General features: G+C 41.0%; 107 protein-coding genes (2 of these 107 running past the window's edge). 47 read left to right on the top strand and 60 right to left on the bottom strand.

All coding sequences use genetic code 11. From position 1 onward, the window contains the following. The 3 genes from AFM12_RS01740 to AFM12_RS01750 form a co-directional block, all read left to right on the top strand. Positions 1-285, top strand: partial view of a capsule assembly Wzi family protein gene (locus AFM12_RS01740; RefSeq protein WP_055143553.1) — the end only. The gene continues 1,200 nt to the left of window position 1, outside the view; the window shows 285 of its 1,485 coding nt (coding positions 1,201-1,485); the start codon falls outside the window, past its left edge; its stop codon occupies positions 283-285. Between the two features lie 68 nt (positions 286-353). Beyond that, complete coding sequence (gene lepA / locus AFM12_RS01745; RefSeq protein ID WP_055143554.1) at positions 354-2,141, top strand: translation elongation factor 4; 1,788 nt, start codon at positions 354-356, stop codon at positions 2,139-2,141. Between the two features lie 89 nt (positions 2,142-2,230). Further along, positions 2,231-3,871, top strand: coding sequence for a dihydrolipoyl dehydrogenase family protein (locus tag AFM12_RS01750; RefSeq protein ID WP_055145050.1), 1,641 nt, complete (start codon positions 2,231-2,233; stop codon positions 3,869-3,871). Positions 3,872-3,928: 57 nt separating this feature from the next. On the opposite strand, the gene AFM12_RS01755 is transcribed toward AFM12_RS01750, so the two are convergent. Next, positions 3,929-6,046, bottom strand: a complete 2,118-nt coding sequence (locus tag AFM12_RS01755) for a Tex family protein (RefSeq protein ID WP_055143555.1) — start codon at positions 6,044-6,046, stop codon at positions 3,929-3,931. Positions 6,047-6,125: 79 nt separating this feature from the next. Between AFM12_RS01755 and AFM12_RS01760 the strand changes: the two genes are divergently transcribed. The 4 genes from AFM12_RS01760 to AFM12_RS01775 all read left to right on the top strand — a co-directional run bounded on the left by AFM12_RS01760 (position 6,126) and on the right by AFM12_RS01775 (position 9,257). Continuing rightward, the gene (locus tag AFM12_RS01760; RefSeq protein ID WP_055143556.1) at positions 6,126-6,620 is read left to right on the top strand and encodes a hypothetical protein; all 495 of its coding nucleotides are present in this window, start codon (positions 6,126-6,128) and stop codon (positions 6,618-6,620) included. Continuing rightward, complete coding sequence (locus tag AFM12_RS01765) at positions 6,607-7,104, top strand: hypothetical protein (RefSeq protein WP_055143557.1); 498 nt, start codon at positions 6,607-6,609, stop codon at positions 7,102-7,104. The genes AFM12_RS01760 and AFM12_RS01765 overlap by 14 nt, the downstream gene beginning before the upstream one ends. Before the next feature lie 20 nt (positions 7,105-7,124). Next, entirely contained in the window at positions 7,125-8,294 is a 1,170-nt protein-coding gene (locus AFM12_RS01770; protein WP_262489870.1) for a BaiN/RdsA family NAD(P)/FAD-dependent oxidoreductase, read from the top strand. Between the two features lie 102 nt (positions 8,295-8,396). Next, positions 8,397-9,257: a tyrosine-type recombinase/integrase gene (locus tag AFM12_RS01775; protein WP_055143559.1), complete on the top strand. Its 861-nt coding sequence runs from the start codon at positions 8,397-8,399 to the stop codon at positions 9,255-9,257. On the opposite strand, the gene pdxA is transcribed toward AFM12_RS01775, so the two are convergent. After that, positions 9,238-10,320: a 4-hydroxythreonine-4-phosphate dehydrogenase PdxA gene (gene pdxA / locus AFM12_RS01780; protein WP_055143560.1), complete on the bottom strand. Its 1,083-nt coding sequence runs from the start codon at positions 10,318-10,320 to the stop codon at positions 9,238-9,240. The genes AFM12_RS01775 and pdxA overlap by 20 nt on opposite strands. Before the next feature lie 56 nt (positions 10,321-10,376). On the opposite strand from pdxA, the gene AFM12_RS01785 reads away from it, so the two are divergent. Next, positions 10,377-11,315 (top strand): NAD(P)-dependent oxidoreductase, encoded by a 939-nt coding sequence (locus tag AFM12_RS01785; protein WP_055143561.1) that lies wholly within the window; start codon positions 10,377-10,379, stop codon positions 11,313-11,315. 25 nt (positions 11,316-11,340) lie between these two features. Continuing rightward, positions 11,341-13,167 carry a PKD domain-containing protein gene (locus tag AFM12_RS01790; RefSeq protein ID WP_055143562.1) on the top strand — a complete coding sequence of 609 codons (1,827 nt, stop codon included), beginning with the start codon at positions 11,341-11,343 and terminating at the stop codon, positions 13,165-13,167. Here AFM12_RS01790 and metH read toward each other — a convergent pair. Further along, positions 13,161-16,916 carry a methionine synthase gene (metH, locus tag AFM12_RS01795; RefSeq protein WP_055143563.1) on the bottom strand — a complete coding sequence of 1,252 codons (3,756 nt, stop codon included), beginning with the start codon at positions 16,914-16,916 and terminating at the stop codon, positions 13,161-13,163. The genes AFM12_RS01790 and metH overlap by 7 nt on opposite strands. Positions 16,917-17,058: 142 nt before the next feature. Between metH and AFM12_RS01800 the strand changes: the two genes are divergently transcribed. Then, positions 17,059-17,526: an Lrp/AsnC family transcriptional regulator gene (locus tag AFM12_RS01800; RefSeq protein ID WP_055143564.1), complete on the top strand. Its 468-nt coding sequence runs from the start codon at positions 17,059-17,061 to the stop codon at positions 17,524-17,526. Positions 17,527-17,531: 5 nt separating this feature from the next. Here AFM12_RS01800 and ybeY read toward each other — a convergent pair whose 3' ends face one another. Genes ybeY through AFM12_RS01825 form a run of 5 tightly spaced genes read right to left on the bottom strand, consistent with a single transcriptional unit; the run spans position 17,532 to position 20,633 of the window. Then, the gene (gene ybeY / locus AFM12_RS01805) at positions 17,532-17,945 is read right to left on the bottom strand and encodes an rRNA maturation RNase YbeY (RefSeq protein WP_055143565.1); all 414 of its coding nucleotides are present in this window, start codon (positions 17,943-17,945) and stop codon (positions 17,532-17,534) included. Further along, positions 17,942-18,919 (bottom strand): DUF1028 domain-containing protein, encoded by a 978-nt coding sequence (locus AFM12_RS01810; protein ID WP_055143566.1) that lies wholly within the window; start codon positions 18,917-18,919, stop codon positions 17,942-17,944. The genes ybeY and AFM12_RS01810 overlap by 4 nt, the downstream gene beginning before the upstream one ends. A 6-nt stretch (positions 18,920-18,925) precedes the next feature. Then, positions 18,926-19,510: a phosphatase PAP2 family protein gene (locus AFM12_RS01815; protein ID WP_055143567.1), complete on the bottom strand. Its 585-nt coding sequence runs from the start codon at positions 19,508-19,510 to the stop codon at positions 18,926-18,928. A 41-nt stretch (positions 19,511-19,551) separates the two neighbouring features. Continuing rightward, positions 19,552-20,064, bottom strand: coding sequence for a DUF6691 family protein (locus tag AFM12_RS01820; protein WP_055143568.1), 513 nt, complete (start codon positions 20,062-20,064; stop codon positions 19,552-19,554). A gap of 2 nt (positions 20,065-20,066) precedes the next feature. Then, the gene (locus AFM12_RS01825) at positions 20,067-20,633 is read right to left on the bottom strand and encodes a YeeE/YedE family protein (RefSeq protein ID WP_055143569.1); all 567 of its coding nucleotides are present in this window, start codon (positions 20,631-20,633) and stop codon (positions 20,067-20,069) included. A gap of 135 nt (positions 20,634-20,768) precedes the next feature. Between AFM12_RS01825 and AFM12_RS01830 the strand changes: the two genes are divergently transcribed. Beyond that, the gene (locus AFM12_RS01830; RefSeq protein WP_055143570.1) at positions 20,769-21,152 is read left to right on the top strand and encodes a hypothetical protein; all 384 of its coding nucleotides are present in this window, start codon (positions 20,769-20,771) and stop codon (positions 21,150-21,152) included. 91 nt (positions 21,153-21,243) lie between these two features. Here AFM12_RS01830 and AFM12_RS01835 read toward each other — a convergent pair whose 3' ends face one another. From AFM12_RS01835 to AFM12_RS01845, 3 genes are all read right to left on the bottom strand, one after another. Then, on the bottom strand, positions 21,244-22,656 hold the full coding sequence (locus tag AFM12_RS01835) for an MBL fold metallo-hydrolase (protein WP_055143571.1): 1,413 nt from the start codon (positions 22,654-22,656) through the stop codon (positions 21,244-21,246). Between the two features lie 131 nt (positions 22,657-22,787). After that, positions 22,788-23,426 carry a Crp/Fnr family transcriptional regulator gene (locus AFM12_RS01840; protein ID WP_055143572.1) on the bottom strand — a complete coding sequence of 213 codons (639 nt, stop codon included), beginning with the start codon at positions 23,424-23,426 and terminating at the stop codon, positions 22,788-22,790. Between the two features lie 115 nt (positions 23,427-23,541). Continuing rightward, complete coding sequence (locus tag AFM12_RS01845) at positions 23,542-24,552, bottom strand: vWA domain-containing protein (RefSeq protein WP_055143573.1); 1,011 nt, start codon at positions 24,550-24,552, stop codon at positions 23,542-23,544. Positions 24,553-24,653: 101 nt separating this feature from the next. Here AFM12_RS01845 and AFM12_RS01850 point away from each other — a divergent pair, with 101 nt between their 5' ends. Further along, positions 24,654-25,247, top strand: a complete 594-nt coding sequence (locus tag AFM12_RS01850; protein ID WP_055143574.1) for a nucleotidyltransferase family protein — start codon at positions 24,654-24,656, stop codon at positions 25,245-25,247. Continuing rightward, positions 25,248-26,153, top strand: a complete 906-nt coding sequence (locus tag AFM12_RS01855; RefSeq protein ID WP_055143575.1) for a lysophospholipid acyltransferase family protein — start codon at positions 25,248-25,250, stop codon at positions 26,151-26,153. A gap of 7 nt (positions 26,154-26,160) precedes the next feature. Here AFM12_RS01855 and AFM12_RS01860 read toward each other — a convergent pair whose 3' ends face one another. The 4 genes from AFM12_RS01860 to AFM12_RS01875 form a co-directional block, all read right to left on the bottom strand. Continuing rightward, positions 26,161-26,787 (bottom strand): L-threonylcarbamoyladenylate synthase, encoded by a 627-nt coding sequence (locus AFM12_RS01860; protein ID WP_055143576.1) that lies wholly within the window; start codon positions 26,785-26,787, stop codon positions 26,161-26,163. Between the two features lie 3 nt (positions 26,788-26,790). After that, positions 26,791-28,101, bottom strand: coding sequence for an amidohydrolase (locus AFM12_RS01865; RefSeq protein ID WP_055143577.1), 1,311 nt, complete (start codon positions 28,099-28,101; stop codon positions 26,791-26,793). Next, entirely contained in the window at positions 28,098-28,283 is a 186-nt protein-coding gene (locus AFM12_RS01870) for a hypothetical protein (RefSeq protein WP_055143578.1), read from the bottom strand. The genes AFM12_RS01865 and AFM12_RS01870 overlap by 4 nt, the downstream gene beginning before the upstream one ends. A 72-nt stretch (positions 28,284-28,355) precedes the next feature. After that, positions 28,356-28,967 carry a glycerophosphodiester phosphodiesterase family protein gene (locus AFM12_RS01875; protein ID WP_055143579.1) on the bottom strand — a complete coding sequence of 204 codons (612 nt, stop codon included), beginning with the start codon at positions 28,965-28,967 and terminating at the stop codon, positions 28,356-28,358. 43 nt (positions 28,968-29,010) lie between these two features. On the opposite strand from AFM12_RS01875, the gene AFM12_RS01880 reads away from it, so the two are divergent. Further along, positions 29,011-31,848: a hypothetical protein gene (locus AFM12_RS01880; protein WP_055143580.1), complete on the top strand. Its 2,838-nt coding sequence runs from the start codon at positions 29,011-29,013 to the stop codon at positions 31,846-31,848. 125 nt (positions 31,849-31,973) lie between these two features. Here the strand turns inward: AFM12_RS01880 and leuS are convergent, their stop codons facing one another. From leuS to AFM12_RS01900, 4 genes are all read right to left on the bottom strand, one after another. Beyond that, entirely contained in the window at positions 31,974-34,769 is a 2,796-nt protein-coding gene (gene leuS / locus AFM12_RS01885; RefSeq protein ID WP_055143581.1) for a leucine--tRNA ligase, read from the bottom strand. A 90-nt stretch (positions 34,770-34,859) separates the two neighbouring features. Continuing rightward, positions 34,860-35,837 carry a sugar phosphate isomerase/epimerase family protein gene (locus AFM12_RS01890; RefSeq protein WP_055143582.1) on the bottom strand — a complete coding sequence of 326 codons (978 nt, stop codon included), beginning with the start codon at positions 35,835-35,837 and terminating at the stop codon, positions 34,860-34,862. A gap of 12 nt (positions 35,838-35,849) precedes the next feature. Further along, positions 35,850-37,193: a Gfo/Idh/MocA family protein gene (locus tag AFM12_RS01895; RefSeq protein WP_055143583.1), complete on the bottom strand. Its 1,344-nt coding sequence runs from the start codon at positions 37,191-37,193 to the stop codon at positions 35,850-35,852. A 15-nt stretch (positions 37,194-37,208) separates the two neighbouring features. Next, a complete protein-coding gene (locus tag AFM12_RS01900) occupies positions 37,209-37,724 on the bottom strand; it encodes a DUF5004 domain-containing protein (RefSeq protein ID WP_055143584.1) in 516 nt (171 codons plus the stop codon). A 278-nt stretch (positions 37,725-38,002) separates the two neighbouring features. Here AFM12_RS01900 and AFM12_RS01905 point away from each other — a divergent pair, with 278 nt between their 5' ends. Continuing rightward, on the top strand, positions 38,003-38,419 hold the full coding sequence (locus AFM12_RS01905; RefSeq protein WP_055145053.1) for a 6-pyruvoyl trahydropterin synthase family protein: 417 nt from the start codon (positions 38,003-38,005) through the stop codon (positions 38,417-38,419). Further along, positions 38,382-39,092: a GTP cyclohydrolase I FolE gene (folE, locus tag AFM12_RS01910; RefSeq protein WP_055143585.1), complete on the top strand. Its 711-nt coding sequence runs from the start codon at positions 38,382-38,384 to the stop codon at positions 39,090-39,092. Before AFM12_RS01905 ends, folE begins: the two co-directional genes overlap by 38 nt. Positions 39,093-39,169: 77 nt before the next feature. On the opposite strand, the gene AFM12_RS01915 is transcribed toward folE, so the two are convergent. From AFM12_RS01915 to AFM12_RS01925, 3 genes are read right to left on the bottom strand one after another with little or no spacing between them, the layout of a single operon-like run. Further along, a complete protein-coding gene (locus AFM12_RS01915) occupies positions 39,170-39,859 on the bottom strand; it encodes a 3-keto-disaccharide hydrolase (RefSeq protein ID WP_055143586.1) in 690 nt (229 codons plus the stop codon). A gap of 35 nt (positions 39,860-39,894) precedes the next feature. Next, positions 39,895-40,671 carry a 3-keto-disaccharide hydrolase gene (locus tag AFM12_RS01920; protein WP_157687257.1) on the bottom strand — a complete coding sequence of 259 codons (777 nt, stop codon included), beginning with the start codon at positions 40,669-40,671 and terminating at the stop codon, positions 39,895-39,897. Between the two features lie 9 nt (positions 40,672-40,680). Then, positions 40,681-41,658 carry a cation diffusion facilitator family transporter gene (locus tag AFM12_RS01925; RefSeq protein ID WP_082391155.1) on the bottom strand — a complete coding sequence of 326 codons (978 nt, stop codon included), beginning with the start codon at positions 41,656-41,658 and terminating at the stop codon, positions 40,681-40,683. 74 nt (positions 41,659-41,732) lie between these two features. Here AFM12_RS01925 and AFM12_RS01930 point away from each other — a divergent pair, with 74 nt between their 5' ends. After that, entirely contained in the window at positions 41,733-42,287 is a 555-nt protein-coding gene (locus AFM12_RS01930) for an NUDIX domain-containing protein (RefSeq protein ID WP_055143588.1), read from the top strand. On the opposite strand, the gene surE is transcribed toward AFM12_RS01930, so the two are convergent. The 3 genes from surE to trhO all read right to left on the bottom strand — a co-directional run bounded on the left by surE (position 42,284) and on the right by trhO (position 45,680). Then, positions 42,284-43,054: a 5'/3'-nucleotidase SurE gene (gene surE, locus AFM12_RS01935; RefSeq protein WP_055143589.1), complete on the bottom strand. Its 771-nt coding sequence runs from the start codon at positions 43,052-43,054 to the stop codon at positions 42,284-42,286. The two genes, AFM12_RS01930 and surE, sit on opposite strands and share 4 nt — an antisense overlap. 41 nt (positions 43,055-43,095) lie before the next feature. Continuing rightward, positions 43,096-44,595: a carboxylesterase/lipase family protein gene (locus AFM12_RS01940; RefSeq protein WP_055143590.1), complete on the bottom strand. Its 1,500-nt coding sequence runs from the start codon at positions 44,593-44,595 to the stop codon at positions 43,096-43,098. A gap of 98 nt (positions 44,596-44,693) precedes the next feature. Continuing rightward, positions 44,694-45,680: an oxygen-dependent tRNA uridine(34) hydroxylase TrhO gene (gene trhO / locus AFM12_RS01945; RefSeq protein ID WP_055143591.1), complete on the bottom strand. Its 987-nt coding sequence runs from the start codon at positions 45,678-45,680 to the stop codon at positions 44,694-44,696. Between the two features lie 103 nt (positions 45,681-45,783). Here trhO and AFM12_RS01950 point away from each other — a divergent pair, with 103 nt between their 5' ends. The 4 genes from AFM12_RS01950 to AFM12_RS01965 all read left to right on the top strand — a co-directional run bounded on the left by AFM12_RS01950 (position 45,784) and on the right by AFM12_RS01965 (position 52,483). Continuing rightward, positions 45,784-46,413, top strand: a complete 630-nt coding sequence (locus AFM12_RS01950; RefSeq protein ID WP_055143592.1) for a deoxynucleoside kinase — start codon at positions 45,784-45,786, stop codon at positions 46,411-46,413. Positions 46,414-46,519: 106 nt separating this feature from the next. After that, on the top strand, positions 46,520-49,504 hold the full coding sequence (locus tag AFM12_RS01955; protein WP_055145058.1) for a glycosyltransferase family 117 protein: 2,985 nt from the start codon (positions 46,520-46,522) through the stop codon (positions 49,502-49,504). A 140-nt stretch (positions 49,505-49,644) separates the two neighbouring features. After that, a complete protein-coding gene (locus tag AFM12_RS01960) occupies positions 49,645-50,187 on the top strand; it encodes a hypothetical protein (protein ID WP_055143593.1) in 543 nt (180 codons plus the stop codon). After that, entirely contained in the window at positions 50,135-52,483 is a 2,349-nt protein-coding gene (locus AFM12_RS01965; RefSeq protein ID WP_082391156.1) for a TonB-dependent receptor, read from the top strand. The genes AFM12_RS01960 and AFM12_RS01965 overlap by 53 nt, the downstream gene beginning before the upstream one ends. Positions 52,484-52,541: 58 nt before the next feature. On the opposite strand, the gene katG is transcribed toward AFM12_RS01965, so the two are convergent. The 5 genes from katG to AFM12_RS01990 all read right to left on the bottom strand — a co-directional run bounded on the left by katG (position 52,542) and on the right by AFM12_RS01990 (position 57,784). Beyond that, positions 52,542-54,719: a catalase/peroxidase HPI gene (gene katG / locus AFM12_RS01970; RefSeq protein WP_055143595.1), complete on the bottom strand. Its 2,178-nt coding sequence runs from the start codon at positions 54,717-54,719 to the stop codon at positions 52,542-52,544. A 296-nt stretch (positions 54,720-55,015) separates the two neighbouring features. After that, positions 55,016-55,264, bottom strand: a complete 249-nt coding sequence (locus AFM12_RS01975) for a hypothetical protein (RefSeq protein WP_216598491.1) — start codon at positions 55,262-55,264, stop codon at positions 55,016-55,018. Between the two features lie 172 nt (positions 55,265-55,436). Then, positions 55,437-56,597, bottom strand: a complete 1,161-nt coding sequence (gene dnaJ, locus AFM12_RS01980; protein ID WP_055143597.1) for a molecular chaperone DnaJ — start codon at positions 56,595-56,597, stop codon at positions 55,437-55,439. Positions 56,598-56,650: 53 nt separating this feature from the next. Beyond that, positions 56,651-57,190, bottom strand: a complete 540-nt coding sequence (locus AFM12_RS01985; protein ID WP_055143598.1) for a nucleotide exchange factor GrpE — start codon at positions 57,188-57,190, stop codon at positions 56,651-56,653. Between the two features lie 204 nt (positions 57,191-57,394). After that, positions 57,395-57,784: a hypothetical protein gene (locus tag AFM12_RS01990; protein WP_055143599.1), complete on the bottom strand. Its 390-nt coding sequence runs from the start codon at positions 57,782-57,784 to the stop codon at positions 57,395-57,397. A 151-nt stretch (positions 57,785-57,935) separates the two neighbouring features. Between AFM12_RS01990 and queG the strand changes: the two genes are divergently transcribed. After that, complete coding sequence (gene queG, locus AFM12_RS01995; RefSeq protein WP_055143600.1) at positions 57,936-58,868, top strand: tRNA epoxyqueuosine(34) reductase QueG; 933 nt, start codon at positions 57,936-57,938, stop codon at positions 58,866-58,868. Here the strand turns inward: queG and AFM12_RS02000 are convergent. The 10 genes from AFM12_RS02000 to AFM12_RS02045 form a co-directional block, all read right to left on the bottom strand. After that, entirely contained in the window at positions 58,865-60,235 is a 1,371-nt protein-coding gene (locus tag AFM12_RS02000) for a sensor histidine kinase (RefSeq protein WP_055143601.1), read from the bottom strand. The genes queG and AFM12_RS02000 overlap by 4 nt on opposite strands. Before the next feature lie 3 nt (positions 60,236-60,238). After that, positions 60,239-60,934 carry a response regulator transcription factor gene (locus AFM12_RS02005; RefSeq protein WP_055143602.1) on the bottom strand — a complete coding sequence of 232 codons (696 nt, stop codon included), beginning with the start codon at positions 60,932-60,934 and terminating at the stop codon, positions 60,239-60,241. Beyond that, positions 60,918-62,618, bottom strand: a complete 1,701-nt coding sequence (locus AFM12_RS02010) for a sodium:solute symporter family protein (protein WP_055143603.1) — start codon at positions 62,616-62,618, stop codon at positions 60,918-60,920. The genes AFM12_RS02005 and AFM12_RS02010 overlap by 17 nt, the downstream gene beginning before the upstream one ends. A 117-nt stretch (positions 62,619-62,735) precedes the next feature. Next, a complete protein-coding gene (porW, locus tag AFM12_RS02015) occupies positions 62,736-64,889 on the bottom strand; it encodes a type IX secretion system periplasmic lipoprotein PorW/SprE (protein ID WP_055143604.1) in 2,154 nt (717 codons plus the stop codon). Positions 64,890-64,989: 100 nt separating this feature from the next. After that, positions 64,990-65,757, bottom strand: coding sequence for a patatin-like phospholipase family protein (locus AFM12_RS02020; RefSeq protein ID WP_055143605.1), 768 nt, complete (start codon positions 65,755-65,757; stop codon positions 64,990-64,992). Further along, positions 65,757-67,385, bottom strand: a complete 1,629-nt coding sequence (locus tag AFM12_RS02025) for a S8 family serine peptidase (protein ID WP_055143606.1) — start codon at positions 67,383-67,385, stop codon at positions 65,757-65,759. The genes AFM12_RS02020 and AFM12_RS02025 overlap by 1 nt, the downstream gene beginning before the upstream one ends. After that, positions 67,385-68,245, bottom strand: a complete 861-nt coding sequence (locus tag AFM12_RS02030; protein ID WP_055143607.1) for a S1 family peptidase — start codon at positions 68,243-68,245, stop codon at positions 67,385-67,387. The genes AFM12_RS02025 and AFM12_RS02030 overlap by 1 nt, the downstream gene beginning before the upstream one ends. A gap of 1 nt (position 68,246) precedes the next feature. Further along, entirely contained in the window at positions 68,247-69,098 is an 852-nt protein-coding gene (locus tag AFM12_RS02035; RefSeq protein WP_055143608.1) for an MBL fold metallo-hydrolase, read from the bottom strand. Positions 69,099-69,232: 134 nt separating this feature from the next. Next, the gene (locus AFM12_RS02040) at positions 69,233-70,537 is read right to left on the bottom strand and encodes an NAD(P)/FAD-dependent oxidoreductase (RefSeq protein WP_055143609.1); all 1,305 of its coding nucleotides are present in this window, start codon (positions 70,535-70,537) and stop codon (positions 69,233-69,235) included. A gap of 146 nt (positions 70,538-70,683) precedes the next feature. Then, entirely contained in the window at positions 70,684-70,974 is a 291-nt protein-coding gene (locus tag AFM12_RS02045; RefSeq protein WP_055143610.1) for a rhodanese-like domain-containing protein, read from the bottom strand. A gap of 234 nt (positions 70,975-71,208) precedes the next feature. Here AFM12_RS02045 and rbp point away from each other — a divergent pair, with 234 nt between their 5' ends. Continuing rightward, positions 71,209-71,508, top strand: coding sequence for an RNA-binding regulator (gene rbp / locus AFM12_RS02050; protein WP_055143611.1), 300 nt, complete (start codon positions 71,209-71,211; stop codon positions 71,506-71,508). A 91-nt stretch (positions 71,509-71,599) separates the two neighbouring features. Further along, positions 71,600-72,052: an FKBP-type peptidyl-prolyl cis-trans isomerase gene (locus AFM12_RS02055; RefSeq protein WP_082391157.1), complete on the top strand. Its 453-nt coding sequence runs from the start codon at positions 71,600-71,602 to the stop codon at positions 72,050-72,052. Between the two features lie 63 nt (positions 72,053-72,115). On the opposite strand, the gene uvrC is transcribed toward AFM12_RS02055, so the two are convergent. Genes uvrC through AFM12_RS02090 form a run of 7 tightly spaced genes read right to left on the bottom strand, consistent with a single transcriptional unit; the run spans position 72,116 to position 77,852 of the window. Next, positions 72,116-73,930 carry an excinuclease ABC subunit UvrC gene (uvrC, locus tag AFM12_RS02060; RefSeq protein ID WP_055143613.1) on the bottom strand — a complete coding sequence of 605 codons (1,815 nt, stop codon included), beginning with the start codon at positions 73,928-73,930 and terminating at the stop codon, positions 72,116-72,118. Between the two features lie 17 nt (positions 73,931-73,947). Beyond that, entirely contained in the window at positions 73,948-75,090 is a 1,143-nt protein-coding gene (locus AFM12_RS02065) for a nucleotidyltransferase family protein (RefSeq protein WP_055143614.1), read from the bottom strand. Next, positions 75,074-75,976, bottom strand: coding sequence for a phosphoenolpyruvate carboxykinase (ATP) (locus tag AFM12_RS02070; RefSeq protein WP_055143615.1), 903 nt, complete (start codon positions 75,974-75,976; stop codon positions 75,074-75,076). The genes AFM12_RS02065 and AFM12_RS02070 overlap by 17 nt, the downstream gene beginning before the upstream one ends. After that, positions 75,967-76,377: a lasso peptide biosynthesis B2 protein gene (locus AFM12_RS02075; RefSeq protein WP_055143616.1), complete on the bottom strand. Its 411-nt coding sequence runs from the start codon at positions 76,375-76,377 to the stop codon at positions 75,967-75,969. The genes AFM12_RS02070 and AFM12_RS02075 overlap by 10 nt, the downstream gene beginning before the upstream one ends. Beyond that, positions 76,349-76,621, bottom strand: a complete 273-nt coding sequence (locus tag AFM12_RS02080) for a PqqD family protein (RefSeq protein WP_055143617.1) — start codon at positions 76,619-76,621, stop codon at positions 76,349-76,351. Before AFM12_RS02080 ends, AFM12_RS02075 begins: the two co-directional genes overlap by 29 nt. Before the next feature lie 6 nt (positions 76,622-76,627). After that, positions 76,628-77,395 (bottom strand): DUF3822 family protein, encoded by a 768-nt coding sequence (locus tag AFM12_RS02085; protein WP_055143618.1) that lies wholly within the window; start codon positions 77,393-77,395, stop codon positions 76,628-76,630. 7 nt (positions 77,396-77,402) lie between these two features. After that, the gene (locus tag AFM12_RS02090; RefSeq protein WP_055143619.1) at positions 77,403-77,852 is read right to left on the bottom strand and encodes an NUDIX domain-containing protein; all 450 of its coding nucleotides are present in this window, start codon (positions 77,850-77,852) and stop codon (positions 77,403-77,405) included. Between the two features lie 62 nt (positions 77,853-77,914). Between AFM12_RS02090 and AFM12_RS02095 the strand changes: the two genes are divergently transcribed. Both AFM12_RS02095 and corA read left to right on the top strand, forming a co-directional pair. Continuing rightward, entirely contained in the window at positions 77,915-79,333 is a 1,419-nt protein-coding gene (locus tag AFM12_RS02095; protein ID WP_055143620.1) for an ATP-dependent DNA helicase, read from the top strand. A gap of 59 nt (positions 79,334-79,392) precedes the next feature. Then, complete coding sequence (gene corA / locus AFM12_RS02100; RefSeq protein ID WP_055143621.1) at positions 79,393-80,472, top strand: magnesium/cobalt transporter CorA; 1,080 nt, start codon at positions 79,393-79,395, stop codon at positions 80,470-80,472. On the opposite strand, the gene AFM12_RS02105 is transcribed toward corA, so the two are convergent. The 4 genes from AFM12_RS02105 to AFM12_RS02120 all read right to left on the bottom strand — a co-directional run bounded on the left by AFM12_RS02105 (position 80,469) and on the right by AFM12_RS02120 (position 83,558). Then, the gene (locus tag AFM12_RS02105) at positions 80,469-81,200 is read right to left on the bottom strand and encodes a hypothetical protein (protein ID WP_055143622.1); all 732 of its coding nucleotides are present in this window, start codon (positions 81,198-81,200) and stop codon (positions 80,469-80,471) included. The two genes, corA and AFM12_RS02105, sit on opposite strands and share 4 nt — an antisense overlap. After that, positions 81,193-81,597 carry a hypothetical protein gene (locus AFM12_RS02110; protein WP_055143623.1) on the bottom strand — a complete coding sequence of 135 codons (405 nt, stop codon included), beginning with the start codon at positions 81,595-81,597 and terminating at the stop codon, positions 81,193-81,195. Before AFM12_RS02110 ends, AFM12_RS02105 begins: the two co-directional genes overlap by 8 nt. Then, positions 81,575-82,471 carry a class I SAM-dependent methyltransferase gene (locus AFM12_RS02115; protein ID WP_055143624.1) on the bottom strand — a complete coding sequence of 299 codons (897 nt, stop codon included), beginning with the start codon at positions 82,469-82,471 and terminating at the stop codon, positions 81,575-81,577. Before AFM12_RS02115 ends, AFM12_RS02110 begins: the two co-directional genes overlap by 23 nt. 103 nt (positions 82,472-82,574) lie before the next feature. Then, complete coding sequence (locus tag AFM12_RS02120) at positions 82,575-83,558, bottom strand: glycosyltransferase (RefSeq protein ID WP_055143625.1); 984 nt, start codon at positions 83,556-83,558, stop codon at positions 82,575-82,577. 127 nt (positions 83,559-83,685) lie between these two features. Here AFM12_RS02120 and AFM12_RS02125 point away from each other — a divergent pair, with 127 nt between their 5' ends. The 9 genes from AFM12_RS02125 (at position 83,686) to AFM12_RS02165 (ending at position 94,561) form a co-directional block, all read left to right on the top strand. Further along, on the top strand, positions 83,686-84,222 hold the full coding sequence (locus AFM12_RS02125) for an RNA polymerase sigma factor (RefSeq protein ID WP_082391158.1): 537 nt from the start codon (positions 83,686-83,688) through the stop codon (positions 84,220-84,222). 22 nt (positions 84,223-84,244) lie between these two features. Continuing rightward, positions 84,245-85,666, top strand: coding sequence for a hypothetical protein (locus tag AFM12_RS02130; RefSeq protein ID WP_055143627.1), 1,422 nt, complete (start codon positions 84,245-84,247; stop codon positions 85,664-85,666). Between the two features lie 60 nt (positions 85,667-85,726). Further along, positions 85,727-86,146, top strand: coding sequence for a Rieske (2Fe-2S) protein (locus AFM12_RS02135; protein WP_055143628.1), 420 nt, complete (start codon positions 85,727-85,729; stop codon positions 86,144-86,146). A gap of 127 nt (positions 86,147-86,273) precedes the next feature. Then, positions 86,274-87,203 carry a DUF5777 family beta-barrel protein gene (locus AFM12_RS02140; protein ID WP_055143629.1) on the top strand — a complete coding sequence of 310 codons (930 nt, stop codon included), beginning with the start codon at positions 86,274-86,276 and terminating at the stop codon, positions 87,201-87,203. A 12-nt stretch (positions 87,204-87,215) separates the two neighbouring features. Beyond that, positions 87,216-87,767, top strand: a complete 552-nt coding sequence (locus tag AFM12_RS02145; protein ID WP_055143630.1) for a YceI family protein — start codon at positions 87,216-87,218, stop codon at positions 87,765-87,767. A gap of 43 nt (positions 87,768-87,810) precedes the next feature. Further along, entirely contained in the window at positions 87,811-88,587 is a 777-nt protein-coding gene (locus AFM12_RS02150) for a c-type cytochrome domain-containing protein (RefSeq protein WP_055143631.1), read from the top strand. Between the two features lie 58 nt (positions 88,588-88,645). Beyond that, positions 88,646-89,038, top strand: a complete 393-nt coding sequence (locus AFM12_RS02155; RefSeq protein ID WP_055143632.1) for a hypothetical protein — start codon at positions 88,646-88,648, stop codon at positions 89,036-89,038. A 76-nt stretch (positions 89,039-89,114) separates the two neighbouring features. Beyond that, the gene (locus AFM12_RS02160; RefSeq protein ID WP_055143633.1) at positions 89,115-93,398 is read left to right on the top strand and encodes a CusA/CzcA family heavy metal efflux RND transporter; all 4,284 of its coding nucleotides are present in this window, start codon (positions 89,115-89,117) and stop codon (positions 93,396-93,398) included. An 11-nt stretch (positions 93,399-93,409) separates the two neighbouring features. Then, complete coding sequence (locus tag AFM12_RS02165) at positions 93,410-94,561, top strand: efflux RND transporter periplasmic adaptor subunit (protein WP_157687261.1); 1,152 nt, start codon at positions 93,410-93,412, stop codon at positions 94,559-94,561. Between the two features lie 68 nt (positions 94,562-94,629). On the opposite strand, the gene AFM12_RS02170 is transcribed toward AFM12_RS02165, so the two are convergent. Beyond that, complete coding sequence (locus tag AFM12_RS02170) at positions 94,630-95,313, bottom strand: hypothetical protein (protein ID WP_055143635.1); 684 nt, start codon at positions 95,311-95,313, stop codon at positions 94,630-94,632. A gap of 321 nt (positions 95,314-95,634) precedes the next feature. Between AFM12_RS02170 and AFM12_RS02175 the strand changes: the two genes are divergently transcribed. Genes AFM12_RS02175 through AFM12_RS02195 form a run of 5 tightly spaced genes read left to right on the top strand, consistent with a single transcriptional unit; the run spans position 95,635 to position 98,925 of the window. Continuing rightward, on the top strand, positions 95,635-96,066 hold the full coding sequence (locus tag AFM12_RS02175) for a QcrA and Rieske domain-containing protein (protein ID WP_055143636.1): 432 nt from the start codon (positions 95,635-95,637) through the stop codon (positions 96,064-96,066). Positions 96,067-96,115: 49 nt separating this feature from the next. Further along, positions 96,116-96,550, top strand: coding sequence for a thioredoxin family protein (locus tag AFM12_RS02180; protein ID WP_055143637.1), 435 nt, complete (start codon positions 96,116-96,118; stop codon positions 96,548-96,550). Then, positions 96,543-97,475: an FAD:protein FMN transferase gene (locus AFM12_RS02185; protein WP_055143638.1), complete on the top strand. Its 933-nt coding sequence runs from the start codon at positions 96,543-96,545 to the stop codon at positions 97,473-97,475. The genes AFM12_RS02180 and AFM12_RS02185 overlap by 8 nt, the downstream gene beginning before the upstream one ends. A 1-nt stretch (position 97,476) precedes the next feature. Further along, entirely contained in the window at positions 97,477-97,692 is a 216-nt protein-coding gene (locus tag AFM12_RS02190; protein WP_055145061.1) for a DUF4266 domain-containing protein, read from the top strand. Between the two features lie 21 nt (positions 97,693-97,713). Next, the gene (locus AFM12_RS02195; RefSeq protein WP_055143639.1) at positions 97,714-98,925 is read left to right on the top strand and encodes a DUF3570 domain-containing protein; all 1,212 of its coding nucleotides are present in this window, start codon (positions 97,714-97,716) and stop codon (positions 98,923-98,925) included. Positions 98,926-98,981: 56 nt separating this feature from the next. Here AFM12_RS02195 and AFM12_RS02200 read toward each other — a convergent pair whose 3' ends face one another. After that, entirely contained in the window at positions 98,982-99,578 is a 597-nt protein-coding gene (locus AFM12_RS02200) for a DUF975 family protein (RefSeq protein WP_055143640.1), read from the bottom strand. Next, entirely contained in the window at positions 99,578-100,051 is a 474-nt protein-coding gene (locus tag AFM12_RS02205; protein WP_055143641.1) for a hypothetical protein, read from the bottom strand. The genes AFM12_RS02200 and AFM12_RS02205 overlap by 1 nt, the downstream gene beginning before the upstream one ends. Positions 100,052-100,347: 296 nt before the next feature. On the opposite strand from AFM12_RS02205, the gene AFM12_RS02210 reads away from it, so the two are divergent. Further along, positions 100,348-100,764 (top strand): hypothetical protein, encoded by a 417-nt coding sequence (locus AFM12_RS02210; RefSeq protein WP_055143642.1) that lies wholly within the window; start codon positions 100,348-100,350, stop codon positions 100,762-100,764. Here the strand turns inward: AFM12_RS02210 and AFM12_RS02215 are convergent. Next, positions 100,754-101,179, bottom strand: coding sequence for an RrF2 family transcriptional regulator (locus AFM12_RS02215; protein WP_055143643.1), 426 nt, complete (start codon positions 101,177-101,179; stop codon positions 100,754-100,756). The two genes, AFM12_RS02210 and AFM12_RS02215, sit on opposite strands and share 11 nt — an antisense overlap. Positions 101,180-101,265: 86 nt before the next feature. Here AFM12_RS02215 and AFM12_RS02220 point away from each other — a divergent pair, with 86 nt between their 5' ends. From AFM12_RS02220 to AFM12_RS02240, 5 genes are all read left to right on the top strand, one after another. Continuing rightward, on the top strand, positions 101,266-102,477 hold the full coding sequence (locus AFM12_RS02220) for an RsmB/NOP family class I SAM-dependent RNA methyltransferase (protein WP_055143644.1): 1,212 nt from the start codon (positions 101,266-101,268) through the stop codon (positions 102,475-102,477). A gap of 61 nt (positions 102,478-102,538) precedes the next feature. Then, positions 102,539-103,066, top strand: a complete 528-nt coding sequence (locus AFM12_RS02225) for a hypothetical protein (RefSeq protein ID WP_055143645.1) — start codon at positions 102,539-102,541, stop codon at positions 103,064-103,066. 162 nt (positions 103,067-103,228) lie between these two features. After that, positions 103,229-104,593 carry a Gfo/Idh/MocA family protein gene (locus AFM12_RS02230; RefSeq protein ID WP_055143646.1) on the top strand — a complete coding sequence of 455 codons (1,365 nt, stop codon included), beginning with the start codon at positions 103,229-103,231 and terminating at the stop codon, positions 104,591-104,593. Between the two features lie 70 nt (positions 104,594-104,663). Beyond that, on the top strand, positions 104,664-105,527 hold the full coding sequence (locus AFM12_RS02235) for an alpha/beta hydrolase (RefSeq protein WP_055145064.1): 864 nt from the start codon (positions 104,664-104,666) through the stop codon (positions 105,525-105,527). A 74-nt stretch (positions 105,528-105,601) separates the two neighbouring features. After that, positions 105,602-106,123 (top strand): rhodanese-like domain-containing protein, encoded by a 522-nt coding sequence (locus AFM12_RS02240; protein WP_055143647.1) that lies wholly within the window; start codon positions 105,602-105,604, stop codon positions 106,121-106,123. A gap of 15 nt (positions 106,124-106,138) precedes the next feature. Here AFM12_RS02240 and AFM12_RS02245 read toward each other — a convergent pair whose 3' ends face one another. The 4 genes from AFM12_RS02245 to AFM12_RS02260 form a co-directional block, all read right to left on the bottom strand. Continuing rightward, a complete protein-coding gene (locus tag AFM12_RS02245) occupies positions 106,139-107,422 on the bottom strand; it encodes an FGGY-family carbohydrate kinase (protein WP_055143648.1) in 1,284 nt (427 codons plus the stop codon). 51 nt (positions 107,423-107,473) lie between these two features. Then, the gene (locus AFM12_RS02250) at positions 107,474-108,748 is read right to left on the bottom strand and encodes a sugar isomerase (protein WP_055143649.1); all 1,275 of its coding nucleotides are present in this window, start codon (positions 108,746-108,748) and stop codon (positions 107,474-107,476) included. Between the two features lie 75 nt (positions 108,749-108,823). Beyond that, a complete protein-coding gene (locus AFM12_RS02255; protein ID WP_055143650.1) occupies positions 108,824-110,941 on the bottom strand; it encodes a bifunctional rhamnulose-1-phosphate aldolase/short-chain dehydrogenase in 2,118 nt (705 codons plus the stop codon). A 96-nt stretch (positions 110,942-111,037) separates the two neighbouring features. Next, complete coding sequence (locus AFM12_RS02260; protein WP_055145066.1) at positions 111,038-112,069, bottom strand: GntR family transcriptional regulator; 1,032 nt, start codon at positions 112,067-112,069, stop codon at positions 111,038-111,040. 183 nt (positions 112,070-112,252) lie between these two features. Here AFM12_RS02260 and AFM12_RS02265 point away from each other — a divergent pair, with 183 nt between their 5' ends. Next, a complete protein-coding gene (locus AFM12_RS02265; protein ID WP_055143651.1) occupies positions 112,253-115,027 on the top strand; it encodes a PQQ-dependent sugar dehydrogenase in 2,775 nt (924 codons plus the stop codon). A 75-nt stretch (positions 115,028-115,102) separates the two neighbouring features. On the opposite strand, the gene rlmN is transcribed toward AFM12_RS02265, so the two are convergent. Beyond that, positions 115,103-115,343: the 3' portion of a dual-specificity RNA methyltransferase RlmN gene (rlmN, locus tag AFM12_RS02270; protein ID WP_055143652.1), read on the bottom strand. It continues 800 nt past the right edge of the window; the window shows 241 of its 1,041 coding nt (coding positions 801-1,041); its start codon lies off the right edge, out of view; its stop codon occupies positions 115,103-115,105.

Here is a 115,343-nt window from a genome sequence, read left to right on the forward strand (position 1 = left end):
TACCCTGATGCCGTCTTTTACAATAATAACAGAATCATCGCGGCATATGCAGGCCTCAATGTCAGACTAAACTCCATTGATTTGACAAGTAGAGTTTCTTACAGTCGAAATTATGGTGCTCTGTTTACGCCAATTCCTCCGGTAGATCAGATGTCAATGGCGGTGCAGGCGGCTATTCCGTTAAAAAATAAAAATGCCTTTTTAAAGGTCAATATCGGTATAGATCAGGGCGACCTGATTAACGATAATTATGGTGCCCAAATCGCCTATCAAAGATTTTGGTAAGCGTTCTTCTTTTCTCTGCATTTGTGGTATTTTTGCACAGCTTTAAACATTCAAAATTAGACTTCTGAGTGAAGAATATTCGTAATTTTTGCATCATTGCACATATAGATCATGGCAAAAGTACATTGGCCGACAGGCTGTTAGAGTTTACCGGTACTGTAACCCAGCGTGAGATGCAGGCCCAGCTTCTTGATGATATGGATCTGGAGCGTGAGCGAGGCATCACCATAAAGAGCCATGCTATTCAAATGGATTATCTCTTCAATGATGAAAAATATACCCTCAATCTGATTGATACTCCTGGCCACGTAGATTTTAGTTACGAGGTTTCTCGCTCAATTGCGGCTTGTGAAGGTGCTCTTTTGATTGTGGATGCTGCTCAAGGGATTGAAGCTCAGACAATAAGTAACTTGTTTTTAGCTCTTGAGCATAATCTTGAGATTATTCCGGTGATCAATAAAATTGATTTACCCGGGGCTATGATTGAGGAAGTGAAGGATCAGGTGGTGGATTTGATTGGAATCGATCCTGACGATATCGTTCTGGCCTCGGCCAAAGAGGGAATAGGTATAACAGATATTCTTGAAGCTATCGTGAATCGTGTTCCGGCTCCAAAAGGTGACCCTGAAGCACCACTTCAAGGTTTGATCTTTGACTCTGTATTTAACTCTTATCGCGGTATTGAAGTTATTTTCCGGGTGAAAAATGGCTCAATCCGTAAAGGAGATAAAGTTAAATTCATGGCTACAGGTAAAGAGTATGAAGCTGATGAAATCGGGAGCTTGAAACTCAAAAAGCAACCGAAAGATGTTATTGAATGCGGAGATGTTGGATATCTGATTTCTGGTATCAAAGTGGCCAAGGAAGTCAAAGTAGGTGATACCATTACGCATGTTTCAAAATCTTCGCCTCAGATGATCAAAGGTTTTGAGGAGGTTAAGCCAATGGTATTTGCGGGTATTTATCCTGTAGACACTACTGATTTTGAGGAATTAAGAGAGTGTATGGAGAAACTCCAGCTCAATGACGCCTCATTGGTATGGGAGCCTGAAACATCGGCTGCTCTCGGCTTCGGTTTCCGTTGTGGTTTTCTGGGAATGCTTCATATGGAGATAGTTCAGGAAAGGCTTGAGCGGGAGTTTGACATGACGGTGATAACCACCGTACCATCAGTAAAATTTTTGATAACGAACAAACGTGGCGATGTGATCCCGGTATCTGCACCATCAGAAATGCCGGATCCCAACCTGATCCAAAAACTGGAGGAGCCTTTTATCAATGCACAGATCATTACTGCGGCCGAATATGTTGGTCCAATCATTACGCTTTGTATGGATAAACGGGGAGTCATTAAAAATCAGGTTTATCTGACCTCAAACAGGGTTGAGCTTACTTTTGATATCCCTTTGGCTGAAGTCGTTTTTGACTTTTTTGATAAGCTAAAGTCTATTTCCAGAGGTTATGCTTCACTTGATTATAGTTTGTCGGGATACAGAGAATCACACCTTGTTAAACTGGATATTCTTTTGAACGGAGACCCTGTGGATGCCTTATCGGCGATTGTTCACCGTGATAAAGCCTATGATTGGGGTAAAAAACTTTGTGAGAAACTCAAAGAGTTACTACCGAGGCAGCAATTTGAAATTGCGATTCAGGCTGCAATTGGTGCTAAAGTTATTGCTCGTGAAACGGTTCGGGCAATGCGTAAAGACGTTACAGCCAAATGTTATGGTGGTGATATCTCCAGAAAACGTAAGCTTTTAGAGAAGCAAAAGAAAGGGAAAAAACGTATGCGTCAGATTGGCTCTGTGGAAGTGCCACAAGAAGCGTTTATGGCTGTATTGAAAATAAATTAAGGTTTTTTTGACCGCATTCTGCCTGTTTTGGGCATGATGTCTTATTTTTGGAACCTGTTTAAGAAAACTTGAAATCCTATAAAATTATTATGGCAGAGGTAATCAGAATGCCCAAAATGAGCGATACGATGGAAGAAGGCGTAATCGCTGCATGGAATGTGAAGGTTGGAGATAAAATCAGTTCAGGTGATATTCTTGCTGAGGTTGAAACCGATAAGGCCACCATGGACATGGAGTCTTATTATGAAGGAACGCTCCTTTACATTGGGGTTGAGAAAGGTGATGCCGTGCCGGTGAACTCTATTATCGCTGTAGTAGGAGAAGAAGGAGAAGACTACAAAAGCCTTCTGGACGGTGAAGGAGGAAGCGGAACTAAAGAAGAAGCTGCACCTGCCAAAGAAGAAGCAGCCGAGGCTGCTCCTGCACAATCATCTGAGAAGATAGACACTTCAGGTATCAAAGCTCAATTGGTAAAAATGCCTCTTTTGAGTGATACCATGACAGAGGGTGTTATTCATGCCTGGTTAAAGAAAGTAGGGGATAAGGTGGAAAGTGGCGATATGCTTGCCGAAATAGAGACCGATAAGGCTACTATGGAGCTTGAAGCGTATGAAGAGGGAACTTTACTTCATATCGGTGTGAAAGAGGGAGAAGCCGTTCCGGTGAACTCAGTAATAGCCGTAATTGGTGAAGAAGGGGCTGATTTTGAAACTTTGTTAAAAGCTGAAGCTCAGGCTGATGCTGCTCCTGTCAAGGAAGAGAAAAAAGAAGCCGCACCTGCTGCTGCTTCCGAAGCAAAGAAAGAAACTCCTTCGGCTGAGAAGAAGGAAGCCGCTCCTGCAAGTTCGTCAAAGTCTGCAGGAGGAAGAATACTGGCCTCTCCTTTGGCTAAAAAACTAGCTGAAGAAAAAGGAATTGATATTGCTTTAGTTGATGGCTCCGGCGAGGGTGGAAGAATCATCAAAGTTGACATTGACAATTATGTACCTGCGGCGGCTCCGGCGGCGGCAGCTCCTGGTGCCATGGCAATGCCAACAGGCTCAGAATCTTCTGAGGAGATTAAACTGACTCAGATGAGAAAGGCTATCGCCAGAAGTCTTACAGATTCTCAGTCAACGGCTGTGACATTCCAGCTGACCATGGAAATTAACATGGATAAAGCTATGCAGGCCAGAGCTTCGATGAATGAGATTTCTCCGGTTAAGATCTCTTTCAATGATCTTGTGGTTAAGGCTTGTGGTGTGGCACTACGTCAACATCCGAATGTTAACTCTTCATGGAGGGATGATCATATTCGCAGAAATAAGCATGTACATATCGGAATGGCTGTAGCCATTGAAGATGGTCTTGTGGTTCCTGTAATTAGATTTGCAGATACACTACCACTTTCTACTTTAGCAGCGACAACCAAAGACTTGGGTGGAAAAGCCAAAAGTGGAAAACTTCAACCAGCTGACTGGGAGGGTAATACTTTCACCGTAAGTAACCTTGGAATGTTTGGTATTGAGCAGTTTACCTCAATTATCAATAATCCGAAAAACGAATCTTGTATTCTTTCGGTAGGTGGTATCAAAGAAACTGTGGCTGTGAAAAACGGCGAGTTTTATGCCACGAACATCATGAAAGTCACCATGACTTGTGATCACAGAGTGGTAGATGGTGCCACAGGTGCGGCTTTCCTGGTAACCTTGAAGCAATTGCTTGAGGATCCGGCCAGAATGTTGGTATAAACCTTCGAAAACAGATATTAAAAAGCCCGAATGAGTCTCATTCGGGCTTTTTACTTTTTAAACCTCCTTCATACTCAGCCCTATCCTCTTACGGCCGGCATCTACTTCCATCACTTTAATTTTGACTTTTTGATGCACTTTTACCACTTCATTTGGGTCTTTGACAAAACGATTAGCCAAATGTGAAATATGTACGAGTCCGTCCTGATGGACTCCGATATCAACGAAACAGCCAAATGCAGTAATGTTGGTTACTATACCCGGCAAGACCATTCCCTGATGTAAGTCTTCAATTTTATGAACATTACCAAACTCAAAGGCTTCCAATTCCTCACGCGGATCTCGGCCAGGCTTTGAAAGTTCTTCCATAATGTCGGTTAGTGTTGGTAAACCAACCTCATGATCAACATAGTTTTGTAGCTTAATTTCTTTTCGCAACGATTGGTTTTCAATTAACTTCTCAACGGTAACTCCTTTGTCCTTGGCCATTTTTTTTACCAAACCATATCTTTCGGGATGAACTGCCGTATTATCCAGTGGATCTTTAGCTCCTCTGATTCGCAGAAAACCTGCAGCCTGCTCAAAAGCCTTGTCGCCGAGTCTGGGTACTTTTAATAAATCTTTTCGGCTGGAGAATTTGCCGTTTTTACTTCGGTAATCAACAATGTTTTGAGCAAGTCCCGGTCCAAGGCCTGAAACATAACTTAGAAGGTGTTTTGAGGCGGTATTGAGTTCAACTCCTACAGAGTTTACGCAGCTTTCTACAACGGTATCAAGGCTTTCTTTGAGCATTTTTTGGTTGACATCATGCTGATATTGACCAACCCCAATAGACTTCGGATCTATTTTAACGAGCTCTGCTAAAGGATCTTTGAGTCGACGGCCAATAGAAACAGCTCCACGAACAGTGACATCTTTTTCCGGGAACTCCTCGCGTGCCACAGCTGATGCAGAATAAATAGAGGCTCCCTGCTCGGAAACCACAAAAATCCCACTTTTGACCTCAGGATTTATACTTTTTATAAACTGTTCGGTTTCTCTGCTGGCTGTGCCGTTCCCAATGGCCACGGCATCAATCTTATAGTCTTTGACAAGTTTTTTTACAACCTGTTCTGCCTCCATTTTCTTGGTAGTCGGGTAAATTACGGTATCATACAAAAGGTCTCCAAGTTCGTTAATGACCACTGTCTTACAGCCCGTTCTAAATCCCGGATCAATAGCCAATACTCGTTTTTGTCCTAAGGGAGCAGCCAGAAGTAGTTGACGCAGGTTGGTTGCGAAAATCTCTATAGCTGCCTCGTCAGCAATGTCCTTACTGATTCCGGCAAATTCATTTTCAACTGAAGGGCTAAGTAAACGTTTGAAAGAGTCGTCAATGGCCATTTCAACCTGTTCTTTACAAGCGGGCATTCCTTGCAGGTACTGACTGTCAAGTGCATTGATAGCCTTTTTGTCCTCTATTTCAATATTAACCTTCAGAAAACCTTCCTGCTCACCACGCCTGATGGCTAACAAGCGATGTGATGGTATTTCTTTAAGTTTCTGACTGAATTCAAAATAGTCTTTGTATTTCTGCCCTTCAGTTTCTTTTCCTTTTTTGACTTTTGAGTTTAGAATGGATTCACGTTCGTAAATACGTCGAATTCTGTTTCTGGATTCCAGATTTTCATTGATCCATTCAGCCATAATATCCCGGGCCCCTTGTAATGCTTCTTCTTCATTGGGTACCTGATCATTAATATATTGACCTATAATAGGAGAGAGGTCTCTTTCTTTTTGCTCAAAAATTCGCTTTGCTAAAGGCTCCAGGCCTTTTTCAATCGCAATAACCCCTCTGGTTTTTCTCTTCTGTTTGTAAGGCAGATACAGGTCCTCCAGTTCTTTAAGATGCAGAGCGGCATTGATTTTCTTCTCAAGTTCCGGGGTTAGTTTTCCCTGTTCCTCAATACTCTTTAAGATGGCTTCCCTTCTTTTATCCGCTTCCTGAAACTTTTCAAAATGCTTTTTGATATCTGCAATCTGAACTTCATCAAGGCCGCCGGTACGCTCTTTTCGGTATCTGGCAATAAATGGAACAGTAGCACCTTCCTCCAGTAACTTTATAACGCTGGTGGCTGAGGAAGAAGAGACATTTAATTCGCCGGTAATATAGCTGAGTTGAGCACTGTTTAGCATGTTATTTTATTTGTTTAATCCAACCAATATGGTTTGAAAAGCATTAAGTATGTACAGTAGAACGACAAATTTGAAGAATATGAAAGGAAAAATATTGGCTGTTTTCATTTTGTTTTCCACAATCTATGGCATGGCCTGTACAGATCAGCCAGAGCCTCAAAATGTGGATGTCCAGATCATCAGCGGAGAGAATTTTGGCTTTTGTGTAGGTCCCTGCTACAGGGCGTTAAATCTTAATACCGGTGACACCTATTTGGAGCTGGAAGTGCGTTCCAGAGATAGCCGGGGCTCAGATTTGGCCGATACAACGATATACACGGATATGTTCTCTATGGCTGAATTAGAAGCTCTCAAAGAGGCTATACCTGATTTAGAGACCTTTTTTGCTCTGGAAGAGGTGTATGGGTGCCCGGATTGTGCTGATGGGGGGTCAGAGTTTATAGAAATAAATGATGGTTTAAAGACGCATCGCGTAACTTTTGAGTATGGAAGTTCTGTAAAAGAAATTGAGCCTATTATTGAATTATTAAGGCAGAAACGACAAGAGTTAATTGAGAAATATGAAGTTTATTAAAAGATATATATCCATTATTTTCCTGACGGGATTAGCTCTGTTTTCCTGTGAAAAGAGTATTACCAATCCCGGGAATTTAGTCATTGAAACAGGTACTAGTTTTGGAGAGTGTCTGGAAAACTGCTATCAATCTATCATCTTCAATACGTCTTCAACCGATATTGAGTTCGTGGTCAAGGATTATCAAGCCGCTAACGAAACGGGGATTCAAAGGTTTAACGATTCTTTCACCGAAAAAGAACATCAGGAGATTCTCGACGCCTTTGATTTTGAGGAGTTTTCTTCTTTGAGTGAAGTCTACGGTTGCCCTGATTGTGCCGATGGAGGAGCTGAATTCATTAAAATAACCGATAGAATGACAACCGGAGAACCATCGCATATGGTGACATTTGAATACGGAAAATCTGTGAACGGAATAGAAAAGTTAATTACTTTGCTGCGTAAGAAACGCGAAGAATTATCAAACCAATACATCAATCAGTAGATCGTTTTGATTTAGTCGTCATAGGTGGCGGAGCTGCAGGTTTTTTTTCGGCCATCAATACCCCTGAAGGCAGTAAGGTTCTGATTCTTGAAAAGAACAAAAGGCCGCTTCAAAAGGTAAAAGTCTCCGGTGGCGGAAGATGTAATGTCACGCATTTTTGCTTTGATCCTCAAAAATTAGTTGAAAACTACCCTAGAGGGAGTGACTTTCTTTTAGAACCTTTTGGCCGATTTGGACCTCAGCAAACCATTGATTGGTTTAACCAAAGGGGAGTTTCCATCAAAAAAGAAAGTGATGGTAGAATGTTTCCTGATACCGATTCTTCTCAGACGATTATAGACTGTTTTCTGAATGAAGCCAGAAGGAAAAAGGTAGAATTAAGACTTCTTTCAAAAGTATTGGATTTCGAGAATTCAGATGATGGATGGTTGGTCAGATTAGAGAATGAAGAAATAAGAACTTCAAAACTTTTGATTGCTACAGGAAGTGACAAACACATTTGGGAAAGACTTAAGGCAATGAGTTTGGATATCATTGAGCCTGTACCTTCCCTCTTTACATTTCATATTGAAGATTCGGCATTACAAGGTCTTACTGGTACTCCCTTTCCTGAAATAGTGGTTAGAACAAAAGGTCTTCAGTCCCGGGGGCCTGGCTTAATTACTCACTGGGGTATGTCCGGACCAGGAGTTTTAAAACTCTCGGCATTTGGTGCAAGAGTTTTTTTTGAGAAAGATTATTGTTTTGATATTAATGTTGATTGGTTACCCCGGTTTTCCGAAAGTGACATTATTAACGAGCTAAAAACTGAGCAAGCTTCTAATCCCAAGAAAAAAGTCAGAAACTTTACTCCATTGGGTCTATCAAAGCGATTTTGGGAATTCATTTGTAATAAAAGTCAGGTTTCAGAGCATCAAAACTGGTCAGAGACAGGTAAAAAGCATTTCAAAAGAATTACTGAATCACTGAAAAAGATGTCATTCGAGGTAAATGGTAAAAGCACATTTAAGGATGAATTTGTAACTGCCGGCGGAATCAGTTTAGAAGAAGTTGACCCAAAAACCTTTCAATCCATCAAGTATTCTGGTTTATACTTTGCGGGCGAAGTTCTTGATATTGATGCGGTTACAGGCGGTTTTAATTTTCAGGCTGCATGGACCGGAGGGTGGCATGTGGCATCTTCAATTTAGTGTAAAAACCGCTCAAGAAGATTTCGCAAATAAATTAGAATCATAACTTTTTGCAAAAGTGACTCTTTTATAGCTTTGCAGTAGCTAATCCAATAAATTGTAATGACCCACCTGATAGAGCGTTTCACCGAATATATGAAGTCCGGAAGGTACAATAGCCAGACTGTTGTAGCTTACAGAAATGCCATTTTCGTGTTCTATAACGCGGTGAGAGACATGCCTCAGTCTAAAATTACCGATGAATTTATCGGTAATTATCTCAAAGAGTTAACGGAAAAAAAGGATAAGAATGAGGCAATTCAGGCCGGAAAGGCTTTGAAACTATTCTATGAAGTAATTTTTAACAGAAAGCTTGGTATCAAGTCCACTGGAGAGGCGAAGGAGCAAAAACTGCCGGACATCCTCACCAAAGAAGAAATCAAAAAAATCTTATATGCCGTCACGAATATTAAGCACAAGGCGGTCTTGTTATTGATTTATAATACTGGGTTAAGAATTAGTGAAGCTATTCACCTAAAAGTTAATGATCTGGATTTGAACAAAGGAGTCATCAAAATTTGGAACAAAGGGCATAAGGATTACAGAGAACTATCTCTCGCTCCAAATATCATTGATTACATCAAAAGGTATTATGTGAAGGAAAAACCAGATGATATTCTTTTCCCCGGAGAAAAAGGTACTCCATACAGTTCAAGGAATGTTCAGTTGTTTTTTCAATCAGCCCTAAAAAAGGCTGGGCTCTCTGATAAAAACGCAACGGTTCATACCTTACGCCATTCGTATGCAGTCCATGCTTTGGAGGCTGGAATGGACATTCACCTGCTTCAATATATTTTAGGTCATAAATTCTTACAAACCACTGCTATTTACAATCAGTTGGCCAATATTGACTTGACGAAGCTTAGAAACCCCATTCAGGATATCAACTTGAACGAAGGAGAACTTAATTTTTCTCTTTATTAGCCTTGATGATTTTTTTGATCTCTACCGGAGAGATGGCATTTGAGGTTAGTTCCTCATTCAATCTACGATTTTTATAGATATCAATGGCTGCGAAAATGGCTTGCATCATAGAGCCGGGGTTGGCTTCATTTTTTCCGGCAAGATCAAAGGCTGTTCCGTGATCAGGTGAAGTGCGAACACCCGTAAGGCCGGCAGTGTAGTTTACACCAGAGTCAAAAGCTAGCATCTTGAAAGGAGTCAGTCCCTGATCATGGTACATAGCGAGTACAGCATCGTATTGTTTCCATTGCTGGGTTGCAAAAAAGCCGTCGGTAGGGAAAGGGCCAAAAAACAGATTACCTTTTGAGCGATATTCATTGACTACAGGTTCTATGATTTCCTCCTCTTCTTTGCCCAACATACCATTTTCACCGGCATGAGGGTTTAGTCCCAAAACGGCTATTTTCGGTTTTTGAATTCCAAAATCATTGATAAGGCTGGTCTTCATAAGATCCAGCTTCTTACTGATGCTCTTTTTATTGATTTGTTTTTTGACCTGCTCCAGTGGAATATGACCGGTAACCACACCTAATCTTAAATCTTCGCTTACCAGAAACATCAAAACATCTTCAACTCCAAAAGCATGGGCCAGAAACTCGGTATGACCTGGAAAATTAAATTCCTCTCCCTGAGTATTGTCTTTGGAAATCGGGGCAGTTACCAAAGCCTCAATGTAACCACTTTTTAGATCTTCTGTGGCTCTTTTTAAGGCTTGAAAAGCGAGTTGACCTGCTTCTTTTTTTACCTCACCCAAAGTCAATTCAAAGTTTGGTCCTTCGTAACAATTGACCAGATTAAACTTTTTTCGGTTAGCCTGTTTGGTGTTGTTAATGGTAAAAAACTGCCAGTCATGAAACCCTAACTCTGATTTGTATTTACTCAGATGTTTTCCTGAACCGTAAATAATAGGGGTGCATAGTTTCGTTATTTTTTGCTTTTCTAAAGCTTTTAAAATGACCTCTGGTCCTATACCGTTGATGTCTCCTGTTGTTATTCCAATTCTGGGAAGGAAATCGCTGTCCATGGGGCGTATTCTTGGGGTTTCTATAACTTTGCCAAAGTTACATAAAACTCCCTGTAATGAAAGTTTTGATTGTTGATGAAATGCACGAATCCATTGTGCATATGCCCGAAGAGTTAGGTCTTGAAGTTGACTATTTTCCTAATATTGCTTTTGAGGAAGTACTTGAAAAAGTTGGTGATTATGAAGGGCTACTTATCAGATCAAAATTTACAATCGACAAGCATTTTTTATCGCATGCGGGTAAACTTCGCTTTATTGGAAGAGCAGGTGCAGGGCTTGATCTCATTGATCTGGAGGCTTGCAAATCAGCTGGTGTGGATGTTTTTGGAGCCAATGAAGCCAATAAGGTGGCTGTGGCTGAGCACTTGATAGGGATGCTTTTGAGCTTACTTCACAAGATCAATATCGCTAGCAGGGAGGTAAAAAGCAGTCAATGGAACCGGGAAAAGAACAGGGGAGAAGAGCTTTTTGGTAAAACCGTGGGCATCATCGGTTTTGGAAATAACGGACAGGCTACGGCTGAACGCCTTTCTGCTTTTGGCTGTAAAATTCTTGCCTATGATAAATATAAATATGGCTTTGGAAATCATTTGATTCAGGAAGTTTCCTTAAAGAAAATTCAGGAAGAGGCAGAAGTTGTCAGTCTTCACATTCCGTTGACGAAAGACACTCTTAAAATGATCAATACTGACTTTTTCAATGCCTTCAAAAAGGATATCTACTTCTGTAATATTGCTCGTGGTGAAATAGTGGTTCTTTCTGATCTGGCCGATGCCCTGAAGTCAGGAAGGGTTCGCGGGGCTTGCCTTGATGTTCTGGAAAATGAAAAACTCAAAACTCTATCTCCCTCTGAAAAAGAGACTTTTAACTATTTATGCTCCCTTGATAATGTGGTACTTACACCCCATGTGGCAGGCTGGTCAAATGAATCGTACGTTAAAATAAATCAGGTTTTAAGGGATAAAATCAGGATGTGGTTGGAGCAGAATGTTTAAATTGAAGCCACAAACCTGATCCGACATGAAATTCACACTACTAGTAATAAGTTTAAAAGCTCTAATGAGCAGCCCTTCTGATTCTATTCCTTCTTCTCATGTCTTTTCAAGAAGCTTGGGGGAAAAAAAGACAAACAACGCCCCGGTGCCTCTGAGTACGGATATTCAGGTAGCTTATTTTAGTGCTTTTGAAAACAATTCTGTGCGAGTTGTTTTCGATGACGTCCGTCAAACGTTTTATGCCAATACTTTTGGTGGAGACATTTACCGAATCAGACTCGTTAACGGTGTTCCTCAATATCGGGAACTACTGGTTCCGACATCCAGTCATTTAATTAATAGAATGCAGGGTTTGCTCTACTTTGACTCAGCTATTTATATGGTTGGCAATGAGGCCGATGATGTTAATAAAAGGGGGAGAGGAAGGGTGATTAAAATAGCCATAAACCCAGATGGGAGTACGGGAGCTCATACCTATCTTATGGGTACTGAATACTACGCATCCTCTACAACTTTATTTGATCATGCTTTTAGTGCCATTTGTTTGAATAAGACAGAAGATAGTCTGTTTATCGCCAGTGGATCACGGACAGATCATGGAGAGATAAAGGACGTCGGTGGTTTATATCCAGGTTTGAGAGAAGAACCTTTGACAACTAAGATTTTTAGAATTCCCATTAACGCTTCCGGACTTTATTTCCAGAATAATGAGACCTGGTTACAGAACTCAGGTTATGTTTTTTGTGAAGGCGTACGTAACGAATTTGATTTAGCTCTTAATTCAAAAGGAGAACTTTTCGGAGTCGAGAACATGGGCGATAGAGATGATCCGGAGGAATTAAATCTTTTGAAAGAAGGAAGTCATTATGGCTTTCCCTGGCGTATGGGAGGGAATAACACGCCTCAGCAGTTTGTTGGATATGATCCAAGTCAGGACTTATTACTACCAGATGATCTGGCCTTTCCCGGAATCTTCCATAATGATCCGACTTTTCCGGCTCCGCCATCTGGTGTAACTTTCGTTGAACCGATTAAAAATATTGGGCCACATGCCAACTGGGTGAAAAATGCCACTACTGGAGTTTTTGAGCAAAGCAGCACTATTACGACTTTCACTGGTCACCGGTCTCCATTAGGTTTCAATCTCGATAAAGATAGTACCCTGGCCTATCCGTATAATGCGTCTGGTTTTGTACTGGCATATTCATCGGGTGGGGGTAGTCTTGGCTACCTTGATTCGGTTGATGAAGGTGCAGACCTGTGTCAGGTGAAATTCAATACCAATTTAAGCGGCAATTATGAGGTTTCTGTGACCAGACTAGCGGCTGGTTTTGATCGACCAACAGATGCGGTTATGGTCGGGTCGGATATGTTTGTTATTCAGGAAAACGGAAATATGTATAAAGTTACTTTTCCTGCTTTGCAAAACCCGATAGCTTCTTTTACCAATTCAGTTGATGATGGTTGCAAATTGAAAGTGCATTTTACAAATACGTCCCAAAATGGTCATGAAACAATACTTTGGGATTTTGGAGATGGGCAGTTTTCGACAGAAAACAATCCCGTGCACCAATTTAATATAGCGGGCGATAAGACCGTGACGCTCGCTGTTACAAATCCAAAAGGAACTGACACGATTCACATGACGGTAACCATTCCAGAAACCTTAAGTTTAGCCGGAAATACGATTACTCCTATAGTTTCCGGTGTTTCTAAGATTGAAACAAGTCAAACGCTATCTACTCCCGCTCAGCAAAGTTTATTTGCCGGGCAAAGTATTACCATGGAGTCTGGTTTTGAAGCTCAGTCAGGAACGGTGTTCAAATCCGAAATAGCTCAGGGGTGTCAATAATTCAACACCGGCGATAACCATTTTTCAGCTTCCTCGATGCTGACGCCTTTCCGTTTACAGTAATCTTCAATTTGGTCTTTACTGATCTTACCCAAGCCAAAATACTTGCTATCAGGGTAAGCATAATACAAGCCACTAACTGCTGAAACAGGCAACATGGCCAGACTTTCGGTTAGCTTAATGCCAATGGCATTTTCCGCATCAAGAAGCTTGAATAACTCACTTTTCAACGTATGATCAGGGCAGGCGGGGTAACCTGGTGCCGGTCTGATACCCTGATATTTCTCTTTGATAAGTTCTTCGTTATCAAGATTTTCATCATCAGCATAAGCCCAGTACTCTTTTCTGACTTTGCTATGCAATAGCTCTGTGAAAGCTTCAGCAAAACGATCAGCAAGGGCTTTTACCATGATGCTATTATAATCGTCATGTTCAGCTTCGTATTTTTTGGCTATTTCATCCGATCCGAAGATTCCTACGGCAAATCCACCTAAATAATCTGTTTTCCCTGAAGAAACCGGTGCCGTAAAATCTGCTAAAGAAATATTGGGAAGGTTTGAGCCTTTTTTGCCTTGCTGACGAAGGTGATGAAATTGACCAATAACTTTGTCAGTTTTCGGGATATATATCTTATGGTCATGGGCAAGGGATGAACAGCTCGTGCTGTGCCCCTCATCATTCACTTCAAAATCGTAAACCAGTTGAGTATCTTTGTCGTCAACATTGGAGGGCCAGAAACCAATGACCGCCTTGGCGGTAAACCATTTCTCGCTGATGATTTTTTTCAACATCGCTTGAGCATCTGCAAACAGTTTTTGTGCTTCTTTGCCTACAACTTCATCCTCAAGAATACGCGGATATTTTCCGTGCAAATCCCAAGATTGGAAAAACGGAGTCCAGTCTATAAATTCTGATACTTCTTTGAGGGAATACTGCTCAAAGACCTTTGTTCCCAGAAATTTAGGTTTTGTAATCGATTCATTCTGCCAGTCAATTTGAGTCTTATTCGCTCTGGCCTCTTCAATACTTATATAAGTTTTTGTCGTCTGGCGACTGTTATAATCCTCTCTGAATTTCTCGTATTCAGCTTTTTTGTCCGTAATGTATTTTTGGCTTTGCTCTTTACTAAGCAACGAACTGGCAACAGGAACAGATTTTGAAGCATCCAATACATGAACTACTGGTCCACTATAATAAGGATCGATTTTAACCGCTGTATGTACTCTGGAGGTTGTAGCTCCGCCGATCAATAAAGGAATTTTCATTCTTCTTTTTTCCATTTCTTTGGCCACATAGACCATTTCATCAAGCGATGGAGTGATCAAGCCACTCAAGCCAATCATGTCAACCTCTTGCTTGACCGCCTCATCGAGGATTTTCTCGGCCGGCACCATCACACCCAGATCTATAATTTCAAAATTATTACAGGCTAAAACTACTCCTACAATGTTTTTACCGATATCGTGAACGTCTCCTTTGACGGTAGCCAGTAAAATTTTACCGTTGTTCTTCGCGGTATTTCCAGTTTTTAGTTTTTCTGCTTCAAGGTAAGGTAGAAGGTAAGCTACAGCTTTTTTCATCACTCTCGCAGACTTTACTACCTGAGGGAGAAACATTTTTCCGCTACCAAAAAGATCACCAACCACATTCATACCGTCCATTAAAGGACCTTCAATAACATGTAATGGCTCCGGATATTTTTGACGGGCTTCCTCTACATCTTCATCAATAAACTCAACGATACCTTTTACCAAAGCATGTTCAATTCTTTTTTCAACCGAATGGCCACGCCATTCCTGAACAGCTTTTTCAGTAGCTCCGCCCTGATCTTTAATGCCCTCTGCAAAGTCCAGAAGTCTTTCTGTGGCATCGTCTCTACGATTGAGAAGAACATCTTCAACCAATTCGAGCAAATCTTTTGGAATATCATCGTAAACCTCGAGCATAGATGGGTTTACAATTCCCATGTCCATACCAGCTTTTCTTCCGTGATAAAGAAATGCGGTATGAATAGCTTCTCTTACCTTATTATTACCTCTGAATGAGAAGGAGACATTACTCACCCCGCCGCTGACATGAGCGTGAGGAAGATTTTCCCGAACCCATTTTGTAGCTTCAAAAAAGGAAATTGCATTGATTTTGTGCTCCTCAATTCCGGTAGCTACCGGGAAAATGTTAAGGTCAAAAATGATGTCTTCAGGTGGGAAATTGACCTTATTTACCAAAATGTCGTAAGACTTTTTGGCTATTTCTATACGGCGTTGGGTATTATCAGCCTGACCGTCTTCGTCAAAGGCCATTACAATTACAGCGGCCCCGAATTTTTTAATAATATTGGCTTGACGGATAAACTCTTCTTCCCCGGCCTTTAAGGAAATGGAATTGACAATTCCTTTTCCCTGAACACATTTCAACCCTTCTTCAATAATCTCCCATTTAGAAGAATCTACCATAACAGGAATACGGCTGATATCAGGTTCCGAAGCCATCAAGTTGAGGAAGGTTTTCATGCTCTCTATGCCATCAAGCATACCTTCATCCATGTTGACATCGATGACATTGGCTCCACCTTCTACCTGATCTAAAGCAACAGATAAGGCTTCTTCAAATTGCTCATTTTTGATCAATCTCAGGAATTTTTTGGAACCGGTAACATTGGTTCTTTCACCCACATTTACAAAACCAAGTTCTTTGGTTAACGTTAATGGCTCCAAACCAGACAAACGAAGTAGTTGCTCAGGTTGAGATTTTACCCTCGGTTTATATTCAGCGGCAATACGAGCAAATTCAGCAATATGAGCTGGAGTAGTACCACAACAGCCTCCCAGAATATTGACATAGTCTTCTTCCAGAAATTCTCTGATTTGCTCGCCCATGTACTCTGGCGATTCGTCGTACTGTCCCATTTCGTTAGGCAGACCAGCGTTTGGATAAACACTGACATAGCAGCTGGCAATCCGTGACATTTCTGCCAAATAGGGCTTCATTGCCCTGGCTCCCAGAGCACAGTTAAGGCCGATGGACAAAAGATTGCCATGCTTCAAAGAATTATAAAAAGCCTCTGTGGTTTGTCCTGTTAACGTTCTTCCTGATTGATCGGTGATAGTACCAGATACCATCACAGGTATGTCAAAATCAGGGTTTTCTTTTCTTTTTTCTTCAATGATTAGTTGAGCAGCATATAAGGAAGCTTTACTGTTCAAGGTATCTGTTGAAGTTTCCATGATAAGGATATCAGCTCCACCATCAATCAAGGCCTCGGCCTGTTCTTTAAATGCGTCTACCAGCTGATCAAACGTAATGGCCCTATAACCTGGATTATTTACATCAGGTGAAAGGGAAGCCAGTTTTGTTGTTGGTCCCATAGAACCACCAACAAAACGAGGTTTATCTGGATTTTTTGCTGTGTATTCATCTGCAGCTTTTCTTGCCAAAACAGCACTTTCATAATTGATTTCTTTGACAAGATGCTCCATTTTATAGTCTTCCATTGAGACCCAATTGGCACTAAAAGTGTTGGTCTCAATGATATCAGCACCTGCTTCAAGGTATTCTTTGTGAATAGCAAGAATAACATCAGGTCTGGTTAACGACAGTAAATCATTATTTCCTTTCACATCATGCGGGAAATCTTTGAAACGCTCACCGCGATAATCTTCGTCAGTAAGTTGATATCGCTGGATCATGGTACCCATGGCACCATCCAGAATTAAAATTCTTTTTTCCAGTTCTTGTTTGATATCGGGCATACTTTTGGCTTCGTTTATAATGCGTGGCAAAGATAAGATAAAAGATAAAAAACGAAGTATTATTAAAAGAGAACAGATAAATTATCTACCAAATATTGGTTTTGCTGTGTGAATTATCTAAAATTGAAGCAAAGATAGTGTTATGCCAAAGTTCGACGAAACCGACCGATTGATTCTGAAATATCTTCAGGAGGATGCCAAATTAACAACTAAGGAGTTAGCCGGCCGCCTGAACCTTTCTCCCACTCCTGTTTATGAGCGGGTAAAACGACTTGAGAGTGAGGGCGTTATCAAAAAGTATGTGGCTGTAATAGACAGAGAAAAGGTAGGGAAAGACCTCATGGTGCTTTGCAATATCCGTCTCAAAGAGCACGAGCAAAAAGCGGGAGCCAAGTTCGTCAAAGAAATTACAGAATTGCCTGAGGTGGCTGAATGCCTCAATATTTCAGGCGATTATGACTTCCTCATCAAAGTCGTGGTTTCAGACATGCGTGAATATCAAAGTTTCATCATGAATAAACTCGCCTCGCTGGAGAATATCGGCAGCACCCAAAGCATTTTTGTGATGGGAGAGATTAAGAATGAGAATATGTATTTGCCGGAACTTTAATCAGGTTAAAATAAAGCCAGGCTCTTTTCCTCCATCTCCCGCATCCGTTTTTCGTCCTTTTCTGTTTTATCTTTATACCCACATAGATGAAGCAGGCCATGAGCCAAAACACGTCTTAATTCTGTATCAAAAGGAGAATTATAGGTCTCTGCGTTTTCACGAACACGTTCAATGCTGATGAAAATATCGCCTTCAATGATTTCTTCTTCCTCAGAATTATCAAAGGTGATGATATCTGTGTAGTTGTCATGATTGAGGTACTCCATATTGATTTCATAAAGACCTTCATCGGTCATAAAGATATAATTGAGTTCCTCAATTTTGAACCCCTCATTCTGAGCAACAGTTTCAAGCCATTTCTCAATTTTTGATGGGTTATCCAGTTCAAAATCAATGTCTTCTGCGTGGAATTCTATCATTTTGTTAATTGATTAAAAGCTTCGTCTGAAACATTGAGCAAATTAACTTTTGGGAGTCTTTTAGTTAGTTCTCTCCAGTTTTCATCTTTTTGATAGACTTCTTTCAGCATTTTGTCTGCCTTTTCAATATCACCATTATTCGCAAGGGTAATAGCCGTCCAATATTGCATTTCTAAGTTGTCAGGGAACATCTGCATAGCAGCATTATAGGCTTTCATAGCATTCTCCATCTCACCGGTTTCCACGTACAAATCTCCCGCATTCATATACTCGTAAGCCCGTTGAACGTTGAGAAGTCTGGCTATTTCAACAATTGGATTTTCATGATCATCTACCCTTAAATCAACGATATAATCATCGTTCCATGGCTCACCGGTGCTTTCAACTTTGACTACCCGAATAGCGGCCGATTGTTTTCCACGAATATCACCTCCTTCGTTCTGAGCAGCCTGTAAGGCAAGTAAAATCCGCTCGGCTAATGACTGACCTTTAGAGGCTTCAAAGGCTTTTGACATAGCCTCAGGTACCGTTTTGTTGAGCATCATATTGGCCTGAACCGAATAATTCTCTCCGGTAATATGCCCTGCATAATCCACGCAATTGGTTCCGGTATGTGTGGCCACATTGCCATAAATGTCAATCATGCCTACCTGTCTTACCTCACGCCCCTCGTCCGCCGTAAGAAGCGTATTCAAGGTTTCAACTGCAGAAAGTCCGTTTTCCATCATTAAAAGGCCTTTTGGGCCGAACGACTTATTGACAAATGACTGGGTAGCCACAACACCGGCCCCTGATTTTGCCCATGCCACTACGTTTCCGACACTAAACCAATGACTTTGCACCCCAACACCCATTTCGCCTGTTGCTGTGTCAATTGCTACAATAGAAAACGTATGAGCAAGTCCATCTTCTTTTTTGAAAAACTGTGCCTTTGTGAGCAAAGGAAGCAAAAAGAGTAGAATGATTTGTTTCATAATTGATTAGACAATGAAGTGAAAAACAAAACCTGAAAATAAGCCTAAAAGTGTTCCAACCACAATTTCAGGGAAAGTATGTCTGCCCAGCTGAACTCTGCTGTAAGCTATTGCCATAGCAAAAAACAGCATGCTAAACGCATAGGTATTTTCAACGCTGACCAGCAAAATGGCAATAAAAAAAGAAACGGTGGTATGCATTGAAACTTTGAGTTTCTGGTTTATGATAAAACCACCAATGGTCAAAACCATACTGGCCCATACCCCTGATTTGACCATCCAGGAATAATCCTGAAAATAGAGGTATCCCACCAGAATTAGCTGTAAAACAATGATGACCGGGTAAAGTGAATTACGCTTTTTACGTTCAGAGACATCGAAATTATGATAATCTCCTTTTTTCATTTTGTACAGGATGTACAATACGACTGGCACAACGAAAACACCGAGGGCGGTCAAAGTCAGCTCAATTGCTTTTTCTTTACCGAATTCTTTAAAATTGACCAGAATAACAAAAACACTGACCAACAAAACCGGGTGACCCACAGTTGAAACAATGTTGGACAGTGTTCTAAGAATTTTGGGAGGCAAAGGCTTTTCTGTTTACGGCCCGAAGATAAACCTAAATCTGCTTAATGAGGCAATTTGTGACGGAATCTGCCATAAACCCACACTCCAGCTATTGCGGAAATAAGGGTGAACACAGTGGTAACGAAACCTGCACCAATTTGAGCATAAATAGGGCCCGGGCATGCTCCGGTAAGAGCCCAGCCAAAACCAAATAGCAGGCCTCCGAAGATTTGCCCCTTTGAGAACTCTTTAGGTCTTATACTAATCTGTTCACCGTTTAGTGCTTTGACTTTGAATTTCTTCAAAAGCCATACGGAAATAATGCCTGTAAGCACTGCAGAACCAATAACGCCATACATATGGAAGCTCTGAAACCTGAACATTTCCTGAATTCTAAACCAGGAAATGACTTCGCTTTTGATAAGTACTATACCAAATAAGAGCCCACCAATGATGTATTTAAAATTCTCTATAAAACGCTCAAATCTGGAATATTCATGAGGTAACTTATTACCAGGGATGTGTTCTTTTTCCCATTTTGAGGTTTCCTGAACAGTAATATCTGAGTGCTGCATGATTAAAACAGTTTAAAGATGAATGGGAAGAAAAGATGGGTCATCATAAAGCCACCGATCATGAAACAAACGGTTGCTACCAAAGATGGCCACTGGAGATTTGACAAACCCATAATGGCGTGGCCCGAGGTACATCCACCGGCATATCGGGTACCGAAGCCAACTAAAAAGCCTCCTAAAATGATAAAGAAGAAGCCTTTCAGTGAGAATAACTCGCTTAGGGTGAAAATGTCAGAAGGTAATAGCCCATTAAAATTATTAACCCCGAGGGCTTTAAGCTCAGCGATGGTTTGAGGATTAAGGTCTACATCGGCACCGTTACTTAAAAAGTTAACAGCCACAAAAGCCCCAATAATAATTCCGGAAGCAAAAAAGAATATCCATTGCTCTTTTTTCCAGTCATATTGAAAAAACGGAACCTTACCCGGAATCACGGCGGCACAGAAATGCCGCATGCTGTTCGATATACCGAAGGTTTTGTTTCCCAGGATGAGTAGAAGTGGAATGGTGAGCCCAATAACCGGCCCTGCAACATACCAGGGCCATGGTTTTAAAATATTCTCTAACATATCAGTGGTTTTAAATAGTACTCTAGTGGTTTAGTAGAGTAAACTAAAGCCCGTTAAATAAAGTTCAAAAACTATTTTCAAGCCTTTTAAACTAAATTCAGTTTTAGAGAGTCTTGATATGTATACAGCTAGATTATGAGAGTCGGGATATTAGCGCTTTTGGTTCTTTTTGCCTTTGGATGTAAGGGTGATGATGTGGACCCTGATTTTGGTACAGGAGATGTCAGGATCAGGATATGGAATGACACGGAGTATGTTATGAATGATATTTTCGTGGATACCGGTGGCGGAGAGAATGATTATGGTGAGCTTTCTTCTTTCGATAAGTCTGTATATATGCGATACAACTCGGCTTACCGATATGCTTTTGTGTCATTCAAGATCAAAGGTAAGGCATACACTATACAACCCATTGACTATGTAGGGGAGGAGCCTCTGGCTAAGGGGAAGTATACCTACAGGCTTTCAGTGGATAACCTGAATTCCACTTATGCCATTCTCGAATTTATTGAAGATTAAGACCATTTCGGAAGACTTTTAAATGAAGTCATAAAAAAACGAGCTTGAAACCAAGCTCGTTTTTAATATACAGGATTAGAGAAAAAAAGGTCTAAAGCATTGTTTTGGGTTCGACATACTGCGTGAGGTCAAATTTATTAGTGCCTTTAAGGGCTGCGAAACCTCCGTTAATGTTGACTACCTCGTCAAAGCCTCTTGATTTCAGAATGGATGCCATAATCATCGATCTGTACCCTCCGGCACAATGCAGGTAATATTTCTTATTGTTTTTAAGTTCAGCCATATGCTGATTGATAAAATCAAGAGGGAAGTTCTCAATACCAATAATGTGCTCTGAGTCGTATTCACTCTTTCTTCTGATGTCAAGTACATCAAGGTTTTCATTCGAATAGAAAAGCTTGGCAAAGTCATTTGCATCAATTGTTTCGATGGAATCTATGTCTTTGCCTGACTTTTTCCAGCTATCAATTCCGCCATCAAGGAATCCAATGGTGTGATCATATCCAACTCTTGATAATCTGGTTACGGCCTCTTCCTCGGTACCCGGTTCAGCAATCAAAAGAATTTTTTGCTGCAAATCAGGAATCAAAGTGCCTACCCAGGTGGCAAAAGTACCATCAAGGCCAATATTGATAGAGTTTGGAATAAAGCCAGTCGCGAATTTATCCGGGTCTCTTAGGTCAAGCATTAGTGCTTCTGTTTCTTCAGCAGCAGCCTCAAAAGCTTCGGGACTCAGGGCTTGTAAGCCTCTTTCAAGTACTTCATCAATACTTTGATACCCCATCTTGTTCATCACCGCATTTTTTGGGAAATATTGTGGCGGAGCAACCAGTCCGTCAAGTACGCTTTCTACAAATTCCTCCTTTGTATTGGCTTGAAGGGCATAGTTAAATTTACGCTGGTTGCCTAGAGTGTCTGTGGTCTCTTTGCTCATGTTTTTACCACAGGCAGAACCGGCTCCATGGCCCGGATAAATTATTACACTATCCGGCAGTGGAAGAATCTTGTTCTGAAGGCTGTCATATAAATGTCCAGCAAGGTCTTCCTGAGAGAGGTCAGATTTCACCGCCAGGTCAGGGCGACCTACATCACCAATAAAAAGGGCATCTCCTGTAAAAACTCCATTTTCAACCCCATTTTCATCAATCAGTAAGAATGATGTTGATTCCATAGTGTGGCCAGGAGTGTGCAGGACTTTGATTTTAACATTTCCTAATGTGAGAATTTCGCCATCTTCTGCAATATGAGCGGCATATCCCGGTTCCGCAGTAGGACCAAAGACAATAGTGGCTCCTGTTTTGTTTGAAAGATCAATATGGCCGGAAACGAAATCAGCGTGGAAGTGCGTCTCTAGCACATACTTTATTTTGGCATTGTCTTTTTTTGCTCTCTCGATATATGGAGCAGACTCTCTAAGTGGGTCGATAATTGCTGCCTCACCATCTGATTCGATATAGTAAGCGGCTTCGGCTAAACAGCCGGTGTAAATTTGTTCTACTTTCATTTTTGAAATAGGTTTTTAGTTATAAAACAATCATTTCAAAGCTCTTCAGCGAGCTTGTAGAACAAATTTGGCGATTACCCCCGATGCATTAAAGTGACATCAGTTACATAATCAGGGTAAAATGAGGAAGGTCATAAAAGTTGAACTTTGTTACGTGAAAGTTTAACTTTTCCGATTTTTTCGAGTTGCTTTAGCAAACGGGAAACCACTTCTCTTGAGGTTGCCAGCTCATTGGCTAACTCTTCATGAGTGGCGTACAAAATGTGTGAACCTCCTGTGAGCTCAATTTTCTTTTTGATGAGGCTCAATAGTCTTTGATCAAGCTTATTAAAGGCGATGCAATCGATGGTTTCAAGCATGTCCTCAAAACGTTTCTGATAGGTATTAAATACGAATTGTTTCCAGCTGGGGTACTGGCAGATCCAGTCATCCACTTTTTCGTAGGGTAGCGAAATGAGTTTTACATCTTCTTCCACCTGAGCAATAATTTCACTGGTTCGGTCTTGTACACAGCAGGTTAAAGACATAGCACAGCTGTCCATGGCTGAGATATAGTAAAGCAAAACCTCTTTGCCATCTTTATCCTGACGCATGATTTTTACAGAACCTTCTAATATGATTGGGGCAAAACGAATGTAACCACCCGGTCGCATTAAATAGCCCCCGGCTTTCATTTCCATGTAATTGCCTACCTCTTGCATTTCTTCAAGAAGCCCTTGTTCAAATAGACCGCTGAAGCGTTCCTGGTAAAATTCTATATCTAACTGCATGTATTATCTTATTCTACTCAATTTACAATAATAGTGATTTGATCAATCTATTAACAACAGGGCAAAAAAAAAGCTCCCGTTCTCAGAACAGGAGCTAGAATAAATATCCTTTTGATTACCTAATTGTTTGTATCTCAAATTTAAGTTTCGCCGGGGTGTTTCTTGGAATAACCTGTTGGTTTCTGAGGTATTCTAAGCTATAAACATTTGAAATAACTTTTGAGAATTTCTCAAAAACGCCCTTTGCCTGAGCAATAGTTTTAGGGAAACTGGCTGAGCCACCGTTACCAGAAAGTTTTGTCAGGATGGACTGATCTACACCACCATCACCATCTAAACCAATAGCAAAGCTACTTATCGTGTAGTCTTTATTCGATTTGATTCGGTTCAGGAGGTAGTCAACGTTCACGTTTGGAGAAGAATTATTATCGGAACCATCGGTGAACACAAACAGAACCTTACTTTGAGAATCAGAATCCTGAAGCATGTCAATACCAAGGTCTACAGCATCGTACAAGGTGGTGAATTTACCTTGAGTAAGACCATTAACATAGGTTTTCAGATCCTCGCGATTGGTAGTTAAGGGATGACTTCTTACATCATCTGCAAAGTCAACAACTCCCATTTGAACTACAGATCTGTCATCAAAAACCTTATCAATGAAATCGTTGGCATATTGTTTAATCGTGCTGAAGTCTTCGCCCAATGATTCAGAACGGTCAAGAACTAAAACAACCGAAATGTCTTCAGACTGGGTAAAGTCCATGGTAAACTCAATATCTTTTTTCCACGCTCCATCTCTAAGCTCGTAAGCGGTGATGTTTTCGATATTATAGTTGTTTTGATTCTGATCAATAATTCTGAAGTTATCAATCTCTACGGTTGTAAAAGAGCTTCCCTCAGCACGTCCTTCAAAGGTCTTGCTGAAGTCAATTTTGATTTCTCTTGATGTATTGATTTCATCAAACCTTATTTCCGGGTTTCGACCGGTGGTATTCCAAAAGTCCAGATAAATTTCAAAATCACCTCCCGGTTGTGGATCATTTCCACCTCCACAAGACACTGCAACAAAAGTAACTGCTAAAAGAAAAGCCCGCAGAATGGCGGAATTCTTGAAGAAATTCATGGTAAAAATGTTTTAGTTAAGCACGTTTTTGTAACGATCAATCTCTGCAAACAGTATCTGTCTCCTTAGATTTTCTCGTAATTTGCAACAAATATAAACAGATGGAGGTAGGAATCATAATTTTGGCAGCCGGAGAATCGAAAAGAATGGGAATTCCTAAACAATTACTCGACGTAAATGGTAAATCATTACTACTAAATGTAATTGACTCAGCCTTAGATACTTCGTGCTATCCGGTTACGGTGGTAGTAGGTGCACATAAAAAGGCAATCGTTCCGGTTTTGAAAGACTTACCTATCAATATTGTAGATAATCCAAGGTGGGAATCGGGCATGGCCGGTTCGATCAAAATGGGTATGGTGGGTAGTTACTTATTGTCCAAAACTATAGAAGCAGTGATTATCACAACATCAGATATGCCCGAGGTTAGTTCATCTGTTTTAAAAACTTTGATTGAGAAAGCCAGAGCAACTAACGCTAATATCATAACGAGTAAGTATAACGATGCCATTGGCGTGCCTGCGTTAATCAAAAGGCCGTTTTTTGAGGAATTACTCAATCTTGAAGGTGATCAGGGAGCAAGGCAAATTTTCAAGAAGTATAAAAATGAACTGGTTTCTATTGATTTTAATGGCGGAGCCATTGACCTTGACACCAAAGAAGACTACTATAACTACGTTAATTCTCAAAACTAGATGAAGGCTATCGCCTACTACCTTTCCTTACCTTTTATCTATTTCTTTTCATATCTGCCATTTCCGGTATTATATGTTTTATCTGATATTCTGGTTTTTCCCCTTCTCTATTATGTGACCGGTTACAGAAGAAAAGTTGTCTTTACTAACCTCCAAAACTCTTTTCCTGATAAATCAGAGAAAGAGTTAAGAGAAATTGAAAAGAAGTTCTACCGATACCTGGCAGACCTTTTTATGGAAACGGTCAAATTCTTTACCATAAGCGAATCTGAACTTAAAAGGAGGTATGTTTTCAGAAATCCTGAAATAGCCGATCAATGGTATGAAGAAGGGAGAAATATAGTGTACACACTGGGCCATTACGGCAATTATGAGTGGATGGCTCTGGCCCTTGATTTTGCGATAAAGCACAGAGGTAAAGGGCCTTTCAGAGAAATGAGTAATCCTTATTTTAATCAGCTTTTTTGGCGTTCCAGAGCTCGTTTTGGTACAGAGCTTTATCCAACCTATAAAACCATGGAGGCGATCAGAAAACCTTCTGAGGAGCCCTATCTCGTTGCACTCGCTAATGATCAGTCGGCTCCACCTGACAAGTCATATTGGACTACTTTTCTGAATCAGGATACTTCCTTTTTTGTAGGTACAGAGAAAATTGCCAGGACTTTTAATATGCCCGTTCTTTTTGCGGCTATCAGCAGAATTAAGCGGGGATATTACGAAATCAATTTTAAGGTAATAACTCACACTCCCCAAGAGGAGCCCGAGGGAGATATCATGGAAAAACATGCCCGGTTACTAGAGAATCAAATTCTCAATCAGCCGGAGTATTGGCTTTGGAGCCACAGAAGATGGAAACATAAAAAACCCGAGGGTCTTGATAAAGGTTTTAGTTTTAAGAAAAGATAATGACGACTTAAAGATCATCTAAGTCGCCTAGTCCTTCTCTTACTACTTCCGGGTAATCATCGAGAAAAGACACCACCGTGGAAGGTGTAATTCCACTCCAACCTCCATCAATAATGAGGTCAGCTTTATGTGTATTTTGGTCAATGATTATTTCAATATCATTCGGATATTCAAGAATATCATCAACGTCATCTTTGACCGAAGTAGTGATAATTGGGTTACCTAAGGCATTGACTATAGCCTGGGGGATTGGATGATCTGGTACTCTTATTCCAATATTTTTTCGATTGGATTGGAGCAACTTTGGTAATTTGTTCGTGGCCGGAAGAATGAACGTAAATGGCCCGGGGAATGCCTTTTTCATTACTTTAAAGGCTTTATCACTTACCCTAGCGTAATCGGCAATATCGCTCAAATCACTACATACAATAGAGAAATTGTTTTTCTGAGCTTTCATTCCTTTTAGCTGACTTAATTTTTCGACAGCCCGGTTTTGATAAATATCACAGCCCATGGCATAAACGGTATCCGTCGGGTAAATGATGATTCCACCATCTTTTAATAATCTAACGATCTGATCAATTTTTGAGGGATCAGGATCCGACTCATATATTCTTAAAACCTCTGCGGCCATTTTCTATTTGTTTTGATAATCAAGAACCAGAAAGCAAAATGCCTTAATTCCAAGCCCAAAACCACTCTCATCAAGTCTGAAGTCAGGTGTATGGTGTGCCGGAGCTTCTTCAGGCTTCATTGAAGGGGCCATTCCCCCAAGAAAAAAGAACAACCCTGGTACCTCTCTTGCAAAATAGGAGAAATCTTCCGCTCCCATAACCACTGATTTTTCAACGACATTCTGGTCACCTGCAGCTTCTTTTAAACTTGGCAACATTTGAGTTGTTAAAGCCGGGTCATTTTCTGTGACCGGGTAGCCGGGTTCTATCAGAACTTCGGCAGTGGCTCCCGCACTTTTTGCTATGTTTTCAGCGATTTCTTTGATTCTTCGGTGAACCAGTTCTCTTTGTGCTACTCCCAGTGTTCTGATGGTTCCCACCAATTTTACCTCTTCAGGAATGATATTATGTCGGTTTCCACCATGAATAGAACCTACGCTCACAACAGCTGGTTGATCAATTAATTTGACATTTCGGCTTACTATGGTATTCAGCCCCATAACGATCTGAGAAGCTGTTGAAACAGGATCAACACCCGACCATGGATAAGCTCCATGCGTTTGTTTTCCTTTTACGGTAATGTAGAATTGATCAACTCCGGCCATTGTTGGGCCGGGTCGGTAATGAATTTGCCCGGCCGGTGTTTGCGAATTGATATGCAAACCGAAAGCGACATCTACCTTTGGATTTTCCAGGACACCCTCTGCAACCATCAGGTCAGCTCCAAATCGGATACCTTCTCCAAAAACGCCTTCCTCGGCAGGCTGGAAGATAAACTTGACCGTACCTTTAAGTTCATTTTTATGTTTGGCCAGAATTTCAGCTGTTCCCATGAGAATGGCCATGTGGCTGTCATGACCACAAGCGTGCATCACACCGGTCTCAGAGCCATTGTATATGGTTTTTACCTCCGATTTAAAAGGCAAATCAACTCTTTCAATCACCGGTAAAGCATCCATATCTGCCCTCAAGGCAATCACGGGCCCCTCTTTTGCTCCTTTCAGAAGACCAACTACCCCGGTTTTGGCAACGCCTTCCGTAACCTCTATCCCCAAAGATTTAAGATGCCTGGCAATAATGCCAGCTGTTCTGACTTCCTGATTGCCCAGTTCCGGGTGTTCATGGAAATCTCTTCGCCATTGAATAACTTTTGACTCAATTTCGGCAACTTCATTTTCTATTTCAGACTTCAGCTTCCCCTGACTCATAACATTTTGAAAGGCCAAAAGAGTAAGTACGAGAGCTGAAATCAATGATTTTCTGTTTCTTTTCATTGCTTTGCAATATACTTATTAAGTGTTAATTGAGCCTCTATAGGTCTGTCTGTGGCAAAAATTTGTACGCCGTTTTTATACCAATTAATGTAAGGCTCATTGTTTTTAGATTCAGCCAAAGCATCTAATTTACCCAAGGTACCTAGTATGGTAGGAATTCTTTTTCTTTTAAGAAGTTTCAAAAGTTTTCGGTCCGGGTTTTGTGTCCCTGTAAAAGCGGCAATTCGGTTTGCAGAAATACCAGTGCTGATAAATTATCGGTATTCGTCCATTGAGCGAATTCCTACTGAAATGACGGCTTTTTTTGACAAGTTATTGATAGTCAAAACCTCACTCCAGGAGTAGGTAGTTAGAAGGCAGTTTCCAAAAGAATCCAAAGTTTCTATTTCTTCGATGATCTTTTGATGGGGAATATTTCTTTTGATATCCACGGTAAGCGGGGTTTCTTGATTTGCCCATTGCAGTACTTCATTGAAAGTCGGGATCTTGTAGCTGGTTATATTCCCGAAATTGTCTTTAAGGAAGAAAACGGATAGTTCTTTATAAGTTTTTTCACTCACCAAGCCAGAACCGGTTGATGTTCTTTCCAATGATTCATCATGCATTAAAACGAGGACACTATCTTTGGTCATTCTGACGTCACACTCAATCATAGCTTTTGGCAAAACCTCATGATAATGTTTGAAAGACTCAAGACTGTTCTCCGGCCATCCCTCTTCAAAACCACCACCTCTGTGAATTGATATTTGAACATCTTTGAGGAAACTATTGTCGTAATTAGTGTATTGTTCGGGCTGTTGCAGCTGGCTTGTTTTGCACGAAAAAAAGAAGCAGACTAGCAGCAACGGGCGGATTAAAAATCTCATATTCACTTCAATAAACAGGCTTTGCTTTAAGTTTATGCAATTTATGTTTCGTGTAAAATTTGTCACCAAATTACTTCTTTGTGGCCTTATTCTTATCTCGGTTAAGTTGTTTTCTCAGGAGAGTGTTGAAGTCCTGAACCCTCCGGGACAAAACTGGCAGAAAATAGAGAATGAAAAATCCACCATTATTTATCCGGAAGGGATTGAACATCAGGCCAAAAGGGTGGCAAGTATTGTTGATGATATTGCCAAAAAGCAAAACTCCAGTATTGGTTCAAAAGTGATCAATGTGCCCATTATCTTGCATACGCAAAGCATGGAAGCCAATGGTTTTGTAGCTACAGCCCCCTTCAGATCTGAATTTTATCCTCTTGGAATAGCCGATTGGAATATTACCGGAACAAATAACTGGACTGATCTGCTGGCTATTCATGAGTATCGGCATGTTTTACAATCGAGTAATACGCTGGTTGGAATAACGAAATTGGGTAGAATTCTTACCGGTCAATTTGGTTGGGGAACCATGAGACTTTTGACGTCGCCTAATTGGTTTGCCGAAGGTGATGCAGTAGTTTCTGAGACTGTTTTTACTGATCTGGGTCGAGGTCGCCTTCCCTCATTTACGTTTGAACAAAGAGCTCTGCAACAGGCTGATAAAAAGGTTAGTTATGTTAAAGCCAGACATGGTTCGTATAAAACTCAAATGCCAAGCCATTATCCATTTGGCTATCAAATGGCCCTTTATGCCCGTAAAGAGTTTGGTAATGATATCTGGTCAAAAGTGGTGAGAGACGCCAACCAGTTCGACCGCATTTTCTACCCTTTCAGCGGAGCTTTGAAAAAAAATACGGGACTGCGGCCGAAGCAACTTTACCGGAAAGCTTATGATGAGCTGAACTCAAACTATTCCGAATTGCTTTCAAGTCGGGAGTTTTCAAAATTAATAAATCTCACTGAGCCTCAAAAAACGGTTACAGAGTATTCTTATCCTCATATCTTCAAAGGGCGAATCATTGCAAGAAAAAGTTCCTACAAACAAACAGCTCATCTGGTCTCCATCCATGAAGGTAAGGAGAAAAAGTTGACCGATATCGGACACAATTCTAATGCCTATGTTTCCTATACCGGTTCCAAGGCGGCCTGGGTTGAAATAAAACAAGATCCCTATTATCAAAACAAGGACTTTCAACGCCTCATTATATATGATTTTGAAAAAGATGAAAAGACAATTCATCTTGATGGCAAAAGATTATTCTATGCTGCTTTAAGTCCAGAAGCCGATAAAATCTTCACTATCGAATTTGATATGCAAATGCGGTATTCTCTTAATTTGTATGACAGAGAGAGGGAAGACAAGTTGAGTGAGTTTCTTTTACCTGAAGGATATGAGGTCGCCTATCCTCTTTTTGACAGCATGGATGATAATGTTGTCTATCTCGCGTTAAAATCAAAAGGTAAAGAAAAGTTTGTGGCTTACCGAACTGATTCAAAAACTTTTAGTAACCTGACCGAAGAGTATGCTCATGTCATGATAGAGCCCTCTCAATCCGACACTCATCTTTTTTTTAGAGCTAGTTTTGATGGAATTGACAATATTTATGCTGTGCCAAAAGATGGGAGTAAAAGGATCTCAAAGGTGACCTCAGCCAAAATTGGAGCTGGTTTTCCCTTTGTGAATGGGCAAGAATTAATCTTCTCTGATTATCATGTTAAAGGAAATAATCTGGCCAAGACACCATTGAGCCTTCAACCGTATCAACCGCATTCTCCCAAATCCATGGAAATTTATTCGGCAGTTAATGGTCTGCCCGAAAATGATTTGATTCTGAATCATTTGCCTGATAAAAACTATCAACCTGAGAAATACAATTCGATCATCGGTGGATGGCGATTTCATTCCTGGGGTATTTTGCCAGCCTTCAGTCAGGCCGAAGGACAAGGTTTTCCAGGTTTAAGTCAGGCTGAAGGATTTGTGCGAATGGATAATTTGCTCAGTACACAGGCTCTAAATCTAAATACCACCTATTTTTTAAACGAAGGAGAAACCGAATATGGCTTCGATTACTCTCTGGCAGCATTTTTCCCGGTTATTCAGGTGGGGTATAATTTCAGAGACCGAAGTGTGCCTGCTCCAAGGGGCAATCGATTGCTGGAATTCAAAGAACAGGAAGCCCATGCAGGAATCAGAATTCCATTAGAAACAGTAAAGAATAACTTTACCTACAGTACAAACCTTGGAGCCTTTTGGAAAGGAATTCAACCGTTTCAACAGACAGGGCCTGATTCTTATCTGAATGATCCTTTTGGCCTGTACGAACTGAACGGCTCTTTCTCAGTTCTCAGAAGAAGAGCATACCAAAACCTTCAATCACGTTTTGGAGCCTCTGTAAGTGGGACATTCAGTCAGTCTTTGCAGCAGGGAATGGCGGGCCTGTACAGGTTTGGAGGTACAGTTTATTTGCCAGGTGTTAGTCTGAACCATGGCGTCAGAATCACAGCGGCCACACACTTTGAAAGTCTCGAAAACACCTACCAGTTTCCGGATAATTTTAGCTCAGCCCGAGGATTCGCCGTAGGTGGATTAGAACAGGTAAATCGACTGGCTTTTAACTATCAATTGCCACTATTATATCCTGATTTGGGCATTCCCGGAATAACTTATATCCGTCGACTTAGGGCAAATCTTTTTTATGATGTCGCTGAAATAAGAAACTCCACGGCGAAGACTAACATTGCTTCTGTGGGGATGGAGTTGTTGGCAGATCAGGTAGCACTGAATATTTTACCCATACCAGTCGGTGTCCGTCTTGGCTATCGTTTAAAGAATGATCTCATTAGTTATGACTCGCCATTTTTCATCAATCTGATGATAGGAGAGTAAAAAGTTGAATAGTCTGAAAGTTAAAGAGTTTAGAGGTCAAAGAGTTTGAAAGTTGACCAACAGATAATAAACCAACTTAAAGACTTTATACTTCCAGACTTATAGACTTCCTAAATTTCAGACTTCTACACCACCACGTTCACAATTCTCTTCGGCACCACGATGATTTTTCGAAGGGGCTTTCCATCCATCCATTTGATGACTTCGGCGTTGGCCAGAACTTCTTTCTCGATTTCTTCCTTTGTTGCTTCCGCCGGGAATTGCAACTGTACTCTCACTTTTCCACCAATCTGAATAGGGTAGGTGATACTGTCTTCTTTCAGATAATCAGCATTAAACTCAGGGAATGCAGCTTCAGTAACACTTTTGTCATTACCTAGTTGATGCCAAAGCTCTTCAGAAATGTGCGGAGCATAAGGCGAAAGTATGATCATCAACGCCTCAAGAATGGCTTTTTTATGACATTTCAGGTCGGAAAGCTCATTCACGCAAATCATAAACGTACTTACCGAAGTATTGAAAGAGAAATTCTCAATGTCTTCACCAACTTTTTTGATGGCCTTGTGAAGGGCTTTCAACTCTTCTTTCGTCGGTTCAACTTCGGTTACCAAAGAGTTTTGATCCTGATCAAAGAACAGTCTCCAAAGTTTCTTCAGGAAGCGGGAAGTGCCTTCAATGCCTTTGGTATCCCAAGGTTTTGCTTCTGTCAATGGCCCGAGGAACATCTCATACAAACGCAAAGTGTCGGCTCCGTAACGCTCAACCAGATCGTCTGGATTTACCACGTTAAACTTGGATTTGGACATCTTCTCTACCTCGCTACCGCAGATGTATTTCCCGTTTTCCAGGATAAACTGAGGATCATCTCCAATATCATTTCTGGTGGCTTTGAATTGCTCAATATCCAGAATGTCATTGTCAACAATATTGACATCCACATGTAGCTTGGCGGTATTGTACTCTTTTCTTAATCCGTAGGAAACAAAAGTCGGCTTATCCGCATCTTTCACACGATACACAAAACTTGAACGGCCCTGAATCATTCCCTGATTGATCAGCTTTTTGGCAAACTCCTCTTGTTTTACAAAACCTCTGTCTTTCAGGAATTTATTCCAGAAACGGCTGTACAAAAGGTGACCGGTAGCGTGCTCTGTACCTCCAAGGTAGAGGTCGACATCCTGCCAGTAATCCAGAGCCTCTTTGGATGCAAATTCATTTTCATTTTGCGGGTCCATATAACGGTACCAATACCAGCTACTGCCCGCCCAACCCGGCATGGTGGAAAGCTCATATTCATGCCCCTGGTAATTCCAGTCTTTGGCACGGCCCAGTGGCGGCTCACCGCTCTCGGTCGGTTTATATTCATCAATTTCAGGTAATACCACCGGTAGATCTTTTTGATCAACCAGATAAGGTAGATCGTTTTTGAAATACACCGGCACGGGCTCACCCCAGTAACGTTGACGAGCGAAAACGGCATCACGAAGTCTGTACTGAATTTTCCCTTTTCCAATTTTATTGGCTTCCAGATGTTCAATCAACGTGTTGACAGCATCTGAATAGTTTTTACCCTCGATCATTCCGTGCAGATAAATTCCTTCTTTGGTATCATCGGCAGCCTCCTCAAGGTTTTGCTGAGCATCAGAAACGGCAGGAATCGGCAAATCAAAATGAGTGGCAAAAGCCCAGTCACGCTGGTCTCCACTTGGCACGGCCATTACCGCTCCAGTACCATAACCTGCCAATACATAATCAGCAATCCATACCGGTACTTTTTCACCAGTCAAAGGATGTACGCAGTAAGCTCCTGTGAAGGCTCCTGAAACCGTTTTGACATCAGACATACGATCTAACTCCGATTTTTTCGCAGTTTCAGCGATGTAAGATTCAATGGCCTTTTTTTGCTCAGCAGTCGTAATCTTAGCCACCAATTCATTCTCCGGAGCTAAAACCATAAAGCTTACGCCGTAAATGGTGTCAACTCGAGTGGTGAAAACTTCAACATGATTCACTGTTTCGCCTTCAAGTTCAACTGCATTTTCCAATAGGAATTTCACAGAAGCACCTTTTGAACGACCGATCCAGTTTCGTTGCTGATCTTTTAGGGAAGGTGACCAGTCAACCTGATCAAGACCATCAATCAGACGGTGACAATAGGCCGTAATACGCATCATCCACTGACGCATTTTCTTTTGAATAACCGGATAGCCGCCACGCTCGGAGACTCCATCTTTGACCTCATCGTTGGAAAGTACCATTCCCAGCTCAGGGCAGAAATTCACCACCGAATCAGAGAGATAAGTCATCCGGTAATCCAGAGTGATTTTGTATTGCTCTTCTTCTGAGAATGAGTTCCACTCCTCAGCTGTAAACTCAGGCAAATCATCAGCACAAACGGCGTTTGCGGCAGCAGAGCCACCTTTTGAGAAAAGAGCCTTCAGCGTCTCAATATCTTCGGCTTTATCGGTGTCTTTATTATACCAGCTATTGAAAAGCTGCATAAAAATCCACTGCGTCCATTTGTAATACTCTGGAGAAGATGTTCTTATTTCTCGAGACCAATCGTAACCAAACCCAATGTTTTTGAGCTGTTTGATGTAAGTCTCAATATTTTTCTCCGTCGTAATGGCCGGGTGCTGACCGGTTTGAATGGCGTATTGCTCAGCCGGCAAACCAAAGGAATCAAAGCCCATGGGATGCAGCACATTAAAGCCTTTCAGCTTTTTGTATCTGGCGTAAATGTCAGAGGCGATATACCCTAGCGGGTGACCTACATGAAGCCCGGCACCAGACGGATATGGGAACATGTCAAGCACATAAAATTTGGGTTTAGAAGGGTCAATATCAACCTTATAAGTCTGGTTGTCTTCCCAATATTTCTGCCACTTTTTCTCTATCGTCTGATGTTCGTAAATCGCCATTTTTGCTTCGGATTCTTAAAATTTTGGCAAAAATAGGGAAAATGAACTGAGCATCAACGCGAAAAACTAAAAAGCCGAAGCCCGCTGAGTTTAACTCAAACATGCCTTGGCATAATCCACACATTTTTTCACTTCCTGAACGGCGTCAGAGCCATCCGGAATCGGGTATTCCAGCTCAACAGAAACCGGAATATTATAACCTTTGTCTTTCAAAAGGTTCAAAACCTCACAAATCGGTGTATCGCCGGTGCCCCAGGCCACATTATCTCCTCCGTTTTCTTTGTTTTTGCGATCTTTAAGATGCATGCTGCTGATACGGTCATGATGCTTTTCGATCAGTCTTAACAAACTTTCCGTCGTGTTATCTCCACCTGCTGCGATATAATGGCCGCAATCCAGATTCAACGTATTATATGGAGATTGAGCTAACGCTTCATCCCATAGTGTATCAGTAGCCTGAAGGTGAGCGTGGTAGCCAACAAATACGCCATGTTTTTCGCCAAATTTCCCCAGTCTGGCCGACTGTTCTGAATTTCTTGGAAGCTCCACAGTAACTGAAGGAGAACCTAAAATTTTCGCCACCTTCATGCCGTACTCGATTTCAGCATCGGTATTGTTTTCACCAAAAGTGGAGGGTTTAAATGCATATACTGTTATACCAGCTTTCTTGAGTTTTTTAGCAGCCTTTTTAAAAGGGGCCATTGAAACAGTCGTCCGCCAATTACTTAAATCATTACGGTATTGCTCCATTTGGCTTCTTTCCTCATCGGTGAAAGGTCTTCTGCCGTTGGCAAAAACCTTTCTGAAATCAATTGGGTTTTCAGGTGCTCCGGCAAAACTTTCAATGGGGTCACCCATCAATTCAATGGCATTCATGCCGCATGTTTTGCAATAGGCAATCACTGAATCCAGATCACTTTCCATGCTTCTGAATGAATAGGTGATGGCTCCAATGGGCGGACCAGCCACCGCTGAAGTTTGAAAAAAGGAAGCTAAAGCCTGATTGGCAATCAATGTAGTGCCACCAATGGCAAAACCGGTATTACGTAAAAAGTCTCTTCTGTTCATATTTCTTAGGGTTTAATAATCGTCGTTTAATCCAAAAATTCGCTTGTTTGTTTTCCAGGCACCCCGGGTGAAATCAGGAATCTCTACCGGTGAGCTGCCACGGGCAATAGAAAGCTCCGATAAAGGACTGATGGCCGACCAAACAGCGGCATCGTAAACATCAATCGGAGGAGCTACTTTATTTTTAATGGCCTCAATAAAACCTCTAAGCACAAAGAAGTCAATTCCACCATGTCCTGCATTTTCGGCTGATTCGGCATGCTTTTTCCATAAAGGGTGGTCATATTTCTCGGCATATTCATCAAAAGACTCCCAACGGTGAGCTTTTTCTGAAACATTTTGAAGGTAGATGGAATTGTTATCCCGCATCCAAACGCCTTCTGTGCCTTGTGCCCTAAAACCCAGTGAGTAGGGTCTTGGAGAGTTTGTGTCATGAATGAGTACAATGTTTTCGCCATTCTCGCAAGCAATGGTTGTTGTTACAATGTCACCCAACTTAAATTTGACTTTGGCATTCGGGTGATCTTCGCCGGCCTGGTCAACAATGTGTTTGTGCAGTCCGCGGGCCTTAGTTGCCATGGAAGTCAGATAATTGAACTTGTTACCACGATTAATGTCGAACCAGTGAGCCACAGGACCTAGACCATGGGTGGGGTAGATGTCTCCATTTCGGTCAATGGAGTGTTGCGTACGCCAGCGAGCCTCGGCCAAAGCTTTTTCTCCGAACTCAACACCACCTCCGTTATAGTTTTTTCCGTCATTGAATTTTACATCTCTCAGGTCATGCTGGTAACCACAATGGGCATAGAGCATTTCTCCAAACATTCCTTTCCGAATCATATTCAGAACCGTCATGACATCACGGCGGTAACAAACGTTTTCCAGAATCATACAGTGGGAGCCGGTCTCTTCAGCGGTATTGACTAAGTCCCATGATTCTTGTAAAGTTACCGTTGCTGATACTTCTACGGCAGTATATTTACCTGCTTTCATGCCGTCAACAGCCATAGGTACGTGCCATCTCCATGGAGTGGATATCACAATACCGTCGAGATCTTCCTTTTTGCAAAGCTCTTTATAGGCGTAGTCATTTCCGGTATACACTTGTGGAGCTTTAACTCCTTTGTCTTCAAATAATTTAAGGGTTCTTTTTACTGCATCAGCATCAATATCGCAAATGGCCGGAATTTCAACATCATCTCTGAAAAGGGCCTGCATCACATGGCTGCGGCCTCTGAAACCAGTACCGATAAAGCCAAGTCTTATTTTAGAATCTGACCTTTGACTAAATTTGAAAGGAATGTAAGGCAGAGCGGCTGCTGAGGCTGTCTTTGAGATAAATGATCGTCTGTTCATAGGGTTTAATAGGGCTTATCGATGAAAAATATATTTTACGTTTCTGTACCTCATTTCATTTTCAGGATAGTCTGGTTTGAGACCAGCCCAATGGTAATCGAGAAGAAAAAACATTTCAAAAAATAAGTAGGCCTGAGGACTATCAAGACTAAACTGGTCGTCTTGTGCATCTATTACCGCCGATTGGAAAATCAGGTTGTCTTTTTCTTTTGACACAGTGAATGTTAGCTGAAAATCTTCGTCTGCTACTGTAATTTTTCCAGATGCCCGATTATAAGAATATTGACCTGTAAAGGCATATGCACTGCTTTCAAAGTTGAAAGTGCCATCCTCCTTGAAATCATAGCAAAGTTTGTTGTAACCGTTTTGAGCTATTGATGCATCACTAATTTTGATAGAGTGTAAGTCAGATTCCACATAAATAGACCCAATTTTCCAAAGCCCCAGAAGTTCATTGGGTTTAACCAACGCATCACTCTCGCAGGCTATCAGCAGGACGGATAACAGTAGAAAGGTATATCGTTTAATCATAGGGTTAATTTTCAGCAATTAAATTGAGAAAAAATTATGGTTTATCAGTCGCGAACAGATGTTTAAAATTATTTCGTAGCTCAAAAAAGCTTTAAAAGTATTTTGTCTAACTTTTTATATTAAAAACTTAAACAAAAGTTTTGCGGAGCCGAACCAATTTGAATTCTGAAAATGTTATACCTTCGAATCCTATCGAATTGAGTCAAACAAAACTCGTCGGTTTCATGATGTAGGGTACAAACTTTACCGTGGATCAGGAATCGGAAAATGAAAAACAAGTGAGAAAAAAAGTAGCTGTATTCAGAAGAGAGCATTTCAATGCTGCTCACAGGCTTCATAACCCAGAATGGTCTGATGAAAAAAATCAGGAAGTTTTCGGGAAGTGCAATAATCCGAACTATCACGGCCATAACTACAACCTTGAGGTGAAACTTACAGGTGAAATTGACCCGGCCACGGGCTACGTTTATGATATGAAAATGCTCTCTGATCTTATCAATGAGCATGTTTGTGATCGTTTTGACCATAAAAATCTCAATCTCGATGTGCCTGAGTTCAAAAATTTAAATCCATCTGCAGAAAATATCGTGGTGGTGATTTATGAAATATTAGAGAAAGCAATTAACAATTCAGAGTTGACTTTAAGTGTCAGGCTCTATGAAACTGAAAGAAACTATGTCGAGTACCCAGCATAATGATAGAAAAGTGGACGAGATTGGCGATGACCATATTTCTTCTAACATTTTTGATACTCCATTAAGGCCTGATGCTTTTGAGATGGATGATGAAACAAAAATGGCCAAAATTGAGGAGCATTTTCGAGAAATCATGCACATCATGGGTCTTGATCTTGCTGATGATAGTCTGAACGGGACGCCGCGAAGAGTGGCGAAAATGTACGTGAAAGAGCTGTTTAGTGGTCTAAATCCGAAAAATCTACCTTCACTGACACATTTTAAAAATCATTATAAGTACAAAGACATGCTTGTAGAGCGGGATATCATGTTCCACTCTAACTGTGAGCATCACTTTGTACCTATCGTGGGCAAAGCCCATGTGGCTTATATCGCAAATGGACATGTTATAGGATTGTCAAAATTACACCGGATTGTCAATCACTTTGCCAGAAGGCCTCAGGTTCAGGAGCGTATGACCATTCAGATTGGTGAAGCACTTAAAACTGTTTTAGGTACAGAAAGCGTCGCAGTAATTCTGGATGCAGACCATATGTGTGTTTCTTCAAGAGGAATAAACGATCAAACATCATCTACCGTAACTTCCTTTTACGGAGGCGAGTTTAATAACACGGATACTCGAACTGAGTTTATCAAAATGGTGGGTTTGAGGCAAAATGGGATGAAATATTAAGTCGCTATTACACTTCATAAATAAAAAGAGCGGATCGTTGTAAAACGACCCGCTCTTCTGTTTTAAACCAGATAATATTACAGCTCTCTGATTCGGATATTTCTAAAAGAAACTACATTTCCGTGGTCTTGTAAGCCGATTTTGCCGATAGAATACTTTCCGAAGTGTTCCCAGCCTTTGAATTTGCTGTTTTCTACCATGGCATCCCAACCTTCACCAGAAGTAGGATAGGTGACTGCCAAAACTCCGTTTTGCCAGATGGTAATGATATTGTCTTTTCTTTTGATGGTTACAGAATTCCACTGATCATAAGGTTTTGCGGCTGATGCAGAAGGAATCATGTCATACAGAGAGCCACCTTTACGGTTATTATTCTTGCCCTGTTTGGCATCAGGGTGATTTTCATCATCAAGTACCTGAATTTCAGGGCCACTCATGTATGGAGTATGCAATTTTTGGTCTTCAATAACACCGTAAAAAATTCCACTATTGCCGCCTTTTCCGATTTTCCACTCGAGCTGAAGCTCAAAATCTTCATAGTCCTCGTTGGTAACAATATCATTTACATTCCAGTCACTGCTTCCGTTTGGGTCAAAAACAAAAGCTCCCTCTTTATCGATTGTCCATTTGCTACTTACAGGTTCGCCAGGATGATTATAAACATGCCAGTGATCAAAGGTGCCGTCAGAGAGATTTGTCCACGCACTTTGAGCTGTTAATTGAAATGAAAAAAAGAGGGCAGAAAGAATGAGTAAATACTTCTTCATTGATTGAAATTAGAGTTTGATTGTTTAACTCAAAATTAGAGTTCTAAAATTTTAATATTTCTAAAAGTAACACCATTTGACCAATATTGAAGACCAATATGCCCTTTTTCAAACTTTCCGAAATCCGGGGAATCTTTGAATTCGCTGTGTGCTATCATTTCGGTCCAGTCTGGTTCATTCATATCTACCTCACTGGAGATTTCGCCATTAAGCCAGAATGAAATGCGGCCGTCCATTTGTTGAATGCGGGCTTCATTCCATTCGCCTGTAGGATTCGGTTTAGGGTCCTCTCCATATGAGCAGAATCCATATACTGCTCCACTCCAGCGTGTTGGGTTTTTGTAGAAGTTGCCTTCTTCCAGGAGCTTATGATCCAGTATTTGATACTCAAGCCCTGTGTTCCATGATTCTTTATATTTCGGATCTTCCTGTACATTAATAAAAACCCCACTATTACCTCTGTTGCTGATTTTCCAGTCAAACTTTAGCTCAAAGTTTTTGAATTGGCGATCAGTAATAAGATCACCGTGTTTAACATCAATGGTATAAGGATAACAGCCTAATTCTCCATCTTTTACAAACCAGGCTGAAGGTACCTTACCACGATTATATAAATGCCAGCCCTGCATAGATTTACCGTCAAATAGCAGCTCCCAGCCCTGAGCCTTTTCATTTTCTGTCAAAACATTGTGCGGGCTCAGCTCACCCTCACATGAGATAGCGATAAAGCTGCCAAAAAGAATTGAAGTGATTAGTTGATAAAAGGGCTTCATTATTTCTATTTCAATAGATAGTTCCGGGGTTAGGTTCAAAGGTTAAAATTAATAATCGAAATGTTTTACATTGGACAAAATTCGTTCTTCTGTCCATATTTTTTTTCCAGTAAACTGCTCTTTTCTGACACTACAATTCTTTATCATGCAATAGTGACAACATTGGGGTATACAGGGGTCACTATGTATGAAGATTTCAACCTCAAAAGGATAATTGCTTTGTACCATCCGTTCAAATCGGGTGACTTCCTCGTGAGCATCTTCAAGGCTCAAATAATAAGGCAATGTCAGGTGACAATCTACATGAATGTCAGGTCCGTATTTCTGGACTCTAAGGTTGTGAACATCTATCCAACGGTCCTCTCTGTTTTTATTCAGGATTTCTAAAAGCTGTACAAAAGTCTTTTCATCAAGTTCATCCATCAGGCCACTGATTGATTTTTTGACAATCCGGTAGCCGTTATAGATGATAATTACAGCTAGAATGAGGGCCAAAATGCCATCGATATAGGTCTTTTGAGTCAGTTTGACCAGAAACAAACCTGCGATCAGGATTACAGTACTAAGTGCATCCACCATGAGGTGTTTGCCATCGGCCTGCAGGGCAATGGAGTCATTTTTCTTGCCAATGTTGATAAGGTAAAGTCCCACACCGGCATTAATAACCATAGTTATAGCCACCAGCCAGATGCCTTCATTCAGGTGACTTACTTCGTTAGGTACAAAAAATGAATAAATTGTCGGCCCAATCATGAGTAACCCGGCAAGAATAATCAAAGTGCCTTCAAGGCCGGAGGAGAAAAATTCTACTTTCCCATGCCCGTAGGGATGATTTCGGTCTTTTGGCTGACTTGCCAGATAAATAGAATAGAAAGCAAAAGCTGCAGCAGCTACATTAACGACAGATTCAAGAGCATCAGTCAGAATTGCCTTTGAGTCTGTTAAATAATAGGCCACAAACTTGATGGCCATTAATAGCAGACCCACAATCAGGGAGACTCCAATAGCTTTTTTATTACTGTTCAAAAGTTTTTTCTAAGAAACCGAGGACAAATATATACAGACCCTTAAACTTAAGAAAATACCCTATTTTCGCAGATATGAACGAGCAAAAAAATCCCTGGACTACGATCAGAGAAGAAGTGGTTTATGCCAACAACTGGATAGAGGTTGTGCACAAAGATGTCTTAAATCCAAACGGAAATCCGGGGGTATACGGACAGGTTAATTTTAAGAATATTGCCATTGGGGTAATTCCCGTGGATGAAGAAGGCAACACTTGGCTGGTAGGTCAATACCGCTTTCCTTTGGAAGAATACAGCTGGGAAATACCCGAAGGTGGTTGCCCCGAAGGTGAAAATATGTTAGATGCTGCTAAAAGAGAGTTAAAAGAAGAAACCGGTATGGAAGCCGGCTCTTATGAAATGATCTGTAAGATTCACACTTCAAATTCAGTGTGTAAAGAAGTGGCTTATATCTATTTGGCCAAAGACCTTAAGCAAGGTAAAGCAGAACCTGAAGATACCGAACAGTTAGTTGTAAAGAAGGTCAAGCTTTCGGAAGCCATTCAAATGGTCATGGAAAACAAAATTACGGACTCAATGAGTGTAGCAGGGCTTTTGAAAGCCGAGCGTTTTCTCAAAGGAGAGGTTTAGAACTTCCAGCCTTTTAAGGTTTCAATGGCTTCATAGTCAGTCATGTCTGTTTTACAAGGCACTATACCGACATAATTGTTTTCCATGCACCATACGTCGGTGTCCTGACTTTCAGGTTCATGATTGATGAACTCGCCACCCATCCAGAAATACGGGCGACCGTGTGGATCCTCACGGGCATCAAACTCTTCTTTCCAAAAACCGTTAGTCTGACGCACCACTTTCATTCCTTTTATTGGCTCTTCTGATTTTTTCGGGAAATTGACATTCAGAGCTCTATGCTTTGGTAAACCGTTTTTGATAGTTGCCTCACAAACTTTTCTGATAAAAGGCATGGTGTGTGAGAAGTCTGCGTCGTAATGAAAATCGTCAATGGAGAAACCAACTGCAGAAATGCCTTCAATTGAAGCCTCTCTGGCCGCGGCCATTGTTCCACTATAAATAACAGATATTGAAGCATTATGCCCATGATTAACTCCACTCACAACGAGGTCAATTTTTCGGCCTTTAAGCAAGTGATGTTTGGCTAGCTTAACACAATCTGCCGGTGTACCACTACATTCGTAGGCGTCAATATCACCGAAAATATTTGATTTTTTGATATGTATAGTGCTGTCAACGGTAATGGCATGACCCATTCCTGAATTTGGGCTGTCAGGTGCTACTACAAAAACTTCCCCTATTTCTTTTACAACAGAAATCAGAGACGCAATACCTTTAGAAGTGATACCATCGTCATTGGTAACAAGAATAAGTGGTTTTGACATGTATTATAAAATTTCAGAATGTTGATGAAGTGTGAGTCGATTTATTTTGTCAATAGTTCAAACTCTTTTGCATAATAATTTTCTCTCCCCGCGATCTCATTATCTACAACCTGGACATAACCATTGTCTTCCGTATAATTTTTCCATTCAGGTAGGCCCTCAGCATTTGGGTTGCCTGTTTTAATGAAATTCAGATAATAACTTGATAAAACCTCCTGAACTTTCATGTCATGGTCTTGCCAAGGTCTGTCCCAGGTGTGCAGATTCCTTAGTGCATAGGGTACATCTGAGGTGTGAAACGCACCATAATGTGGAAAATCAGGCTTATCAGTAGGTGCGTGTGCTACCTCATAAACAAACACAGGCTCATTGCTACTCAATGCCAGTTTTCTGGCAGGAACACCAGCAAAGCCGAGAGTGCTGATTCGTGTTTGCATTTTTGCAGCATCTTCATCTGTTTCCGCATTAAATACTGTCAGGTACTCGTCTGCATTTTCGGAATATCTTTCTTTGATGTTGTTTGTGTATTGCTCCAGTGTCATTTGGGGCCCAGCCAAAAATCCACCGTCGTCCTTTGTCCAACCAGTTAGTACCGGAACCACACTGGCCTTATTTTCATATGCCCCCTCAGGTAACATATAACCATCGGTAACCAATGCAAATCTCCCCTGAACTTTGCTAACTGCTTCCTGAATTTGTTCCGAAGACATAGATCGCATGTCTGCAAGGTCTTCAGCTCCAAGGGCTTCCTGTAGCTGTACACCGAGAGCATCAGCATCAGCCTGTGCAAATGTCCTCAAAGCAGCTCCATATCCACCACTCATTGCTATGGCCTTATTGAATAAACCTTTGGCTAATGGAGAAGCCATTAATGCATGAACAGCCATTGATCCAGCAGATTGCCCCCCAATAGTCACATTCTCCGGATCTCCACCGAAAGCTTCTATGTTTTCCTGTACCCATTTCAGGCCAGCTACCTGATCTAGCAAACCATAATTACCGCTATGACCACCCTGTTCTTCAGTAAGTTCAGGATGTGACATAAAGCCTAGCGGGCCAACTCGGTAGTTCAGACTAACGAAAACAACACCGTCCTTTGCATATTCTTCACCATCATAAATGTCGCAGGCGGTAGAGCCTGAGTTAAACCCGCCTCCGTAAATCCAAACAAATACAGGTCGCTTTTCGTCGGTGTTTTTAGCTCCTGTCCAAACATTCAGGTAAAGACAGTCTTCAGAAAGTGGTTCTGGCGGAGCAATAAACTCTTTCGACCAGCAATAAAACGGCTGCGGATTATTTTGAAATGGACTCGCAGAAAAAGCTTTTGTTTCTTTGATTCCATCCCAGGATTCCAGAGGTTGTGGCTCTTTCCAGCGTAAATCACCCACGGGTGGTGCCGCAAAGGGTATTCCTTTATAAATGTGCAGATTGTCTTTGGTATAGCCTTCTATCTGGCCACCTTCAACGTTAACAACTTCAGCAATTTCAGGTTGGCAAGAGGCCAGGATTGCTACAGAGAAAAGAAGTAAAATGTATTTCATGAAAATAGTTTATAGGGTTTTGGTCAAAGTTAAAGAAAACTCAGATTGAGTAAACCATTTGACAAATAAAAGCCCCCTGTTTTCAGGAGGCTAAAATTTTATTCGCATAAACCGAGTTTTTCGACGATATGGAGCTTTTTGGTGTTCTTTCTCGTTCGGGCGGCAATTTCAGGTTTGTATCCGGTTTTATCTTTTTGATAATATCCGGTACCGTCATAAGGTCGCTTTTTCGGATGCTCCTTACATTCGGCAGAGCAGGCACCTTCCATTTCTTCCCCACACTTTTCACACATGGGCATGTGCTCGTTGCACTCGGGGTTGGCACAATTGACCATCCGGTCGCATTTTTCGCCACAAACATGGCAGGTTGAAATTACTTCAGGGTTCACTTTATTGACATCCGTTGTTAAACGTCCATCAAATACGTAGCATTTTCCGTCAAAGTTCTCTCCACCTTCCTCTAAACCATATTTAATAATACCACCATGAAGCTGATAAACATTTTCAAAACCCTGCTGCAGCAAATATGCTGACGCCTTTTCACATTTTATTCCGCCCGTGCAGTAAGTGATTACCTTTTTATTTTTCAAATGCTCAATTTCATGCATATGATCAGGCAACTCCCTAAGGTTTTCCATGTCAAAAGTTACGGCACCTTTGAAACGCCCAACATTATGTTCGTAATTCGATCGCATGTCAACCAACACCACGTCCTCATCGTTCAGCATTTGCTTGAATTCGGCAGGTTCAAGGTGTTTTCCGGTTTGTATTCTTGGATCAACCGGTAACTCAGAGTGAACGATTTCCTTCTTGATTCTCACATAAAGCTTCTTGAAAGCGTGGCCTTCATGTTTTTCCACTTTAAAGTCAATAGTTGTAAAACGAGGGTCAGACTTTACCCACTTCATGTAAGCTTCGCAATTCTCTTTTGTACCTGAAACCGTACCATTAAGACCTTCGGGGGCCACAATGATTCGCCCGAGTAATTCATTATCAAGACAAAATTGGTGGTGTATGTCCCGATACTCCACAACATTTTCTATAGGTGAATAGATGTAGTACAATAAAACGCTGAACTCCTGCATACTATCAAACTGATTTGGGCTGCAAAATTACAAAAGGCTTTACGGAATTCTATGATTGCTGACAGCAAAAGCCCTATTTTTGCAAAAAAACAAGCTCTGAATTATGCATATTGCCATCACCGGGAATATCGGTGCCGGAAAAACCACATTAGCTGAGAAACTTGCTGAACATTATGGATGGGAGGTGTATTATGAGGCAGTAGATGGAAATCCTTACCTTGCTCCCTTCTACAGCGATATGCAGAAATGGTCGTTTCACCTCCAGGTTTTCTTTCTCAATAGTCGTTTTGAGCAGGTATTGAAGATAAAATCAAAAGAAGATCAGACGATAATTCAGGATAGAACCATCTATGAAGACGCCTACATCTTTGCTCAGAATTTGTATGAATCAGGTCACTTGAATGAAACAGACTTTCAAACGTACAGATCACTATTTGAAACTATCATGCAGGCTATCACACCGCCTGATTTGATGATTTACCTAAAAGCAGATATTCCCAAACTTGTAAGTCAAATAAAACTTCGTGGTCGCGATTATGAGGCGACAATCGACCCAAACTATCTTCATAGCCTGAATCAGCTTTATGAACAGTTTACAGATAAATATGATCATGGAAAGCTGATTGAAATTGATGTTAACGAGCTTGATTTTGTAAGTAATCAGGACCATTTTCTACATATCACGAAGCAAATTGAGAAAAATGTAAACCTTGGTAAACAGCTCAAGATTTAACAACTATTAAATAGTGACATGAAAAGCCTTTGGACTGAATTTTGTTACTTTGACCGAAATATCCCTAAAATCAATTATAAACTATTATCCAATCATTCTAATTCATATGGATTTTAAGAAGTTAAACACAATAGGCGGGTGGGTTGCTTTCCTGATAGCCTTGGTAACTTATACAATGACTGTGGAACCCACGGCGAGTTTTTGGGACTGTGGCGAGTTCATTGCCTGTGCTTATAAACTACAGGTTCCACACCCGGCTGGTGCTCCTTTTTTCCTATTACTTGGTCGGCTAGCCTCGCTTTTTGCGGGCGGAAACGTTGAGAATGTCGCCTTGATGATCAATATGCTCTCGGTTCTTGCCAGTGCATTTACTATCTTATTTATGTTCTGGTCCATCTCATTACTGGCCAGAAAAATAGTGGGCAAAAAAGCTTCTGAACTAAATGGCTCAGAAATAATAATGGTTATGGGAGCCAGTATGGTGGGTTCTTTGGTATATACCTGGTCAGACTCTTTCTGGTTTTCAGCAGTTGAAGCTGAGGTTTATGCCATGTCGTCCTTTTTTACGGCAATAGTAATATGGGCCGTATTGAAATGGGAGTTGATTGAAGATGAGGCTGCAGCTAATAAATGGCTCATTTTTGTGGCTTACCTTGTTGGTCTGTCTATTGGTGTTCACCTTTTGAACCTTGTTACTATCCCGGCCTTAGGCCTTTGGATTTATTATAAGAAATCTAAGAAAGTAAGCTGGGCAGGTGGTATATCCGCTTTTGTTATTGGACTGATAATCCTTGGTGTAGTCATGGTTGGTGTAATCACCGGCATTCCATCTTTCAGTTTTGCCTTTGATAAGTTTTTTGTGAATACCCTCGGTATGCCTTTTGGGTCGGGTATGATATTCTTCATTTTGGCTCTTATTGCAGCCTTGGTGTATGGAATAATTCGTACGGCTAAAACAGGGAAGGTATGGGTGAATACGGCCTTACTTTCATTTGCCTTTATTCTTGTAGGCTATTCTACTTATACCGTTGCGTTAATTCGTTCAAACTACAATCCTCCGATTAATGAGAATGACCCAAGCGATGTTCTAGGGTTTACTTATTATCTTAAAAGAGAACAATACGGTAGCCGACCGCTGATGTACGGGCCTGTTTTCTCTTCAAGACTTACCGCGATAGACCGTGGTGCCCCAAGCTATAAGATGGGAGAGGAGAATTATGAGATTTACGACTATACTCCGGAATATACCTGGGCCAATGAAATGCTTCTGCCACGTGTGTGGTCACAAGATCCAAATCACGTACGACTTTACAGAAGTAAACTGGGCTTGAATGAAACTCAGGTGCCGAAAATGGGAGATAATTTAAGGTTTATGTTCAGTCATCAGCTGGGCCATATGTACTGGAGGTACTTCCTTTGGAATTTCTGGGGCCGGGCAAGTGATATTGAGGGCTCGTCAGCTACAGATATTTTTGAATCCAATGCGGAATTGCCTGATTCAATACAGAATAACAGGGGAAGAACTAATTTCTACGCTCTGCCAATTATCCTTGGAATCATTGGTTTGCTTTATCAGTATTTCAAGAGAGACCGTGACTTTATTGTTATGGGTTTACTCTTCCTGTTAACGGGTATGGGTCTGGTGGTTTATCTGAATTCTCCTCCGGTAGAACCGAGAGAGCGTGATTATATCTATGTAGGTTCTTTCTACATTTTTGCCATGTGGGCGGGTCTAGGTGTGATGGGACTTGCTGACTGGGCCATGAAATTCCTCAAAGCCGGAAGCACAAAGTCAGTTTTAGCTTCAGTTGTTGGCCTTTTGGTACCGGTTCAAATGGTGACCCAAACGTGGGCCGGCCATGATCGTTCTGATCGTGTTCATCAGGTTGACTTTGCGAAGAACCTTTTAAATTCAGTAGCACCAAACGCTATTCTTTTCACAGGTGGTGATAATGACACTTTCCCTTTATGGTACGCTCAGGAAGTGGAGGGGATAAGAACCGATGTTAGGGTGTGTAACCTCAGCCTTTTGGGTACCGACTGGTACATAGATCAAATGAAGCGTAAGACGTATGAGTCTGAAGCTCTGCCTATCTCTTTTACCAAAGATATGGTATTAAAAGGCGTTAATGATCAAATCCCATTTGTAGAGAACCCGAATGAGCAGGTGAAAGCCGGTATCAATCTGAAGCAATATCTGGGTCTGGTGAGAAATAATGAAAGAGCTATTCAAATGGCTGTTTCTTCCGGTGAAATGATCAATACGCTGCCGTCTTCTAATCTTTTTCTCGAGTATGATCCTGAGGCGGTTAAGGCTGCCGGGTTTGTGCCGGAAGAGTATGAAGCTGGTCTTAGCGGCATTATGCGTTGGTCAATCGGAGAACGTGACCTATTGAAAAATGATTTGATGGTTCTTGACATCATCGCTCAAAATAACTGGGAGCGTCCGATTTATTTTGGAGGTACTCTTGCTCCAAGTGCCTATCTCAACCTAAAAGATCATATGCAGCTTGAAGGTTATGCCTACAGACTGACTCCTGTGAAAATCCAGGGTGCCCGAGACGGTGTAGTGAATACTGAAGTGATGTATAATAAGGTGATGAATGAGTTTGCCTGGAGAAACCTTGATAATCCTAATGTTTACTACGACTCAGAGACATACCTTAAAGTACCGATCATCACAGCCAGGTATGCCTTCCTTCGTCTTGCAGATCAATTGGTCAGAGAAGGCGATAGTGACAGAGCCGAGCAAGTGCTTGATCGCTGTCTTGAAGTTATGCCAAATGAAGCTGTTCCGTATGATCAACTGGCGGCTAACTTTACCACTTTTTATTATGCTATTGACAAACCAGAGAAGGCAAAAGCTATTTCAGATGTTATTGCCAAACGTGCAGATCAGGAGTTAACTTATTTTATCAATAAGAGTAAATCAGGTAATATTAGTGAGTGGGGGGCAGATAATGTTCAGCAGTTTATCCAATCGAACCTGCGTGATCTTAATATGATAGTGAACATCACGGAACGGGATGATCAGGCTTTGGCGAATGAGTACAGGGCTATTTATGATAAACACTCAGCAGCTATTCAATAAAGCTTAAAGAATTTGAGTAAGAATACCCGATCATTTTGATTGGGTATTTTTTTGTCAAAAAATGCATTTGCAACATTGTTGCATTTGAATTTCATTTTTATATTTGCAACAGTGTTGCATTAATAATCATAAACCGAAATATGAAAAAACTATTTTTTATTACACTTGCTGCTTTCGCATTTACTGCCTGTGAGAAAGACGATCCTATCATTCCAAATGAAGAAGAACTTATTACTACATTGATCTATACGCTGACCCCGGATGGAGGTGGTAATCCGGTTGAGCTCAAATTTCAGGATCTTGACGGAGATGGCGGAAATGTACCGGTAATTAGCGGAGGAACTTTGACATCGAACACAACATACAGCGGTTCATTAAAACTATTAAATGAAATTGAATCTGAAGATATCACTCTGGAGGTTGAAGAAGAAGGTGATGAACACCAGTTTTTCTTTTCTGTTTCCGGTTTAAATGCCAATGTGGATTATGCAGATACTGATGCCAACGGAAAGCCTGTAGGTATTAATACAACTTTAACTACCGGAGCAACTTCAAATGGACAATTAACGATAACTTTGAGACATGAACCAGCCAAAGACGCAAGTGGTGTAGCTAACGGAGACATTACAAATGCGGGAGGCGAAACAGATATTGAGGTTACTTTTGATGTCGCTATTCAATAAAATCAGCTTACTGCTCTTACTTATTCCTTTTGCAGGTTTAAGTCAAAATAACTGTAATATAAGTCTTCATGGGCAAGCACTAGATGAGGTAACGGGTAAACCGTTACCTTTTGCTTCTATATACCTTGAAGATATTCAAAAAGGTACTTCTGCTGATGCTGATGGGTATTTTGCCTTTGATGGCTTGTGTCCTGATACCACACACATCCGTATCTCACATGTGAGCTGTGAGCCACTGAGACAGTACCTGATCATCCAAAAAGACACAATTCTTAATCTTTACTTGCATCACCACGAAGAGCTAATGGATGAAGTGCTCGTTCATGGCCGCCATTCTGATCAAACTATTGAGAATAGCGGTACTATTGATAAAGACTTAATTAGTCAGAGGAGTAATCAGGATCTTTCGAAGGTTATTGAGGAAATTACAGGAGTCAGCACTTTAAATACGGGTTCAGGTATTTCAAAACCCATAATTCATGGTTTATATGGTAACAGAATTGCCTTGCTAAACAATGGCGTGGCTCAGGCTGGTCAGCAATGGGGGAATGATCATGCCCCGGAGATTGATGTGTTTTCTGCTGATCATATTTCAGTAGTGAAAGGGGTTGGTGCTTTGGCTCTTCCGGGGTCATCATTAGGCGGTGTGGTTTTGATAGAGCCGGGAGCTACTTCTGAAGACCCTCACCTTCATGGAAGTACTAATCATGTTTATCAAACTAACGGCAGAGGGTTTACGGTCAATCTGGAGCTGGAACAGGGAGGTTTAGAAAAGGCCATAAGGTTTAATGGAACGCTAAAAAAAGGAGGAGATTTACATACGCCCGATTATTTCCTCAATAACACAGGAAAAGAGGAATCAAATGCTTCTTTATTTTATGAGTTTGGTAAATCAAAAGCCTGGCAAAAGAAGCTTTATGCAAGTACCTTCAATTCTACAATTGGTATTTTACGTGGAGCACATATCGGTAACCTCACAGACCTTCTCCTTAGTTTTGAAAGAGAAACCCCGTTTTTCACAGAGGAGGTTTTTTCATATGAAATCGAGGCTCCGAGGCAAAGAGTACATCATCATTTAGCTAAACTGGAGGCTGAAAACGCCTGGGCTGGAAATCAAAAAGTGTCATTGACTTATGCCGCTCAGCTGAATCAAAGAGAGGAGTTTGACGTGAGGAGAAGCGGACGCAGCGACACACCGGCTCTCAGTTTGATCCAGTTTAATCAACAGGCCAGTGCTCTTTATGAACGCAACTTCTCAAAAGGATTACTTCTCAGAACAGGCCTGAACGGTGCTTATACGGATAATACGAATCAACCGGAAACAGGGATTTTACCTCTGATTCCTGACTTTAACCGTTTTGATGAAGAGGCCTTTCTGATTATTCAAAATGAGAAAGCCAAACTATTGACAGAAATAGGAGGGAGGTTGAGTTTAAATCAGCTTCATGTGGTAACGATTTCAAGAGACTTACCCAGAAGAATTGAACGCTTTAATCATCAATTTTCTAATGTAAACCTTGCTGGTGGTCTGGCTTACAGCCCTTCAAGGGTTCTTAAACTATCTGTAAACGGCGGATATGTTGAAAGAGCTCCTGCAGTGAACGAGTTGTATAGTTTTGGATTACATCAGGGTGTAAGTAGCCTTGAAGTTGGCAACCAAAATCTGGAGAAAGAGAAATCTCTTAAAACAACCACTTCACTCGATATCAATTGGAATGATAAGCTCTTTTTACAGTTGCTGGGGTATGCTCAAAGTATCCGTAATTATATTTATTTGAAACCTGCACCAGAACCGGAATTGACAATTCGGGGAGCTTTTCCATTGTTTAACTATGATCAAGCTGATGCTTTTTTTAGGGGTTTTGATGCTTTATTATCCCTTGAGCCAGTAGAGTCAGTGCGATTGGTTTCAAAACTCTCTTTACTGAAAGGGACAGACCAATCGAATGGAATACCTTTGGTTTTTATGGCTCCAAATAACTTGTCCAATGAGATATCGCTTTCTTTGCCGGATGGTCAAAGATTGAAAAACAGCCGTATCTCGGGTAGGTTAAAGTCTGTTTTTGAGCAAAAAAACTACATTGAAGGTCTGGATTTTGTAAATCCGCCCCCCACTTATCATCTTTTTGAAATGGAGTTTCACACGGCTTTGAGCACAGAGAAAAATGCATTTCATTTTTCGATAAGGGGAGAGAATCTATTGGATGTTAGCTATCGTGATTACCTGAACAGACAACGCTATTTTGCCGATGAATTGGGTAGAAATTTGACCTTCAGGGTTCAATGGGAATTTTGATCAAAAAAAAGCCCGGCAATCATATGATTCCGGGCTTTTCATTAAGTGTATTACTAATTTATTTCAGATCAAAGCGATCATTATTCATCACTTTAACCCAGGCAGCAACGAAATCTTTAACGAACTTCTCTTTGCTGTCGCTTTGAGCATAAACTTCTGAGTACGATCTCAAAATCGAGTTTGAACCGAAAACAAGGTCAATTCTTGTTGCAGACCATTTGAATTCATCAGTTTTACGATCACGAATTTCGTACAAACCATTATTTACTGGCTTCCAACTATTTCGCATATCTGTCAAATTGACAAAGAAATCATTGGTCAGTGCTCCTACATTGTCAGTTAACACACCGTGTCTGGAGCCACCGTAATTTGCACCCATGGCTCTCATTCCTCCCAATAATACGGTCATTTCAGGAGCTGTTAGACCCATTAACTGAGCACGATCCAGCATCAGTTCTTCCGGAGTCACGATATAATCTTTTTTCAACCAGTTTCTGAAACCGTCAGCGATTGGCTCCAGTGGAGCAAATGAGTCTGCGTCTGTCATTTCATCCGTGGCATCTCCACGACCAGGAGCAAACGGAACTTCAATATCAAAGCCTGCTTTTTTCGCAGCCTGTTCTACACCAATATTACCAGTCAAAACGATAACGTCAGCCACGCTAATTCCGAATTCAGCAGCTATTGGCTCCAAAACACCTAAGACCTTGGCGAGTTTTTCCGGTTCGTTTCCTTCCCAGTCTTTCTGAGGGGCCAGGCGTATTCTGGCACCATTAGCTCCACCACGCATATCAGAACCACGATACGTACGTGCACTGTCCCAAGCCGTCGAAACCATTTCTGCAACACTCAAGCCTGAAGCAGTGATTTTCGCTTTAACTGCTGCTACATCATAATCTTTTTTACCGGCAGGCACAGGATCTTGCCAAACCAAATCTTCCGCCGGAACATCAGGCCCAAAGTATCTGTCTTTCGGTCCCATGTCACGGTGAGTCAATTTAAACCAGGCACGGGCAAAGGTATCTGAGAAGTAAGCATGGTCATTTCTGAACTTCTCCATGTACTCACGATAGATAGGATCCACTTTCATAGCCATGTCAGCGTCTGTCATCATCGGATAAGTTTTGATGCTTGGGTCTTCCACATCAACAGGCATGTCTTCTTCTTTGATATCAACAGGCATCCATTGCTGAGCTCCCGCCGGACTTTTTCTGATTTCCCATTCGTGATCAAGAAGCATGCTGAAATAGCCACCATCCCATTGGGTTGGATTGGTCGTCCAGGCTCCTTCAAGTCCACTTGTTACGGCATAACGTCCTTTTCCTGATTTGGTCGGATTAGCCCAACCAAGACCTTGCTGGTCTACATCTGCTCCTTCCGGGTCAGCACCCAGTAAGCTGGCATCACCATTACCATGAGTTTTTCCTACAGTATGCCCCCCTGCGGTCAAGGCTGCAGTTTCCTCATCATTCATAGCCATTCTTTTGAATGTTTCTCTTACCTGATCAGCCGTTTTTTGAGGATTTGGCTTTCCGTTTACTCCTTCCGGGTTTACATAGATAAGGCCCATTTGAACTGCGGCCAACGGATTCTCCATGGTGTCTGGCTGGTCCACATTTTCATAACGGCCATCACTTGGGGCTAACCACTCTTTCTCTGCACCCCAATAAGTGTCTTTCTCAGGATGCCAGATATCTTTTCTACCAAAAGCAAAACCAAATGTCTTCAGTCCCATGCTTTCATAGGCAATAGTTCCTGCCAGAATAATGAGGTCAGCCCAGCTTACTTTATTACCATATTTCTGTTTGATTGGCCATAATAGTCGTTTCGCCTTATCCAAGCTCACATTATCCGGCCATGAGTTTAATGGGGCAAAACGCAGGTTTCCGGTTCCGCCGCCACCACGCCCATCAGCGATACGATATGAACCTGCAGAGTGCCATGCCATTCTGATCATCAAGCCACCATAATGGCCCCAGTCTGCTGGCCACCAGTCCTGACTATCGGTCATCAAGGCATGCATGTCTTTTTTCAGGGCTTCTACGTCAAGCTTTTTTAATTCTTCGGCGTAATCAAAATCTTCGCCAAGGGGGTTGGTTTTGGTGTCGTGCTGGCTCAAGATGTCAAGATTGAGAGATTTTGGCCACCAATCCATTACATTTTTACCGGTTTCCGTCATGCTGCCATGCATTACCGGACATTTTGCGGAGCTATCTCCATTAGCTAATTCCTTCATGATTTTTCCTTTTCAAAGGGTTTATTGTGAATACTCAATTTTCGAACTGGTTGTCTTATTTGAAGACCCACAAAGATACCTACCAGATAGGTTATCAATCAAATTGATTGTTCTTATATAAATATAGACATAAACTATAATGTATACTTCTACTCTTTACGTATCTCGTTTGTAGTTCAGTACTTAAGTTAAGCATCAATTTTGAAGCTTTCAATCTTTCAAAAGAAATCTTGACCGAACCTGATAGAGATCAAATTTTGTAATTTAGAATAAGGGCAATGGTTAGTTGCCACCTCTTATTTTGGAGGCAGATTCATTACATACTGATAACTCTCCTGAAGCAGTTGAGCTGCCGTATCAATATCTTCCAAAAGCTTCACCGGAATTATGATATAACCTCTCATTATCGCACCATAAGATTTGAAGACTGCCGTGCTAAGCTCCTCTAAGTATTTCTCTTTGACCTCTTCGGAAAAACGGAAACCAATTTCACCAGCCTTGTTTAATTGAGAAAACATGTGGCCATTGGCTGAGGTGTAAGGCATTGTTTTACCCTTGAGTTTAATTTCTGGGCATTTGTCAATGATTTGGCGATAAAGCTTTAGATTCCTCTCATACATACCACAATTTAAGAAAAAGGAGGAAAAGTATGGGTTACGAAAAAGTAAAGGCTACCCAATGGGCAGCCTTTTATGTGTTTTAAAAAAAATGTCGGTTCTATTGGAAGAAGTCTTTCATTTTATCAAAAATTGATTTGTTGTTAGCTCCTTTCTTTGGTTCAAAGTTTGGAGACTCTCTCAAATCTTCGAGAATTTTCTTTTCCTCTGAGCTTACCGATGTAGGGGTGAAAATGTTGATGTGCACCAACTGATCTCCGGTACCATATCCGTTAAGGTTTGGCAAACCTTTTCCTCTTAAACGAAGGACTTCTCCGGCTTGTGTGCCGTTTTTCACCTTGATTTTAACTTTACCGTCAACAGTAGGAACTTCAACTTCACTACCTAAAACGGCATCTACGAAGTTTAATGGTAAATCAAAAAGGATATTATTTCCATCCCTCTTCAGGTCAGGGTGTTCTTCTTCTTCTATTACAATCAATAAATCACCCGGTACGCCTCCTCTTACAGGTACGTTACCTTTACCGCTCATACTCAGCTGCATACCTTCAGCCACACCAGCCGGGATTTTAATTTGGATTTGATCCTCGGTTAACTGACGGCCCTCACCGAAACAGGCTTCACATCGTTCAGTGACCGTTTTCCCTTCTCCATTACAGGTAGGACAGGTGCTGGTAGAAACCATCTGACCCAGCATGGTTTGCTGAACGCGTCTGACCTGCCCCTGGCCGTTACAAGTTCCACAGGTATTTAAAGAGGTGCCATTTTTGGCCCCGTTTCCACCACAGGTATTACAAGAAGTATATCGTTTTACTTTGATTTTTTTCTCGAGGCCTTTTGCTACATCAGAAAGACTCATTTTGAGCTTGATTCTGAGGTCAGAGCCTTTTCTAACTCCTCTTCTTCCGCCTCCACCACCACGGCTGCCTCCAAAGAAACTACTGAATGGACTATCATCGCCGAAAATATCACCAAACTGGCTGAAGATATCATCCATTGTGAAACCTCCCTGGCCCCCGAAACCACCTGCACCACCCATGCCGGCGTGGCCATACTGATCGTATCTGGCCTTTTTCTGAGGATCAGAAAGTACAGAATATGCTTCCGCTATTTCTTTGAATTTTTTCTCAGCTTCGGCATCACCCGGGTTTTTATCCGGGTGATATTTTATGGCGAGCTTTCGGTAAGCTTTTTTCAGTTCTTCAGCAGAGGCTCCTTTTGATACACCAAGAACCTCATAATAATCTCTTTTTTGTGACATAATGTGTCTTTAAATCCTGTTTGGCTTACTGCCGGTAATTTTTTTGTTCGTGATTAGCTTCCGACCACAACTTTGGCGTATCTCACCACTTTGTCATTCAGGTAGTAACCATTTTCCACGACGTCAATTACTTTCCCTTTTTGTTCCTCACCGCCATCAAACTGTGTAATACATTCGTGAACTTCGGCATCAAAATCAGTGCCTTTTGAGTCCATAGGCCTCAGACCTTTGTTTTCTAAAGTTCTTTTGAGTTTACCATAAACCAACTCAACTCCTTCTTTGATTGCTTCAATATCTTTTGCATTCTCAAAGGACTGCTGAGCTCGTTCAAAATCATCCAGAACAGGAAGAAGTTCTTTGATCAGGCCTTCAGAGGCATTCATGACAATATCAACTTTTTCCTTGGCTGTGCGACGTCTGAAATTTTCAAACTCAGAGTAAAGACGAATAAATTTATCTTTTTGTTCTGCTAGTTCTACTGATAGCTTTTCCTCTTCTGAAAGCTCTTCATCCGTGGTTTCAGTTTCTTCCGTTGTCAGCTTTTCTTCTGCCAATTCTTCCTTAATTTCTTCTGTGTTGTTCTTTTTTGACATGTTTTTCACGTTTAATGAAGCAGTAATGAAGAATCAAGAATTAAACCAGTGGCTTCAAGGCTGTCAATATGTCAGAATTGCTTTTCGATCGAGTCTCTCGCTGCCACTTTTTTGTCACGAAAGTTAAGTCCTGTAAGTGTGTCTTAAAAAAGAAAAAGCCTGTCTTCCATCGGAAGGCAGGCTTATAATATAGCAACAGTTAACTTAGAAAGTCTTTCTGGCAAACTCCTGAAATTCGGATTTCAGTTCTTCAAAAAGTGGAGCAAAGATTTCCATTCTCTCACGGAGCGTTTTATCGTCATCCATTTTTCGGTGTTCTATGGCTACCGGGTTACTGATAACCTCTTTTTCAAGTTCATCTTCATTCACATTAATGAAGTGATTCAATCTGTCAATTTCATCTTTCTGAATGATAAATTGGTTTTGAAATTTCTCCACCATCACTTTGAGATCGTGTGAGGTATTTTTGGCACTTATATCAGCCAGTTGTTTTGTGTAAATCCGTAATTCATCGTCATAGAAAGCAAGCTTCTTTTTCCATTCAACATGATCTTTATGAAGTTCCGGGATATAATCCTGTGTTAAATCTTTCATTGTCCTTTTGTTTTGTTGATAACAAAGTTTTTCAAAATATACTCTTACACTTATGACCGAAATCAGAGTATGTACTGCCCTTAATCAAACGCACTCCGACTTTTCTCAACTTTTTACCCATTATTGGCTAAATGATTTCTAGTTTCGCTCAATGAGCAGGGCTTCGCAATACAGTAAATTGATAAAGGCAAAAGCCAAAGAGCTTGGATTTGATTTCTGTGGTATTTCAAAGGCTGATTTCCTGGAAGAGCAGGCTCCAAGACTCGAGGATTGGCTGAAGAGAAATTATCATGGAGAAATGGCCTGGATGGCCAATCACTTTGATAAGCGTTTAGATCCAACCAAGCTGGTGCCAGGGGCAAAATCAGTGATCTCTGTGATGCTCAATTATTATCCTTCAAAGCGATTGCCAGAGGGCGGGGAGGATTTTAAAATCTCAAAATACGCATACGGAACTGATTATCATTTTGTCGTAAAAGATAAACTAAAACAGCTTTTTACGTTTATTCACAAGGAAATAGGTGCGGTAGAGGGTCGGATTTTTACGGATTCAGCTCCTGTCATGGATAAAGTTTGGGCAGAAAAGAGTGGCCTTGGATGGATAGGTAAGCATAGTAATTTGCTGAACAGGCAAAGCGGTAGTTTTTTCTTTTTAGGAGAAATTATTTGTGATCTGGAGCTGGAACCTGACGGGCCGGTAAAAGACTACTGCGGTACATGCACTGCTTGTTTGGATGCTTGTCCCACAGACGCCATTACAGGGCCTTATGTGGTGGATGGTAGCAAATGCATATCTTATTACACCATTGAGCTTAAAGATGCCATTCCTGAAGAGGCTAAAGGCAAAATGGAAAACTGGATTTTTGGTTGTGACATTTGTCAGGATGTTTGCCCATGGAATCGTTTTTCAAAACCACATCAGATAGAGGAGTTTGAGCTAAAGGACGGTTTAGTCGAAATGTCTAAAAAAGACTGGGAGGAAATTACAGAAGAAGTCTTTAAAGAGCTTTTCAAAAAGTCTCCAATCAAAAGGACGAAGCTGCAGGGTTTAAAAAGGAATATTGAATTTGTTAAGAAAGCCTAAACATGAGGTAGTACCACTATAAACATGCTGCCTTTGCCCACTTCACTTTTAACAGAAATTTTACCATCAAGCATTTTGACGATTCGGTGACAGATAGAAAGGCCAATACCGGAACCTTTGTACTGGGTGGCGTTTTTGGTACGGTAGAAAGGTTGAAAAACATTTTCAATTTCATCATGTGGAATACCAATGCCTGTATCACTTACAGATACGATACAATTGTCTTTATTCGCCTTAATTCGCACGTCAGCCCGGTGATTGTCTGAATATTTGCAGGCATTATCAATAAGATTACCAAAAACGGTTTGAATTAAGGTTTGCTTAGCGAAAACGGTAACCCAGTTGATGTCCTCCGGAATATCCTCGTAGTCAATATTCACTTGAAACTTGGGCTGACTGTGCATAGTGTCTTCCTGAATCTTGAAAAGAATTTCATCAATTCTAACGTTTTCGGTCAGTACATCCTCTTTATTATTTTCAGATTTGGCCAATTGTAGTAGACCATTGGTTAGTTGTATAAGTCTTTGATTATCAGATAAAAGTGATTTTAAGACATTTTTATATTCTTCAGGAGTACGCTCCTTTTGCAGGGCAACCTGTATCTCACTTTTCACAGCAGCCAGGGGGGTTCTCAACTCATGAGAAGCGTTAGAAACAAAGCTTTTCTGAAGTTCAAAAGACTGATCGAGCCTCGAGAGCATTTTGTTAAAATTAACTGCAAGAGTGGCTAGCTCATCTTTATTATTCCCTGTATCCAGCTTTCTACGGAGGTCGCTGGCCGTGATTCTGGAAATTTCTTCATTCATCTCAGAGATGGGTTTAAGGGATGAACCTGCAAAGAAGAAACCTGACAAAATGGTCAAAAGCACTGCTCCAAGATATCCGACTATCATGGTGTCTTTAATGTTTTCAAGCTTTTGTTTTCCATACACATCTTCTGCCTGAGCGAGTACCACGAAGTTCTGACTGAGAGTATCCTGATACATAGTACCAACCACTTCTTTATCGCTAAAAGCAGTTTCTACATAGCGATTTTCACGTATTCGATTGAGGAGTTCAGGGCTATAGTAAACGGTGTCAGCCTCATAATTATAGTAAGCTACCTGATTGGAATCATTAAAAACCAGTACCTGAGCCGGATAGAGCGTCGTTAGTGTATTTCTGTCAATAACTTTAAGGAGCTGACGGTCAATTTGTGGCTCTTTTATCAGTAATCGTGCCGTAGTTAATGCTCTGTCTCTAAGGCTATTGTAAAACTCTTTTTGACGGTAGTTTGCAGAAAGTAAGTAAATAGCAATTGAAAAAAGGGCCAGAATGAGGGCCACAATTAGCGTAAACTGAATAGCTATTTTAGTTCTGATTTGCATGACTTACTCCACACGCATTACATAACCCATACCTGATTTGGTATGGATAACTTTGGGCTCAAAGTCTTTATCGATTTTCTTCCTCAGGAAGTTGATGTATACTTCGATAACATTTAGGCTTTGGCTGGCATTCTGATCCCAGATGGCTTCAGCTATTTCAGCCTTCGAAACTACTTTTCCCTGATTTTTGACCAAATACTCTAAAAGGCCGAATTCTTTCGGTGTCAGTTGGATAGGTTGATCGTCTCTGAAAACTAGTTTGGCGTCGAAATCCACTTTAAGGTTTGCCAGTTCAACAATGTGGTTTTCTTCTTCCTGAGCACTTTTGCTTCTTCTCAGGAGAGATTTTATCCGAACTAACAGCTCTCTGAAATCAAACGGTTTTACCAAGTAGTCATCAGCTCCCTTTTCAAAACCTTCAACTTTGTCTTCAGTCTCACCAAGGGCGGTGAGCATCAGAATAGGTACTTCTGTATTTTCTTTCCGAACAATTTCCGCAACCTGATAGCCGTTCAGTTGAGGCAGGTTAAGATCAAGAAGAATAAGGTCAAATTGACCGCTTAAGGCATATTTGGCCCCAATTTTTCCATCGTAGGCCACCTGCGTTGTCATGCCTTGTTCCTGCAAGCCTTTGCTAATGGTTTCAGCGATACGCTGATCATCCTCAATGATGAGTATTTGCTTATTCTTCACGAACATCTTTTTTGGTAAACAACTGAATGAGCCATGCAAAAGCAAAAACCAATGCACAACCAATTGGGTTCAGCCAAAGGTAGGCCACTAATTCAATTTTCCAAATGACGATAATAAGAATCTGGGAGATTATGGCACTGATAAGTATAGCTTTGGCTCCAATACTTTTGTTATAAAAAGCCACGAGAAAGATGCCCAAAATTATTCCATAAAACCATGAACCAAGAACATTGACTAATTCAATCATACTGCTGCCAAGCTTATTGGCATAGTATGCTACCACGATGCAGAAAACCGCCCAGAAGACGGTAATGAGCTTAGAAATCATCAATTCCGATGATTCAGACCTGATTCTTTTGTTCGATTTCTTGAAAACATCAACCATTGTTGTTCCAGCGAGAGCGTTATAGGCTGATGCCACAGAACCCATGGAGGCTGAAAAAATGACTGCAATGAGCAATCCAATAAAGCCGTGCGGCAGGTGATCAAGAATAAACCGAAGAAAAATATAATTGACATCTCCGGAGTCACCACCAGGGTTACTTTTCTCAATCAACTCTGAGACTTTAGATTTTAATTCTTTATACCGGTTTTCAAAAGAGAGAATAGCGTTTTGAGAATTCTCAACAGCCGTGGCATCATCAGCTTCTAAAGCTTCATGAAGCTTATACATTTCAGCTTTTTTCAGTTCAGCGTTTGTATTGTGCTCAGTCTCCAGAATTCTGTATTCAGTAGCATATTCGCTTCCTAATAGCTTTTCGGTTTCTACCTGATTGAAGAACAGAGGGGCTGTATTGAATTGATAAAAAACGAAGACCAAAACCCCGATAAACAGAATCCCGAACTGCATCGGAATTTTCACCAAACCATTAAAAAGAAGTCCTAACCGACTTTGAGTAATACTTTTAGCCGTTAAATAACGGCCAACCTGAGATTGGTCTGTACCAAAATAGGAGAGTTGTAAAAAGAAACCGGCCAGCAAACCTGACCAAACGTTGTATTTCTCCTGTGGATTAAATTCAAGGTCAATAATATTAACTTTTCCTGCTTTACCCGCCACACGGACTGCGTCAGCCACTCCAATATCCGGTGGCAAAAGATGAACCACCATATACCCCGCAAAGACCATAGCACAGGTGACGATCAACATTTGCTGAATATGGGTGTAAGAGATGGCTTTGGTTCCACCAATAAGAGTGTAGGTCAAAACCAGGCCGCCCATCAAGGCATTGGTCCAGAAAATATCCCATCCAAAAATGGTGGAAAGAATAATGGAAGGTGCATAAATGGAAATACCGGTAGAAAGGCCGCGTTGAATCAAAAAAAGTAAGGCAGTGAAAACTCTTACTTTGCTGTCAAAACGACTTTCAAGATACTCATAAGCCGTGTACACTTTAAGACGGTGAAAAATAGGGATGAACGTAATACTCAGCACAATCATGGCCAGTGGAAGGCCAAAATAGAACTGTACGAACCGCATGCCGTCTGTAAAAGCCTGGCCGGGAGCAGATAAAAAAGTAATGGCACTGGCCTGAGTTGCCATAACTGAAAGACCTACGTGATACCAGGGTAAAGATTTATTACCTAGAAAAAAGCCGTCAAGATTGGAGTTTGAACGGTTTTTATAAATTCCGTAGAAAATTATAAAGCCGAGCGTTCCACATAGGAAAATCCAGTCTAAGGTGGTCATGAATAGATTAGAGTTAACTGGTGAAAAAGAATAATGAGAATCACCAATACCCCTGCGACTAGCAAGTAGATATTAGACCATTTGCCGAGAACGGGCGGTTTTTCGTCTTCATTCATTTCACTTCTGTTTGGTTAGGGCTGTTAGCATATCAGAGACTCTGGGTTTCAGATTACTGGAAGGGTAACTTCTCATAAAATCCATTAGGGCAATTCGATAGGCGTTGTTCTGGCCATTTTTTGCCAGCATCATAATTCGCATCATCGCTATTTTGTCTTCGATGCTTGTGCCGGTGTAATCGTACAATGCCTTTTCTGCTTTTTTCAAGGCTACCTGGTAGTTCCCCTCTCTGTAATCTTTAAAAAGGTCTTCGTAAGCTTTGGCAGCGTTGCTTTCGGTATCAGCGTTGACTTCTACTTCACCTCTTTTTAGCTGCCTTGCGTAGCTAGACATCGGATATTTATCGATCAAACGAGACTTCCAGATATTCTGCTTGGAGTTTACATCCATCAAAGCCAGAAAATAAAGGACTTCCTGTTCATATTGAGTATCGGGGTATTTTTCAAGAAGTGTTACAAATGTCTTACGGGCATTGTCTTCTTCCTCAAATTGTAGTCGATAGATTTTCCCTAATTGATAATAAGCTTCTTCCTGCCTTCTTTTTGAAATCGCCAGTTGCTGTTGGCTTGTTGGTATTTTACCCAACATTGCTTGTTTTTTTGACTCAAATTCAGCCAGTTTTCTGGCCTCTTCTTTCTTTTTTAGTTCTTCCTGATCTTCCTCAACGTCATCAACACCCACAATACCCTTTTCAACTTTAAAGCTGATACTTCCCACCTCTTTATCTTTCCTTCGCCAATCATCCTCCAGAGGTCGGTTTCCCCATTCTCTGATAAAGGCTGAACGGGCTTTAGTTAACCTGACCTGATCATAGAAAAACCAGGCATTGGGGTTTGAAGAACCTGAGTTTCCTGAAACGGCCCTTCTTTCCTCGGCTTCACGTAGGGCGGCAGCTTCTTCTGAAAGACGCTTCTCTTTTGCCTCTTCAGCCCTGATCATGTTTTCAATTTTTTCCTCCAGGGCCAGAGGATTCATGGCTGCAAGTTGCTGTAAACTGTCTTCCGTTGCCAATATTTTCTGATAGCGAACAAACTGCTCCAATGAGCGAGCTTTGTCTTCCACTTTCTCAAAATTCGGCATAACAGGACTCATGTTCTGAAGTGTACTGTCATAATATTTCGCCGCATTTTCATAATCGCTAAGTGGGCTGTAATAAATTTCCGCGATTTTGAGGTAGGCATTCGCTCTTTGATTTTTATCTGTGGCCAGTCTGACGGATTGAGTGTAGTCTTCAATAGCCTCCTTATACCGACCTTTCTCTGCTTTGACCTCACCCATTTTGAAATAAATCTTGTCTTTGAGGTCGCTGTTTTTACGATCCTCCAGCATTTTGGCAAAATTCAGATTGGCGTTAGCTCCTAAATCGCTCGAGAGCATGAGTAGTTCTATTCCGCTGTTGAATTCAAGTTCATAAGTAGGTTTGTTTTTGACTACTTTTTTCCAGTTTTCTCTAGCCTGAGATCCTCTTCCGAGTTTGTCATACAACTGCCCTGCAATAAAATGACCTCTTGCTTTTTTTGTGGATTTCTTCATGTTTTTGAGAGCTTCCTCCAAAAAAACAACGGCCAGAGCTTCTTCACCCTTTTTTTGATGAAAAGAGGCCTTTATTTGATAAAAATCTGCCTTATTTCTGGTTGAAAGGTTAAGCTTGGCCAGTTCCTGAGCCACTGCATCAGCCTTGTTCATATCTTTATTTTCCATGTAGGCCCGCATCAGCCAGATCAGTGCAGCATGTTGATATTCCTCTCTTTTGTGGTTTGAATTGAGGTATTTGAAAACTTCAATGGCATTGATGAAGTCTTGTTTATAAAGCCTCGCTTTACCCAATAATAAGTAAGCCTTATCCAAATGTTTTGAATTGCTGTGTCGCTCAGCTACAAGGGAAGTGAGCCTTATCACTTCATCAAGTTCTGGTTTTGAGATTACCGTCTGATTCGAGTCAATTCGCGGTAAAATCGGAAGAATATTGCTGTAGTCTTCAATTTGAACAGAGTCGATCTTGTGGATGGCATAGTCGTAATAATCACGGGCATCTATGGTAGCATTAAACTTGGCATTCATATTATGCCAGGCCTTGCTGGTAGGAGAATTGCTAAACTGTGAACAGGATGCCACAGCAAAAGCTGAAAAAAGAAGGAGTAATTTGTTAAACAATCGAGGTGGCTTTTGCTTTAAAAAACGTAATACCAGAGTCAAAATTATCCATTTTAATGCCAAGATGCGAAATGCCGGAGGATAATTCGGACGATTGATATTAAATGGCCGACCAATCCACTTCTTTCAGGATTTTTAAGGCTGTTTTATAGCCCGTCTCAAATAATGGTTCCGCCTCTTTCAGTTTAAAACCGTCAAATCGCATAATTCCTTCGGGTTCTATAATAAGGTTGGCTTTAGCCGCTCTTTCACGGGTCTGTTGATCCAAAGAAATATAAACGGCTTTGAGAATTGCCGATTTCATGGATTTTACCGGCAATCTTGGATGAAATGGCGTAACATTAACGGCGATATTGTAGTTGCAGTCTTCAAGAGGTTCTAAAGGTAAATTATTGCTTAAGCCACCATCAAGGTATAAATCCCCATTAATTTTCACTGGCTTAAAAATTACAGGAACGGCGGCCGAGGCAATGACGGGCTCTGAAAGCTTGCCTTGGGTAAAAAAGTCGGCTCTTCCCTTGCTGATATTGGTGGCACAGACAGCAACGGGAATTCGTAAGCTTTCAAACGTGTTTTTAGAATGTAGTTGCTCGAGAATATTCTTTGTTTTGGCCAGGGACATAAAACCCATTTTTCCGGGCCTAAAAGCGGCATAACTCCAAAAATTTCTTTTCTGGATGATTTCCAGACTTTCAAAAGGCGAATAACCCGCAGCATAAAAAAAGGCAGCAAAAGCACCTGCACTTGATCCACTTATCTTGGCAATCGGTATTTCTAATTCATCAAAGGCCTGAAGAACGCCCAGATGAGCAAAACCACGGGCTCCGCCACCGGATAGGCACAATCCTATTTTTTTGTTATAAGTCATTAAAATCTGAAAATTGCTTCTGTTTTTGCTTCTGTGACGTTTTCAATGCGAAGAATGACGCCTGGCAAGATTTCATTACTTGCAATTTCTTCATCATGATTTTCGGATGTTAAAACAAAGGAATTTTGGTGAATAGTTTGTTTCAATTGAAGGTTAATAATGCTAATTCGTAGTTCTTTTCCTACCAGATTATTGGCAAAAGAAAACTTTAATTTCCCTTTTGATGAAGGAAGCAGGCCAACACTTTTGATAGAGTCAAGAGCCTGTAAAGAGCGTATTGGGAAATTGCTCTCAGCTGTATGATAAGCTCTGACAAAATTCGCCATTCCATAACCGTAATCATTATCCGGTGTGAAATATTGGTCACCCGATTTTCGGATACTTTCCAAAACCTCGAAGGCTGTAAGGTAAGGTCTGCTTTGCCAGAAACCAGTGACCATGGCGGCCGTTAGTGGCGAGGAAAAAGATGTTCCCTGACTGGTACCTGTGGTGTTATTGGTAAAACAGAGGGCTGTTTGCCGACCCACAGCCATCACGTCTGGTTTAAAGGCTCCGTCGGTTGCCGGACCTCGCGAACTGAAACCAACAATTTCACCTGTTCGGGTTGTTGCACCTACCGCTAAAACCGAATCACCATCAGCTGGAGCTGTAATGATGTTCCATGAAGTACCACCAGAGTTTCCTGCTGAATTTACAACGACCATTCCTTTTGAAGCGGCTAAATCTGCCGCACGGGTGATGATGGTGGTGTTTCCATCCATATCAGAAGTGGAATAATTGTCAGCAGTGTTATCAAAAGTGCTATAGCCAAGGGATGTATTGATGACGTCAACGCCAAGGCTGTCCGCACGTTCAGCGGCAATGAGCCAATAAACTTCCTCAGCTTTAGATTCCGAAAAATCATCCTCTGTTCTGAAAAGGACATAGTCAGCTCTGAATGCCGGTGCTATTAATGAACCTGGCACATATCCAGCCATGCAGCTTAAAACATTAGTGCCGTGACCACCATCGGAGAAAACACTACTGTCTTTATCAACAAAATCGTAAATTTCAAGAACATGATTTTTGCTAAAAAGTGTGTCAAGGCAATCAATTGTGTTGGCATTAAGAAAGCCATTGTCCATGACTGCGACTAACATATTTTCTCCGTAAAAACCAGCATTATGCATACTATCAACACCTAGAAGGTTGATCTGAGCGGAGGCATCGCCGTAATTCAATGATGATGTTTCTTCAATGGAAAATTTACTTTCTCTTGTGGCCTTTCTAACCTGCTTCAGAGGCGTGTTAAATTCAACCGCATTAACAAAGGATAATTGAAGAATGCTGTCTTTTTGAGCTTCGGTGCCCTGTATCAAAGCTCCGTTCAGCCAACGAGTAGGGTAGATAACCAATACACCTTTGGACTTTAGGCTATCTAAATAATTAGTATTAGGTGGGAAATCATTTTCAGTGACTTGAATTCCTTGTTTCCCTCGTCTTTCAATAGCTCTTTGAGATAAAAAGGCTGATGGGTTACTGACCGAATATGGTGAGCCAGCTTTATCGGTGAAACGGACGAGATAACGGTAAGTTTGCCCTTTGGCAAAACTGCAGGAACAAACCAATATGACGATGAACCACCTCATCAGGTTTCGTTAAAACTTACATGATGTTGGCGTAAAAAATCTTTGATAACATCAACGTGGATACATTCTCCGAGGTGAATAAATGAATAATCATTGATTTTCTTCTTTTTACCGGCGGCAAAAATCTCTTTATTTTCCAGGTCAAAACCCAAATGAAGATGCTTAGTTCGGCTTTGCATGCCACAAACCACTCCGTTTTCATCGAAAAGTGGTCCACCGCTTTGGCCTTTTAATCCGGGAGTACTTAACTCTATTCCGTATTTAAAACGCTGCTGATCCAGCTGAAACCGGGTAACCATTCCTTCGATAGGGAAGCTGGGAGATTGCCGATTCCCTTGGCTGGTCCATTGAATATCATCCTGAGCTTCATTGTATTTGAAATTATTGAACTCAGGAAATGGATAACCTAAGCGACACAAGAACTTGCCTTGTTTGATTTCATTTGCATCTTTTTTGAAAACAGCAAACTCGTTCACCATTAGTTTCTCGAAACCATTGAATTTGATGATGGCCAAATCGTATTTTGGATGAACATGAGTTGTGAAACTTTGTAATTTGTCAACGCAGTCTACAAAAGTGTTTTTTAATTGAAGCGGCTGAGTCCTGTTGATTTTATATTTTCTTTCAATCTCGCCCTCAGAGGCATGCTTTTCAGACTTAATCAAGCTAAAACGTTTATTGATTTGCTCGGCTTGCAGAAGTAAATTAACAACATGTTTGCAGGTAAGAGCATAGCCTTCTTCATTGACAAAAAACAGGGTAGCAGCACCCGGAAGAATCTCTTTGCTTTTAAACAACCTGCTTATGGTGTGAATAGGGCGGGTAAATTGCTTTGCCTTTTCAATGGCCTCTACAAACATATTATTGAATTAAATGTTGATGAAGTGTGCCTTCATTGAGGGGGCGATAGCCTTTTTCTGTTTCTTCAATTTGACAAACCTCATAAAAAGGATCATGATCAAAGTACAAAAGCCATTTCTCTTGAACACATCGGTCCAGAATTAACTTTTTTTCCTTCATAGTCTCGAGTGGCCGGACATCATAACCCATAACCCAAGGGATGTGAATATGGGCGTGTGAGGGTATGGTATCAGCAATGAAAAGTACCTTTTGATTACCGGTATTGATCAAAGGCATCAGCATTTTTTCTGTATGCCCGTCAGCCATTAAAAACTCAATATTCGGTGGTAAGTCATTCTGGTTTGCATCAGTAAAATAAAGAGCTCCATGCTCCTTCAGGGGCATGATATTTTCTTTGAGAAATGTGGCAGCTTCGCGGTCGTTAGGGTTTGTTGCCCATTTCCAGTGATCAGAGTGTGTCCAGTACCGGGCATTTGGAAAGGTTAGTTCGAGTATGTCTTTGTGATCAATCCATTGAACGGCCCCTCCGGCGTGATCAAAATGAAGATGACTAAGAATAACGTCGGTTATCTGATTCTCATGAAACCCTTTTTCTCTAATCGATGGAATTAAGTCGCCCTCTCCATGTCTGAAATAGTAGCCAAGCCACTTTTCGGACTGTTTGTTGCCCATTCCGGTATCAATGAGTGTGAGCCTGTTACCATCTTCGATAAGCAGGCAACGCATTTTCCAGCTACAGAGGTTTAGGTCATCGGCCGGTATTTTTTTTGACCATAAAGTTTTGGGTACCACCCCAAACATAGCTCCGCCATCTAATTTGAAATTGCCGGCGTCTATCACGTGAAGGTTCATTTATAGCGTGTTTGATTAAACCAAGTCTTAAGTTCTCAGGCTCTCTTACAAAACTAAGCATACTATTCTGCAAACGACAGAAAAAAAGCCAGACTGTAAAGTCTGGCCCGTTTGAGGAAGTGTATGAGGTTTATTTAAACATTTTGACCCTTCATCATTTTGTTCCAATACAGATAAGGGAGCATATATTTTTTCAACATCCATAGACGCCAATGCTCTTTTGACGAGTCTGAAATAAGCATCTGCTTAAGTTTTGGATCGGGTATGAAATTATTTTGATAATCAAACTCAGCCAAGACCATTTTACCATAACCAGTAACAAGTGGACATGAAGAGTAACCGTTGTAGGCCATTTCGCCAATTTTATCACTCTCAATTAAGGTCATCACATTATCAACCACTATAGGAACCTGCTTTCTGATAGCCGCACCAGTTTTTGCTGTTGGTAGAGCTGCCACATCACCTAGTCCGAAGATATTTCTGAACTTATTATGCTGCATGGTTTTATGATCTACATCGAGCCACTTTGCATCATTTACCAATGGTGAGTTCATAATAAACTTAGGAGCAGTTTGTGGCGGAGCCAGGTGCATCATATCATAATGAATACCAAATCTATTACCCTCTACCTCAACCTTGACATCTTTATAATTGTACTGAATGTTCTGGTCAATTTTGTCAGTTTTTGAATCTTCAATAACCACACAACCGCCAGTCTCTACTTCTTTGGTGACCTCATACCATGCAATTTGCTTTTCAGCATCTATCTCAACCAATTTATGGAAGAAACGAAGGTTAATGTCTTTTCTGTCAACCACTTCCATTAAGGTTTGCTTAATTTCAGGTACTGCAAAGATGGTGGTACCAGGAGTGGCGAAAACGATATCAGTTTTACTTCTTACACCCGACTTTCTGAAGTGGTCATCGGCCAGATACATGATTTTTTGCGGAGCTCCTCCACATTTTATGGGTGTCGCCGGTTGTGTAAATACGGCTGTACCACCTTTGAAGTTTTTGATAACTTTCCAGGTATGTTCAGGATCAGTATAGTTACTGCAAACCACACCTTTATCAATAGCCTCGGCGAGACCTGGTATTAGCGAATGGTCATAGACAAGTCCCGGGGCTACTACGAGGTAATCGTAGGTGATATTTCCACTGCTTTTTGTGCTAACCGTATTTTTTTCAGGATCGAAACCCTCTGCGTAGTCTTTAATCCAGTCAACTCCGGCAGGAATCAAGGATTTCATTGGGCGTGCCGTGCTTTTAAAATCGTAAGTACCAGCTCCAACCAGCGTCCAGGCAGGTTGATAATAATGGGTGTCGGCTGGTTCAATGAGTCCGATTTCTAAGTTTCTGTCTTTTTCTCTCAATTGAGCAGCAACCATAATACCAGCGGTTCCGCCACCAATAACTAACACCTGATAATGACTTTTCATAGGGCTTTGATAAGATTTAAATATTGAAGTATTGTACAATATTATTGTATTATACCAAGCCTTAAAGTGATATGTGTCACACTGTGAACAAAAAAAGAGGCCGTTTCCAGAAGAAACGACCTCTCAGAATATCAACCCTAACCTTATCAGTTACTTAAACATTGAGACTGGTAGTAGTTTACATCTAACCAGCTACCGCCATTTACGCACTCTATTCCCTGAGCTGACAGATAACCTGTGGCCTGACCACTTCTGTTACCCGATGCACAGCAAAGGATAATTGGTGCCTCCAATGATCTGAACTCCTCAACTCTTGAGGGTACTTCGTTCAATGGAATATTTTTGGAACCTGCTACATGACCACCTTGAAACTCACCTAGCGTTCTTACATCAACGATGGTTCCTCTATTTTGCTCTATTAATTCTTTTACGTTCATTTTATTTCCTTTGTTTTTGATAGAACAAATATCATAACTGCCTGAAAAGGAATACGTGATGAAAGTTACATTAAGAAATTATGATTAAATGAAACTTTCTAACAACCTATTATTAATTAATGTACATTTGCCGCCGTAAAGAGTATTATTTGTTTTATAGCATTTCTGGAATCAATTTCCTTTAAACCTATCAAATAGGTCCTGCTCTCCATTTTTTACTAATTATTATATTTAATGAACATTTTTGTTGCAAAATTAAGCTTCAATACAGACGATGAAGGTCTTAGAGAAGCATTTGAAGAGTTTGGATCAGTAGATTCTGCTAAAGTTATTATGGACAACCAAACAGGAAGATCTAAAGGGTTTGGTTTCGTGGAAATGGAAAATGATGATGAGGCTCTTGAAGCAATTCAAGCTTTGAATGAATCTGAACTGGATGGCCGTACTATCGTTGTGAAGAAAGCAGAGCCGAGAGGTGAGCGTTCTGGCGGCGGTGGTAACCGTGGTGGTTACGGTGGAGGAAGAAGATATTAATCTTTCTCTGGCAAAAGAATAGTAAAAGAGCAGCCCCTAGGGTTGCTCTTTTTGTTTTAACAGGCATCTTTGTCCTAAAAAAACTTTACAAGTGAATAAACTACGATTACTTTTCTTGTCTTTATGTTTTACAGCCTTTTTGTCCTGCGAAAAAAGTGAATTCAGCGGAACAGAAATTGAACAAATAGATCAATATATAGCGGCGAAGAATCTTCAGGTTTCAGAGAGCTTCTCATCTGGTCTGAGAGTCGCTGTTACCAAAGAAAACCCTTCCGGAACAACTCTTTCAAAAGGAAACTACGTAACTGTAGCTTATGCTGGTCGCTTACTGAATGACAAAGAGTTTGATAGCGGAAGTTTCAGTTTTGTACTAGGAGCGGGTCAGGTAGTTCGTGGTTTTGACGAAGGAGTGGCTCAGCTTAAAACCGGTGAGCAAGGCACTATTATTTTCCCTTCAGCATTGGGTTACGGAAGCATGAAACAAGGTTCTATTCCTAAAAATTCTCCACTGATTTTTGATATTGAGATTTTAGGGGTGCAATAGTTCTTTATCCTGCTTTTCCAGAGTTTTTCTTAGACATTTAGGTGTAAATCAAAAGGAGGGTTTTTACTCTGCTTCTTTTAAGAAGTCTCTTATTTTTTTGGTTTTGTGTTTACCCAGAATTTCAATAAGCTCATCATCAGATGCGTTTCTGATATTCTGGATGGTTTTAAAGTGCTTCAAAATTTTAGTAGCCGTGGGCTTCCCTATTCCGGGAATGCCTTCTAATGAGCTTATCAAAAATCCTTTACTTCTTCGATTTCGGTGATGTGTAATACCGAAGCGGTGAGCCTCATCACGGGCCCTCTGAATCAATTTTAATGATTCCGATTTTTTATCAATATAGAGGGGGAGTGTATCCTCAGGGAAGTAGATTTCTTCCAGTCTTTTAGCAATACCAATAATTGGTATTTTTCCATATAAATCAAGCTCTTTCAGTGCTTCAACTGACGCAGATAGCTGTCCTTTTCCACCATCAATTACGATAAGATCAGGCAGGTCTTCTTTTTCTTCAAGTAGCCTTTTATATCTTCTGAAAACCACCTCTTTCATGGTACCGAAATCATCAGGCCCAGTTACCGTTCTCGGGATATAATGCCGGTATTCTTTTTTACTCGGCTGACCGTTTCTGAAAAGCACCATGGCACTTACGGGATTGGTTCCCTGAATGTTTGAGTTATCAAAACACTCAATATGCCGGGGCAATTCTTTCAGCTGTAGGTCTTGCTTTAATTTGATCAGAACACGGTCACGCTTATTGGTTGCTCCACTTTTGGCAATGGCGTCACGCTCCGCTTTTTCATGCCTGTAGTACATGATATTGCGAAGCGACATCTCAATTAACTTCTTTTTGTCACCAATTTTCGGGACTACTACTTGTGCTTTTAAGTCGGTATCCAGCTCAATATTACTGAAGATTTCTTTGGCTTTACTTTCGTATTTCTGACGCACCTCAAACATTACCTTTTCAAGGATTTCGTCATCGGGTTCTTCCAATTTCTTTTTAACCTCGAAAGTTTGTGTTTGTGTAATCGTACCATTGCTAATCTTCAGATAGCAGATATAGGCTGCATCGGCATCTGATTGAATTCCAAAAACGTCAGCATCTGATATTGAGGGGTTAACTACTGTTGCTTTTGACTGGTAGTTCTGTAAAAACTCCAGCTTTTGCTTGAACTCATGAGCTTTCTCAAAAGCCATTGAGATTGCAGCTTCCTCCATTTTTTCTTGAAAATACTCCTTTGCAGGTGCAATGTTCCCTTTCAAAATATGGTGAACCTGTTCTATTTCTTTCAGGTAATCGCTTTCTTCTTGCAAACCCTCGCAGGGCCCAAGGCAATTGCCAATATGATACTCAAGGCAGAGTTTAAACTTGTGGGCGGCCACGTTTTCCTCTGATAGTACATATTTACAAGTACGAATGGTGTAAAGCTGGGTAAACATATCCAGCAAGGCGTGCATGGCCTTCACATTCACGTATGGTCCGTACATTTTACCCTTTTTACGGTCGTCTATCTGACGGGTTTTAACGAGTCTGGGGAAACGTTCGTTGGTTACACAGATGTAAGGGTAGTTTTTATCATCTTTTAACATGATGTTGAACTTCGGCTGAAGCTCCTTTATCATGTTATTTTCAAGCAATAGAGCATCATATTCGGAGTGTACAACGGTGTACTCCAGATTATGAATGTTCATGACCAGTCTTTTCGTTTTCCGATCGGCCCGATCAAAATTATAGAAATAGCTGCTTATTCTGTTTTTGAGGTTTTTGGCCTTTCCAACGTAAATTATGGTCCCTTTATGATCAAAATATTTATATATCCCAGGTTCATTGGGTAACAGCGGAATTTGGGTTTTATAATCAAATTTTATGGAAGCCATAGGCAAACAAAGCTAGCTTAACGCCTGAAGGTTTTTTCTATTAGATAAGACAAAATTTTGCTCATAAAGTTCAGGATTCTGAATCGCTTTGGGAAGTTGATGATTCGTTTGCTTTCAATGGGATTTGGCTCTGAATAGGCTTCAAAAACCCTTTTAAGGTATTTCCATTTGCTAAAGCCGTGATCCTGAGACTTTATAAGAATCTGTTCATAAGCTAATCGCGGGAAAGACTTTCCCCAGTGATTTCCCTTGTTCCAAAAACTTACAACATGTTTTTCACAGGAATGACTTCTACTTCCAATACTATTTGTAAGCGTTCTCGGGAGTTCAATTTTGAGGTTCTTCTCAATCAAATAAAGGCCATTTTTGAAGGCTCTATCATACCCGAATTCTTTACACTTTCCTACAGTGGTCAGCCAGTCAAAATTTTCATCAACTTTGAGAATGAAGGCACCTAGATCCATTAGGTTTTTAAGTCGAAGCCAAAACTCTTTAGCACCATGGTGTGTAAGTAAAATCCAAAATATTTTCTCTTTTTCATCCAGATCATCATGAAAAAGGATGTCTGAAGGCATTTTGTATGGAAGAAAAGGATAATGCAGGCCCCAATGTAAATCAACGTGTGTCTGATTTTTGATCAATGGGAGCTCAACCTGTCCATGAGCATCTCTTAATTCTTCAAAGCTAACTTCTCCCAAACTGTTTCTTTGTTTTTTAACATTCAAATCAAATCCGAGGTCTCTAAAAATATTTAAAGCTTTGACCAGATTTACTCTGTCAACAATCAAGTCTAGATCTCCACCGGCCCTTATACTTTCATTGTAAAGGAAGTTACTGAAACGAATTCCCTTAAAGTCCTCAATGTGAATGTGGTTTTGATGAAAAGCCTGTTTGATTTTTAAAAGCTCTGTTTGAAGGACCAGATTCATAGCAGCTTGGCTCAAACCGAAAGTTTCCAGTTTATCAGCATAGGCAGTGGGTGGTTTGAGATCAAATTTCTTTATCGTTTGAAAAACCAAAGGCTCCAAACCATGAAAATTAATAAACCTGAGCAGATCAGGGTCTTGTAAAGCCCCAAAGTGGTTATGTGCTAAAGGTTGTTTTAGCAAATAGGCCCGAATGCTGTCGAGCAGAAATTCCGTTTTAGCATTGGGCCGCATACTGCTCTACAAAGTGTTTAAGGTTTTCAAATCCCTCAGGGCGTTTCAATAGATTGATTTTGACCGTTTTCGATAAGGTAATGGAATCCTGGAAATGGCTTCTGATCAGAGCACCGGATAGCAATTGATTTGGCAAAGGAAAATGTTTCAAAAACTCTATTGGAGCTTTGAAAGTTGGTAAATCGCCTGACTCCTCAAGGTTGAGAATGTTGATTTGAGCAATATCGATGACTTTTTTCTCAAATTTCTCGAAATCTTGGGTTATCAAATACTTGTCACGACCCTCAAAAGATGGTTTAAGATTTTTGAGATCAATTCTAAGACCATCAAGGGCATTTTGCCAAACTTTGAATTGAGGGAATGCGGGTAGAAGAGTAATGTTATTTTGCTCAATTTTCAGAGCAACCAGGTCATCTGTCAGAACAGGAAATCCGGCCTGCCAAAAAGCAGTGGCCATGGTGGACTTTCCAGCTCCGGGTTCACCCAAAAAAAGATGAGCCTTATTTTTAATTTTAACTGCACTGGCATGAAGCATGAAAAAGCCTAGTTGAAACAAAGCTATTCCTATAGCTTCACTCAGAAGAAAAAGTTTTAACGTTTGGGGCTCGTCGCAATAAGATTGATAACGAATTTCTTGCCCTTCAGTTATTTCAAATGTGGCAATTGAAGGCCAGTGAAGGCGGACCGTTTCTGAATCTATATTGATTTCTGCCTGCGTATCTTTTCTGAAAACCTGTGTTTTTTCGTATGATCTTGGCGGAATCGTGGTCTCAGAAATAAATAAATCTGCCTTTTCAGAGCAGATCATAGGTAGCATATCTGAAAGGTCTGGGTCGCTTTGAATACAGAGGCCGAATGCTTTATATGTTGTGCTATTTATTCCCATGTCCAAAGAGGTAAATAGTTGAAATCAGGAACGTCGCCAATTAAAACCTCGCCTTTTTTCTCAATCCAGGCATGGGCATCGAGTTTTGCTACTCCAGGCTGTACTCCAATAACTAATTTATATTCAGACGCTTTTCCTTTCATTTTTTTGAAAGCGAGTGCCTGAGGAAGGCAGGTGAACATACCCGGATAAATGATGGAGGCTTTTGAAATAGAGGCAGAAAGCAATTCGTCATCTTGAATTGATTCATCTTTAAGGGAGTTTTTGAACCATTTTTTGAAGTTCTCAAATGAGCGAAAACGTAGGTTCAAATAAACCCAAATAAGCTGTAATATCGCCTTTTTTAGTGTTTGACGTTCTCTGATACCGAGCTTATTGTATTTTTTCAACCAATTGTTCATTCACTAAATCATCTAGAACACTTTGAATATCAGGAAGGCATTCATGTGCAGATACGTCATATTCCTCCGCCACCTTTTCAGCTAGAAAAGGAGCATCAGCTTCCTGTTTTTGAAGGACATTCCAAATCAGTGTACCTACTTCATTGAGATTGTAATATGTGCCTTTAGTATGGTTTAAAATGACGGACTCTTCTGAAAATGAAGTGGACACTTGCTGGTCGCTTAATTTATATTTGGTTGACATTTTACTTTATTTTGGCTTTGCGGCAGCAAAAAGTAGATAATAGCGGTGTATGGGACATTCCTGAAAATATTGAGAGAAAGTAAGTCCGGGTACTTTATCAGCCAAGGCTACTGAAGAAAACTGGGCTGCCAATTGTTTGAACTCTAAGGCATAAGCAGTTACCTCACCAATGACTTTGAAGTTTTGAATCTCCTTTTCCTTTAGGATAGGAATGGTATTAGCATAAGACGATGCATAATAGCTGTTCATTCCTCTGTTGAAAAGAAACAAACTCAAACCAAACTGGTGAAAAATCAAAGTATTCTCTTCTAATTCACTTTCAGCGAGAACTATTTCAGGCTCCCTCTCCGGATAGAATTCCTGAAGAAAAGTTGTTAACTCTTCTTCCGCTTCAAAAGCAAATGAGCCTTCCTTGGTTTTTGAGATTAAGACACTTTCAAATTTACTTTTGAACAGAGTTTGCAGAATTTGAGATGCTTGTTCCTCATTGATATCAGCCGGAACAAAACACTTTTTACTGCTATGAAGCAGAACTTTTATTTTTTTCCAGAACCTCACGCTCAGTAACGGATGATCACTGAACAATTGTTGGATACGCTTGAGTTTACTTTGCGGGTAAAGTGGGAAATCCTCAAGCCAGACAATTCGATTCTGAGAGTCGGCAATGCTAAAATGTAAGAATGAATCGCTTATTTCTATGAGTAATTGAGAATCAGGTATTTGCTCAATGGTAAAACGATCGTCTTTGACCGAGTAACTGGCCTCAATATGCATGTTTTCGTTAACCAAACTGGATATATTCCTTTAAAAAATCAGGTTTACTTTCAGGGTCAATTTGCTCAAATTCAGCTTCGGAAAACCATTTAAGCTGACTAAGGATTACTACGTTTTCAGGATCTGAACCAAGTTTTGCTTCCCCGCCCAAAAAACTGACTTCAAAATAGAACTCAATGGCATGTAAAGGAGGCTGAATGAATTCTCTCTGGCAAAGTAACCCGCCAATTTTTACATTTAAATGGGTCTCTTCCTCAAACTCTCTCAAAAGAGCCTTTTTCAATGATTCTCCTTTTTCGGGTTGACCTCCGGGGACATTCCAATAATGTCCTTTTGGCCCAATTCCTTCATGACGAAGCAGTAGGATCTTCCCATCTTTTAGCAGACAACCACAAACTCGTACCCGTATTTTGTTTCCGTACTTTCGGGCGATTTCCTGTTGAAGGTTGTCTGTCATTTTCTACTTATTTCGATCAAAATTAGCGTATTTGGCGACCTGTTTATAGTGAATTCCTAAAAATGGCTGAAGAAATCATTAATCCATATCAATTACTCCTTAAAAAGTTTAAACACGAGCCCACCTTTGGGCAAGCCAAGTTGTTTAGCCTGATGGATGATTTTCTAAAAAATGAAGATAAAGATCGCCATATCTTTGTACTTAAAGGTTATGCAGGTACCGGGAAAACCACCTTTGTGAGTGCCTTAATCAAGGTGCTGCCCAAATTTGGCTGGAAGTCAGTATTGCTTGCTCCTACCGGAAGGGCAGCAAAAGTGATGGCGAATTATTCGAAAAGAAAAGCTCAGACCATTCACAAAAAAATTTACAAACAGACCGAAGATAGTTACTCTGGGAACTTCGTTTTTGAACGTCAAAAAAACTATCATGAAGGCACTTTGTTCATTGTTGATGAGGCTTCCATGATTGCCGATCGAAGGGAGTTTGGTCGAGACAGTCTTCTTCATGACCTCATTGAATATGTTTTTGAAGGAGAAGAAAATAAGTTAATGATTATCGGTGACGAGGCTCAGCTGCCACCGATTGGTATGGAGTACAGTCCGGCCTTAAATGCTGAGCATTTGTCGAATCAGTATTTTTCTGATGTGATGGTTCATTCACTCACGGAAGTTACCCGCCAACAAAAAGACTCTGGAATATTAGCCAATGCTACCAAAATAAGAGAGTCACTTTCTGATGATAAACCGGTTGTAAAATTTGACACAAAGGCTTTTAAGGATATTTACCGAATGACTTCAGAGCGTATTGAAGATGGGTTACGGTATGCTTATGATAAATATGGACAGGAAAACTGCACGGTAATTACTCGTTCAAATAAGAATGCGGTACAGTATAATCAGTACATCCGAAACCGCATTCATTCTTTAGAAAACGAGCTTGAAATTGGTGATATTCTGATGGTTGTGAAAAACAATTATACAGTCATTGAAGAAGGTTCAGAGGCAGGTTTTATTGCCAACGGCGAATTTGCTGAGGTTACTCATTTGGGTCGGGAGGAAGAAATGCACGGCTTTCGTTTCCAGCATGTTAGTATGAAACTGGTGGATTACCCAAACGATCCGGAGTTTGATTCCATGATCATTTTGGATACTTTGAATTCACATTCACCCAACCTCACAAGAGAAGAAAATAAACAGCTTTATGACTCGGTTTTGAAGGATTATTTCTGGGTAAAATCAAAAAAAGAGAGGGCTGAACTACTTGCTGCTGATCAATATCTCAACGCTCTTCAGGTCAAATACGCCTATGCTTTGACCTGCCATAAATCACAAGGTGGGCAATGGGAGGCCGTTTTTGTGGATCAGGGGTATATTCCAAATAACACGATTGACCATGATTATTTGAGATGGTTATATACAGCTGTTACACGAGGTGCAAAAGAGGTATTTCTGGTCAACTTCAACTCTGGTTTCTACAATTAAGGTTGTTTACCTTCTTCAGAAACTAACTATCTTAGTCAGGTTTACAAACTATTTTGCTGATGGGAAAAAAGAAAAATCGCCTCAAAACGCCAAAACAGAAGCCATTTGCAGCTCCCGGGAGCTTAACCTATATCGGGAAGGAAGTTTTTGAAAAGACCCTTATTCAGCTTACCGTTTATAATCAGGAAACCTGTGATCTGGCCATGATTCAGCAGCTAGATGATCTTAAACCCGATTTTAATGACCGCCTCAGCTGGCTTGATGTGGATGGAGTTCATGAGCCGGCCGTAATTGAGCATATTGGCAAGAAATATCAGCTACATCCACTCTTGCTGGAAGACGTACTAAATACTACGCAAAAGCCCAAAATTGAACTGTTTGAGGAAGAAAATCAGCTTTTTGTAGTCCTTAAAATGCTTCATTTCGATGAAGAAAACCTTGAAATAGAAGCAGAACAAATCAGCCTTATCCTTGGCAAAAGCTTTTTGGTCTCATTTCAGGAACAGGATCAAACGGACATCTTTGTAGCTATTCATGAGCGAATTAAACAAGCGACGAGCCGAATCAGAAAGTTTGAGTCCGATTATCTACTTTATGCACTGATTGATCTCATTGTCGATCATTATTACATACTTCTTGAAAAACTGACAGAGAAACTCGAAACCCTGGAAGCCAATGTTTTAAATGACCCTAAGGCTGAACATCAAAATCAGATTTATAATCTCAAAAAGGAAATGGCTTTCATGAAGAGAAACATTTTACCTCTTCGTGATATTATTGGTACTCTGATCAGAGAAGATTCAGAACTGGTGGGAAATAAGGTGAATGTTTACCTTCGGGATGTTCATGACCATGTAATTCAGACACTGGAAACCCTTGACAGCTACCGCGAAATGGCGGATAGTATTATGAATAACTATCATGCTTCACTGAGTAATAAGATGAACTCTGTCATGAAAACTTTGACAGTATTTACGGTTCTCTTTATGCCTTTGAGCTTCATCGCAGGGCTTTATGGGATGAACTTTGTAAATATGCCTGAGCTTGAGAACCCGAACGGTTATTTCTACGCCTTAGGAGCTATGGCTTTGATTAGCATTGGTTTATGGTTTTATTTCAGGTGGAAGAAGTTTGTTTAGAGCTGATAGTCATTGATTTGAGTTTGATTCTTTACAATCTCTTCCCTGCCGTCTTCCATCAGGTCAATTTCGTTCGATTCCAATTTTATTATGAGTTCAGATCCATTTAAAGTTGAGCTGATTGGGTTGTAGACGGCTACGGGCGGATCAACCGAGGAGAAATTAGAACCAACCTTAAAAGTCCTTTTTAGTTTTTGATTTTCAAAAACAGAGAGATAGAGATCTAATCCATGATAATAGGGGCAGGCCTCGTATGAAGAATACCAGATCCCCCACAGTGCTCCTTTCTTATCATTTCCTAATGAAGCGATCCCAATCTTGAAGGCTTTGGCATCCCGTATCATTCCGATATCAAGGGACTGGGTGTAGGCTTCATGGCTATCCGCTCCTTTTAAACTATCAATTTTGAGGAAATCAGAGATGTGTTCATATTGATAAATCTCTGTTTCCGGTTGATTATAACCCTCAAAAAGCTCTTTGACCGTGGCGGAATTCAAATCGGGAATGTCTTGATATTTTGACTCCAGATTCTCAAGGTATATGGAGTCAATTATGTTTATGTCAATTTCTGAGAAATTGGATATTTCCTCAAATAAAGGATTTTCTTCACCAGTCTCGAATTTTATGTTTTGACAGGCGAGAATTGACATTGAAAAAGAAACAAAGAAAATTCCCCAAATCGAGAAGTTTGCTTCAGGCAGAAGGCGTGTTGTTTGGTATTTAATCATACGGCAATAAATCAGGTTCTAAATACTCCTTTTTTGCTGATTCATGAGTGAACCTCTCCAAACTGTAATGTTGCTCAATTAAACCTTTGAAATTGTTTTCCAGAATAGGAAACTCGCTCAAAAACTCTTCAAAATCAGAGGATTTTGATTTCAATATAAAATGTCGGACGGTTCTGATGCTGGCCACAGTCAATGTTTGGTGGTATTTGTCCGCAACTCCTAAATGACTAGTGTAGGCTTTGAGTAGTTCGCAAGCTTTATAAACCGCTTTAGCAGCTTCGTTCTCACAAAGAAGCTCCCAAGCCAACCTGAGGTGAGTCTTGTGTTTAAAATCTTCAGGTTTCAGTGTGAAATCCTGAATGCTTTGAATGGTTTCAAGCGGCTTTTTGAAGAACATAAATGACAGAGCTGGCTTTCTTTGAATTAAAGATAGCATTTAGCCACGAAACTCCTCCTACCAGAAAACCTTTGATAGTTTCAAACATATTTTTCTTGTATTTCTCACTCAGCAGAGCCACATAAAAGGAGTCAAACGGTAAAATCCGATGCTCCTTAATTTCCCATCCATGCTTTTTGGCTAAAACCTGCATTGAAGTCGGAGTAAAATGCCATAAATGACGTGGAACATCCAGACCCGCCCAATCCTCTTCATAGTATTGTCCATCAAAAGAGTCTTTGTTGGGCACCGCAATGATTAACGTGCCATCATCTTTAAGAGAGGCCTTAATCTGTGACATATATTCGTCCAGATTGTAAAGGTGCTCCAAAACATGCCAGAGAGTAATCACATCAAATTCCTTACTGGCTGGCTGCTCAAAAAAAGAAGTTGGAGAAACGACGTCCAGTCCAAATTTGTCTTTTGAAAACTCGCGGGCCTGATCATTGATTTCAACTCCCCGGGATTTAAAACCATTATTTTTCATTGTGTTCAGGAAATACCCGGTACCGCTCCCAATGTCCAGAATTGAATTGCCTTTAGACTTGCTCTTCACAAGTCCTGCTTTCTTTTGAAGCATAAAGCTTCGCACTTTATGATAGATGGAATTGATCAACCCTTTTTTGCTATCTGAGTGTGAAACGTAATCCTCACTGATATAATAGGGCCCGACATTTTCTGGTGAAGGAGGGTTTTGTGTAAACGTAAACTGGCAGCTCTGGCAGGTCACCAGATCAAAAGTTTCCTTGCTGATGGAATGGTCTTTGACCAAAATTGTCTCTGAAAGCTCTTTTGAGGAGCAAAGAGGGCACTCAGAGTGAAAAATGTTCTTCATATATTATTAGAAAGCCAATGGCATGCTGAATGTTAAAAACGAAAACCATGCCTCATATGATTGTGTAGCAAAAATAGGCAATCTATTTAAACTCAAACAGCTTTCAATAATCCCTTCCTTTCCATCTTATTTTACCTGGTAATAGGGTATAAATACCAATCAAAAACCATGAAAATGGCAGATAAACTACAAAAAGTGGAAGGTATTTCAGAAGTCTGACTTCTTTGATTTTAGAAGTCCAAAATACCGTCAAAATACCAAGAACTACGATTTGAAGAGCAAAGGCAGGTAGTAATAAGCTTTTGGCAAAAAAGTAGAAAGCAATTAGCAGCGGCAGCCATAGGGTTTGAAGTAAAGCGGGTATAAGTAAGAAACTACCGCTTTGAAAGCCCCCCTTTAACCATCTCTTGCGTTGCACCAAAAAGTTTTCGGGTGGTAGAGTATAAGCCAGTGAGTCTTTATCAAATAATTGAGCGAAGCCAAATCCTTTATCAATAATGGCTTTAAAGAGAGTATAATCCTCAACAATAGAAAAAGGAAGGTTTTCATAGCCGCCAATGGAGTCGTAAGCTGTTTTACTCAGCGCCATGTTATTTCCCATTCCTGTTCCGGGGAAATTGATTTTTGAAAGCAGATGTAAAATGTATAAAACAGTAAGCCATTCCATACTTTGGAGGGCCATATTGGCGGATTCAGCCTTCATTCCTGTTATCCCAATGACCACTCCCATATTCTTCTTTTGAAAGCCATTCATCATTGATGGAATCCAGTTTTCAGGAAGCTCAATATCTGCATCGGTGAAAAACAAATACTCACCTTTAGCCTTACCGGCTAAAAAAGCCAGAACTCTGGCTTTTCCCTTTTGGCTACTGGTGTCCTCCGGTACGTCGAAAGCTTTTGCAAAGGTTCGCTTGTAAGCATATTCGTGTATCAGCTTGCTCGTAGAATCTTCCGATAGGTCATTTCCCAGTAAAATTTCAAATTCATATCCATTAGACTCCAATTGATCGATTGAGTTGAGCAATCGAGGAATATTCTTTTCCTCATTTCTAAGGGCTATAAGTATGCTTATTTTGGGTAATTCCATGCACCCTGAAGAGATTAAAATTGACCCAAATCTAGGTAATAATGATGTTAGTCATGATAATTGTGGAAACAACCCAACTGTTTTGTATTGGCATCCGTCTGAAGATTAACCCTCAAAACAACCTCTTTTGTCCGTTAACGAAGATACTATAAAGCGAGCTCAGAAAGGCGACGAAATTGCTTTTCAGATACTCTTTGATGCCTATGCATCATTAGTTTTTTCGGTTTGCATGCGGTATATGAAGGACAATGAAGAAGCTAAAGATTTAATGCAGGAGGTATTTGTGAAGCTTTTTTCAAAGTTAAAAGATTATAATTTCAAAGGTTCCTTTGAGGGCTGGTTACGCAAAATGACGGTGTTTGCGGCTATTGACGAATTAAGAAAAAGAAAAGAAATAATTCAGAGTTTAGATGAGGCGGTAAGGCCCGGTCTTGAAGCAGATCATAGCTCTGTAAATGTATTGGAAGCTCTGGCTGCTGAGGATTTAATGATTCTCATAAGAGGGTTGCCCAGAGTATATGGTTTGGTTTTTAATTTATATGCTATTGAGGGTTATAAGCATCATGAAATAGCCCAAATGCTCAATATCTCAGAAGGAACAAGCAAGTCTAACCTGCACGACGCCCGACGAATCTTAAAATCGAAATTAAAAGTTATTGGATGATTAAATCTTTACTGTAACGAGGATGAAAGAAAAGGATGAGCTGGATAAGGCCTTCCGAAAGGCCTTTAATGAGTACAAACCCGCTGTTCCGGCTGATAGCTGGGCGGCCGTAAAAGGGGGTATCGCCAAAGTACGCCTTGAGGATGCAGTACGGTTAAAAAATCGTTACAGAAATCTGTCTGTCCTATTGACAGCATTTCTGCTTGGCTCTCTTGCTTATTTTTTGTGGAATGATGATTCAAAAAGTGTTGCCGAAGGGACCCAAAAAGGTCAAAATTTCGATTCCGAAAGTCAATCTCAAATTTCTCAGTCACCTGTCGATACTGTTGTAAAATATATAACCCTCTACCAAACGGATACTGTTTACCTGACTAAAATAATGAAAACAAGATCTTCTTCGGGATTGACTCAGAAAGACTTGGATTTTGCTCTAGAGCACCCGGAGTGGAGAGAAAGAGTTCTGGAGTACCTCTCAAAAGATTATAGTTTTGAGACAAAAAATAAATCCACAGATGAAAGAACTGAAGAAGAAGAAGTCAAGGTTGCCTCGTCTCACTTGGGGCCTCTGAGGGATCGGTGGAGTTCCTTCCCGAAACAAAGTCCCCTCAATATTTCTTTGATTGACATTCAATGGCCGAACCGCACTTTGACAGAAGTTGATATCCCCAACCATAAACAGAAAAAGAGAGAGCTAAAAGAGCATATCCCATTAAAAGAGCGTATTTTTTATCAGGTCGCAGGGGATTTAAGAAATGGTAAACTAGTTCTCAATAACAAGCAAGGTAGCTTTGGTAGTAATCACGGTTTTACCGGAGGTATATATGCCGGAGTGCGTCTATCACCACGACTATGGATAAAGACTGGTTTGAACTTTGATGTTGTGGAATACGCTTTAAGTCCTGATGGTAGAACTAGAATTAACTCAGAACTGGTCAATGGCACTTACGAGTATATTTATCGTTCTCCGCTTGGGAATTTGGTGATCCCAAATGATCAGTTGCTCCATCCTGCCTCTGAGTTTTCACACATTGAAATTGAGTCTCATTATGATAACCGCGAGTATGAATTAAACATCCCACTACAGTTAAACTATGATTATATGCTGAAAGATGTGAAATTTTTGGGCTATTATCGGCAATTGACTGGTTATGCAGGGCTTAATTTATATCTTCAAAGACCCCTGAAGAATTCCGTTAGTCTGGAGGTTTACGAGTCAGATGGCTCAGAGTTTGAACTCAGAACGGATAGCTTCACTAGTATCAGTAACCTATCAATAGGCGGTGGCTTACAAACGGGTCTTAAGCTCGAAGTTTACCCCGGCTGGAAACTACTTTCAGAAATTGGTTATATGAGAAATTTGACCTATCGTGTTAATAATGAGTACTTTCAATCCTTCAGTAGGGAGCTTTCTTTTTCCGCAGGGCTCGAAATTCATTTAAAATGATTTGAATCACCCAACGATAATACATTCCATTTTCGTCTTTGATCCAAACAACGACAAAAAATGGAAAAATCAGCAGAAAACATTAGCCGCCTGCAATTCCTAAAGTCTTTAGGTCTCGGAGGGTCGGCATTAATGGCCGTTTATTTAAGCTCTTGCGTAAACGAAATTGTTGGCCCTTCCGGTGCCACGAATACTTTGGATCTAAATGATGCCGCTAATGCCGGTTTACTCTCAGATGGCGGATATGTCATTTTAGGGAATATCGTGGTAGCCAATATCGGTGGTGGCCAGTATGCCGCCGTCACTCGAATCTGCAGTCATGAGGGGCAGAAGAAAGTGGTTTACAGAAATGGGGAATTCTACTGCTCAGCTCACGGAGCCAGATTCAGTAACACAGGCAGCGGGCTTAATTCTACCGGTAGCAAAGGCCTGACCACCTATGATGTTTCTCAAAACGGATCTGTACTAACAATATCATAATCTCAATGAAACCGACATGATTGAAATAATCATTATTCACACAGGAGAATGAATATTTCAGTCATCAAACCTGCCTGCGTCTGGCAGGGGTCGCATGTGACTATTAAAATAAATAGAAATTAAATACATGAAATCAGTCTTGAAAAATACGGGTAAACTGACACTGTTTATTCTTTTGTTTGGCTTTAGACACCTTCATGCTCAAGATGTGGATGACCTTCTGGGGGAACTTGATGAAATTTCACCAGATCAGGCACAAAACATAACTGCAACTTTCAAATCAACCCGAATTATAAATGGGCACTCGATAGAAACGGTAGCTAAAAATCACCTGGACTTCAGGATTTCTCACCGTTTCGGTACGCTTAACTCGGGTTATAATAATCTTTTTGGTTTGGATGAGTCGAGAATTAGAATAGGTCTGGAATATGGAATAACAGACGATTTGATGATAGGAGCGGGCAGAAGCAGCTATTTGAAAGAGTATGATTACTTTCTAAAATACCGATTCCTCCATCAAAAGACAAAGGGGCTTCTCAATCCGGTAACGGTAACACTTTTAGTCTCGGTTTCTACCAATACAATGGATACCTCGCCGACGATGCAATTTTTCAACAATCTGGAGCGTCAGAGCTACGTGGGCCAGCTGATGATCGCGAGAAAATTTGGTGAGCGATTGTCACTGGAGGTCAACCCTACGGTGGTTCATCGCAATAAAACAGAAACGCCAATAGACGCCAACACACTCTATGCAATGGGAGTAGGCGGCCGCTTAAAACTCTCAAAAAGAACAACTTTCAACGCCGAGTACTTTTATGTAGCCAATAACCTTATCGGTAACGGTTTTGAGCGGGATCCTGCTTTTAGAAATAACCTTTCACTGGGTTTTGATATAGAAACCGGTGGCCATGTTTTTCAATTGCACATTTCAAATTCAAGAGGCATGATTGAGAAACAATTCATCGGTGATACCCAAGATGAATGGCTCAAAGGTGGTCTTTATTACGGTTTTAATATTTCAAGAATTTTCAGTTTCGACAAGAAAGAAAAACACTAAAACTTATCCATTATGAATAGATTAATCAAAACAAATCTTACGCTCTTGCTGATCATCATCAGCATGACTGGTTACACTCAGAAATACATCTGTAAGAATGGAGAAACCTCCTTTTTCTCTGAAACACCGATGGAGGATATTTCAGCTCTGAACACCAAAGTGGTGAGCCTGATCAACACCGAAGACGGTTCACTGGCGGTAAAAATGAATATCATTGATTTTGAGTTTCCGAATAAGTTGATGCAGGAGCATTTCAATGAAAACTACCTGGAAAGCGAGAAGTATCCTAAATCTGTTTTTTCGGGTAAAATTCTTGAGAAAATTGATTTCTCTAAGGACGGCAAACACAAGGTTACGGGCCAAGGAAATATAGTTATTCATGGTCAAGCTCAGAAAGTAAATCTGGAGGGTACATTAACGGTGAATGGAGACCAATTAATTCTTGAAGCCGCTTACCTCATTAAACCTGAGGATTATAACATTGAAATTCCCTCTTTAGTGATCACCAAAATTGCCAAAGAAATCAGTGTGAAATCAAAATTCGTGTACAATAAGCTTTCCTGAAACTAAAGAGCGGACGGCTTTTCTATTAACAATAAATTGACTCATGAAAAACAAAATATTAGTATTGGCTTTGGCCATGCTTCTGGCTTCTTGCCTTTATGAAAAAGGTGGAGTAATTAATCCGGAAAATGTGACCGGGACTACCAATACTGGTTCAGCTTCAACCATTGATACGGGTACGGCTATCTGCGACCTTTTGAGCGGTACGGGCGGCTCGGCGGCTACGAATGAGAATGGAGAAATCTGTTTCGATACTCAAATTTTACCCCTCATTGTAAGTAATTGTGCTACTAGCGGCTGCCATGATAGTCAGTCCAAAAGAGATGGGTACGACCTTACTTCTTATGATAAAATTGTGAGAAAAGGCGTAACAGCAGGAAATGCCTCCAAAAGCAAACTTTACAGAGTGCTTAATGATACCGGAGAGGATCGCATGCCACCTGCTCCCAAAAGTAGATTGAGTGCATCTCAAATAAAGCTTATAGGAGACTGGATAGATCAGGGTGCTAAAAACATCTCATGTAACACCAGCTCAAGTACCGGCGGTACTTTGCCGGACAGCGTTCAGATAAGTTTCAGCAATCACATCAATCCCATTCTTGATTTCTATTGCGTAGGTTGTCACACCAGCGGTTCTGCCTCTGGCGGAGTAAACCTGAATTCGTACGCCAACGTGAAAACTTATGTCGATAATGGTCGACTGTATGGTAGTATTGCTCAGCAACAAGGCTATTCGGCAATGCCGGTTGGTTCAAAATTGTCGGATTGCCAGATCATGGCCTTCAAACAATGGATAGATCAGGGAGCATTGAATAATTAACATCAAAAATAAAGGTGCTCGTTTTCCTTATTCGGGCATCTTTAATTAGTATTGTAAAATGAAATCATTCATCGCAATGGCTCTTGCCCTTCTCTTTGTGGGAGAAAGCTTTTTCCCGAGGGGGCTTGCTATGTCTGAGATTTCAAAAGTCTACGAGCTCATAGAGCATTATCAGGAGCATTTAGTAGAAATAGGGGACGATATCAGTTTCGCTGAATTTCTCTGGATGCACTATAATCCGGCCTCAGATCATGAGGATGCATCCCATCACCACGAACGCCTTCCTAAATTAACCTTAGGTTCCGGTTTTGTGAGTATATGTCTGCCAGTGGTACAGAATATGCTTCAGTTAAATACGGTTACTAAATATCTTACTTCTTTACAGCCTTTAGAGTACACTAACGGGTACTACTACCTGTTCTTCAATGATGTGCTTAACCCACCGCAGTAAATCACTTTTTAGGTCTTTCTGAAAATCCGGTTTTTACATTCCGGGTTGATTCCTTAGTGATTTAATCTGCTTAATCATGTTTGAAAAAATAATTGAATTGAGCATCAAAAATAAGGTCGTACTCGGCTTTGTTTTGATACTCGTACTGATATGGGGAGCCTTTTCATTGCGTCAGCTGCCCATTGATGCCATCCCTGATGTTACTAATAATCAGGTGGTTATATTGACGCAATCGCCCGCTTTGGCCACAGAAGAAGTGGAGCAATACATTACGGCACCGCTAGAGCTTCAAATGGCTAACCTACAGGGTGTTACCGAAATTCGCTCCACGTCAAGACAAGGCCTCTCGGTGATTACGCTCGTTTTTGAGGAGGATATTGATATGTATCTGGCTCGCCAAATGGTTGCGGAGCAAATCAAAATAGCTGAGGGTGATATTCCTCAAAATTTCGGTTCACCCGAGCTCGCCCCTATCACCACAGGCCTTGGCGAGATTTATCAATATACCCTGGTACCCCAAAAAGGAAGTGAGGATAAGTATTCACTGACAGACCTCAGAACCATTCAGGACTGGGTGGTGAAACGCCAGCTGGCCGGGGTAGAAGGCGTTATTGAGATCAGTAGTTTTGGCGGTTATGTCAAACAATATGAGATAAAGGTCAACCCGGAGAAATTGAAGGCCAATGACATTAGCCTGAGTGAGTTATATGCTTCTTTGCAAAGCAATAATGCCAATATAGGCGGTAGCTATATTGAGAAGAACAGTCAGGCTTATTTTATTCGTGGTCAGGGTGTTGTATCGAGTCTCGATGATATCGGACAGATTGCCGTCGGTCAAAAAGGTGGCCTACCGATCAGAGTGAAAGATGTGGCAGATCTGGGTTTCGGTCATGCCATTCGCTATGGGGCTATGACAAGAAACGGAGAAAGTGAAGCTGTTGGTGGTATTGTATTGATGCTCAAAGGAGCCGACTCTGAAAAGACCATTGAGGCTGTAAAAGAACGTATCAGTCGGATTTCCGAATCTTTACCTGAAGATGTTCAGATTTCAGCTTTCATTGATCGTACCAAGCTGATTGATAAATCGATAAGTACGGTTGAGAAAAACCTATTGGAAGGAGGTTTGATTGTCATTTTTGTACTGGTAATGCTCATGGGTAGTATCAGGGCCGGCTTGCTGGTGGCCTCGGTAATTCCCATTACCATGCTCATCACCTTCGGTATCATGAATCAGGCGGGTATTTCGGCTAACCTGATGAGTCTCGGTGCTATGGATTTCGGTTTGTTGGTTGACTGTTCAGTGATTGTGGTTGAAGCCGTTCTATTCAAACTACACCACGATAAACAGTATAAAGTCCCTAAAATAGAAGCCGGAAAGATGGATAGTATGGTGAAACACTCCGCTACTTCCGTTTTGTCTTCAGCGGTCTTCGGTGGATTTATCATTTTGCTGGTTTATCTGCCTATTCTGAGCCTTGAAGGAATTGAGGGAAAGATGTTCAGACCCATGGCTCTGACGGTGAGTATAGCTATCATGGTCGCTATTTTGCTTTCGCTGACCTACATTCCGATGGCTTCTGCTCTACTCTTGAGAAAGGAGGGAAACAAGCATTTCAAAATCTCAGATAAGATTGTCAATAGCATTTATAGGGTCTATGAACCGATATTTCTGGGAGCAATCAGAATGAAGAAAACCACCGTGACTGTGGCTCTACTTTTACTTGCTGCGGCTATTTTTACCTTTACCCGGATGGGTGGTGAGTTTATCCCGACACTCGATGAAGGCGACCTTGCGGTGGATTTCCAAACAGCTCCCGGTTCCTCTTTAACCACTACGGTAGATGCGACCTTAAAAGCTCAAAAAGCTCTGCTCAATAAGTTTCCTGAAGTCAGGCAAATTGTGGGTAGAGTAGGGGCCTCAGAAGTACCTACCGACCCAATGCCACCTGAAATGGCCGATTTGATGATCAACCTTAAAGACGCTGAAGAATGGACATCAGCCGGGTCAAGGGAAGAATTGGTTGAGAAAATGGCGGCTGTTTTGGAGGAAGAAGTTCCGGGAACCAGCGTGGAGTTCACACAACCTATTCAAATGCGTTTCAATGAGATGATTTCGGGTGCTAAATCTGAAATTGTAGTCAAAATTTTCGGGGAAGATTTGAATATACTCTCAGATTTAGGAGAGAGGGTCAATCAGGCCCTGCGAAAAATCAACGGCGTGGCCAGCGTAAAAGTTGAACGCGTAGCCGGTTTGCCTCAAATTAAAGTTGATTATGACCGCGATGCTCTGGCACGCTATGGTTTGAGTATTGAGGAGTTAAACACAACTTTGAATACAGCCTTTTCAGGTCAGACAGCCGGTGTTGTTTTTGAGAAAGAAAAGCGTTTTGATATGGTCATGCGTTTTGATGAATCTTTCAGAAAAGACATCGAAAATGTTCGTCAATTGCCGGTGAAAACGGCTTCAGGGGCTTTTGTTCCTTTTGCGGCCTTAGGTAATATTACTTACCAGACTGGTCCGGCCCAGATTTCAAGGGAAGGTACTAAACGCCGTATCAATGTCGGTATTGGTGTTTTAAATCGTGACGTGGAGTCTCTGGTAGAAGAAATTCAGGAAACGTTGAAAAACGAGGTTAATCTGCCAACAGGCTATTATTTTGAATACGGCGGTGCTTTTGAAAACCTGCAGATGGCTAAAGACCGACTGATGATTGCCGTGCCTATTGCCCTTGCTCTCATTTTTGTGATGCTCTACTTCACTTTCCATTCACTGAAAAAGTCACTGATCATCTTCACCGCCATTCCGTTTTCGGCTATCGGTGGGGTGTTTGCTCTTTACCTCAGAGGCATGCCTTTTAGTATTTCTGCCGGGGTTGGTTTCATTGCTCTTTTCGGGGTTGCTGTACTGAACGGTATTGTTTTGTTGGGCTACCTGAGTGATTTGGAGAAAGATGAAACGATGAGTCTTACGGAACGTGTCAAAGCTGCTGTCAAAGTACGTTTCAGGCCTGTGATGATGACCGCTTCTGTGGCCTCTTTGGGCTTTTTGCCAATGGCTATTTCAACTTCTGCGGGTGCTGAAGTTCAGAAACCACTGGCCACCGTTGTGATCGGTGGGCTAATTTCTGCCACTCTGCTGACCTTGGTGGTTTTACCCGTTTTATACATGTTATTCAATCGGGAAGAAAAGAACTCACATTTTAGTAAAACACTGGCTACCATTGGTTTTATTGTGCTTCTTCCGGCTTTGGGTAATGCTCAAATGACTTTAAGTCAACTACTGGAAAAGGCTGATCAGAATAACCCGGGGTATCAATTGAAAGATGCTGAAATCGCCATCAGAAAGCAGGATGTGTTGGCCTCAAAGTCGGTGCCTACCACTGATTTCAGTTTGCAATACGGTAATCTTCAGAATCCGGGAGCCAATGATTACGTGCTGGGAGTTGAGCAAGGAATTCGAAATCCAGCTAAAAATAAGAGTTTAAAAACCTATTACGAGAGTCTGATAGGTGTAGCAGAAGCTGATAAAAAGTTGTCAAAAGCTGCTCTCCATCGGCAGGTAAGGCATTTCTACTTTTCGATGGTGAATACCAATAGAGAAATGAATATTCTACAGGAGCAGCTTACCGTCTATGGTCAATTGCAGGATTTTGCTCAAAAACGTGCCAATGCCGGGGCGGCCTCAAAAATGGATGCTCTGATGGCAGGAAACGAAATGGAGGCTCTTAAAACTCAACTCAATCACAAAGAGGTATTATTTCAGTCCGACCTCAATGCATTGAAAAAGTTACTCAATGTGGATGAAATTGAGCTTGACTTTGATGGTACTGTACCTATTGCTGCAGCCTTGGAGAACCCCAATTTATTATTGATTCAGGCCAATGAGAATGCCGCAAAAAGTGCCATTGAAGTAGAGCAGTCGAAGATGAAGCCTGATTTTAGTCTCGGCTTTTTTAATCAAAGTATGGTCTCAAAACTCAATCAATTTTATGTTGGTGGTGGCATTCAGATTCCCATTTTCAAATCGGCCGAAAAGGCTCGTGTGGAGTCGGCCCGATTAACTCAGGCTTTGATAGGTGAGCAATACAAAGTGGCTGAATACGAGTTATCCAAAGATTTAATGAGGCTACAAGCTGAAGCTGAGGGTGTGAAGGCCTCAGAGAACCGCTATAACACTATTTTGGAGCAAAGCGAATCAGTGATTTCGATGGCTCAGAAAAGGTATTTGGCGGGTGAAATCAGCTTTCTTGAATACCATCAGCCTTTGCTTCAGCAGTTAAACTTTAAGCTGAATAAGCAGAGTTTAGGGCACCAGTTTAATCTTATCCAAAATGAAATTCTATGGCTTCAGGGCCAATAAAATATAAGCAGATGAAAAATTTAAAATATCTATTTCTGTTGGCCGGGCTTGCTTTAGGAGCTTGCACCGAGCAAAAAGAAGAAACTGTTACAGAAGAGGTAGAAACGCAGGATTCAGCAAGTTCTGAAGTCGTATTGACCAAAACCCAATACGCCAACCTTGACGTTACTCTGGGAAATGCTGAAAGCCGGATGATGAGTTCAGCGATTACTGCCAATGGAATGGTAGATGTCCCACCGGAAAATATTGCCAAAGTAAGTACTGTGGTTAATGGCAAAATTGCCCGTATTACACACAACGTATTGCCAGGCAAATACGTCAAAAAAGGTAGTGTGCTGGCTCTGGCCACGAGTACCGAGCTTCTGGATATTCAGCAAAACTATCTCGAGAGTTACCTCAAAAACGATTTCCTAAAAAAGGAGCTTGTACGTCAGCAGCAGTTGATTACTGAAAATGCCGGTGTTGAGAAATCACTTCAAAGTGCTCAGAATAACCTTAAAATGAATGAGGCAGTACTGGCCGGTTTAGAAGCGAAACTGAAGCTTTCCAATGTCGATCTGGCTTCTCTGCAGTCAGGTAAAATACAGGAGCAGTTTTATGTCTATTCTCCCATTTCAGGATATGTGAAAGAGGTCTTTATCAACACCGGAAGTAATTTTTCGCCAACAGATGTGCTTTTTGAGCTTATCAGCAACGAGCACCTTCATGTGGAGTTACAGGTTTTTGAGAAAGACGCCATGTATCTCAAAGAGGGGCAAAAGGTCATGTTATCGGGGGCGGGCCTATCCGGCCAGACGGAAGGAAGTGTTTTTCTTATCGCTAAAGTTTTTGATGATCAAAGTAAGGCTATACGAGTTCATGTACATTTAAATGACCATAATGCCAGAGAGGCGTTGATTCCGGGACAGTTTCTGACGGGCGAGATACAGATTGATGAACATGAAGTGAAAGCTCTGCCTGAGTCCTCTTTATTAAGAGAACCCGACGGAACCTATATTTTGAAACTCAAAAGTGAAGGTGAAGAAATTATTTTTGAGAAAATGGAGGTAGAGACAGGTGCTGTTCAGAACGGCTGGGCCGAGATTATAACGCCAGGCAGTTTCGAAAATATTGTCACTAAAGGTGCACAGCTATTTGCCGGTATGGCTGGTGAAGAGAAGTAACCCCAGGAGTCACCATATTGAACAAAAAAGCCGGCGATCGCCGGCTTTTTTGTTTTTAACCGTTGAGTTTATTCACAAGCATCAAATGCGTACATATGCTCGGCTATTTCTTTCCAGTTAGGTTTTTTACCGATTTCTTTGATTAGGCTCGGGCAGCTTGCGTATAAGTCTTTGTAAATGTTTTTATAGTTGGCTTTTGATACTTTATAGGCTGGTTCATCATCCACCTTAATAAAATAACTACGGTCCACGCCACCCGTTTTCATCGGGCCAACGCTCATGCTGGCGGTCTCCATTGCCATGGGATCAAAATACACCCTTACTTTACTGGCAAAGCTTGGGTTAACCAGTTGCATCATTAGAGTCTCATTATTTTTACCAAGTATTACTTCTGTATTCTCAAAAAAGCCATAGCCTTCATTAATCATATCCAGATCATAATCTTTGGAGGTGTTAGTGGCGTTATCAATTTTAAGAGAAAACTTGTTCAGGCTATGGGCTGGTAAGTACATCTCTTTTACATCCTCCGGAGCGTATTCTATTTCCTGACCGTCAATAATCATTCTTATACCTGAAATATTATTCCTTTTGCGGTTTAATTTGTCCAGTTCACCTTCCACTTTTGAACCATCATTTAAAGTGATGTAGGCTGGCTTTTTGTGAGAGAACATATCAAAACCAGGCATGAACTCCTGAGCAGAGACATTAAAAGCAAAAAGAACTAAAAATGATAAAACTAATCTCTTTTTCATGATGAATAGGTTTGGTTACAGAGCAAATATATCAGATGAGTTTACTGTTTGAAAGTCTTTTTAGGGAAGTCTATTCTACGGAAAAATAAAATGTTAATGACCTGAATATAAGAATTCTAAAGTTTGTGTGGGTATATTCTTCTACACTTTTTTGTTTTAACTGATACTAAAAAAAATAACTGGAGCGTTATCTGGCTGTTACTCCTATTACCATTAAATAAAAGTGCCTTTGATCAGAATTTGACACCCTTATAGCTTCACTTTTTATGATACAGACGTACTAAAAAGGGAAGATTTATACACCTTAAATTCTTTTCAAAAATGAACACTCAAAAACTCAAAAGAAACGAGTTCTTAAAGGATCTCGGTTTTAAGGGAGCAGCTCTTTTTGCTCTTTATTGCACCGGCACTTCCTGTTTGCCAGCCGATGTAAATCCCTCTGCAACCTCCAATCTCGGAAACTCTCTTACCATTGACCTTTCTGACTCCGCCAATTCCTCTTTGATCTCTGATGGAGGCTACATAATCAAAGACGGTGTGGTCATTGCTAATAATGGCGGTTCTTATGTGGCGGGTTCGCAAATATGCTCCCATGAGAATAAAAGAAAAGTGATTTTCCGTAATGGTGAGTTTTACTGCACAGATCACGGAGCCCGTTTTGGTACCACTGGACAAGGTTTAAACAAGGATGCTTCAAAAGGACTTCAGATTTACACCGTATCTCAGAATGAGAATGTTCTGACAATTTCCTGATCTCTTACGGATCTTTTACGTTAGTTTTTTCACCTTAAACTCCTTTCAAATGAAATTTCTAATTGCTTTTCAACTGTTTTTTATTTTGTTTTTCTCTAATGCCCAATGGTCAAATGATCTCCAGACGGCAAAGGAGACTTCTCAAAAAGAGCACAAGTTGATCTTGTTGAATTTCTCTGGTTCAGACTGGTGTGCTCCGTGCATAATGCTCAAAAAGGAAGTCTTTTCTTCTGATGAGTTTAAAGAACTGGCTGTAGAAAAACTGGTTTTACTTAGAGCTGATTTTCCAAGACTAAAAAAGAACCGACTCTCCGATGAAGATACCCGGGAAAATGAAGTTTTAGCAGAGAAGTATAACCCCGAGGGTAAGTTTCCGCTGACGCTTTTACTAGATGCAGATGGCTCAGTGATAGCCTCCTGGGATGGCTATAATGGCAAAAAGGATGAAACGCTAGCTAAAATAAAATCTGCCATTTATGAATAAGCCTCAAAATTTCAGGAAAGTTGAGAAACTAATGGGTAATCGGTTTGAGCTGTGCATTGTTCATGAAAATGAGACCATTGCTGAGCAACTTCTGAATGACGCCGTGACTGAGATTCAGCGGATAGAAGCATTGCTGAGCACTTTCAAAGACGATTCTCAAGTCAATCAGATTAATCAGCAGGCAGGCATCAGACCAGTTAAAGTTGATGCTGAAGTTTTTGACCTTATTGCCCGCTCAAATCGCATTTCTCAACTGACCGATGGTGCATTTGATATTAGCTACGGAGGTATTGATAAGTCACTGTGGAATTTTGATACAACCATGACCTGCCTTCCGACGGAAGAAATTGCTAGGCAAAGCGTGCATTTGATCAACTTCAATAATATCGAGCTCAATGACACTGAAAAATCGGTTTTCCTCAAAAACAAAGGAATGAGAATCGGTTTCGGAGGAATAGGTAAAGGTTATGGGGCCGATAAGGCTCGTCAGTTATTGGTCAATAAAGGGGTGAAATCAGGTTTTATCAATGCTTCCGGTGATTTAACAGCCTGGGGCAGGCAACTAGACGGCAAAAGCTGGAGTATAGGTCTTAGTGACCCTGACGGACCAGAAAACTATCTTGCTCATTTAAATATTTCAGATGCCGCTATTGCCACTTCAGGTACTTATGAAAAGTTTGTCATTATCAATGGAATGAGGTACAGTCATACCATTAATCCTAAAACGGGTTTTCCTACTTCTGGAATTAAAAGTGTGAGCATTTTAACAACGAATGCCGAGCTGGCAGATGCAATGGCCACACCTGTAATGGTGATGGGCGTAAAAAGTGGATTAGAGCTAATCAATCAAATGAACCTGATGGAGTGCATAATTATTGATGATTTCAATACTATTCATACTTCTGATGGTCTTAAAATTTCATGAAATGAATATCAAGAAAACTGTAGTAATTCTATTGTTGGCGGGCATGGCAAGCTCATGTGCGACAGTTAAAGAATATCAGAAAAGCAAAATTAATGATGCTGAAATGAGTCTTTCAGCCAGAAAGACAGAGAAGTTTGAACAAAGCTTTTACATGTACCGAGAGGGCCCTGCCGGGGCCAATGGTGGCAAAAGCGGTGGTGGCTGCGGCTGTAACTAATAATTCTAACCCTTTTCAAAAATGAAGAAATTACTCATCGCAATCGGCCTTTATTTTAGCATCTACGCCAGCGGACAGGCCCAGACTTTACATGATTTTAGGGAAAAAGTAAAGGAAAACTACAAGTCTAGAAAACTCAAAATAGAAGAAGTCAATTTTGTTAGCAGCTATTACCAGCAAGATGGAAATAACTCTGCAGTCACGGGGGGAATAGGAACTGAAGCCCTTTTTAATATAGGAAACTCCCTTGATGTCACCGTCTCCATGGTTGATAAAAAGGAACGAAAACATACTCTGAACGGCCAAATGAATATTGATGCATATACCTCGGCATCTTCAGATAATATTGATCCAATGACATTCTCAGGGGCTTCACGTTCTGATGTTCATGTTTATCCTTCCTTGACGTACTCAGTTGAAAATCCCGAGACCGGTGTTACCAAGTCTTTTGGAATTAATACGTCGTATGAATATGATTACCTTTCTTTTGGAGCAAATCTGGGTCTTGCAAAAATTTCAAGGGACAATAACACTGAATTAGCTTTCAAGGCTGGTGCTTTCATTGACCGTTGGCAAATCATCTTGCCTTATGAACTCAGGCCAGCGGGTCAGAGAGACGATGACGACAATGAAACATTCTCTCCTCGGAATACCTTCTATGGAGGCCTGACTCTTTCGAGGATTGTAAATAAAAACCTTCAGGTTTTACTTACGGTAGAGCCTTCATATCAGCAAGGATTTTTAAGTACGCCTTTTCACCGGGTGTATTTTGCAGATGGAAGTCTTAGCACTGAGAAGTTGCCTGACAGCCGAATAAAGCTGCCTGTCGGCCTTAGGACCAGTTACTTTCTCGGCGACCGTTTCATCTTCAGAGGTTTCTACCGTTATTATGTGGACGACTGGGGGATGAAGGGCCATACGGCTAGTCTGGAGGTGCCTATCAAGTTATCTCCTTTCAGTTCTATTAGCCCTTTTTACAGATTTAACAGGCAATCTGCTGTTGACTTTTTCAAGCCATATGGAGAGCATATGACTACAGATAGTTTTTATACCTCAGATTACGATATTTCTGGTTTTGACAGCCATTTCATGGGGTTCGGATTGAGAAAGTCAACTCCGGGAGGTGTTTTTGGCATCCAGCATCTGAACGCAATCGAGCTAAGAGCAGGTTATTATATCAGAAGTACCGGATTGAACTCAGGGATTGGTTCCATTCTGTTTAAACTTAAATAAAAAAAGGGCTGGCCCTCTTTTGAGGTGCCAGCCCTTTGATTTTCATTTAGCAAATCTTAAGGTTGCTTTAGCTGTCCGGTCTTCAGCTTTTCGTAAAACAAAGCATTAGAAGTACTGATAATTGGAATTACAAACAGCAGACCTACAACCAATGCCAGTAAGCCCAGAATACCCATACCAAAGTACAAAAGACAAAGAAGGAAATACTTCATTTTCCATCCATCCATCATCTCCCAGCTTTTCTTCATGGCATCTATACCTGAGATTTCTTTGTCTTCGGCCAAAATATAATAAGTTTGAGATAAACCAAGGCCTAAAATAACTCCCGGGATGATTAGAGCGATAAAGCCAAGCATAACCACAATAAGGCTAACGATAGTTGCAACTAAAGTGGCTACATAATTTGTTTTGAAGCCCTCAAAAATGTCTTCTATCCTTTCTTCCTGTCCTCTGACAATCTTCAGAAAAAATGTAGCAGAACCCACGGCCAAGGCTCCTGAAAGGAAAATGTTGAGTATGGCCAGTTTTTCATCTATGGCACTACCGAGGTTACTGATAAGTCCTACAAGAATAACTGCCACTATAGCCAGAATCCATTTTTTTGAAACTAACTTATAGGCATGACTAATTAAATCAGGATTGGTGTACTGCATTATTTCATATGTTTTAAGTTAAGAGCATAAAGGATCACGAAAATGATACCGAAAAATGCGATACCTCCTCCGGCCATTGCACCGAGAATACCTTTGTAAATCATAAGAGGAGCGATAATGCCAACTGCCGTACCAATGACATAGAGCCAGAAGCCTTTTTTGTCAAGTCCCCACATTAATACAGCACCTAACAGGCATAATAGAGCAGAGATGCCGTTGGCAATAGACATGTTTTTGACATTTTCTACAGTAAGCCCATCTGTTACTGCTCCCATGATTTTTCCCACCATAGCGGCTTCTTGTTCAGTGTCAGCTTCGTCTTCTATCTGATCCATAGCATCTTCCATTACATCGTTGGTAAGGCCTACTGCCATTTCAGCATTAGAGTAGCTTGTAATTGCATTAAATATGCCGTATCCGCTACCAATAAAAGTAAGAATACAGAGAACGGTTAAAAAAGTCGGTCTGGTCATCTTGATAAGATTAAAGGGTTAAACATGATCCAAAAGAACGCATTTTTCATCTTCTTTTCAAAATCGTGAAATTCAAATACATAAATGGCCCTTTTGTGCGGTTAAACGGGTAAATGCAGCATTGATTTTATTTTACGGATTGGTTGGGGTTTTTGTAGCGAATGATTGTAGAGTATTGACAAAGAGCACTTTGTGGCCTGCTAATCTGAAGTAAGTTTTATGTCGTAAAATAAAAAAATAAAGAACCACGGTGTTTCTGGCTTATTTTAATGGGTTCAAATAACTAAGAATTGATCATGAAAAAATTAAGTGTAGTTATTCTCCTCCTGGTGGTTTTTACCTCGTGTACCAAAAAGGAAGTTCTTTCTCTGGCAGATCAGGTTTCCGGTAATTATGATGTTGTTTTTATTGAATCCTCCGTCGGGAATTCCAATGTTCCTATCCAGGGAAATAATTCAACCATTGATTTTGAGCTTACACTAACCAAAGTCTCTGACACTTTTGTAGATTTTCAAATGTCTCAACTTACCACAACTGGCGGTAGCACAAATATTGAAAAAGCAGGTGCCGCTATGGAGCTTTCAGAGTCTATGTCAGGAGTAATTGATTTTTCCGTTGGCACCAACAAAGTGGCGACTTTTGAAAACGGAACACTGCGGTTTTCTTCTACACTTGGTGGAGAGGATATTACGTTTGTCTGTACTAAGCTGTAGGTTCTTTTATAAGATCAGCGACGGTGGTTTTTTCGTACACGGCGAGGTTGGCATCTCTTACATGTCCCAGAATTGGCCGTAAAGTACATTCATTCTCAGTTTTACAATCTTCGCATTGTCCGTAGAAGTTCAGAGAAACACACAAAAGAGGAGCTATGGGCCCATCAATAATTCTCAAAACTTTGGCAAAGGTGATCTGTTCGGGGGGCATTCTAAGCAGATAACCGCCTCCCTTGCCCTTTTGACTTTGCAGCAGGCCATTATTTCTCAATTCAAGTAGAATAGCCTCCAGAAACTTCTTGGGAATATTTTCCTCTTCAGCAATTTTTGAAATCAATACGGGTTTCTTTTCCTCGTAGTTGGTGCCGAGGTATTTCAATGCCTTGAGTGCGTACTTAGCCTTTTTTGAGATCATATTTGATTAAGAAGCTTCAAACAAAAGTAAGCTATTTTTCCTGAAGTCAATGTGATAGAAGTCATATAGAACTATCTTTGATCCCTATGGTAAAAAAACTTCACAGGCCGCTTGTAGAGGCTGTTTTGACTAACCTTATCCAGATTTTTAACGAAAACCGGAAGGCCGATCAAGTGATCATTCGTACTCTGAAAAGTAATCCGAAATGGGGGAGTAGAGACCGTAATTTCATTGCAGAAAACACTTATGATATTATCCGCTGGTGGCGTTTGTTGAAGTATTGTCTGGTAATCAATGAACGTAAGTTTAGCGAAGAGGCTCGTTTTTGGGAAATGGTCGGTGGCTGGTTATGTATTCAGGGTTATGATTTGCCGGCTTGGCCGGAGTTCAAAAATCTTGACCCGGTTAAAATTCTGGCTCTTTATGAATCTGAAAACAAAACCAGAAAGGTTCGTGAGTCGGTGCCCGACTGGCTTGATGAACTCGGTGAGGCTGAAGTTCCGAATTGGGACGATGAAATCCATGCATTAAATCAGGACTCAAAGGTCTATATCAGAGTCAATACGCTGAAAAGTAATAAAGCAGAAGTGATTTCTGCTCTTGAAAAAGAGGAAATAGAAATTGAAGAGGTACCGGACGTGGAAAATGCTTTGAGACTCAAAAAGCGGAGAAAACTAGACCATCTCAAAAGTTACAGGAAAGGTCATTTTGAAATTCAGGATGCGGGTAGCCAACAAATCGCTGAATACCTTGATGTCAAACCAGACTCCTTTGTGATAGATGCCTGTGCAGGTGCTGGGGGCAAAAGTCTTTATCTGGCAGCACTCATGAATAATTCAGGGAAAATAGTATCCATGGATGTGGAAGGTAGAAAGCTTAAAGAGTTGAAATCCAGAGCCTCCAGAAATGGAGTGGAGATAATTACAACTGACCTTATCAGGGAATCAACCCTCGACAAGTATCAAGGTAAGGCCGATTATTTATTATTGGATGTTCCGTGCTCAGGCACTGGAGTCCTCAGAAGAAACCCTGATGCTAAATGGAAATTGAAGCCTTCATTCATAGATCAGGTCAGACAAATTCAGGCGAGTATCCTAGATGATTACACGGCCATGCTAAAGCCGGGGGGTACGCTTGTCTATGCTACCTGTAGTGTTTTGAGAAGCGAAAACGAAGATCAGGTAAAAAATTTCCTGAGTCAACATGTTGAATTTGAGCTGCTTGATGAAAAAAGAGTCAGCCCAGCTGAAACGGGTTTTGATGGCTTTTATATGGCAAAATTGAAAAGAGTAAAGTAGAAGAGGCCCCTTTGGACCAGTTTTTGTGATAATCATACCGTCAGGAAACAAAAAAAAGTGTATGATTAAAAATCGACTATTCAGGCATTTTTATGTCTTGTTCGGTGTGGTTTTACTTTGTTCATTTGTCTTCTTCAGATCTTCCAAGGAGATAGATCTCGAGCAAAATGAGTTAGCCTACTCCGACACAAAAATCACTCTCAATTTTGGTGGAATCGAGGAACTGATACCTTCAGAAAAGCAAGTTTTCAGATCTGATGTTTATTTATCGGACATCAATCTAAACGATGCGGGTTTTTATTCGAAAGAACAGGTGGTTATGCTTTTGAGTAATCAGATGCTCTCCTCCAGGTTTGTAAACGGGAACTACAGCATCGTTCCTGAATTCCAATCAGGAGAAACGGGAGTTAAGGCAAAATTACTGAGTCTTAATGGTTCTGAAACCGACATCGAAGTGGTTTCGGGTACTGTTGAGTATGAAGGAACCTATCCTCAGGTCCATTTGACTTTTGATTTCTTGCTGTCAAATGGTGAGAAATTAAGAGGCAGTTATTTCAAAAAAATGCAAAGCTTCAAGTACTTTTTTTAAGTGCTAATCGAAATTGAGCCAAAGGCCTTTGAATTATAGATTCAGAGGCCTTTTTTATTTTTAAGCCATCAAAATTAACCGTTGGTCTTCTTTTAAATGGACAAACCTTCTTCTTACAATAGAATTGTATAATTTAAGTGCCATTAAATAACCTATTGAAAAATGAACCTTAACCGAAGAACCTTTATCAAAGGAACAGCGGCTTCTTTAGCTTTAAGTTCTGTAGCAGCCAGAGGGGCTGTGATTAACCCTGAGAAAACTTATAGAGTAGCTTTATTAGGTACCGGCTGGTATGGGAAATCTGACCTTTTCAGATTAATTCAGGTGGCGAATGTTGAAGTCGTTGGACTTTGTGATGTTGACACCAAGCAGCTGTCTCAGGCTCAGGAGATGGTGAGCAAACGTCAAAAATCTGGTAAAAAGCCAAATGGTTATGGCAACTACAAAGATTTGTTGGCCAAAGAAAAACCTGAGATTGTTCTTATCGGTTCGCCTGATCACTGGCATCCTTTGATGTGTATTGATGCCATTAAATCAGGAGCTCATGTGTTTGTACAAAAGCCTATTTCCGTGGATGTCATTGAAGGTGAGGCGATGTTGGCTGCTGCCCGTAAATATAATAAAGTCGTTCAGGTAGGGACTCAAAGACGCAGCACCCCCTTTCTGAAAGAGGCTAAAGAAAAATATATCGATACCGGGAAACTCGGTAAAATCTCCCATGTGGATATTTGTTGTTATTACCCCATGAGAAATGGTAGCAACCCGCCACTTCAGGCTGTTCCGGATCATTTAGATTATGAGATGTGGACAGGACCAGCCCCTTTAAGACCATACGATGGTTTACCCCACATCAGATGGTGGAGAGCCTTCATGGAATATGGCAATGGAGTAGTTGGCGATATGTGTGTTCATATGCTTGATGCCGTTCGATGGAGTATGGATTTAGGCTGGCCGAAGAAAATCTCTTCTACAGGTGGTATATGGGTGCAAAAAGATGCGAAGTCAAATATTACAGATACTCAAACAGCCCTCTTTGAGTATGATGATCTGAATATTGTCTGGAATCACCGTACCTGGGGTAGCCCGGCTGACCCGAAATACCCTTGGTCGTATAAGTTCTATGGAGATAAAGGTACCTTAGAGTGTTCTACCATGATGTATGATTATACCCCTTTGAGAGGAGTAGATGCCGAGCCGGAGCATGTAGATGTGGTCATAGATCGAACAAATTATCCTGAAGACTTAACCGAGGAGCGAATTGAGTTAAATGCTGCACCGGCCATGCGGGCTCATATGCTTGATTTTCTTGCAGCTATAGAAAACGGAGGTAGGCCGGTTGCAGATATTGAGCAGGGCCATATTTCTACAGCTTCTTGTATTTTGGCCAATATTTCTCAAAGTCTTGGCGGCAGAGATTTAGTATACGACCCTAAAACCAGAACAGTGGTTGGCGACCCGGAAGCGACGGCATTGCTGATGAGGCCTTACCGGGAGGGGTATGTGCATCCGCATCCAGATCATGTTTGATTTAAATTGATTTTAGATGAAAGGAGTTGAACCAGGGTCAGCTCCTTTTTTCATACAAAAACACAGTGCAATGAAGTTTATCTGCCTATTCTCAATTTTACTATTTTCTGTTGTTTCTATTTCAAAAGCACAGGAGTATGAACTTGGCGAAGACTCTTTCAGACAGGAAGGCGTACCAAGTGGAAAGGTCACTAAGTACATATGGGAGAGTCCATCATTTCAAAATTTCAGAGAATACTACGTTTATGTCCCGGCTCAATATGACGCATCAAAACCGGCTGCATTAATGGTATTTCAAGATGGTCATGCCTATGTGGATACAAACAATGACTGGCGTGTGCCCATAGTTTTTGATAATTTGATCGCTAAAGGCCAAATGCCGGTGACAATTGGGTTGTTTATTACTCCCGGACATCCTACAAAGGATTTTCCGGAGAACCGGTTTAGAAATGCCAACAGAGCTAATGAGTATGACGAGCTCAACGATTTGTATGTAACGATGCTTCTGGACGAGCTTATCCCCGAATTAAAGAAAACGCTTAACATCTCTGAAAACCGAAAAATGCACGCAATCTGCGGCCTTTCATCCGGGGCAATTTGTGCCTGGACCGCCGCTTGGCAACGACCTGATTATTTTCATAAAGTGTTAAGTCATATCGGAAGCTTTACCAATATCAGAGGTGGTCACCACTATCCGTTTCTTATTCGAAAGTCTGCTCCAAAAGACATTAAAATATACCTGCAAGATGGCAGTAATGACCTGAATAATATTCATGGAGACTGGTACATTAGTAATCTTCAAATGGCCTCAGCTCTGCGGTTTAAAAACTATGATCTGGAAACCAACTGGGGCACCGGTGGGCATGACGGGAAGCATGGTGGAGCTATTTTGGCAGAGTCTCTGAAATGGTTGTGGAGTGATGTGATACAATAATATAAAACTCTTTATCAAAACTTCTTAAAGAAGACTTATTGCAATAGTTTTAGCATGAAAATACACTATTAACCATGCGAATTATTGATAATAAAGAAGCCCTTCAGGCCACAGAAAATGGAGATGCCGTAATCATTGATGTAAGAGAACGTGCAGAATTTAGAGAGGGACACCTACCACAAGCAATTAACCTGCCTTTGTCTAACTTTTCTGAAGAAGCTTATTCCCTTTTTACAGACCAAAAGGTGTGTTTGATCTGTAAATCACAAAACAGAGCTAAGCAGGTTTATCAGAAACTGGAAAAGGCAGGCATCGATAATACTTTTGTTATGACTCTTGGCTATGACTATTTTCAAAGTTCGAAAGAGTCGGCAGTTAAACAGGAAGTCAAAGGTTGGACAATTGACCGTCAATTCAGAATGACCTTGGGTGTTTTGATGGTTATTTTTCTTCTCGGCTATAAATTCGTTGGAAATAACTTCCTCATTATTCCTGTAATTCTTGCTACGGGTCTTGTGATCACTTCAATCATTGATCGATGCTATATGCGAATGGGGATTGCACTTTTGCCCTGGAATAAAGGGAAGAAAAATTAGCACCCTCTTTGAACGTTAAACTTTAAGAAGAGAGATTAGGTCTGTAGGCATAGTCTTATCATTCCATTTATCATGAATGGCCAACGCCGCTCCGAGTGATGAAGCCTGAGCTAGCTCGGCTGCGTAAAATTGAATTTCGGGAAAAGCCTCTTTTAAGCCTTTCAAAAAGAAATGATTTTTGCTGAAACCACCATCAATAAAGATTTGCTTGATTTCAGGCGTTAGAATGAGTTTTAGGGCGTGAATTTGTTTCTCAATTAAATCCTCCATGAAGGCCGTGTAGGCTTCTTCAGGCGTTTTGAAGTTATTTAGCTCTATCTTTTCAAAAGACCTTTTACTCTCTATCTCCTTTGGTCTCAAAGATTTGAAAAAGTCTTTTTTAACTTCGAAATACTTTGCAATCGTATTCACCGCGTCTTCATGCATTTGCCCGGCAAAAAGGCGGGATGCTTTTACCTGATGACCTTCAAAACTGATAAAACTCAGACAATCCTGCTGCAGCTGTTCTTCGGTTAACGGACTGGAGTTGAAAGGGTTCAGGCAAATACTCCATGTACCGGTAGAAATCAAAATGAAAGGCTCTGAAAATGACTTTAAATAGGGGATAAGAGCGGAAGAACTATCATGAAGCCCAACACCTACAAGAAGTCCATTTTTCTCAAAAACGGTATCACTGGACTGAATCGGAGGAAAAAGGTCTGCCAGCCCTTCTTTCTGTACCCATTTGTGGTATTGATTTTTTTTAAAATCCCAGAGACGGGTATGGCAGCCAATACTTGTCAATTCCGTAACAGGTTCTGCTCCAAAAGTATAGGCCAGATATTGAGGGAAATGAAGAGCGTTTTTGATCTTAAGAAAGAAGTCCGTCTTTTCGTATTTGAGCCGGTATGGTTGTAATCCCGAATTCAAATTTCCCAGAAAAGGGGAGGCGGTTTCTGCCGAGAGGCCTTCTTCTAAACCATATTTCTGAATCAACCGAGCTCTTAAGTCCTCTGAAAAGGGTTTGAGGTAGTTGTAGAGAGGCCCTAATTCTGCTCCATTTTCATCCAGATAGATGAAAGAGGCCCCGTAACCAGAGAAATTGACGGCTTGAATTTCAAAAGAGGAATCTTTTTGAACCTTTTCAAATGAAGTCCTCAAAAAGGCTTTCAAAGCAGCCAAATCCTCGCAGGGGAAGCCGTCTTCATCAACTGTTTCGGCCAATTCCTCTGAATATTGATAAACCACTTCATACTGCTCATTGAAAAGCAGAAGCTTCTTATTGGTTTTACCGATATCGAAGATGGCAATGGTTTTCATTTGGCCCTACCCCAACCCTTCCCCAAAGGGAGGGGCTAGCGAAGTGTTAATTTAAAGTCCAGTAGCTACTGTTTTAGATCCTCTTTCACGTATTAACTTATCCCGTACATCCATTTTGCGGTAAAAACCAATTGGATTTAAGGCCCCACCAGCTCTCAGACGAGCTTCTGCCACCAAAGCTCTCATATCTGTACGGAAGGCGTTCTGAAGAATGTTTTGAGCTACTACCACGTCATTATCTTCACGTGCATTCTCCAATGCCTCTTTGTCTACTGACAAAGCCTGAGCATAGGCGAGCATGATGGCTTCCACAGATTGTAGTAGATCTTCCAGAGGATCTTTAACATTGTGTGACGCATCAATCATCCAGCCCAGGTCTTTCGCATGATTCATTCCTGCTGCATCCATTCCTGCCACCAATTCATTGAAAATCAAGAATAACTGGTATGGTTTGATAGCACCGGCAGTCAAATCATCATCTGCATATTTGGAGTCATTGAAATGGAAACCGGCCAGTTTACCTTCCATCATCAATAAAGAAACTATCTGCTCGATATTCGCATTAGGCAAGTGATGGCCCAAATCCACCAATGTTTTCGCTTTTGGACCTAATTTATTGGCAAATAGAAGGGACTGCCCCCAGTCGCCCACCGTCATAGAATAGAAATTCGGCTCAAAAGCCTTGTATTCCACAAACATTTTCCAATCCTCCGGTAGCTCAGCATATATTTTTTGAAGGCTTTCCAGCGTATTTTCAAAAGCCTTTTTGAAGTTGATTTGACCAGGGAAACAAGAGCCATCCGATAGCCATACCGTCAAAGACTTAGAGCCGAGTTCAATACCATGTTTTATGACCTCAATATTATGATCAACCGCCTGCTGACGAACAGCCGGATCGGTATGCTGAAGCGAGCCAAATTTATAACTCAATTCCTGATCGGCCTGGTCTTGAAATGTATTGGAATTGACTGCGTCAAACACCAATCCATGTTCATCTGCCAGAGCCTTGATAGCGGCCGCATCTTTTGGTATATCCCATGGAATATGAAGCGATATTGCTCCTGAGGCTTGGTTGAGAGCATGAAGTAAGCCGACATCCTCAATCTTTTGCTCTAATGTAGCAGGTTCACCACCGCCCGAGAAACGTCCAAAACGTGTTCCGCCGGTTCCTAAAGCCCAGGAAGGAATTGCAATTTGAAAATCCACCAGTTTCTGAATGATGGCCTCAGCATTAGTCACTTCCTTTTTAGTGAAAGCGAGTTTTTCCTGATGGAACTCCAGCAGTCCCTCGTTATATTCCTGAATATCTTCTTTATTGAGTTTCATTTGTTGGTAAGGTTGAATTTAGAAACAAACGGAGAGCATTTCCCGCTCTCCGCTTGATTCTGCAATGTCCAAAAGTTAACGATAAAAGCCCATGGCTACTCCACCATCTACATTGATAGCGTTTCCGGTTGATTTATCCAATAAACCACCTACCAGAGCAAAGCAGGCATTGGCGATATCTTCCGGAAGAATAATTTCGTTTAGAAGCGTTCTTTTAGCGTAAAAAGCGGGTAACTCTTCCACTGTAATTCCATATGCTTTTGCACGGCCTTCGGCCCATCCCCCTGCCCAGATGTTTGAATCTGAAATAACAGCGTCAGGGTTCACCATATTTACTCTGATTTTGTCACCACCAAGTTCAGCGGCCATCAAACGCGTCATGTGAGCCTGAGCAGATTTTGCTGATCCATACCCCGGATTATTTGGTCCGGCCACTACGGCATTTTTCGAAACAATATTGACAATATCACCGCCAATTGCCTGTTTTTTTAGGACTTTAACCCCGGCTTGAGATACAATGAATTGCCCTTTGACCAAAATATCATACAAACGATCCCATTCTTCCAGAGAGTGATCTTCAATTGATTTTGAAATACTGATTCCCGCATTATTGACCACTAGGTCAACACCTCCAAACGCCAGAATGGCATCTTTGAAGGCTTTTTCAGTACTTTCTTTGTCCGTTACATTTAACAACGTTGAAGCCACAGCATCTTTTCCGAAGGTTTTAGTAAACTCTTCAACGGCCCCTGCCAAACGTTCTTCGTTGATGTCATTCAGAACTACACAAGCTCCTTCTTCTGCAAATTTTTTGGCGATAGCTTTTCCTATGCCACCGGCTGAGCCTGTTACCAATGCAATTTTCCCTGAAAGTGCTTTTGGCTTTGGCATACGCTGAAGTTTTGCTTCTTCCAATAACCAATATTCAATATCAAAGGCTTCCTGACGAGGTAATGAGGTATATTCTGAAACAGCCTCAGAACCCTTCATTACATTAATGGCATTGATATAGTACTCAGATGCCAGACGAGCAGTTGTTTTATTCTTCGCAAAGGTGAACATTCCTACACCCGGGTATAAAATTACCACCGGATTAGGATCACGCATGGCTGGCGAATTATCATGCTTGCAGGCTTCATAGTACTCAGTATACATTTGGCGGTAAGCTTCAAAAGCCGGAGTTAATTTCTCTTTGACTCCCTCGGTACTGCTTAAATCTTCATTTGGATCAAGCTCAAGTACCAATGGAGAAATTTTAGTCCTCAGAAAGTGATCAGGGCATGAGGTTCCCATTGGAGCCAGTCTTTCGAGATCATTAGAGTTCACATATTCCAGAACCCTGGGGTCGTCGGTGAAATGGCCAACCATTCGCTGATGTGAAGAGCAGAATCCTCTTAAAATGGGAGCTATAGCAGCAGCCTGATCTTTTCTTTCTCCTTCCGGAAGCGATTCGATTTTCTGACCACCGAAAACATTATCATAATTGCTTTCAAGGTAATCCGCACATTTTTCAATGACCTCTAAAGTGTTGATATAACTTTCGTAAGAAGTCTCTCCCCAGGTAAACAAACCGTGAGAACCCAGCATGATTCCTTTAAGCTTGATCCCTTTGGCCTCTGCATTTTGAAGACACTCTCTGAGTTGAAGTCCCAGGTCAAAGCCTGGTCTCTGCCAGCCTACCCAGCCAATTTCACCATTGAAAAGCTCTTCGGTGATTTTCTCGCCGTCTTTGGCTGCAGCTATGGCAATAGCGGCATCAGGGTGCAGGTGGTCGATATGTTTGAATGGCAAAAAGCCGTGTAATGGTGTATCAATTGAGGGAGCTTTTGAAGCTAAATCAAAAATACAATGGTTGAATAGAGCAACCATTTCGTCTTCATGCTCAATACCACGGTAAACATTCTCCAAACCTCTCAATTTATTGAGATAAAGTGCCGCACAGCCGCCTTTGGTTAATGTTCCAATGTCCCCTCCGGAGCCTTTGATCCACATGACATCGGTTTCTTCGCCAGTGACCGGGTCTTTATCTTTGATTTTCACCGAGGTGTTTCCTCCGCCGTAATTGGTAAGTCTCAGGTCAGCTCCCAGCATGTTTGACCTGTATATAAATAGTGCTACTTCGTCACCTTCAAGCTCTTTCGCTTTTGCGTCATCCCAAAGGTAACTTACGTGTTTAAATTGAGGTTTTGCCATTGTATTCTTTTAGTTAATACAAAAGTATTTTTATTGAAGTCTTTATCAGTCCTGTGCTGAACTGTGCTTATCGGCAAGAGGGATGATTTTTGAAATTTAGAGCGAATCGCGAAGAGTAAGTTTGAATGGATTTTCAATGTGTTCTCCCGGTTTCTCCAGAATAAGTTTCGCGATACTTTTTCCCATAGCCTCAAAATCAGTGGACATGGTACTCAGGCCATTCAGAATGAATCTTTTTAGCGGCGTCTCATTATAGGAAATGATCCCTACATCTTTTCCTACCTGAAGTCTTGTGCTTAAGACTTTGTCAATCAGTATGATAAGATCATCTTCCATGAGGTTGATGTACACGTTGCCAGGCATTATTTCCTCTTCACTTATGGTGTGAATGATTTTAAAATCAAAAGCAAAGTCGCTACAGAAGTTCTCAAAACCTCTGATGATCTCTTTCGGATAATAACTGTTCTCGGGAAAAATAAGATTGAGAGTTTTGTACTTTGTCAGGCGTTCCTTGGCCTCCAATAGAGCGTCGAAAATATTTTTGTCGAAATTTTCATAGACAGCCCCAAATTCACCTGAAACATTTTTGAGAAGTTTATCAACCAGAATCAATTTGTCTTTTGGCAGTGAATTAATAATCTCCGGAGCTTTATCCTCTCCCTCTATGAAGTGTGGAATGATCACGAAATGGGTGTAATCATTTTTTCGCTTGTTTAAAATCTTATGGAAAAGCCCTAAATCATTATTGTAGACGTAAAAATCAATGGCAGCTTGGTCTCCAAGTTCCGCGGTCAGGGTATCATAAATAATTTTTTTATGCTGACTCAGCTTATTAAACAAAAGAAAAATGCTGAGGTGCTGACTAACGTCTATGCTCTTGATGTAGTAGCCTTTGCCAGGTACTGAATCAAGAATACCCATTTTGCGAAGCTCATTATAACCCTTCTCAACGGTAACTCTGGATATGTCAAATTCAAAACTTACCTCGTTGATTGAAGGCATCATGTCATCTTTTTTAATCAGCCCTTTTCTGATTCCGTCTAAGATGGCATTCCCAAGCTGTTGGTATTTAGGGGTTACTGAATAATCATCGATTTTAATAAGCTCCAGTACATTTATTCTATCCATGGGTTGAAATTTAAAGGCTTGCACAAAAAAAGGCAATTGGAGGCCAGTAAAAAAGGAAAAGTCAAATGTATTTCGGTCAAATAAATCGACCTTGTTATCAGCAGATTTATAGTATAGATCGAATTTGTGGTATTAATTTAATATGCCTGCCTATTTTCGTGGTTCTTAAGAAAACCATTATAGATGAAGAAAATAATTCTCGCTTGTGCCATTTGCTCTGTACTGTTCACAGCGTGCGAAAGCGGACCTAAAGACGACCCAAACGTAAAACCCGAAGACAACAGATTTACTGAAGTTACATTGGCCCAGGGACTTGATGAGCCCATGGAAATGACTTTTCTACCGGGAAGTAAAATTCTGATTGCCGAAAGGAAAGGTGGATTAAAACTGGTTAATGAAGAAACACGAGAAACGCTGGATGCCGGTTTTATCTCTGTCAATACCAAATATACCAATAAGGAAGGCAGAACCCGTGAGGCCGAAGAAGGGCTGATGGGTGTAATTGCCGATCCGAATTTTGAAGAAAATAACTGGATTTACCTTTACTACGCCGATCCTGATACTCCAAAGCATGTTTTGGCTCGCTATGAGTTCAAAGATGATTATCTGGTTGAAGATTCGAAAATAGTAGTTCTTGAAGTCAAAACCCAAAGAGAAGAGTGTTGCCATACTGGTGGTGGTATGACCTGGGATACAGAAGGTAACCTTTTTCTGACTGTCGGGAATAATACTGTGAACCCCAGAAGTGGTGCTTCAAACATGAATGAAGCCGAAGGTCACAAAAATGAAGATGACCAGCGTGCACCCGGAAATTCAAATGACCTGAGAGGTAAGATTTTGAGAATTACTCCACAGGCGGATGGTTCCTATACTATTCCTGAGGGAAACCTTTTCCCGGAGGGCACTGAGAAAACAAGGCCGGAGATTTATACTATGGGACACAGAAACCCATGGAGAGTATCTTACGATACCAAAACAGGGTATATCTACTGGGGTGAAGTTGGCCCAGATGCTAATGTAGACTCAATTTGGGGCCCGAAGGGTTATGATGAATTCAATCAGGCGAAAAAAGCAGGCTTTTTTGGCTGGCCCTATGTGATTGGTAATAACTTTCCATACAACCGCTATAACTCAGAGGACGGAACTTATGGAGAGCCATTTGACCCGATGAATCTGAAAAACAACTCGGTTAATAATACAGGTATTGTTGATTTGCCAGAGCCTGTTCCAGCGATGCTTTATTACCCATACGGGCCTTCGCAAGAATTTCCTCTTTTGGGGACTTCCGGTAGATCTGCTACAGGTGGGCCGGTTTATAGAAAAGCCGATTTTAAGAATGCTGAAAGACCGTGGCCATCGTATTACGAAGGAAAATGGCTGATTACAGACTTCATGAGGGGTTGGATTATGGCGATTACAATGGATGAAAACGGTGACTATGAGTCTATGGAGCAGGTATTGCCAAACAATTTCTACTCGGGTGCCATTGACATGGATTTTGGACCAAGCGGAGATATGTATGTGTTGGAGTATGGCACTGCCTGGTTTAGAGGGAACCCAAATTCAAGACTCGTTAAAATTGAGTATAACGCCGGAAACAGAAAACCAATCGTAGAAGCTGCCGTGGATAAGACTTCAGGTCAATTGCCTTTGAAAGTTAATCTGTCAGCTGAAGGTACGATGGATTATGATGATTATGATCAAGGCAATCTCAATTATAGTTGGATTATCAAAGAAGGTGGAGTTGAGAAGGATAGAGTCTCTGGTGAAAAAGTGGAATATACCTTTACCGATGCCGGAGACTACGAAGTAGAGCTGGAAGTTACGGATAGCAAAGGCGATATGAATAGCAAAACGCTTAATGTTTTTGCTGGGAATTCTGCACCACAGCTTTCAATAACCCTGGATAAGCCTAACAAGACTTTCTATTTTGGTGAAAAGCAAATTGGTTACTCTATAGCTGTAACAGACTCTGAAGATGGTTCTACTGAAAACGGTGCAATTAACGCGGATGAAGTCTCTACTACTTTCGATTTTGTGCCTGCTGGTTTTGACCCGATCGAAATGGCCGCAAATCATGCGACTGAAGATGAGTTAGCCTCCTTCTCTGTCGGCCGTCAATTGATAGAAGGAAGTGACTGTATATCTTGTCACCAGTTTGATAGTAAATCGATAGGACCAAGTTATGCTGAAGTTGCTGAGCGTTATCCAAATACTCCAAAGAACAGAGCGTACCTGATTGAAAAGGTCATTAATGGTGGTAGCGGGGTATGGGGAGAGCATGGTATGAGTGCCCACCCAGATCTTAGCAGAGCAGATGCAGCCAGAATGGTTGACTTTATTCTAAATATGAACTCTACGGCAAGTAGGCTCCCATTATCAGGAAGCGTAAATGCTGCAATTCCTGATTACGAAGAAAGCGGAAGCTTTGTGTTGAGAGCGGCGTATAAAGACCGTGGTGCTTCAAATGTAAAACCACTTCTTGGAGAGGAGATGATTGTTCTCAGAAGTCCTTTCCTTGAGCCGCATTCGGCTGATTTTAGAAAGTCAACAGTTGTTCAGACTGCTTCAAGAAATGCGTTTTACGCAATAGGTGATGGTTCATCCATAGGTTTTGCCGATATTGACCTTACGGGTATAAAGGAGATCGTCCTTTATGTTTCTACCGGCGGCCGTGCAGCTGTATTGGGTGGAACTGCTGAGCTTCATTTCGATGACCCTGACGGTGCTGCCATAGCGACTAGTGAGAAAGTTGGGATGGCTCCTGATCAAGGTTTTAGAAGACCACCGGCTGGTATGAGCTTTACTGAATTCAGAAGACAGAATGCTATGAAGTTAAACCTTTCTATTCCGGAAGGAACTGAAGGAAAACACAGCGTGTATTTCAAATTCAAAAATCCTGATGCAGGCGAAAGTGACTTCGTTTTCCAGATTCAGGAGATTGAATTCAGACAATAATAATAGTCTCAAATGCAAAAAAAGCCGTTCAGGAATTCCTGAACGGCTTTTTTAATGACTTCAAATAGAGCTCGTTTATTTCTCTTTAATCGCCAACTGCCCACACGCTGCGTCAATGTCCTTTCCGCGACTTCTCCTAATGTTTACTGTAATGCCTCTTTTCTCAAGGTAGTTGGCAAACTTATCGATTGCTTCAGGATCGGCGTTTTGATAATTCGCTTCTGAGATCGGATTGTATTCGATGATATTGACCTTTGAAGGGACTCTCTTGCAGAACTCCAGTAGCTCTTTGGCGTCTTCCAGTGTATCGTTGAAC

The organism is Jiulongibacter sediminis (assembly GCF_001306455.1).
In the GTDB taxonomy this organism is placed as follows: domain Bacteria; phylum Bacteroidota; class Bacteroidia; order Cytophagales; family Spirosomataceae; genus Jiulongibacter; species Jiulongibacter sediminis.

What these genes read in the sequence shown, in the direction of transcription:
- AFM12_RS02040 (WP_055143609.1), bottom strand. Translation starts at nt 70,537, where the DNA reads ATGAAAAGTCATTATCAGGTGTTAGTTATTGGTGGCGGAACCGCTGGT.
- AFM12_RS02255 (WP_055143650.1), bottom strand. Translation starts at nt 110,941, where the DNA reads ATGGCAAAACCTCAATTTAAACACGTAAGTTACCTTTGGGATGACGCA.
- AFM12_RS01750 (WP_055145050.1), top strand. Translation starts at nt 2,231, where the DNA reads ATGGCAGAGGTAATCAGAATGCCCAAAATGAGCGATACGATGGAAGAA.
- AFM12_RS02115 (WP_055143624.1), bottom strand. Translation starts at nt 82,471, where the DNA reads ATGAAGAACATTTTTCACTCTGAGTGCCCTCTTTGCTCCTCAAAAGAG.
- surE (WP_055143589.1), bottom strand. Translation starts at nt 43,054, where the DNA reads ATGTCAAAACCACTTATTCTTGTTACCAATGACGATGGTATCACTTCT.
- AFM12_RS01875 (WP_055143579.1), bottom strand. Translation starts at nt 28,967, where the DNA reads ATGAGATTTTTAATCCGCCCGTTGCTGCTAGTCTGCTTCTTTTTTTCG.
- AFM12_RS01785 (WP_055143561.1), top strand. Translation starts at nt 10,377, where the DNA reads ATGAAAGTTTTGATTGTTGATGAAATGCACGAATCCATTGTGCATATG.
- AFM12_RS02085 (WP_055143618.1), bottom strand. Translation starts at nt 77,395, where the DNA reads ATGCATATTGAGGCCAGTTACTCGGTCAAAGACGATCGTTTTACCATT.
- uvrC (WP_055143613.1), bottom strand. Translation starts at nt 73,930, where the DNA reads ATGGCTTCCATAAAATTTGATTATAAAACCCAAATTCCGCTGTTACCC.
- AFM12_RS02155 (WP_055143632.1), top strand. Translation starts at nt 88,646, where the DNA reads ATGAAATCATTCATCGCAATGGCTCTTGCCCTTCTCTTTGTGGGAGAA.
- katG (WP_055143595.1), bottom strand. Translation starts at nt 54,719, where the DNA reads ATGAAGGAATTAGCTAATGGAGATAGCTCCGCAAAATGTCCGGTAATG.
- AFM12_RS02235 (WP_055145064.1), top strand. Translation starts at nt 104,664, where the DNA reads ATGAAGTTTATCTGCCTATTCTCAATTTTACTATTTTCTGTTGTTTCT.
- AFM12_RS02130 (WP_055143627.1), top strand. Translation starts at nt 84,245, where the DNA reads ATGAAAGAAAAGGATGAGCTGGATAAGGCCTTCCGAAAGGCCTTTAAT.
- AFM12_RS01900 (WP_055143584.1), bottom strand. Translation starts at nt 37,724, where the DNA reads ATGATTAAACGATATACCTTTCTACTGTTATCCGTCCTGCTGATAGCC.
- AFM12_RS02170 (WP_055143635.1), bottom strand. Translation starts at nt 95,313, where the DNA reads ATGAAAAAGAGATTAGTTTTATCATTTTTAGTTCTTTTTGCTTTTAAT.
- AFM12_RS02140 (WP_055143629.1), top strand. Translation starts at nt 86,274, where the DNA reads ATGAAATCAGTCTTGAAAAATACGGGTAAACTGACACTGTTTATTCTT.
- AFM12_RS02075 (WP_055143616.1), bottom strand. Translation starts at nt 76,377, where the DNA reads ATGAACAATTGGTTGAAAAAATACAATAAGCTCGGTATCAGAGAACGT.
- AFM12_RS02220 (WP_055143644.1), top strand. Translation starts at nt 101,266, where the DNA reads ATGGTAAAAAAACTTCACAGGCCGCTTGTAGAGGCTGTTTTGACTAAC.
- pdxA (WP_055143560.1), bottom strand. Translation starts at nt 10,320, where the DNA reads ATGGACAGCGATTTCCTTCCCAGAATTGGAATAACAACAGGAGACATC.
- dnaJ (WP_055143597.1), bottom strand. Translation starts at nt 56,597, where the DNA reads ATGTCACAAAAAAGAGATTATTATGAGGTTCTTGGTGTATCAAAAGGA.
- AFM12_RS02195 (WP_055143639.1), top strand. Translation starts at nt 97,714, where the DNA reads ATGAAGAAATTACTCATCGCAATCGGCCTTTATTTTAGCATCTACGCC.
- AFM12_RS02240 (WP_055143647.1), top strand. Translation starts at nt 105,602, where the DNA reads ATGCGAATTATTGATAATAAAGAAGCCCTTCAGGCCACAGAAAATGGA.
- AFM12_RS01755 (WP_055143555.1), bottom strand. Translation starts at nt 6,046, where the DNA reads ATGCTAAACAGTGCTCAACTCAGCTATATTACCGGCGAATTAAATGTC.
- AFM12_RS02150 (WP_055143631.1), top strand. Translation starts at nt 87,811, where the DNA reads ATGAAAAACAAAATATTAGTATTGGCTTTGGCCATGCTTCTGGCTTCT.
- AFM12_RS02175 (WP_055143636.1), top strand. Translation starts at nt 95,635, where the DNA reads ATGAACACTCAAAAACTCAAAAGAAACGAGTTCTTAAAGGATCTCGGT.
- AFM12_RS02210 (WP_055143642.1), top strand. Translation starts at nt 100,348, where the DNA reads ATGAAAAAATTAAGTGTAGTTATTCTCCTCCTGGTGGTTTTTACCTCG.
- AFM12_RS01845 (WP_055143573.1), bottom strand. Translation starts at nt 24,552, where the DNA reads ATGAATTTCTTCAAGAATTCCGCCATTCTGCGGGCTTTTCTTTTAGCA.
- AFM12_RS02080 (WP_055143617.1), bottom strand. Translation starts at nt 76,621, where the DNA reads ATGTCAACCAAATATAAATTAAGCGACCAGCAAGTGTCCACTTCATTT.
- AFM12_RS02190 (WP_055145061.1), top strand. Translation starts at nt 97,477, where the DNA reads ATGAATATCAAGAAAACTGTAGTAATTCTATTGTTGGCGGGCATGGCA.
- folE (WP_055143585.1), top strand. Translation starts at nt 38,382, where the DNA reads ATGAAACTGAAAGAAACTATGTCGAGTACCCAGCATAATGATAGAAAA.
- AFM12_RS01835 (WP_055143571.1), bottom strand. Translation starts at nt 22,656, where the DNA reads ATGAAAGTAGAACAAATTTACACCGGCTGTTTAGCCGAAGCCGCTTAC.
- AFM12_RS01830 (WP_055143570.1), top strand. Translation starts at nt 20,769, where the DNA reads ATGAGAGTCGGGATATTAGCGCTTTTGGTTCTTTTTGCCTTTGGATGT.
- AFM12_RS01775 (WP_055143559.1), top strand. Translation starts at nt 8,397, where the DNA reads ATGACCCACCTGATAGAGCGTTTCACCGAATATATGAAGTCCGGAAGG.
- AFM12_RS02105 (WP_055143622.1), bottom strand. Translation starts at nt 81,200, where the DNA reads ATGATTAAATACCAAACAACACGCCTTCTGCCTGAAGCAAACTTCTCG.
- AFM12_RS01915 (WP_055143586.1), bottom strand. Translation starts at nt 39,859, where the DNA reads ATGAAGAAGTATTTACTCATTCTTTCTGCCCTCTTTTTTTCATTTCAA.
- AFM12_RS01820 (WP_055143568.1), bottom strand. Translation starts at nt 20,064, where the DNA reads ATGCAGCACTCAGATATTACTGTTCAGGAAACCTCAAAATGGGAAAAA.
- AFM12_RS01865 (WP_055143577.1), bottom strand. Translation starts at nt 28,101, where the DNA reads ATGAAAAGAAACAGAAAATCATTGATTTCAGCTCTCGTACTTACTCTT.
- AFM12_RS01960 (WP_055143593.1), top strand. Translation starts at nt 49,645, where the DNA reads ATGAAAAAACTATTTTTTATTACACTTGCTGCTTTCGCATTTACTGCC.
- AFM12_RS01930 (WP_055143588.1), top strand. Translation starts at nt 41,733, where the DNA reads ATGAACGAGCAAAAAAATCCCTGGACTACGATCAGAGAAGAAGTGGTT.
- AFM12_RS01850 (WP_055143574.1), top strand. Translation starts at nt 24,654, where the DNA reads ATGGAGGTAGGAATCATAATTTTGGCAGCCGGAGAATCGAAAAGAATG.
- AFM12_RS02145 (WP_055143630.1), top strand. Translation starts at nt 87,216, where the DNA reads ATGAATAGATTAATCAAAACAAATCTTACGCTCTTGCTGATCATCATC.
- queG (WP_055143600.1), top strand. Translation starts at nt 57,936, where the DNA reads ATGAGCAGGGCTTCGCAATACAGTAAATTGATAAAGGCAAAAGCCAAA.
- AFM12_RS01855 (WP_055143575.1), top strand. Translation starts at nt 25,248, where the DNA reads ATGAAGGCTATCGCCTACTACCTTTCCTTACCTTTTATCTATTTCTTT.
- AFM12_RS02000 (WP_055143601.1), bottom strand. Translation starts at nt 60,235, where the DNA reads ATGCAAATCAGAACTAAAATAGCTATTCAGTTTACGCTAATTGTGGCC.
- AFM12_RS01840 (WP_055143572.1), bottom strand. Translation starts at nt 23,426, where the DNA reads ATGCAGTTAGATATAGAATTTTACCAGGAACGCTTCAGCGGTCTATTT.
- AFM12_RS02065 (WP_055143614.1), bottom strand. Translation starts at nt 75,090, where the DNA reads ATGCGGCCCAATGCTAAAACGGAATTTCTGCTCGACAGCATTCGGGCC.
- AFM12_RS01880 (WP_055143580.1), top strand. Translation starts at nt 29,011, where the DNA reads ATGTTTCGTGTAAAATTTGTCACCAAATTACTTCTTTGTGGCCTTATT.
- AFM12_RS02110 (WP_055143623.1), bottom strand. Translation starts at nt 81,597, where the DNA reads ATGTTCTTCAAAAAGCCGCTTGAAACCATTCAAAGCATTCAGGATTTC.
- AFM12_RS02205 (WP_055143641.1), bottom strand. Translation starts at nt 100,051, where the DNA reads ATGACCAGACCGACTTTTTTAACCGTTCTCTGTATTCTTACTTTTATT.
- AFM12_RS01760 (WP_055143556.1), top strand. Translation starts at nt 6,126, where the DNA reads ATGAAAGGAAAAATATTGGCTGTTTTCATTTTGTTTTCCACAATCTAT.
- AFM12_RS01825 (WP_055143569.1), bottom strand. Translation starts at nt 20,633, where the DNA reads ATGTTAGAGAATATTTTAAAACCATGGCCCTGGTATGTTGCAGGGCCG.
- AFM12_RS01990 (WP_055143599.1), bottom strand. Translation starts at nt 57,784, where the DNA reads ATGAAAGATTTAACACAGGATTATATCCCGGAACTTCATAAAGATCAT.
- AFM12_RS02215 (WP_055143643.1), bottom strand. Translation starts at nt 101,179, where the DNA reads ATGATCTCAAAAAAGGCTAAGTACGCACTCAAGGCATTGAAATACCTC.
- AFM12_RS01810 (WP_055143566.1), bottom strand. Translation starts at nt 18,919, where the DNA reads ATGAAACAAATCATTCTACTCTTTTTGCTTCCTTTGCTCACAAAGGCA.
- AFM12_RS02020 (WP_055143605.1), bottom strand. Translation starts at nt 65,757, where the DNA reads ATGACTTATAACAAAAAAATAGGATTGTGCCTATCCGGTGGCGGAGCC.
- AFM12_RS01765 (WP_055143557.1), top strand. Translation starts at nt 6,607, where the DNA reads ATGAAGTTTATTAAAAGATATATATCCATTATTTTCCTGACGGGATTA.
- AFM12_RS02010 (WP_055143603.1), bottom strand. Translation starts at nt 62,618, where the DNA reads ATGACCACCTTAGACTGGATTTTCCTATGTGGAACGCTCGGCTTTATA.
- AFM12_RS02090 (WP_055143619.1), bottom strand. Translation starts at nt 77,852, where the DNA reads ATGACAGACAACCTTCAACAGGAAATCGCCCGAAAGTACGGAAACAAA.
- metH (WP_055143563.1), bottom strand. Translation starts at nt 16,916, where the DNA reads ATGCCCGATATCAAACAAGAACTGGAAAAAAGAATTTTAATTCTGGAT.
- AFM12_RS02200 (WP_055143640.1), bottom strand. Translation starts at nt 99,578, where the DNA reads ATGCAGTACACCAATCCTGATTTAATTAGTCATGCCTATAAGTTAGTT.
- AFM12_RS01890 (WP_055143582.1), bottom strand. Translation starts at nt 35,837, where the DNA reads ATGAACAGAAGAGACTTTTTACGTAATACCGGTTTTGCCATTGGTGGC.
- AFM12_RS02070 (WP_055143615.1), bottom strand. Translation starts at nt 75,976, where the DNA reads ATGGGAATAAATAGCACAACATATAAAGCATTCGGCCTCTGTATTCAA.
- AFM12_RS02185 (WP_055143638.1), top strand. Translation starts at nt 96,543, where the DNA reads ATGAATAAGCCTCAAAATTTCAGGAAAGTTGAGAAACTAATGGGTAAT.
- AFM12_RS02250 (WP_055143649.1), bottom strand. Translation starts at nt 108,748, where the DNA reads ATGAAACTCAATAAAGAAGATATTCAGGAATATAACGAGGGACTGCTG.
- AFM12_RS02265 (WP_055143651.1), top strand. Translation starts at nt 112,253, where the DNA reads ATGAAGAAAATAATTCTCGCTTGTGCCATTTGCTCTGTACTGTTCACA.
- AFM12_RS02005 (WP_055143602.1), bottom strand. Translation starts at nt 60,934, where the DNA reads ATGTTCGTGAAGAATAAGCAAATACTCATCATTGAGGATGATCAGCGT.
- AFM12_RS02260 (WP_055145066.1), bottom strand. Translation starts at nt 112,069, where the DNA reads ATGGATAGAATAAATGTACTGGAGCTTATTAAAATCGATGATTATTCA.
- AFM12_RS02230 (WP_055143646.1), top strand. Translation starts at nt 103,229, where the DNA reads ATGAACCTTAACCGAAGAACCTTTATCAAAGGAACAGCGGCTTCTTTA.
- AFM12_RS01790 (WP_055143562.1), top strand. Translation starts at nt 11,341, where the DNA reads ATGAAATTCACACTACTAGTAATAAGTTTAAAAGCTCTAATGAGCAGC.
- AFM12_RS01985 (WP_055143598.1), bottom strand. Translation starts at nt 57,190, where the DNA reads ATGTCAAAAAAGAACAACACAGAAGAAATTAAGGAAGAATTGGCAGAA.
- AFM12_RS02030 (WP_055143607.1), bottom strand. Translation starts at nt 68,245, where the DNA reads ATGTTTGTAGAGGCCATTGAAAAGGCAAAGCAATTTACCCGCCCTATT.
- AFM12_RS01955 (WP_055145058.1), top strand. Translation starts at nt 46,520, where the DNA reads ATGGATTTTAAGAAGTTAAACACAATAGGCGGGTGGGTTGCTTTCCTG.
- AFM12_RS01950 (WP_055143592.1), top strand. Translation starts at nt 45,784, where the DNA reads ATGCATATTGCCATCACCGGGAATATCGGTGCCGGAAAAACCACATTA.
- AFM12_RS02045 (WP_055143610.1), bottom strand. Translation starts at nt 70,974, where the DNA reads ATGAACGTAAAAGAATTAATAGAGCAAAATAGAGGAACCATCGTTGAT.
- AFM12_RS02245 (WP_055143648.1), bottom strand. Translation starts at nt 107,422, where the DNA reads ATGAAAACCATTGCCATCTTCGATATCGGTAAAACCAATAAGAAGCTT.
- rbp (WP_055143611.1), top strand. Translation starts at nt 71,209, where the DNA reads ATGAACATTTTTGTTGCAAAATTAAGCTTCAATACAGACGATGAAGGT.
- trhO (WP_055143591.1), bottom strand. Translation starts at nt 45,680, where the DNA reads ATGCAGGAGTTCAGCGTTTTATTGTACTACATCTATTCACCTATAGAA.
- AFM12_RS01965 (WP_082391156.1), top strand. Translation starts at nt 50,135, where the DNA reads ATGCGGGAGGCGAAACAGATATTGAGGTTACTTTTGATGTCGCTATTC.
- AFM12_RS02180 (WP_055143637.1), top strand. Translation starts at nt 96,116, where the DNA reads ATGAAATTTCTAATTGCTTTTCAACTGTTTTTTATTTTGTTTTTCTCT.
- AFM12_RS02120 (WP_055143625.1), bottom strand. Translation starts at nt 83,558, where the DNA reads ATGGAATTACCCAAAATAAGCATACTTATAGCCCTTAGAAATGAGGAA.
- AFM12_RS02095 (WP_055143620.1), top strand. Translation starts at nt 77,915, where the DNA reads ATGGCTGAAGAAATCATTAATCCATATCAATTACTCCTTAAAAAGTTT.
- AFM12_RS01800 (WP_055143564.1), top strand. Translation starts at nt 17,059, where the DNA reads ATGCCAAAGTTCGACGAAACCGACCGATTGATTCTGAAATATCTTCAG.
- leuS (WP_055143581.1), bottom strand. Translation starts at nt 34,769, where the DNA reads ATGGCGATTTACGAACATCAGACGATAGAGAAAAAGTGGCAGAAATAT.
- AFM12_RS02135 (WP_055143628.1), top strand. Translation starts at nt 85,727, where the DNA reads ATGGAAAAATCAGCAGAAAACATTAGCCGCCTGCAATTCCTAAAGTCT.
- AFM12_RS01860 (WP_055143576.1), bottom strand. Translation starts at nt 26,787, where the DNA reads ATGGCCGCAGAGGTTTTAAGAATATATGAGTCGGATCCTGATCCCTCA.
- AFM12_RS01975 (WP_216598491.1), bottom strand. Translation starts at nt 55,264, where the DNA reads ATGCCTTACACCTCAGCCAATGGCCACATGTTTTCTCAATTAAACAAG.
- AFM12_RS01940 (WP_055143590.1), bottom strand. Translation starts at nt 44,595, where the DNA reads ATGAAATACATTTTACTTCTTTTCTCTGTAGCAATCCTGGCCTCTTGC.
- AFM12_RS02160 (WP_055143633.1), top strand. Translation starts at nt 89,115, where the DNA reads ATGTTTGAAAAAATAATTGAATTGAGCATCAAAAATAAGGTCGTACTC.
- AFM12_RS02035 (WP_055143608.1), bottom strand. Translation starts at nt 69,098, where the DNA reads ATGAACCTTCACGTGATAGACGCCGGCAATTTCAAATTAGATGGCGGA.
- AFM12_RS02165 (WP_157687261.1), top strand. Translation starts at nt 93,410, where the DNA reads ATGAAAAATTTAAAATATCTATTTCTGTTGGCCGGGCTTGCTTTAGGA.
- AFM12_RS02025 (WP_055143606.1), bottom strand. Translation starts at nt 67,385, where the DNA reads ATGAGGTGGTTCATCGTCATATTGGTTTGTTCCTGCAGTTTTGCCAAA.
- AFM12_RS01895 (WP_055143583.1), bottom strand. Translation starts at nt 37,193, where the DNA reads ATGAACAGACGATCATTTATCTCAAAGACAGCCTCAGCAGCCGCTCTG.
- ybeY (WP_055143565.1), bottom strand. Translation starts at nt 17,945, where the DNA reads ATGATAGAATTCCACGCAGAAGACATTGATTTTGAACTGGATAACCCA.
- AFM12_RS02225 (WP_055143645.1), top strand. Translation starts at nt 102,539, where the DNA reads ATGATTAAAAATCGACTATTCAGGCATTTTTATGTCTTGTTCGGTGTG.
- corA (WP_055143621.1), top strand. Translation starts at nt 79,393, where the DNA reads ATGGGAAAAAAGAAAAATCGCCTCAAAACGCCAAAACAGAAGCCATTT.